We start from the raw sequence: 115,343 nt of genomic DNA, 5'->3' as shown, positions 1-115,343 counted from the left end.
GCTTTTTGTAGAGAGTTATTCCAGCGTGGGTGATTTAGGGGAAACAATTTCTCTTATTTTACCACCACCAACCAAAACCATCCACTATTCTTTGTCAGAATGGATGCAAAAAATCATTGATTTAAAGGACAAAACGGAAGATCAGAAAAAAGATTTTGTTCTTGATGCGTGGAACGGTTTAGATTATGTAGAGCGGTTTATTTTCAATAAGCTTTTGGGCGGCAGTTTCAGAATCGGCGTTTCCAGTAAAACTTTAATTAATACGCTTGCAAAATATTATAGTTTAGACACTAATGCTGTTACACACAGTATTATGGGTACTTGGACGGCAGAGGAAGTCGATTTCGAAAAGTTGATTAAAGGCGATTATACTGCGACCCATTTATCCAAACCTTATCCGTTTTGTTTGGCTTATGCGTTAGAAAAAGAAATTGAAGATTTAGGCGATACGCAAGAGTGGTTGGTAGAATATAAATGGGATGGTATTCGAGGGCAATTTATTAAGCGAGATGGCGAAGTTTTTATTTGGTCGAGAGGTGAAGAATTGGTGACGGATCAATTTCCTGAAATTCGTGATGAATTGATGCAATGGAAAGGTAATTTTGTTTTGGATGGTGAAATTCTAGCATTTAAAAACGATCAAGTTTTAAATTTTATTGCACTTCAAAAACGCTTGAATCGTAAAAATTTAACGAAGAAAATTTTGAACGAAATTCCCATTGTTGTTTATGCCTACGACGTTTTAGAGTGGGAACAAGATGATTACCGTGAAAAATCGATGATGCAAAGAAGATTAAAATTAGAGCAAATTTTAGAAGACAATCCTTCGGATAAAGTACATCTTTCAGAAAAAATTATTTTTGAAAATTGGAATCAACTTCCCGCAATTCGAGAAAATGCTCGAGAAATTAATAGTGAAGGTTTGATGTTAAAAAATGTACATTCTCTTTATCATACCGGTCGAAAAAAAGGCGATTGGTGGAAATGGAAACTCGATCCACTGACGATTGATGCAGTTTTAATTTACGCCCAAAAAGGAAGTGGAAGACGAAGCGGTTATTATACTGATTATACTTTTGCAGTCAAAAAAGAAGGGAAATTAGTCACGATTGCGAAAGCTTATTCAGGTTTAACAGATAAAGAAATACAAGAAGTTAGCAAATTTATTTCTAAAAATGTGTTGGAAAAATTTGGACCTGTCCGAACGGTAAAACCCGAATTGGTTTTTGAGTTGGCTTTTGAAGGAATTGGATTTAGTAGTCGACATAAATCGGGTGTAGCATTGCGTTTTCCAAGAATTTTACGTTGGCGACGCGATAAAAAAATGGATGAAATAGACGATATTGAAGATATTAAAAAATTAATCACGTGACCGAGAAATTCGAACAATCCGATGGCTTTCAACTCATCAAAAATTGGATGCAAGCCAAAGATATGGAGGCTTTTAATTTTCAGAAGGATGCTTGGCAACGTTTTGCTAATGGCTATTCTGGTATGGTTGTTGCTCCCACAGGCTTTGGGAAAACTTATTCTCTTTTTTTAGCGGTTGTTATTGATTTTTTTAATCATCCCGAAAAATACGGAAATGGATTGAAACTCCTTTGGATAACACCACTCCGTTCTTTAGCTAAAGATTTGGCAAAATCCATGCAAGAAGCGATTGACGAAATTGGACTTGATTGGGTGGTGGAAGTACGAAATGGTGATACCGATCCACAACAGAAAGCCCGACAAACTAAGAAAATGCCTGATATTCTTTTGGTAACGCCCGAAAGTTTACATCTTCTTTTGGCTCAAAAAAATAACGAACGATTTTTTACTCATCTCAAAGCAATTGCGGTAGACGAGTGGCATGAATTGTTGAGTACAAAACGTGGTGTGATGGTAGAATTGGCTTTAGCTGTTTTAAAATTTCGGCAAGCAAACATCAAGATCTGGGGAATTACTGCAACCATCGGTAATTTGGATCAGGCTTTGGATGTTTTGATTCCAAATGCTAAAAAGAGAACCAAAGTTGTCGCTAAAGAGCATAAGAAAATTGAAATTCTCTCCGTTTATCCTCCTGAAGTTGAAATTTTGCCTTGGGCAGGACATTTAGGCGGAAAATTAGTACAGGAAGTCGTTTCCATTATTTTAAAAAGTAAATCGACACTTATTTTCACCAATACGCGAAGCCAGAGTGAAATATGGTATCAGCTTTTATTGGAGGCGTATCCCGATTTTGCTGGGCAAATTGCATTGCATCACAGTTCCATCGATGCTAATTTGCGTCAATGGGTAGAAGAAAATTTGAGTTCTGGACTGTTAAAGGCGGTGGTTTCTACGTCTTCATTAGATTTGGGTGTCGATTTTAAACCTGTAGATACGGTGATTCAAATTGGTTCCAGTAAAGGTGTTGCACGGTTTATGCAAAGAGCAGGACGAAGCGGACACTCGCCTTTTGAAACTTCAAAAATTTACTTTGTTCCCACTTATTCATTAGAATTTATTGAAGCTTCAGCGTTAAAAGAAGCCGTTAAAAATAAAGTGATTGAAAATAGGGAACCTTTTGTTTTGGCGTACGATGTCTTGGTACAATATCTTGTTACTTTGGCTTTGGGCGGCGGTTTTTATCCCAAAGAAATTTATCCCATTATCAAAAATACCTATGCTTTTTCTGAAATAACGGAAGAGGAATGGCAATGGTGTATTTATTTTATCACACAAGGCGGAAAAACAGGTGAAAATTACGAAGAATTTCATAAAGTGGTGAAACAGGAAGATGGAAAACTAGTTGTTGAAAAAAGAAAAATAGGCATGTTGCACCGCATGAATATTGGAGTTATTGTAAGCGATTCGATGTTACGAGTGAAGTTTTTGTCGGGAGGTTATATTGGGATGATTGAAGAATATTTTATTACTAAACTGAGGAAAGGTGATAAATTTGTTTTGGCAGGACGTGTTTTAGAATTCGTTATGCTGAAAGATATGACGGTTTTTGTAAAATTGTCGAGTGGTAAAGCGATAACTCCCAGTTGGCTCGGAGGTAGATTGCCTTTGTCATCTAATTTAAGTTATTTTTTACGTAAAAAATTAGCTGAATCGCTCTCACCAAACGCTCGAGAAAAAGAACTTCGTTTTTTGCATCCTTTGTTGGTGAATCAGAATGAAAATTCGCACATTCCGAAAGAAGATGAATTTCTAGTAGAGCGCATCAAAACGAGAGAAGGTTATCATTTGTTTTTTTACCCTTTTGAAGGAAGATTGGTACATGAAGTGATGGCAGCTTTATTGGCATATCGAATCTCTAAATTGTATCCTATCAGCTTCTCGATGGCGATGAACGACTATGGTTTTGAACTTTTTTCGGACAGAGAAATACAATTGATGGATACGGAATTGAATCAAATTCTTTCTAAAGTAAACCTAATGCAAGACGTTATTAGCAGTGTAAATGCGACTGAAATGGCACGAAGAAAATTTAGAGATATTGCCGTAATTTCTGGAATGGTGGTGCAAACGATGCCCGGAAGACAAGTGAATAACAAATCTTTGCAGGCATCATCGGGAATCATATTTTCTGTTTTGGAAGAGTATGATCCGCAAAATTTATTGTTACGACAAGCATATACGGAAGTTTTTAACCAGCAATTGGAAGAACAACGATTAACCGCAGCATTTGATCGCATTAGTGAAAGTAAAATCATTTATGTAAAATCGGATCGATTTACACCTTTAAGTTTTCCGATAAAAGTAGACAGTTTGAGACAATCGCTTTCCAGCGAAGATTTGAGTACGAGAATTAGAAAAATGCAAGAGGCAAATTTGAAGAAAAAAGCAAAACGGAAATGATTTTAGCAGAGAAGACGATCAATATTATGCAACAAAACTTAGTTTTAACCAATCAACGAGCGTTGTTTTGGAAGGAAACAGAAACCATTGTTCTATCAGACTTACATCTAGGAAAAACCGCTCATTTCAGAAAAAACGGAATAGCTTTACCTTCCGAAATTATTGAGAATGATTTGCAACGTTTGTCTGATTTAATCATCCATTTTCAATCCAAAAGAATGATTGTTGTAGGTGATTTTGTTCATGCAGGAAAAAATTCTGAATTCAACCTCTTTGCTGAATGGAAATCTAAATTTTCTGATTTAAAAATTATCCTAGTAAAAGGTAACCACGACCGAATTGCAAAGGAAAAACTGTTTGATATTGGTGTTACAGAAGTTTGTGAGATATACGAAGAAGAGTATTTTATTTTCTCACATGAGCAACTATATTCTACCAAAAGATTTGTGATTTCTGGACATCTTCATCCAGGAATTAGAATGAAAACTCCAGTTGGGAGATTTGTTAAATTTCCATGTTATATTGTGAGCAATACTCAACTTATTTTACCCGCTTTTAGTTCGTTCACAGGTTTAGATACAAAAAATCATCCCGAAAATTCGCACTATATTTTTTTTACGAAAGAGGACATTTATACTATATAAGTTTCTTTAAATTTTTTTATTAGCAATAGGATAATTTGGAACACCTACAATAATCGTAGATGTATGTCCCAAAAGCAGTTGAGCAGACAAATAAATACTCATTTGTGCTCCGTGCGTAATTAAAATATTATTAGGAGAAATGTTTAACCCTCTTGTTTCTGACAAATAATTAACCATTACTTCCCGAAGTTTCAAAGTCCCCTGCGTTGTTCCAATATTTGCGTTTTTAATGGCATATTTTTTTGAAGTGAGTGAACGATACATTTTCAATAAATCATCTATTGGAGATAATCTTACGTCAGGGTGTCCGTCATCAATAACTACATCAGCATACGAAATACCATTTTCACTAAACTTGTTTTCTTCTATAATTCTAAAAGGTACATTCAAATCATTTTCATAAGGTGTAGCCGTATTAGATTCACCCCACTTTTGAGGTTTAAGCAATGGAATATGTTCCGAAACAGCAACGTGTTTTCTTGGAAAAATCATAATCCAATCTTGTGCTTCCAATTCCTCATAACCTGCAACTACGGTCTTTCGGTGTACACCTAATGTTTTGGCTAATTCCCGACTACTTGGTAAGTGCGTTCCTGGTTTCAGAGTACCACTACTGATAGCGTTAATAATGGATAAGGCAATCTGCATATAAACAGGGATTTTGCTTTCTTTATCTATGATTATGATATGTTCGTATGGTAACATAGTGGACTACCTTTTATTTGAAAATAGGGCTACAAATATAGTCCTGTTTGTAAATACTTTTGACTTATCAATTAAAATAATTTAAAAACAATGGAGTTCAACATCAAAAAAGTAGGTCTAAACGATTTAGACACCACAGCAAAATTATTTAACCTTTATCGGGTTTTCTATCGTCAAGCGGACGATTACGAAAAGTGTAAGCAATTCATTAAGGAACGATTAGACAACGACCAATCAAACATTTTTGTCGTGTATGCAGACGGCAAAGCTGTTGGTTTTGTGCAGTTGTACAAATTGTATCATTACATCAAATTGGCAAAGCAATGGTTATTGAGCGATTTGTTTGTACACCCCGATTACAGAGGCGAAGGGCTTTCGGTAGCATTGATAGACAGAGCAAAACAATGGTGCGATGAAACTGGTGCTTGCGGGCTAATGCTTGAAACTGAAAAAACAAACGACATAGGCAATCAATTATATCCACGTTGCGGTTTTGAATATGACGGTAAGCACAATTATTACTATTGGTGGAAGTAACAGAATGGGCAGACTTAATCGGTTCGCCCTTTTCAAAAAAATGGTCGGGTAGTCGAGTGGTCAGACAAGGGTACGCAATACCTTTTGCAGTGGTTCGAATCCATTCCCGACCTCAATATTATTTTATATTTCAATGAATGTATTTAACCTTATCATAAACGACAAAGAGCAGGTATCATTAAACGATATATTTCTGGATGAAGCTAACAGGCAAAAGTTTGAACAGCTGATAAAGGAACATAAATACAATGAAGAATTAAGCCAATACGGACTTCCTGTAAATAATAAAATATTGCTTCACGGTAATTCGGGTTGTGGCAAAACAATGACCGCCAAAGCTATTGCAAATACGTTAGGCAAAAATATTCTCATACTCAATTTGAGTAATGTAGTATGTTCACGTATAGGCGAAACATCGCAGAACATCAAACAGGTATTTGACAAAGCAGGTCGGGAAAAAGCCGTTTTGTTTTTAGATGAATTTGACCAAATCGCAAAAGCAAGAGGTAACGATGATAAAGACGTAGGCGAAATGCGAAGATTGGTAAATACCTTAATACAGTTGATAGACTACTATCCCGAAAAGGCATTATTACTATGTGCAACCAACCACCCAGAAATTATTGATACAGCTTTGTTAAGGCGGTTTCAGCTACGGATAAATTTTGAAATACCAATACCCGAAGTTTTAGACGAGTATTACAACAAGCTATTATTCCGATTTCCAATAGAGTTACAGAACATAGAACGTAAATACAACGTTTCATTTGCAGAAGCCAAAGACCATACGTTTACGGCTGTAAAAACGGTACTGATAAAAGAATTGGAAGAAAAATCAATCTGTCAAACCGAAACGATATCCCATCTGCAATAAAGAGAAACAAAATAGTAAGAATTTAAAACGGACAAATGGAAAATGAAATACAAATCAGAGAAATGAAAGAGCAGGATATTCCAGAACTTTTGCGGTTAATGGAAGCGATTGTTGTATATGAGGGCGATACAGATTTTAGCCTTTCAGAAAACGACTTGTTAAGTCGTGGATTTGGAACAAACCCTCAATTCGGTGCTATCGTTGCAGAGACAGGGAACAGTAAACTTGTAGGTATTGCTGTTTATTATACCATTCCTTTTATGCACAATCTAAAACCTTCTTTAATGCTTAAATGGTTATATGTCGATACTAACCAAAGAGGCAAAAATATTGGTAAAAGATTACTGAAAGGTCTTGCTCAATATGCCCTCAATAATGGATATAAAAAATTTAATTGGTTAGTTCTTGCCAATAATATTAACGCTCAGAAATTTTATAAAAGTTTGGGGTCAAAGCCAGATGATAAATGGATACGGTGGACTATTACTCCCGAAAAAATGGAAGCATTAGCAAAGCAATAACCTTTTAATACTAGGAAGTATGAACGAAGAAATTTTAAACAATATTACCGATATTCGGAAGCGAATAAATAATGCCTGTATAAATAGTAACAGAAATTCTAATGAGATAAAACTGTTATTGGCAACCAAAACTGTACCTGCCGAACGTATAAAAATTGCATTACAAGCAGGATATACATTAATAGCCGAAAACAAGGTACAGGAACTTAAAGAGAAAAACGAATCATTGAAAGAAATTCTGCACACTAATCATTTCATTGGGCATTTGCAGACAAACAAAATTAAAGATCTTTTGAAATATAATGTATCCTGTATTCAATCGCTTGATCGTTGGGATCTAGCAAAAAAAATCCACCAACGATTAGAATTTGAAAACAAAACCATAGAAGTGTTGATACAAGTAAATACTTCTTTTGAAGAAAGCAAATTTGGTGTTGGTCCCGATAATGCAATAGAATTAGTAAAGCAGGTAGCAAAGTTGGAAACTCTAAAAATAAAAGGTTTGATGACCATAGGTTTATTTAGTGCCGAAACCGAAAAGGTGCGTAAGTGTTTTCGATTGCTCAAAGATATTCAACAGAAAATTGTGGCTTTAAACCTACCTAACGTAGAAATGCAGGAATTGTCAATGGGAATGAGTGGAGATATGGAAATAGCCATTGAGGAGGGGGCAACGATTATAAGAGTGGGCACAGCAATATTTGGAAAAAGAATTTATCCCGACAGTTATTATTGGAATGAGACTATAAAATAAATTTGGTTATATACGTTATATTTCTTGAATACCTTTTCCGTCCGAGAGTCTCTGGAAACGGTTTTCTTGGTGGCCGAGGTTCTCGAAGTCACATTTTTAATTCCATTAATGTATCTCCTTTCAATTCCATCTGTTGGAATATTGTGACCGCCTTCTTTTACGCGAGTTTTAACATGTTATTTAGCTAGCTATGAATTTTTTAGCCAAAAGAAAAGTAGTGTAGTATTGTAGCCATTTCTTTATCATAGGAACTTTCATTTGTAGCCTAACCGCTAACATTATTCTATACAAAGACTAATATACAAAACCTTTGTAAAATACTTTATTGTATAGTTAGCCAAAATATCCTGATTACATTTTTTATAAACTACGGTTTCACGTAAATCAGATTGTAACGCTCTATGTAGTTTTGTTGTGTCAAGAAAATTAATTGTGATGGGAATATTTGATTTTTTAAAGAAGAAAGAATTTGATAAAATTTCTGAACTCGAAAAAAAGATTATTAGTTTAGAAAATACTAATTCTGAATTGAACTCTAATCAAAATAGATATAACGGAATAGTAGATGTAGAATTCTATATAAAAACAGAAAAAGAAAATCAACTATAGAATCAATTGAAATGATTGAAGAAGAATTCCCAACGAGTTTAATGTAATTCTAATATAAAGACTACTTAACGTTAGAAAAAAAACGTTTTATATGCCGAATTTACATTTTACTTTTAAATAATATAGATGTGTTAATTCGTTATTAAAATAAACTTACATTGTTATGTTTCCATAAGGATCAGATTTTAATAAAAGAATTTTGGCATTAGGATACATTGAGTAATAATTATAATCTATCTTCACGAAATCTGAAATCATAGTAAAACCACCGTCATCTGTCGCTAACACATCAACTCCTGCAGTGTATGAATAATCAAAAGCAATTGTTTTTTGCCATAGCTTTTTACCTTCTGGAGATAAATTAATGTATCTTATATCTGAGAACCCCATAGATCTATTATTATCTTTACCTGTAACCAATATATCTGAATTTGATAATTCAGTAACCGAAAATTGTGCAATTTCATCTGATAGGAAAGAGTGTTCCCATATAAAATTACCACTTTGATCAATTTTCTTTATAATATCAAATCTTTTATCATAAGCTCCCATCCAATGTCCCTGAATAATGAAATTTTCATCCTTTGTATTAATTATTTTTATTGGAAAACAATAACCATCGCCAAATTTTTTTTCGAAAATTTTATTACCATTCATATCAATTTTAAACAACCAAAATTTAGCATTAGAATATCTACCATTTTGGTCTTCAAGACGAGTATCTCCAAACATAATCATGTTATTATTCTTATCAAATGCTAAATCTAAAATATTATTATAATAATCTAATTCGTATGACTTATGCCATAATATGTTTTTATTTGGAGAAAACTTTACAGCAACACCTTTTATATCATCCATAAATTCTGAATGCATATGATTTCCAACAACAACCAAATTATTTTGTTGATCATACTTTAAAGACTCTAATAAAATATACTGATCGTATCCATATATTTCTCTAAAATCTTTTTGCCATATTTTATTGCCATTTTTATCTAATTGAACTACATAGTGTTGGTACGTGAAAATAGATCCATTATTAGAATTAATAATTTCAACAGGTTTATTTAATGTTTGATAAAAATCTGGATCTGAAAAAGTATAATATTTATTCCAAATTAAATCGCCTTCAGCATTAATTTTAAACACAAATACTGAACGAGAGAATATACCAGAAACCAAATAATGATTATCCTCTGTTAAAGTAATTGATGATAATTCACCATGATATTTATTTGGACCATAATCATAATCCTTCATAAATTTCAAGTAATATTTGAAAGTTATAAATTTAAAATATTCTCTTGTTTCATTACCATGACTGTCTTTTGCTATTATATAACCAGAGTAGTTTTTTAATTCTTCAAGATTTTGAAAATTAGCTTCTAAATCAATTAGATCTGAGAAAATTTTTACATTTTCTAGATAAATATCATATTTGACAGGATCGTTATCTGGGTCAATTGCAGCATTCCAAATTATTTTAGCACTAGAATGTGACACATCTTTAATTGTTATCTCAAAGTTTTTTGGAGCTTGATTTACTTTTGTTACATCATCTTTTATATCTAATTTATCGTCTTCATTTGTACAAGAAAACAAAAAGCCAATTGAAAAAAAAAGAAATATTTTAATATACTGCATTCTTATAAATTAAGTGAAAAAACACTTTTACAATAGCAAATAAAGGATAAAATTAAATAATTAACAAAATTATTTTTTGCATCGAGTATCATTCAGAAGAAGAAAAAGCAAAAAGAGAATTTGAGAAAGCTCAAAAAGAAGCAGAAAAAGAAGAAGCCTATTTCCAAAAAGCTTTAGAAAAAGTAAGAAAGGAGCAAGGGACTAATAATTCCGAAGAATTAAAATTACAAATAGAGCAACTCGAAAAAGAATTGGAAGAGGCAAGGTTAAAAAAGGAAAGAGCTTTATCTATGGCTCAGCAGACCAAGAGAGGACATGTGTATATTATTTCAAATATTGGTTCTTTTGGAGAAAATGTATTTAAAATAGGAATGACAAGAAGGCTAGAAGCTTTGGATAGGGTACGAGAATTAGGAGATGCCTCAGTTCCATTTCGATTTGATGTTCATGCCATGATTTATAGTGATGAAGCCAGAACCTTAGAATATGAATTGCATAAAGCATTTGCAGATAAAGCTGTCAATTTATTTAACTATAGAAGAGAGTTTTTTAATGTAACTCTTCAAGAAATTAAAGAAAAAATAGTAGAGTTAGGCTTTGAAGCTGAATTTATAACAGATGCGGAGGCTATGGAATATAGGGAATCATTACTACTAAAAGAACAATCAACTATAGAATCAATTGAATTGGTTGAAGAAGAATTTCCAACGAGTTTGATGTAATCCGTACAATTTAATTACACAAATTAAACCTTGGAGTATTAGTTTTATTCGTTTTAGAATTTATCAGGTTCTATTTATAAGCGAGTAGGTCAACCTTTTTGTGGAGAAATTGTATAAGACTTTTATTATAATAATTTCTGAAGTAAATACTCAAATTATATATTATCTGTATTTTAAGGCAAGTGAATTTAATTTCATAAGTTTAGATTTTAACAGTTCAAAAATCAATATCTTTACACCGTATGCAATTTTAAGATTAAAAAGGCAATTAATTGATCAAAGTATTAAATGTATAGTTGAGAAAATTATACTATAATTACAAGATTAACTACTTATAAAATCTTTATTAAAATAGCAGAAAAGTTAAATGTAAGATTAACAGCACTATTCAATGACTAACAGTACAGAAAAAATACCATTTAAGATTTCTGCAAGAGCAGGTAAACTTTTGGGAAGAGAAAATTTTTCAAATCCAGAAGGTGCAATCACTGAATTGGTTAAAAATTCTTATGATGCGGATGCTGAAAATTGTTTTGTTTTTTTTGATATACCTATTATTGAGAAAGAAGATGAGAATAAAGAAATTTATTTAGTTCCTGATAAAGAGAATAGTATTATTTATATCATTGACAATGGTGATGGTATGGAAAGGGATATTGTTGAAGAATATTGGATGCAAATAGGTACAGGAAATAAAGAACAATTTTATTTGTCAGATAAAGAAAGAGTAAAAACTGGAGCTAAAGGAATTGGGCGTTTTGCACTAGATCGGTTAGGTTTTGAGACCGAGATGTGGACTTTATCTAAGAAGAATAAAAATAATGATGGAATTTACTGGAATATGGATTGGGCACAATTTGATGATTTTAATAAATCAATTTCTGAAATAGAAGCGGATATCACACCAGTTAAAATAGATATTAAAAATAAAATTAATGAGGTTCTTGGAACAAGTTTCGATTTTTCTGAAATAAAGGATATTGATTTTGAGCATGGCACAATTTTAAAAATATGTAATTTAAAAGATGAATGGTTTCCTGCGGAAATTAATAGTGTATTTTCTAGTTTGGAAGCTTTGATTCCCCCTAAAGAATTAAATATTCCATTTAAGGTTTATTTCAAACATCTTCAAAATTTGTCACAATATGGTGATGTGAAAACTGCTTTCTTTAATGATTTCGATTATAAAGTAACAGCCAAGTATTTTGCAGAGAAACTTTCAGTTGAATTTACAATTGAAAGAAATGAACTTGATTTACAAGTATTAAAAAGGAAATATGGACATTTATTTCAAAACTTATCTCAGCCATTTAATTTAGAATCTATAGAAAAAAAGACTTTCACTTATACAAAAAGTATTGCTAAATTATTGAATTGGGAGATGAATCAATTAAGAAGAGAATTTTTAATTGAGTTAGGTGATTTTCAGTTTACTTATAACTATATAAAATTTACCAATTCTAAAAAAGAGGGTTATCCATATAAAAGTATAGTTAGTAGAGAAAGAAGAGCAACATTAGAAAGATTTGGTGGAATAAAAATATATCGCGATTCTTTTAGGGTTCGTCCTTATGGTGATCCTAAAAACGACTGGTTAGGTTTAGGTTTTAGAGCAGGAAAAAGTCCTGCTGGTGCTGGGCAACGCATAGGTGATTGGAGAGTAAATAATGAATCTTTAGCAGGTATCATCACTATTTCTAGAAATGATAACCCTTTATTGGTTGATAAATCAGATCGTGGTGGTTTACAGGAAAATGATGCATTTGAGTTATTTAAAAATATTATTATTGCCTGTATTCACGAATTTGAAGTTGATCGTTCAAGGGTGTTGAATCCTATTTATATTTTTAATAAGCAAGAGGAAGAAAAACGCAAAAACGAGGAAATACAAAAAAAAGCGCACGAATTAGCGTTAAGAATAATTGAAGATAGTAAGTCAAATAATACGTCCAATGAAGAAGAGCAACAAGAAGCCTATGAAGAGTTCTTTAAAGAATCAGTTAGAGGAATAATTGATGATAAAAAAGAGGAAGAGAACCAAGAAATTGTGCAAGTGAGATCGTTGGCAAGTTTGGGTCTAATTGTTTCCTCATTTTCACACGAATTGAAAGAGGTTAGTAATAATGCATCTGAAATAGTAGAATTAGAAAAAAATGTTTTAAATCTAATTCCTAATGAAATGAAGTTATTACCTAGCAGTATCAATGACTCAACTGAGTTTGGCGATGTTGTTGATATTTTTGCTTTACTCAAAGAAGATAAAGAAAAAATAAAACATTGGATTGATTATACTTTAACAGCAATAAGAAAAGATAAACGAACGAGGACTAAACTAAATTTTGGAAACTTTTTTATACAATTACAAGATACTTGGAAAAGAATATTTAAACGAAAGGATATTAATTTTATAATTAGTGATAGAACAATTGATACTAACTATAGTTTCAGAGCCTTTGAAATGGATATGACAACAATATTTTCAAATCTAATTAACAACTCTATTGATTCATTTGAAGATAAGAATTCTGTTGATGAAAGAAATATATTGATCGAGCTAAGTATAGTTAATAATAGAATAGAGATTATCTTCTCAGATAACGGCAAAGGACTAGACAAAACATTTGATAATAAAGAGGAAATTTTTCTTGCATTTACTACTTCAAAAAGAGATAGGGTTGGTAATGAGGTAGGAACAGGACTTGGTATGTATTTGGTAAAATCGGTTATTGATGATAATAATGGAAATATAGAAATATTAGAGCCAGAACAAGGTTTCGCTGTTAAAATTACGTTTTCAATAAATTAATAATTTAAATTATGGATGTACGATATAAGATAGGTTACATAGATGAAGATGTAAACCAAGTAAAATTATATAGACGAAAGCTAAAAACTTTTGGATTCGATGTTATAGGTTATGAAATAACAAAAGGAATGCTTTTACAAGACCTAATGGAACAAGTTTATAGTTCTGATATTGATTTATTAATGATTGATTTTAGATTGAAAGAAGGTAATATTTTAGCTTTTAACGGAGATGAAGTTGAACGTGAAATTTATGATAAGAAACCACAGTTTCCTCACATAATTTTCACTAATAAGTCGGATCAAGCTAAGCCTGATGTTGATGATCCAAAAATAATTTTTGATAAAGAAATTGTTTTTCCTAGCGATGACGGAGATGAAAATATCCAAACAAAAGATTTCATTGATGTACTTACAAAAAGTATAATGCAGTATAAGAATCACATTGAAAAAAGAAAGAAAACCATTTCTGAATTATTGGAAAAAGAAAAAACAGATGAATTAAGTACAGATGAAAAGAACTTATTGCTTTCAACACAAAGAGATTTATTAAGTTTAGATAAAATGAGAATGCTAGAGGTTCCTGAAAATTTAACTTCTATCAATGATTTAGATAAAATATCAAAAGCTAGACAAGATGCAGAAGCTTTTATTAATTCATTATTAGAAAATAAAGATGATGAAAGTAAGGGATAATTTGCCACAAAGAAGAACTAACCCCACAAAAACCCCGACTGGTAGTAATTGGTCACAACACAAACCTGATTTAAGAGTGGATTTTCATAAACATTGTGCTTATTGTGGTTCATATGATGGATTTAGTCATACATATTTTGAAGTAGATCATTTCGTTCCTAAATCTTTATTTACAAAGACTGGAAATATAAGTTTATGTCAGTATAGTAATTTAGTCTATTCTTGCAAATTTTGCAACAATATTAAGTTAAGTAAATGGCCTTCAAATGATGAGACTGTACCTAATATTAACAATATGGGCTTTGTAGATCCTTGTACAACTGATTATGATACACATTTATATCGAACAAAAAATGGTAGTATAAGCTGGGTGACTGATTTGGGTAAATGGATGGTAGAAGTTGGTTTTAAATTTGATGAAAGGGATTATGCTGTTAAGCTTTTATGGGAGTTAAATCAATTAAGAAAAGCTATTGAAATTTTAACTTTAGAAGCAAAAAAGTATCATCCTAATTCCGAAAATTACAATAATATTTTAAATAAATCTCGAGAATATAGTGAACAATACTTTTTATATCGAAATGAGCTTGATGAGTATTATAAGATAATGTAACAAATGAAGAATATTTTTAAATATCTTGAATCATATTCACCACTTCCAAAAAAAGTTGATAGGCTTATTGTGTCTGCTTTTTTAGAAATTAATCAATTAGCCGTTTTAGAGAATCGCTTTTTATTAGAATATTCCATCACTGAAAATCAAATTCAAGAATGGGATAGTTTAGTTCAATTCATTGAAATCATTAATGAAGAAATAGATGTTTTTGATATCGAAAAGCTAATTGAACTTTTCGAATTTGTTATCTCACCTTCAGACAGAATTATAAATGGTGCAATATATACACCTTCGGATATTAGAGATTATATTGTAAATGAATCATTAAAAAGGGATAATCTTGATCTGGATAATATTAAAGTTGCGGATATCGCGTGCGGTTGCTCGGGATTCCTGTATACAGCTGCAAAAGAGTTAAAACGTAGAACAAATAATACATACCAATATATTTTTGAAAATCAAATTTTTGGTTTAGATATTCAAAATTATTCAGTAGATCGAAGCAAATTGCTATTGAGTCTTTTAGCTTTGTCTGAAGGAGAGGATATTGAAGAGTTTAATTTTAATATTCATCATGGAGATACATTGCTGTTTAATTGGAATGAAGTAATAGAAGATTTTCATGGCTTTGAAATTATAGTTGGTAATCCACCTTATGTATCAGCTCGTAATCTTGATGAAAAGTCTAAAGAAAATGTAAAACTTTGGGAAGTGTGCACTACTGGTAATCCAGATTTGTATATTCCTTTTTTCCAAATAGGTTATGAGAATTTAGCTCTTAATGGTATTCTGGGCTTCATAACAATGAATACTTTTTTTAAAAGTTTGAATGGTAGAGCTTTAAGAGCTTATTTTGAAAGAAATAATACATCCATTAAGATTATTGATTTTGGTACACATCAGATATTTAAATCTAAGAGTACTTATACTTGTATTTGTTTTTTGGAAAAAGTAGAACAAAATTATATAGAATATTATAAATCCGAGAATAAGGAATTACCCTCGAAAAGAAATCAATATAGTAGAATAAATTATCAAAATCTTGATGCAAAGAATGGATGGAATCTGAATAATAATGAAATTATTTCTAAAATTGAATCTGTGGGAACACCTTTTGGTGAAAAATATAAAACTAGACATGGAATAGCTACATTAAAGAATGATATTTATATATTCAAACCAGTTGATGAAGATGATGAATTTTATTATTTGCAGAATGGAAGTCTTTATCCAATTGAAAAAGGTATCTGTAAAGATATTTTGAATTCAAATAAATTGAGTAGAAAGATTGATTTTGATAATGTTATAGAAAAAGTTTTGTTTCCTTACAATAACGATATTAAGCCGAAAGCATTAGAAGAAGATTATTTAAGAGTAACCTATCCTAAAGCATTTGAATATTTACAGAAAAAAAGACAAATACTTTCAGGTAGAGATAAAGGGAAAGGAGATTATGAAAAATGGTTTGCTTTTGGAAGAACTCAGTCATTAGAAAAAGTGAATAATAAATTATTTTTCCCTAAATTTTCAGATAAAATACCTTCTTATGTTATGAGTAATGATGATGAATTATTATTTTATAATGGACAAGCTATTATTGGGCATTCTAACGAAGAAATGCAATTGGTGAAAAAAATTATGGAATCTCGTTTATTTTGGTTTTATATAAAATCAACAAGTAAACCTTATTCTTCTTCTTATTACTCTTTAAATGGGACTTATATAAAGAACTTCGGTATTCCTGATTTTAAACAAGAGGATATTGAATTTATAATTAATGAATCAGATAAAGATAGATTAGATATTTTTTTTGAAGATTTTTATAATTTAGATTTATCTAAAGAAGAAGTGTAATATTTCAAATTATCATAGATGAAATATAAAAATCCCCAAAGTAACACTTTGGGGATTTTTAGTAATGATTTTTTTAAACACCCTATATTTTTATTTCTTTAGATTTCTTCTGTTTTGAAATCAAATAAATCTTTAGGAGATTTGTTTAATCCTTTAGCTAATTCTACAATTGTTGTAATTTGAATGTTTCTTTCTCCTTTTTCAATTTTACTAATCTCACTAAAATCGACATCACATCTTTGAGCTAGTTGTCTATAGCTTAAACCTTTTTCAGTTCTGATTTTTTCGAGATTTTTTCCAAAATATATTAAATAACTTCTTTTGTTATCCTCAATTGTCATGATAATAGTTTAAGAGCAATTTCAATATTATTTGAAATAAAATTGTAGGTAAAGTTTTCTACATTAGATTTTTTTTACTATCTTTGGTTAAAGAATTACAAGAATATGTAATTTTGCAATACTTATATAGAAAATATTAAGCTATTGCTTATAGTCTCGCCGTTGAAAACTGGTAATTTTTGGAACGAGATGGTAAGTAGATAAGCTCACGTCTTATGCCGTGAGCTCACTTATCTGTTCCTCGGTATACCAGTACCTCAGCGGCAGATAATGATGAGTTTCACGGTTTTTTGTTTTTGGTCATTTCTTCCATTACAAGTAGCACTGAACTTCATACAATATACTTGGTTTTATTCCTCTACAAATCAAGTAAAATACACTCTCTAAAAATATGTGTTTCTATAAAAGAAATGCACAGATGGTTATTCGATTCTACTAGAATTGAAAAGTGATAGAAAGGATTTTACATTCATTTTTTCCTTGATGAAAAAACATTTGAGATGAAGAGGAGAAGCTCCAGTGGAGCTTAGGTATAGTGCTTACAAGTCGGTCAATAATGGCTATTCGCTAAATGCTTTAAATCATTCGCATGTAAAATGCGAACAGTAAATCATTTTTAACGCTCTTTACGCCGAATTGACACTCGACTTTTCAGCAATGACGGTTTATAAATTAGTTGTTAAAAAAGGATTTGAGTATTGAAAAAGGATGAAAAACCGGCATTAAAACTCTCACGTTAAGAAAATGGTTGAATGTAACGTTAAAAAGGTTTTAGCCCGTAGGGTTTGTAAAAAGTTTAGTGGAATGAGAACATTTTTAGTAGAGAGGTTTACAGCCAAGAGTTTTTTGATTACTTTTTTGCTCATAAAAAAGTGATAAAAAGATTTCTTGAAATGACAGAATATTAGAGAAATAATGTGTTAAAAAGTGTTAAATTCCTGTATCGGTGTATATCCAAAATGACACTTTTCTGTATCGGTTGTGTATCCGCGCTGTATCCATTCTGTATCCATTGTATATGCGTTCCGTATGGTTTGTTCGAGGTTCGTGTATCGGTGTTGAGTTGTAAAATGTAGTATGTAAAAAGTATGATGTATTTGAAAAAGGATGAAAAACCGGCATTAAAACTCTCACGTTAAGAAAATGGTTGAATGTAACGTTAAAAAGATTTTAGCCCATAGGGTTTGTGAAATCTTTAGAGAAATGAGAATATTTTTAGTAGAGAGGTTTACGGCCTTGACTTTTTGGTTACTTTTTAGTCAAGTAAAAAGTGACATTAATGAAAAGGAATACCTGAGTCACACCGTGACTCCTCCTCTTAATCTCAAATGTTTTTTTGGATGCTCTTCCCCGAAGGGCATATGAATACCGATAATTAAAATAAACATTGAATGAATAAAAAAATGAAAGGAAGAGATTCTGCACTTCGAGTGCCTCAGTGCCCATGTTTAGAATGGTAGAAAAGAATATTCACCACATAGATACATAGAACTGAATGATGAAAAATAAAGAGCAATAGAGAAGATAAATCTATTAAACATAGTTAGTAGCTCGCTATGTTTCAGTTTACTGAATTATACAATCTCTAAAAAAAGAGACAGAAAGATTCTTCGACAAGCTCAGAATGACAAAGTCCGTTTTTAAAAATGACAACGAATTTGAGTATTGAAAAAGGATTTAAAAATCCGACGATTTAGAATCGAAATGCAATTCAACTCTAAATTATTGGAATAAAAAAAGTTGATGTGTCTGAACGAAGTGAGTTATCAACTTTATGGAAATAATTTATTTAGTTGAATCATTGAGAGACTACTGTCGGCATCTTTTTTTGTTTCGTTTTTTTGGATGCTCAAAAAAATGAAAATAAAGAACAAATTTGAAATAAAAAAACAAAACCCCTTTCCCAAAAACAAAGTTGGCGCGATGTACTGGAAAAGGAGAGGCTTTTAAAACTAATGTTGAATTAAAAAACTAATGTAAAATCATGAAAGAGTAAACAGATTCACACTCTATCCCCCGAAGACAACACAAAGAGTATAAATGATCTTCATAAAATGATTAGTGTTAATTTTTAGTTTTCATTTATTAATGTAATTTTTAAAACTGTCGGAGGGGGAAATTTTTTTAGGAGGCATATGATAAACAGGCACGTGCGCGCGAAAATAGATTCTGCACTTCGAGTGCCTCAGTGCCCGTATTAAAAGTGATAATGAATTTGATTATTGAAAAAGGAGTTAAAAATCCGACGATTTAGAATCGAAATGCAATTCAACTCTAAATTATTGGAATAAAAAAGTTGGAGTGTATGAGTGGAGCGAGTTGCCAACTTTATGGAAATAATTTATTTAGTTGAATCATTGAGAGGCTACTGTCGGCATCTTTTTTTGTTTCGTTTTTTTGGATGCTCAAAAAAATGAAAGGAAGAGATTCTGCACTTCGATGCTTCGACAGGCTCAGCAACCGAGGTTCAGTGCCCGTGTTAAAAAAGAATTTGAATATTAATAAGAAAAAAAACGTAAAACGTTAAGCGTAAAACTTATCACGTAAAAACAAAAACCCCTTTCCCAAAAACAAAGTTGGCGCGATGTACAGGAAAAGGAGTGGCTTTTAAAACTAATGTTGAATTAAAAAACTTATGTAAAATTATGAAAAAATTTTACTTTAAACTCAGTAGGTGTACATTTGGTGTACTACTCGGGTTGTTTTGTGCAACACCATTGTTGGCACAAACAGGAAAAACCGTGACTGGAACGGTAAAAGAACTTCAAGTCCCGCTAGTGGGCGTAATGGTAAAAGAGGAAGGAACTAATAATTCCACTTTTACTGATGATAATGGAAACTATTCGTTGATTTTAGAACATGATGATGCTAAACTAATTTTTGAGCAATTGGATTTTCCTATTCGTGAAGAAGAGGTACTGAATAGAAGCGTGATCAATGTACGTTTCACAAAGGAGGAGGAAGGTATTCAGCTAAAAGATGTGGTGATTAATGCAGGATATTATGCTGTAAAAGACAAAGAACGAACAGGATCTATTGCACGTGTTACCGCAAAAGAAATTGAGAATCAACCCGTGAATAATGTACTTTCTGCCATACAAGGACGAGTGGCTGGAGTGAGTATCGTACAAAACTCTGGAAATGCAGGTGGAGGTTATGATATTCAGATACGTGGACGAAATAGCCTAAGAAGAGAAGGGAACGAACCACTTTATATTGTAGATGGTGTACCTTTTGGAAGTGGAAATACAACAAGTGTAGGGCTGTCGTCTGGTATTCTACCTTATGGGGAATCTAATCCTCTTAATTTTCTGAATCCAAAAGAAATAGAAAGTATAGAAATCTTAAAAGATGCCGATGCTACTGCTATTTATGGTTCGCGTGGAGCCAATGGAGTAGTACTGATAACAACTAAAAAAGGAAAAAGTGGAAAACTAAATATCACCTATAGTTCAGATTACACAGTGGGTAAAGTAATGAATCGATTAAGATTAATGAATACGTCTGACTATTTAGCAATGAGAAGAACAGCATTTGAAAACGATGGAATTAAAACTTATCCAACAAATGCCTATGATATAAATGGAGCTTGGGATGAAAATTCGTCAACCAATTGGTTTAACGAATTAGTAGGGCACATTTCTTCTAAAAGCAATAACCAATTAAGTATAAACGCAGCCTCAGATCAATTTCAATTTTTAATGAGTATTGGACATTTTGAAGCAACAACTGTTTATCCAGAACCATTTCGATTAAAAAAGACAACTGCTTTAATTAGTTTGAATTATACTGCACCAAATCAACGATTTTCTATTGGATACAAAGGTAATTTAAGTCGATCTGTCAATAAATTACCTTCTACCGATTTGTTTTCAAGTGTTATAAGCTTAGCCCCGAATGCTCCAAATTTATACAATGAACAAGGTGAACTGAATTGGCAAAACAATACGTTTGTAAATCCATTAGCTTCACTCAGAAGCTATTATACTAGTAATGGTGATATGATGAATCATGCTATTTTGAATTCAATTCAATTAATTAAAGGATTAAGTTTAGTGAATAATATAGGGATTTATTATAGTCAATCAATAGAAAATCGGGTAAGTCCATCTACAATATACAACCCAAATTATAATTATGGGAGTGAACGATCTAACGTATTACGATACGATCAGAAAGTTATGTCGTATAACATAGAACCACGATTAGAGTACAATAAAAGTATAAATCAACACCACTTTACAAATCTTGTTGGATTAACATTTCAACACAGACAAACAAATGGATTAGGAATTTCGGCTTCTAATTTTCTGAGTAACTCATTGCTAAACGATTTATCTTCTGCAAGTGTAAAAACAATTAGTGCACAACCTATCATAGATTATACCTATCAATCTGTTTACGGTAGATTTGGATATAACTACCAATCCAAATACTTTATAAACTTAACTGGTCGTCGTGATGGATCAAGTCGTTTTGGACAAAATTTTAAATATGGGAATTTTGGTGCAATTGGAGCAGCTTGGATTTTTTCTAAAGAAAACTTTCTCAACGAATCATCTTGGTTAAGCTTCGGAAAAATAAGAGGTAGTTATGGGATTACAGGTAATGATTTGATTGGTGATTATCAATACTTGGATACCTATATTACAAAGGCAAGAACGTACGATCAGGTTACAGGATTAGAGCCAAATAGTTTGTACAATCCTAATTTTAGTTGGGAAAAAAATAAGAAATTAGAATTCGCTCTTGACTTATCTTTTTTTAGAGATAGAATAGGATTTTCACTTGCATGGTATAGAAATGTATCTGGAAATCAATTGGTCGGAATCCCTTTACCAGGAACAACAGGTTTTTCATCCATTCAATCTAATTTACCTGCAAAAGTAGAGAACAAAGGAATTGAAATTGAACTTTCAGCAAAACCATTGCAAAACGCTATTCAATGGAAAAGTAGTTTAAATCTATCATTTCCACAAAATAAATTAGTGTCATTTCCCGATTTAGAAGGTTCTACTTATGCGAATACCTATGTTATTGGTCAACCCATTACAGTTAAAAAGTTATACGAATGGAAAGGCATAGACCCAATAACTGGATTACATACATTCAAAGATTTTAATCAAGACGGAAAAATAAATACTGAAGATAAGCAAGTTATTAAAAATGTGGGTGTAAAATGGTTTGGAGGATGGTCAAATCAAGTGCAGTATAAAAACGTTGGGCTTGATGTACTGTTTCAATTCGTGAAACAAAATAGTATCAATTATATCGCTCAGAGTTTCATTCCAGGAAGTTTAACCAATCAACCGATAGAGTTTCTAGATGCTTATTCACCAAATAATCCATCAGCCAACTATCAACGATACAGTACTGGAAGCCAAACGCTCGCTTCGCAAGCCTATAATAATTTTAAACAAAGTGATCAATCGGTAAGTGATGGTTCTTATATCCGTTTAAAGAATATTTCCATTTCCTATCAATTTAAAATTGCAAACACTTCTTCTCTAAAATTGTTTCTCAACGGACAAAATTTATGGACGCTAACCAATTATTTTGGTGCTGATCCCGAATTTGTTTTATCAGGGTATTTGCCACCTCTGAAAGAATATACACTTGGATTACAATTAAACTTTTAACATTATGAAATCAATTTTTATACACTTAAAACAAGGATTAATCGCTTTAATTCTTTTGACAAGTTGCGAAAACTTCTTAGATCTTGATACACCAAATACGCAACTTGTAAGTGCAGAAGTATTTGAAGATAAAAAAACGACAGATGCTGCGTTATTAAATATCTATGCAAGTTTAAGAGATAGCGGATTATTTACAGGAAATAATTCTGGTATGACGTATTTATTGGGGTTATACACAGATGAACTTGATTTATATTCAATCAATTTGCTAGGACAGAAAGAGTTTTATGAACACACGCTATCCACTCGAAATGAATTGGTATTGACTACCTGGAACACAAGTTATAATCAAATATACCGATTAAATGCACTGATAGAAGGGGTAGAAAAAAGTACATTATTAGAAAATCAATACAAACAAACAGTATTAGCAGAAGCCTATACAATGCGTGGAATGTTGCACATGTATTTGACTCAATTGTTTGGCGAAATCCCATACATCACAACGACAGATTATTTGCAAAATAAAATAGTTCATAAAACACCCGAAAAGGAAATCTATGAAAGAATAGAACAAGATTATTTAACAGCAGAAGAGTTGTTTTTGAAAGGAACGAAAAACACATCTAAAACACGGTTAAATCTTACATCGTTAAAAACTTTAAAAGCTAAATATTACATACAAACTAAACAATGGGAAAAAGCCAAACAGCATGCAAATGATGTTATTCAAACGGCTGGTGTTACATTAGAACAAGATCTTAGCAAAGAATTTTTGAAAGAAAGTAAATCTATTCTATGGTGTTTTTCACCTCATTTAGCAACTGGAAATTCCTTGGAAGCAGATGTTTTTATGTTAAATGCTCTACCTCCAGCTTTTGTAAGTTTAAAACCCACTTTCGTCAACTCTTTCGAGAAGGGAGATCAAAGAAAAGAAATTTGGATAAAGAAATTAAATAACAATCAGGGTACTTGGTATCAACCATACAAATATAAAGCGCCCAATACTTCGTCAACAGTTAATGTAGAGAATAGTGTGCTACTTCGTTTGGCTGAATTGTATTTGATACGTGCAGAAGCTAATTTTCAACTTTCCAATTTTAGAGAAGCTGAAAATGATTTAAACCTTATTCGTAAAAGAGCCAATTTACCTATGCTTTCTAATTTATCTCAACATGACTTAGAGCAAGCTATTTTAGATGAATATAAACATGAACTATTTACAGAATATGGACATCGTTTTTTTGATTTGAAACGATGGAATCGATTAAATGAATTACAAAACAGTATTCCAACTTGGAAACCATTTATGGAGAAACTGCCTTTACCAGAAAAGGAGATTTTATTGAATAATAATTTAAAACCCCAAAATGATGGCTATTAGATTTATATTAAGCTTTTATATCTGTTTAATTTCAATTTATATTTCTGGTCAACAACAGAAATTAGATTCATTGGAAACTTATTTTAATCAATTTTATACCGTTGAATTTGTAGATGCAAACAATGAAAATATATTATTTACGAAAAATAAAAACCATGAATTGCCTGTCTATTATTTGAAAAATAATAAAAAAACAGATGAAATACGACTTGGTAGAATAATGAATTATCATTGGTTGAGTGATAAGTATTTTTTATATGATGAAAAAAATGAAGGTCTTGTACTATATAACATCCAAAGTCAAAATAAAAAAACAATTCCGCACTATAAGAAAATGATTGAAACTTCTAATAAGCAATTTTTTGTAGCGAAAAAAGAAGGTAATACGCTTTACATTAATACAATAAATAATGGAGAATTAGGAAACGAAATAAAGTTTATTGATGTAATAGATTACAAATGGGAGAATGATAAATTAGTAATTGAAAAAACGAATCATACCATTGATGTGTATGAATTAAATAAAAATATCAATCCTATTTTTCAAATAGCTGGCGTTAAATATCAGTCATTAAGATGGAATAAATCCAATCAATATGACTACATTAAACAAGAAGGAGAAGATGTATTTTATGTCAAAAGTAATGGGACAAAGGTCAAATTACTTCATGACTTAAATAAGAGTATAAATCTCAAGATTATTAACGAAGACAATAATTTACTTATATTAGAAAATACATTTCAATCTGATTATACCTTAAAAAAATCAGAAGAAGTAGAGATTTGGGATACCTCTGATGATCAAATTATTATTCAAAAACCAAAGAGTCAAAAAGAATTGATTTTTATTCAATTGAATAATGGAGAGGTGAAAAACAGAATTTCTCTAACGGACGTCAATTACGAATTTTTAGGAACGCAATATCTACTTATATTCGACAAGAATAGATACAGAAGTTATCGTCATTTACGGGATCATGTTGATGTTAAGTTAATGGATCTAGAAACAATGAATCAAAAGTTAATAGTTGAAGATTTTGACGATTATAACAGAAATAAATTAATACTTTCTGATCATAATAAATTTATCTATTTCAAAGAAAATAATTGGTGGATATATGATGTATTAGAAGACAAAAAGAAAAGTTTGACGACTTCAATAAAAGCTGGTTTCTCCGTTGATGATTATTTTAAGAATGAAGCTTTTCAGCCAGCTAATTTTTATGATAATTCACGTGTTTTTTTAACAGCTAAAGAAGGGATATGGGAATATAATCTTCTTACAAAAAAGTTGAAACAATTAATTGAATCTACAAAACAAACGGGAACTTTTACGTTTTTAGTAACTAGAAATCAAGCTAAAAATCAAGTAGATGAAACCATTTATTTACAATCTTTAAACGAAAATAATCAGTACAAAATTTATAAATGTTGTGATCGATTTAATGAAATTTATAACACATCGCAAGATGTTAAGAAAGTTTCGTTAAAAAATAAGAATTTGTATGTAATGGAGCAAGGTTATTTAAAATCTCCTCGTATTGTTCAAATAGATGAGAAGAATAAAGCAACCATTCAGGTTGAAGCAGTTAATTCAATTGTTCAAAAACGTCGTTTTCAAGATATAAAATCTATTATAAATGGGAAATCAGTAAAAGCAATATTGTATTATCCATTTGATTATGATTCAACCAAATATTATCCGATGATTGTCCATATCTACCAAAAGCAATCACATTTAGTGAATGATTTTCAATTGCCAGAAGTAAGTTCAGCTAATGGTTTCAATACTGATTTTTATACATCACAAGGCTATTTTGTCTTACGACCAGATATCATAGTTGAGATAAATCAACCAGGTGAATCAGCATTACAATGTACATTAGAGTCTATAAATAAAGCATTAAAAATAGCCAATATTGATAAAGATAAAATAGGATTAATAGGCCATTCTTATGGCGGTTTTGAGGTAAATTATATCGTAAATCGTACAAATATGTTTAAAGCAGCTGTTAGTGGCTCAGGTATTTTTGATATTGTAAATTGGTACTTTTCGATGGGTTGGAATGGATCAAAACCACAATTTTGGAGATACGAGGAACAGTTTTTTAAAATGAATTCAATGTTTTATGATTCAAAAGAAAATTATTTAAAACAATCTCCTTTACTCCAATTAGAAAACCTACATACACCTGTATTAATTTGGTCCGGAAAAGAAGATTATCAAGTCAATTGGGAACAAAGTGTTAGCATGTATTTAGCAATGAGACTTTTAAAAAAAGAAGGAAAATTGTTATTATATCCGAATGAAAAGCATGTTATAATGAATCCATCAAAGGCAAAAGATTTAAATCAGAGGATTATAAATTGGTTCGATTTTTATTTAAAAAACACTGAAATTGATTGGATTAAAAATAAGAGACAGCTGTAGAAGCTGTCTCCTTTTATAAATTATTAATTTGTTTTTTCAAATAATTGAAAATTACATACTGTTCCCGAAATTTCATCCATTCCGTAAAGATGTACACCTGGCTGATAAGTACATAAATTACCTGGAATGTTATTACATTCAAAATCCTCAACCAATGTACATGGTTCTTCTTGATCGATACGATAAATCGGATCTCCAGGATTCCATCCAACTTTCTTCGCCTGATTTGTAGCGAAAGCTGCACCAGTCCCCATTAATACAATGACAGCTGGTAAAATAATTTGTTTTAAATTTTTCATTTTAATGTGAATTTTAGTTTTGCCTACTTTTTTGCAGGTTTTCGGCTTTTCCTGTTTTAAACTGATCGGTTATAGCCGGCTTTAGTTTATAAACAATCAATTCGTTTCCAATTAGTGCATAAAAATGAGAATCAGTCACTAAAAAATCAGAAAGTTTGTTTTCTTCGCGATGTTGTACAGTAAAACTTCCGATATAATGCCTACGATCTGTTCGGTACGCATCAATTACATCCACTTGTTTCCATTGTTTTTGGGATTCAAATTTTCCCATAAGTTTAGAGATATTAAACAAGAGATGTCGATGTGCAACCATTTTTTTATTCACTAATAATGGTGGAGCGCTCATTTTATTTTTTCCATCCGATAGATGGCTTACTTCAATCTTTGCTTGATAAGTAGTATCAATCGTATTTAATTTGTGTTTGATGTGTAACGCTTGATCCATAACAATAAATTGATTGCGGTAGTAATAAGTATAAACCAAATCATTTGTATATGAATCAGAAACTAATAAACCATCTGTATCAAAAACACCATCAATTTGTTTTTCGAGTACAGTTGAAAACAATTCTATTTTTGGCTGTTTGTTTAAATTCAGCTTTCCTAAAGTCTGCGTATTCGTTGTGCTACTTTGAGTACGAATAGCAAATTTGGTAGAATCAATCACAACCAATTGATTGAAAAAAGCATCATTTAAACTGATGGTTTCTGCATGTAAATTGGTTAATTTTCCTTTGTAAATAACAGGAACTGTTCCGTCGTACAAATAAAAGCTACCATTTTTGACACGCATCATAATGGATTTAAAAGGATGATCTTTATAGTCCAAATCAATCTTTTTGGAAATGATTTGATCTGTATTGGTATCAACACTCGTTAAAACAAGTGGAGCAGTATAATTTCCTAAATACAGCGTATTATTTTCATATCCTACAAAATAATAGGAATTAGCGCCTAGATCAATCGCTTTTTCTTCGATAATTGGATGCTGTAAATACCTTCTGGTAAAATTATTTTCTTGTTTGATGATGTGTTCAGATGTGAGAAATAACATAATGACACTTCCAATTGAAACAATCGAAATAGCAAAGAAGGTAACAAATAGTTTTCGTTTACTTTTTTGAAACATTAATAATTCACCTAAGTAAATGGCAATTACAGCTAATCCAACAAATACTAGATTGAAAATCAAATGTTCTGTCCATCCAAGTTTTTCTAGAATTCCGCCACAAGAACAAGGAACAAAATCACTGTAATTAATAATCAGATAGATATAAACAGTGAACGCAAGCATTAAACCATAAGAAGCGTACAATCCAATTTGTTGTGTTCGTTTGATACAAAGCAATAATACAATTAGAATTTCCACAATAATTACGGCGTAAGAAATAAATCCTGCGTATGCACTTAGTAATGGTGATTGTGCCAATTGAATTTGAAAATTCTCAAAATCCATTAGTTTACTCACAGCTGCATAAATAAACAAAACGATAAATAGGTAGCAGATGAGCGTTTGTATAAACGGTGCAATTTTTCTCATCTTTTAGTAGTTTTAATTCTTAAAAAATAACTTTCTAACATCTAACATCTAACATCTAACATCTAACATCTAACATCTAACATCTAACATCAGTTTTCATCTTCATCAATATTTCTCATATAAGGATCTTTATCACGAGGAGGATCGTTTTTAGAAGATGTGCTATCCTTAATATTATCTTTCAAAGAAGAAGTAATACGTTCTGAATGAATCGGGGTGTCAATTAGAATATTTTCATCTTCTATACAGCTATTGAATACAAAACACCCAAGTACAATTAAATAAAAAGATTTCATAGTTTCTCATTTTTAAAGTTTGTACCGAAATTAGGTTCAGCGCAAAAAATAGGAGGTATGTTAATGCGTCAAAAACATAAAATGCCTGTCTAATTTATAAATTCATACATTCCAAATGGTAAATCATTTGCGCTTAAAAAATGAATTTGAATATTGAAAAAGGATGTTGAAACTGGCCTTAAAACTCACACGTTAAGAAAATGCTTGAATGTAACGTTAAAAAGGTTTTAGCCCGTAGGGTTTTTAAAATCTTTAGTGAAATGAGATCATTTTTAGTAGAGAGATTTACAGCCAAGAGTTTTTTGATTACTTTTTTGCTCATAAAAAAGTGATAGAAAGAGATTCTTCGACAGGCTCAGAATGACAGAAAAGAATATTCACCACATAGATACATAGAACTGAAATAAAAAAAAGAAGAGATGTAGAGAGATAAATCTTTTAACATAGTAAGTAGATCGCTATGTTTCTAGTATGGTTAAAAAGCGAATTAGAAAAAGGATTCTAAAAACCGACGATTTAGAATCGAAATGACAACGAATTTGAATTAGAAAACGAATTAAAAAAAACGTCATATGATTTGGAGGCGAGTGTCAAAAAGTTGAAGAGAATGGTTAAAATGTTTTACTGTTTGCGTAGCAAATGATCTAAAACATTCAATGGCTGAAACTTATTTTGACCGTCGAAAATCAAAGACTTGACTTTTTTGTTTCGTTTTTGTGTCAAGACTTCCCCGGAGGGCATATGAATTCATTTAAAAACAATTAGTAACTCATGAATAAAAATGAAAAGAAGAGATTCTTTGGCAGGCTTAGAATGACATCAAACAAATTGTTTTTAAATAAAAAACCAAATTGTCAAGCTGAATTCAGTTCAGCTTCTTATTATCGTCAGTCAGAGTGGCGTTTGCAAAACGTTGTATCGAAGACTTAGACGATAAATAACGAATGACAAAAACCATTGTTAAATGTGAATTTGAATATTAAAAAAGAATGATAAAAATCCGACGATTTAGGATCGAAATGCAATTCAATTCTAAATTATTGGAATAAAAAAAGTTGAGGTGTCTGAACGAAGTGAGTTATCAACTTTATGGAAATAATTTATTTAGTTGAATCATTGAGAGACTACTGTCGGCATCTTTTTTTGTTTCGTTTTTTGGATGAGCAAAAAATGAAAGTTAGAAATAAGTAGTACCTGAGCCACACCGTGACTCCTCCTCTTAATCTCAAATTTTTAATTTCAAATGTTTTTTGCGCTTAAAAAATGAAAAGAAAAGATTCTTCGACAAACCTAGAATGACATCAACCAAATTTTCAAGCTGAATTCAGTTCAGCTTCTTATTATCGTCAGTCAGAGTGGCGTTTGCAAAACGTTGTATCGAAGACTTAGACGATGATAACGAATGACAAAATCTGTAAAACGTAAAACTTAATAAAATCCGGCATTAATACTCTCATGTTAAGAAAATGATTGAGTGGAGCGTTAAAAAGGTTTTAGCCCGTAGGGTTTTTAAAATCTTTAGTGAAATGAGAATATTTTTAGTAGAGAGGTTTACAGCCAAGTCTTGCTTGTGACGAGTCTGCCGAAGTATTGATAAGTTAGAATTATACATATAAAATTACATTGCTTTTTAATAAGCTCGGATATTATTTTTAATATATGGTATAATAATATTCTTTATTTGTTTTAAAATAGTATATTTGTAAACTAAATATTGTATATGAATTTTCAATTAATCAAAGATGTAGTTGATTTAATAGAAGAGTTTGAAAAAGAAAATACGTGTAATGCTAATGCTTCTATTGATGATTTTAAAAAGTGGATTATTTTAAATAATCATCTAGAAAGTTCTTGTGATGTTCCTCATTGGATCGGAAAAGAGAAAATGAGATCGCCTGAAAGTGTTATAAGTACATTACTTGTTCATATGAATAGGTATGCTAAAAGTTATTCAAAATCTGCTATTATAGGATCGGATTTTTCATCTCAAGAAGATTTTATTTACTTAATCAATTTAAAGGCATTTGGGGAGATGACAAAAATGGATTTGATAAAGAAAAATGTGCATGAAAAACCAGTAGGGATGCAAATTATAAATCGACTAATTGCTAAAGGTTGGGTAGATCAAGCTTCATCTGAGCTGGATAAAAGAAGTAAAGTTATTCAAATTAGTTCAGTAGGTTTAGAAGTTCTTGAAGAACAAATGGATAAAATTAGGCTTGCGACACAAATTGTAGCAGGTAATTTAACTTATGTTGAAAAAATGGAATTAATAAATCTACTTCATAAACTCGAAGAATTTCATCAAGCAATCTATGAAAAGAATTTTGAAACAGAATCTCTATTAAAAGAGGCTTACAAACATATTAATTAAATACAACTAGTATGAAAAAGAGTATATTTTTCTTTCTACTTATCTGTTGTTCGTTGTTTTGTTTTTCGCAAACGAAAACGTATCAATTGTCCAGCCATATTTTAGATAACTCTACAGGAGAACCTGCACCATCTGTTTCAGTTACATTAGAGAAAATGAATGTAGACAATTCGTGGACTAAGGTAAGTACACAAATAACAGATAAAGATGGTAGAATAGGGAATTTTTTACCTTATGGTCAGAATAATGACGGTGTTTATAAACTCGTATTTCATATTCAACCTTATTTTGATAGTAAAAAATTGCAAACATTTTATCCTTTTATCGAGATTGTTTTTCGTATTAAAGGGAATAAGCATTTTGATGTACCATTGACTGTATCTCCTTATGGTTATTCTACATATAAAGGAAGTTAAAAACGAGATATGAAAAAAAGAATAGCCATTATTGGATCTGGATTTTCTGGTTTATCAGCTGCTGCTTATACAGCAAAAGAAGGACATGAAGTACATGTATTTGAGAAACATAATCAGCCAGGCGGAAGAGCAAGACAATTAAAAACAGAAGAAGGTTATGTATTTGATATGGGACCTAGTTGGTATTGGATGCCAGATGTTATACAAGATTTCTTTGAGGATTTTGGTTATGCCACTTCTTCTTTTTTTGAATTGATATCGTTAAATCCTCAATTTGAGATGATTTTTTCTAACGAAAAATTAGATGTACCTGAAAATTTTGAAGCACTAAAAGAAACCTTCGAAAAAATAGAGAAAGGAGCTAGTTTTCAATTAGAAAACTTTATGAAATCTGCCAAATTTAAATATGAAGTAGGAATGAAGGATTTTGTACATAAACCTTGTACTAATTGGACTGAATTTGTATCTATTAAAATTGCTAAAAATGCTTTGAAATTGGATTTACTTTCTAATTTCAGAGCATATGTTGCACGATATTTTAAAGATAAGAAATTGAGAGCTTTGATGGAGTTCCCAGTTATATTTTTGGGCGCATCTCCTGAAAAGATTCCTGCCTTGTATAGTTTGATGAATTATGGCGGTTATGTATTAGGTACTTATTATCCTAAAGGAGGTTTTTATCAGCTGGTATTAGCAATGAAAAAAGTAGCAGAAGAACAAGGGGCGCACTTTCATTTTAATTGTAATGTTGATAAAATAAATGTAAAAGATAAAAGTGTAAGTTCGCTTGTAATAAATGGTGAAATCTATGAATTTGATGAAGTGATTGCTTCTTCTGATTATCATCATACAGAAACACTTTTGAACGCAGAATATAGAAATTATACGGCTGACTATTGGGAAGAAAGAACATTTGCTCCATCTAGTCTGATTTTTTATCTTGGTTTTAATGAAACTATTCCGCATTTAAAACATCATACACTATTCTTTGAAAATGAATTAGATCTACATATAGATAGCATATACGAAAAGAAAAGATGGCCTGAAAAACCTTTGTTTTATGCTTGTTGTCCATCAAAAACTGATCATTCTGTTGCACCAGAAGGGAAAGAAAATTTGTTTTTGCTAATGCCGATTGCAACAGGAATAGATGACAATGAATTTGTGCGTCAGAAGTATTTAATGGAAATGCTTTCACGATTAGAAAAGCATACAGGTGTTGTAGATTTGCAATCTAAAATTGACTTTAAAAGAAGTTATTGTGTCAGAGATTTTGTGTCAGATTATAATGCTTATGGTGGTAATGCTTATGGGTTGGCTAATACACTTGATCAAACAGCAGTATTAAAACCTAAAATAAGAAATAAAAAGCTAAAAAATTTATTTTATACCGGTCAGTTAACTGTTCCTGGACCAGGAGTTCCTCCCTCTATTATATCCGGTAAAATAGTGGCCAATGAGATCAACAAAATAAAAAAGTAATTCTATATGAAACAATTATTTGATGAGCTTTCTTATTCGGTGAGTAAGATGACAACTCAAAAATATAGCACAAGTTTTTCTTTGGGTATTCTCGCTTTAAAACCTTCTATTCGATCGGCTATTTATGCGATTTATGGTTATGTAAGGTTGGCAGATGAAATCGTAGATAGTTTTCATGGATATAACAAAGAGAAGCTTTTAAAAAGATTGAGAAAAGAAACTTTACATGCATTAAATGAGAGGATATCGCTTAACCCCATCTTACAATCATTTCAAGAAACTGTAAATTATTATAAGATTGATAAAGAACTTATCGATCAATTTTTGAGTAGTATGGAAATGGACTTGCAACAAATAGAATATGACTCGGACTTATACAAAACCTATATTTTAGGTTCTGCTGAGGTAGTAGGACTCATGTGTTTACAGGTTTTTACAGATGGTAATAAAGATAAGTATGCAGAATTAAAACCTTATGCGATGAAATTGGGCTCTGCTTTTCAGAAAATTAATTTTCTTCGAGATTTGAAAGAGGATTATCATATTTTGGGAAGAACTTATTTTCCGAATGTGGATATAAGTGGTTTTGATAATAAGATAAAATACGCAATAGAAAAAGAAATAGAAAAAGAATTTGATGAAGCGTTGATTGGGATTAAAAAACTTCCAGCTTCTTCAATTTTTGGTGTTTATCTTGCTTACAAATATTATCTTTCTTTGTTTAAGAAGATCAAAAAAAAATCATCAAAAGAAATTTTAAATGGAAGAATTAGAATAGCTAATTCTGAAAAAGCTTTTGTTGCGTTTAAAAGTTACATAAGATATAAAGCTGCTTGGTTATGATTAAAATGTTAGGGTTTCTCATTGTGGGATTTTTAGGTTTTATAAATGACACTGAGTTAGTTCTTGAAGAGGTAAGGGCTAATTATTCTAAGTTATCTAATGACAAAGAATTATGTGTAAATGTAATAGCTGAATTAGACCGTATAAAAAATAAATCCGCTATTTATTTGGGTTATCTAGGAGCTGTACAAACGATCAATGCTAAACATGTGTCTCATCCATTAAATAAGCTTAAAACTTTTAATAAAGGTAAAAAGAATATAGAGAAGGCAATACAGATTGAACCTGAAAATTTTGAATTGCGATTCATTCGGCTATCGGTACAAAAAAACGCACCCTCATTTTTGAACTACTATTCAAAGGTTGAAGAAGATACGCAAATCTTATCAGAAAACAGGCGTAAAATAACGTCTATAAATTTGCGTAGAAATATTGAAAAAATTTTAAACGAATAAGTGATGAAGTACCGTTTGTATAGAGAACAACAGCTGTATTGTGATATTGATACAGCTTGGCGATTTTTTTCTTCTCCAATGAATCTTTCGGAAATTACACCTAAAGATATGGCTTTTACAGTTTTGTCAGAAGATCAGGATCAGCCAATTTTTGAAGGTATGCTCATCGATTATAGTGTGTCACCGCTATTGGGTATTCCTTTGAAATGGCAGACAAAGATTATTCAAGTAGAGCCGCAGCAAAGTTTTACAGATTTTCAACAAAAAGGTCCATATAAATATTGGAAACATTTTCATGAATTTATTCCCAATGAAAAGGGGGTTTTAATGAAAGATACAGTAGAATATGAGCTTCCTTTTGGAGTTTTGGGAAATGTTGTTCATTCTCTTTTGGTGAAAAAAAAGTTGAATAGAATATTTGATTATCGTCATCAAGTATTAAAGCAATTATTTAATACTTAGGTGTATGAATTTATTTTTAGTATTGCTAATATTTGTACTTATGGAGCCTATTACATGGTTTATTCATAAATATGTGATGCATGGATTTTTATGGTTTCTCCACAAAGATCATCATGATCATAGCCATAAAGGATCAGTTGAAAAAAACGATTATTTTTTTGTGATATTTGCGATTCCGACTATTGCTTTGATGTATTTTGGTTCGCTCAATAAGTATAGTTACTTGTTTTTTGTAGGGGTAGGAATTATGCTTTATGGCATGGCGTATTTTTTTGTGCATGATGTTTTTATTCATCAACGACTGAATTATTTTAAACGAATAAAGAATCCGTATTTTCTTGCTCTTCGTAGGGCTCATAAACAACATCATAAGCATCTAAATAAAGATGATGGAGAATGTTTTGGGTTTCTATATGTTCCTTTCAAGTATTTTAAAATGTACTTTAATTCTGCGCAAAAATGATGTCTTATACTTATATTTTGATTTTATTTTTTACAATAATTATTTGTTTCTTATCATCCTTTGATTCTCGTATTCTTTTTCACCGTCATTTTGGAGCTTTTTTTAAGGCAGCACTTGTTGTAGCTGTTCCATTTATTGCATGGGATATTTGGTTTACAGCTAAAGGAGTGTGGTGGTTTAATACAGATTATACACTTGGTTTTTTTATAGGAGGTCTACCTTTAGAAGAATGGTTGTTTTTTATTTGTATACCATTTTCTTGCATATTTACCTATTTCTGCTTTGATAAATTTTTTAAATTAGATTGGCTTTCCTGTTTTAATAACCTGATTGTTTTTTTTACTGTGATTGTTTGTTCAATCGTCGCTTTACTTTATTATGATAGAATTTATACCCTATTAACAGCTGTTATAACATTGGTTGTTTTACTGTATTTACACTTTGTTCGTTGTGTAGATTGGATAGGAAAAGCTTCGTTTGTTTTCACTATTCTTATGCTTGGTTTCTTTCCTGTAAATGGTATTCTAACAGGTACAGGATTAGAGTCGCCAATTGTAAATTATAATCCTGATGATTTTTTGGGAATCAGAATGGGAACTATACCAATAGAAGATGCTGTGTATGGATATACGCAATTTCTTTTAGTTCTCTATTTTTTTAAACAATTTAAATCAAAATCTCATGAAAATGAAAAATAAAATACTATTGAAAACAGCTTGTATAGGATTGTTAATATTTTCCAATTCATGTTCCTCTATTCCTAAAAAGGCAGAAGCTGTTCGAAATTTTGAAGTTGATCGATATTTAGGTACTTGGTTTGAAATCGCTCGTTTAGATTTTCGTTTCGAGAAAAACTTGGATAATGTCTCCGCTAACTACACTTTTGATAAAAAAGGAAATCTGGTGGTTTCAAATAGCGGATTTAATAAGGATAAACAAGTATGGAAGCAAGCTATAGGTAAAGCAAAATTTAGAGACGGTAAGCAAATAGGAAAGCTAAAAGTAAGCTTCTTTGGACCTTTCTATGCTGGATATAACGTAATTGCTTTGGATGAAAACTATCAATATGCATTGGTTATAGGTAAAAATCTAAATTACTTATGGATTTTATCTAGGACGAAAGATATTCCAGATAATATTAAAACAAACTTTCTTGCATTAGCTTCAGAAATTGGTTATGATATATCCAATTTGATTTGGGTAGAACATAATCGAAATGATAATCCATTTTTAAATGAAAAATAAAATTTCCATTTTTTGGTTTCGAAGAGATCTTCGTTTAGAAGATAATGTTGGGCTGTACCACGCTCTTTCATCTGGAATTCCTGTGTTACCTATTTTTATTTTTGATGAAGGTATTCTACGGCAACTGGATGACAAGAAAGATAGGAGGGTGGATTATATTCATCAAGCGCTTCAAAATATTAATGATCAATTAAAATCCTTTGGGACAAGTCTCCATGTATATTATGGTGATCCTTTCAAAATTTTTCAGCAACTTTCAACAGAGTTTGCTATTCATTCTATATTTTGTAATCGTGATTATGAACCTTTGGCAATTAAAAGAGATACTTCGATTTACAATTATTTTAAGTTATATAACATTTCGTTTAAAGCATTTAAAGATCAAGTAATTTTTGACAAGAAAGATATTTTAAAGAAAGATAGTTCTCCTTATACAGTATATACGCCGTATGCAAAAAAATGGAAACAAATTTTGAAAACAGAACATTATAAATGTTATAAGCCTGATTACAGTAAATTTTTGAAAACAGAATTCAAAACGATTCTTTCACTGAAAGAAATTGGTTTTTTAAAAACATCAATTTTATTCAAACAGCCAAAGCTAGATAAGGAAATTATTCAAAATTACCATAAATATAGGGATCATCCTGCTTTACAATGTACGACCCAATTAGGTATAGCTCTTAGATTTGGAACGATTAGTGTACGAAAATGTGTTGCGTTAGCGATAGAGCTAAATGAAACATGGCTAAATGAATTAATTTGGAGAGAATTTTTTATGCAAATACTCTATCATTTTCCATATGTTGTTCACCAACCTTTTAAGGCTAAGTATAATGCTATTAAGTGGAGGAATAATGAGCAGGAATTTAAGCTATGGTGCGATGGGAAAACAGGTTATCCTATTGTAGATGCAGGAATGAGAGAGCTTAATCAAACTGGTTTTATGCATAATAGAGTAAGAATGATAACAGCAAGTTTTTTATGCAAACATCTACTCATAGATTGGCGTTGGGGAGAGGCTTATTTTGCATCAAAACTAAACGATTATGATTTGTCTGCAAATAATGGTAATTGGCAATGGGTTGCTGGATCAGGATGCGATGCGGCACCTTATTTTAGAGTCTTTAATCCAACTCTTCAGACAGAAAAATTTGATAAAGAATCTCTTTACATCAAAAAGTGGGTCTCAGAATTTGAAACTGATGATTATCCTTCTCCTATAGTTCCTCATAATTTTGCTCGAAACAGAGTTTTAAGCATTTTTAACGAAGCATTCAAGGAGTAAAATGAAAGAATAATAATGATTTAAAATATTAAACGACTATAATTTATTTTTTCACATTTTCTGCTTTTGCAGAATTAATATCAAGACTTCCCTAAAAGGTATTTACATCAATAATGAAATGTCAAGCTGATTTGATTTCAGCTTCTCATTATCGTCAGTCAGAGTGGCGTTTGCAAAACGTTGTATCGAAGACTTAGACGATAAATAACGAATGACAAAACCCGTTTGTGAAATTGACAACGAATTTGAATGTTTAAATAGGAATTAAAAAAATCCGACGATTTAGAATCAAAATGTAACTCAACTCTAAATTATTGGAATAAAAAAAGTTGGAGTGTTTGAGTGAAGCGAGTTGCCAACTTTATGGAAATAATTTAGCAAGTTGAATCATTGAGAGACTAGTGTCGGCATCTTTTTTTGTTTCGTTTTTTGGATGAGCAAAAAATGAAAGGAAGAGATTCTTCGACAAACCTAGAATGACAAACCCAGTTGTTAAAACTGAATTTGATTATTAATAAAAAAAGCGTAAAACGTTAAGCATAGACCGTAAACCGTAAAAAAAACAAACAAACCTTACTTCAAAATTTTAATTTTGCTTACCGCTTACCGCTTACCGCTTACTCCCAACATCAAGGCAAGATGAAGGCAACATAATGGCAGTAGAGTGGCAGTAAAGTGTATGCAATAAAAAAGAGAAGTAAAACCTCTCTTTTTTATTCATCATTTAAGTTTCTTTGAAATAATTGATTAGACTTATATACTCAAAGACACTCAAAACTAGAGAAATTTATAGAACAACAAAGAATACAACAAGTACATTTTATAAAAAGAATGTATAATTTATAAATTATACACTTTTAAACGATTAAGTACTTAATAAACGATTTAGGATATAAAATAAAGTACATTAGTATTAATCAATAAATCTAAACTATGAAAAGAGTTGTAACCTATGTGTGCATTCTCTTACTACTACCTCTTCTAATAAAAGCACATCAAATAGATTCTTTAACTTCAAAAGATAACACCTATTTAATCGAAAGATTGGATGCATTAATAGATGAAAAGCATCATCCAAATGCGATGCTCTATGTGCAAGCGTATATAAGAAATGCTAAAAAAGAAAAAGATAAGCTAAATTTATTTTATGCTTATAAAGAAGGAATCTTTTTTTCGAGCCATTTAAACACGCAAGTAGAATATGCAGATAGTGCAATAATTATTGCCCGAAAATTAAAAAATAAAGAATTAGCAGCAACAGCTTTATTATCAAAAGGATTAGCGTATTACAAAGCAAAAGATTATAGAGAAGCATTACAAAATTACTTAAATGCAGATCATGAGTTAAACCATTCAAAAGATCAATACCTGATGCATAAAGTAACGTTTAATATGGCGATGATAAAAATAAAATTACATCATTACAGCCAAGCAGAAGAATTATTGCTTAAATGTAAAACCTTTTTCCAAACAAAACCAGAAAACAAAGACTACCAAGCGTATCTATTAAATACAATATATCAATTAGCATGTCTCCATCAAGAAGTTGGTAACAAAGCAAAAGCGAAAGAATTTAATCAACTAGGACTAAATAAAAGCAAGGTATACAACAACGATTTTTTCCTTAGACATTTTACGATAAATAAAGCAATTGATGAGTTTTTAAATGATCAATTTGAGACGGCTATTCAATTATTATCGACTAAAGAAGATATTTTAATAAAAACGAATGATTTTAATACACTAACCAAAATCTATTACTACAAAGCAAAGGCATTTGATAAATTGAATAATCAACAACATAAAATAATATATTTTAACAAAATAGACAGTATTTTCAATGAATACAACTTCTTAGAAATTAAATACAGACCGATATATGAAAACATATTAAATGATGCATTAGCTGCTTCTGATACGAGCAGACAATTATATATAATCAATCAATTACTAAAAATGGATGAGTTAAATTATAAGCTAGATGTAGAAATGAGTCAAGTTATATACAAAGAATATGATACGGCTCAATTACTCAAATTAAAGGAAAAGTTAGTAAATAAATCTCAAAAATTATATGTTGTATTAGTTACATGTTTTACTGGAATAATAGTATTGATAATGGGAATCGTAAAAAGTAGAAATAAAAACAAACGATTAATAGAAAAGTTCAATTTGTTTATAGAAGAATCAGCTGAAACAACTTATAAAGAACGGATAACATTGGTTAAAGATGATGACGAATTGAACAAAGAGGCATTTGAAAATATACTATTAAAATTAGAAGAATTCGAGCAGAACAAAGAGTTTTTAAACCCTAACATAACAGTAGTAAGTTTGGCAAAATCATTTTCAACGAATACCACTTATTTATCAAAATGTGTCAATCAGTACAAAGGAATTAATTTTTCATCGTACATCAATCGGTTGAGAATAAAATTTATTACTGATTTATTACAAGAACAACCACAATACCTTAATTATAGTGTAGGGGCATTAGGAGAAATAGCAGGTTATATGAATCCAAGACAATTTTCAAATGTTTTTTACAGTGAAACGGGCTTGCGTCCCTTAGATTTTATTAAAATTCAAAAACAAAAAAATAAAGAAAGCACATAATGGTATATTAGTGTAATATATTGACTTACAGGTGTTCAAAATGACTTGGCTATTGTTTTACATAGATCGCTGTTGCAACTTTACAAAACCATTGCGCAATGGAGATCAATGTTTAATTTAAAATTATAAAAAAATGGCAAAGCAAAAAGGCTTTTTAAAAATTAGAGGTTCAATCGGAGATTTAAACTTCTACAAATCAAAAGATGGTTATATGGTAAGAGAAAAAAGCTCAATAGATCGAAATACCATAATGAGTGACCCACGCTTTCAGCGTACAAGAGAAAATATGCAAGAATTTAAGAATGCAGGTACTGCTGGAAAAACATTACGAAACGCATTCAATGCGATCATAAAAAATGCAAAAGACAGTAGGCTATCTAGCCGTCTCACAAAAGTAATGCACGGTATTCTAAAAGAAGATACAATAAATGCTCGTGGTCAAAGAAATGTTCACAAAGGGAATCAACAACTGATGAAAGGGTTTGATTTTAATGCAGGTGCAGCGTGGTTGAAAACAGTCTTAATTCCTGTACAAGTAACAATAGATCGTATCTCTGGTGAAACAAAGTTTACATTAGATGCATATAAACCCTTAGATGTGATAATAGCACCACAAGGAGCTACCAATTACCGATTTGTAGCAGCTTCTACAGAGATAGATTTTGAGAAAAACGAATACATTACCAAAACATCGTATACAGATTATTATCCATATGATGAGGTTGAAGTGAATGATGTAGAGTTGTTGAACAATCTTTCTCCAAATTCAGAGCATACAATCGCTTTAGCAATTGGAATCGAATTCTATCAAGAGGTGAATACTGTTTTATATCCATTAAAGAATGGAAGTTTTAACGCTGCACATTTAATCGAAATCAATCTACCATGATGACAATTGTAGTAGAACGCATGTATTATCCAAATGGCACAAATGGAAGCTTATTCATAAATGATAAGATGGTATGTTATACCATCGAATTGCCATGGAAAGAGAACAAACCACGTAATTCATGTATACCAGAAGGATGTTACACATTAAAAAAGAGAAGCTCACAAAAATTTGGAGAACATTTTCTGATTACAAATGTACCCAATCGTTCAATGATCTTAATTCATCCTGCCAATCATGCAAAAACTGAATTACAAGGATGTATAGCTCCAGTAACCAAATTAACAGGTGAAGGGAGAGGAGAGTTATCAAGAAAAGCATTTACAAATTTTAAAACACTAGTAAATGATAAACTTGATCGTGATCAAAAAGTGATTTTAATGATTAAAAGTAAACAACATGACAATTATTAATCGTTTTACAGCACCTACTCCTAAATTGTTCCAACAATTACGAAACATAGGATTAACCTTAGCTGCAATTGGAGGAATATTGATCGCTGCTCCTGTAGCATTACCAACAACATTGGTAACCATAGGCGGATACCTAACAGTTGCAGGAGGTGTAATATCAGCTGTCAGTCAATTGACAGTAAACGACAAAGTTCAAAGTAATGATGATGAATAATAGTAATACATCGTTAATTGTTGGAACAATAGGAGGGACAATGACAAGTTTGCTAGCGACTATTCAATGGGAGCAACTTGTTTATACGATTTGTATGGGAATAGTTGGAGCAACATGCAGTTATGGGACATCATACTTACTGCATAAGAAAAACAACCCTTACGACGAAGACTAAGTGTTTGATTACAAGTAAGATTTGGAAATCTTATTTTATTGATGTAAATTTTAACAACATTCATTTAAGTTTCATTGAAGTAATTATAATTATTACAGAAATGAAAAATAACGAATTACAAAGAATGGTGATTTATCCGAAAGATGTATCAATCATTACGGGAAAAGGATATAGGCAAAGTCTTCGCTTACTCAATAGAGCTAAGCAATTAATCGGAAAAGAAAAAAAAGACTTCCTAACATTTGACGAATTTTTGATCGTTTTTAAGATGAAATCGTAAAACCAAAAATGAAAAAGGTTCTCAATTTTTTAATTGAAAACCTTTTTCTATGTAACATAATTTTTAATAAGTGTTACTTCCCGATACAGAAAGTGATAAATCTTGTGTTTATAAGGAGTGTAGGGGAGTAAGGTGTAGTATTGGTGTACAAAAATTTGTGAAAGTTTAACATTTTAAAAATAATATACACTTTTAGGCATTATTATTATCTCTTAAGATATTCTCAATTTCTCTTAATATTTTTTTGTATTTAGCGTCAGCATATATTAAGTTGATGATGTCAATATTAATAAGAATATAATTTCTTTGACTCTTAGTTAGTCCATATTTTCCTGAATCAAAAACATCCTTAATCTTTAAATATCGTTTATCTTCTGTAAAATTATTTATATAATTAGAGTTTTTATAAAATATAGAATCTTTAGAATTAGAATCAGTTTCAAAGATATTTTTTATGAATTTTATTTGTTCTTGATTTAAAAAAAAATTAGTTGTTTTCATTATAAGTAATTTTAACAAATAGGTTTTATAATTTCTAATTTAAACAATTCCTTAGTTTTTTTCATAATACTCAATTTTTCTTTTTCATGGTTTTTTAATCTGAAATTTTGAATTTAATTCATCAAATCTTAATAAATAGCCATTAATAATTAGGTCAATGAATTTTTTGTTCTTTTTTTGAGGTAAATTATGTTGTTATTATTTTTTTGTAAGGTTAATAATTTGTTTTTGAATCCAAACAGGTGCATATTTCAATTGTTTTTGAATAACTTGTTCGTTTAGGTGAAGGATTGAAGGTTTTATTTGATTAAAAAAATCATCTGTTATTTCTTTTTGCCCTATTTCTTTAAAAGCTTGAACAATCAAGTGTAATAATTCATCTTTAATAGCAAAGCTTTTAGGAACTGTTTTTTTGAATTGAATAGTTCTATTTCCTATTTTTATTTCGCGTTGCGAACCATCGGTCAAGTAAACAGCTTTCAAAGGAATTTGAGTTGTTAAACCTAATAAGTACAAAGCTAAAACTCCTGTTGGCGCAATACGAGCTTTATCCCGTTTAGCAATCTGTTTAGCAATTTCATCTATAGTCGGATAAATCTTTCCTAATAGCAAATCTTTTTTAGGTTTAAGATAAATACCATGTGTTAAACGTTCAACTAAACCTTCATTTTCTAATCGAGAGAGAACTTTACGGATATTATCTGAAGAACCATATTTTGAAAAATCATCTAAAAAAAATATTTCGCCAAATGATGATTTTAAAATCTTTGTTTGTATCTTATTTTTAGATGTTTCTATCATATTTCTACAGTAATATTTGTCACAAATATCGTGAAAATTTGTGACAAAATTTAATATAAAAAATGTAATTATAGTAATTCTATATCTTGTAATTTACTACCAAATTCATCATTTGCTGCTAGTTTGAAAATATCATCTTGTAAACCTAATACTCTTAAAACATTAAAATAAGCTCCCATTGCAACACTAGATTCTCCTTTTTCTATTAAAGATAGTGTTGATCGAGAAATACCAGCACGTTCAGCAACTTGTATTGCTGTTAATTTTCTACGTTTACGTGCAAGTTTAATATTTTCTCCCATTTGAGATAAACCATTTTTATATTTAGGTAAAAGAACTTGTTTTTTTCATAAAATGTCCGTTATTATATACAAATACACAATAAATGTACGAAATAACGGACGTTTATTCTTAATTTAAACTTAGATTAGTTCCTTAAATTCCAATTTTCTCCTTTATTTCTCGAATAGTATAATCCTTTGTCTGTTATTGCTAAAATTTCTGAACCATTTAAAGTTAAATTGTGAAATTCATTGAAGCTTGAATTTACAACTCCTCTTCTATGCCAATTTTCTCCATTATTTTTAGAATAAGAAATTTGTTTTCCGTTTTTAGTTATCGCTAATAATTCTTCTCCACAATCTAATAAAAAACTAAAATCATCCGATTGCAAAGATCTTCTGTTCCAATTTTCTCCATTGTTAACGGAATATTGAATTTCATTTTTATTGGAAGGATTAATTCTGATTAACTCTTTTCCTTTTTGAATAATTTGTGACATATATTAAATTTTATTTCAAAATTATCCTCTTTGTAGGACGTAAAATGTACGAGTCAATAAATATATTTGTAGAAAAGATTTTTATGTCAAATAACTATTCTATACAACGAATGTATAACGTCATTCGATTTCTGAAAAATAAACCATCTACAATGGTCGAAATTCAGGATTATTTATCAAGATTAAGTTCAACTTATGTCAGAAATGAAAAAACAATTCGACGTGATTTTCAAAATATTGAAGAGTTGTTTGGTTATGAAATAGAATATGATAAAAGACAAAGAGTATATAAAATTGAAAAAGTAGTTGATGATATTTATAAAGAGAAATTATTAGAATCAATCGCTTTAATGAATATTTTGCAACAATCTGAAAATGTAAATAAATACATACATTTGGAGCAAAAGCAAAAAATAGATACAGATTATTTGAATGATATTATCGAAGCCATTAAAAATAAGCAAGTTTTATCCTTTACACTGAATAGTTATTGGAATGAAGCCACAAAAAGAAAATGTGCGCCAATTGCAATAAAAGAAGCAATGAAAAGATTCTATTTAATCGCCTATGATCTTGATAAAAAAGAAATAAGAAATTATGGATTGGATAGAATTTCAAATTTCAGAGTTTTAGACGAAAAGTTTACTCCAGCAGCTTATAATGTAAATGAAATGTATCAACATGCTTTTGGAATTGAGAATTATTATGATCCTGTGAATGTTGTTTTACGGTTTGATAATACGCAATTAAATTATCTAAGATCTTTACCATTGCATCATTCTCAGCAAATTATAAGAGAAGAAGCCGATACATTTACGATAAATTTATTTGTTCATCCAACATATGAATTGAAAATGGAAATCTTAAAATTTGGAGATTATTGCGAAGTTTTAGAACCAGATTTTTATCGTGAAGATTTAAAAAATACTGTAAATAAATTATACAAAAAATATAAAAAGAACCTTTAAATAGTTATAAATGAGCAACGAATTAATAACCAATTTTATTGAAGAATATAAGTCAATAGAAAAACAATGGAGCGAAAAAGAAACAAAAGGTGACGATTTCAATGTATTTGATTTTATGCATTCAGTTTTTGGAATTACAGAAACAAAACACTCTAAAATCGTTGCATATTTCTTAAATCCTTCTGCTAATCATGGTTTAGGAACTTTATTTTTGAATTCATTTCTAAAGAAAATAGAAATTGATTTTGACGAAGATGCAAAGTATGATTGGGTAATTACAACAGAAGATAACAATGCTGATATTGTAATTAAAGCAACAAATCCACAAAAGATTTCTGTTGTAATTGAGAATAAATCGAATGAAGCGAAAGATCAAGCAAATCAGTTATATCGCTATTGGTATGATCATATTTACACATTTCATAATAATAATTTAGATAAAGCTGAAAATAAGCAGATATCAGGTTTGGTTTATCTCAGCGGATTTAGCGGGAAATCTTACACAGAATTGTCATTAGAAAAACCCGACAACATTAGTTTAGATTATCTAAGACTAGATGAGTCAAAAGATTTTATAACAAACTGGTCTTATGTTACTGAATTAAGGGATTGGTTAATAGAGTGCGCTGATAAACTTGAAGAGAAAAGTTGGTTTAAATTCTTTTTAAAGAATTACATCCAGTTTTGGGAAAAACAATCACTAAAAAATAAATTTTACATGGAAAACTTAAATAATTACTTAAAAGAAAATAATAACAAAGAAGATTGGAAAACGTTGAATAAAAGTCTTGCCGATATTAATAATTTAAAAGGAGAATGGTTAAGCCTATTCTCAGAAAAATTAGGTCGAATAAATTATAATACAAGCAAATTTTATTTTGATCATGATTATGCTAAGCGTAATCTTGATTTTAGATGGACATTAGGTAAAGTTGAAAATTGGAATGACATCTGTTTTATTTATGAACCATTAGTAGGATTACAGATATGGAAAAAAGATTTTTATACCCATAAAAATAATTATAAAGATCAATTTGAACATATTTTTTCTACTGACTTTGATTATTTGGACAATACTGATAATTATGCAATGGTTCTAAAAGATAATATCAAGTTTGAAACCGAGGAAGAAGCGGCTTGGGAAATTGCGAATAATTCGGAGGTTTTGATTACTAAAATTTCGGCTATATTAGAAAAATATACCTATAACGAAGAGGTGATTGATTTGTTTCAAAAAATTAGTAATGAAGTAAAATAATCAATAGCCGTGGTTTTTAGGCGTTGAAAAAACTTGCTTGTAATTTATTTTTTTTAAAACTATGGAAACAAAGAAAATCAAACAATTAGAATTTATTCGAGCAAAACTTCAAGTTGATAAAAAACATGCGATTTATTGTAAGAATTATGCAAAAGCAAGGAATTGTCATATCAGGCTTAAAAACATAAATAATTCAATCAATCAAGAACAAAACAAGCTTTGGAATTATACTTTGTCGGTAAAAGTAAACACATATAGTATTGATTATCTAATTGAAATTTACAAATACTTTGATCAGATTAATTATAAATCGTTGTTATATAACAAAATATTAACTCAATTATCAATTGTTAATGAAGAAATAGATGATCTTTTTTTACAAGATAATCTAGAAAAATCAACGATTAAAATTAACGAACTTCGTCAGTTAAGAGAATTTATAGTAGAAAAAGAGCTTTATTAAGAGCTCTTTTTGATTAATGATTCTAAAAAAATATTTAATGGAATTGGTAAATAAAAGATATGCTGAAAATGAAGAACAATGTATTGGTAAAGTTATATGTTGACGATTTACGTCCAACTCCAAACGGATATTTGCGAGTTTACTATTATAAGGAGTTTGTAAAATATATTCTGAATAACGGAATTCCTGATTTTATATCGTTTGATCACGATTTAGGAATAGAAGAAACAGGTTATGATTGTGCGAAGTTTTTGGTCGAATATTGTTTAGATTATCATCTTACAATCCCAAATTTTACTGTACATAGTCAAAATCCTGTAGGAAAAGAGAATATAGAAAAACTACTTTATAATTTTCGAAAACTAAACAAATAATATATTAATAAAACTAAAAAAAGTGATGAACGAAGAACTTGAAAAAAACTTGTTAGAAAACGGTTTAAAAAAATCCTTTATTGGGACAATAGAACAAATAATTGATGAAATGAATTCATTTTTCATTGATGCTCAACTTGAGAATAAATTGAAAAACCTAATTATTTTAAACATCATAAGTGAACCATCTAGAGAAGTAACAATGGATGAAATTGGTTTGATTCATGATACAATTCTGAAAGGAATTGGTAGTCAAGTTTCAATTATTGTGAATTTTGAAGAAAAGCCTCTTGCCGAAATTGGTACTTACGAAATAGAAATTCGCTATTTATTGGAGTAATACTTCTTCAAAAAGTAATAAACGTAAAGCTGATTATATAATTGTATAATCAGCTTTTTTGTCTTTAAATTTATGGAATAAGAATATATTGTCACTTTTATAAAAACAGTTTAGATATGTTTTTAACAATCTCTTCTTGCCAAACTTTAATATCTGAAGCTGTTGCAATTTGCATTATGCTACATTCTTTATCAGACATTTCTAAATGATTTTCAGAACTAAAGTAATTTCCTTTCTGAATGGAATGTTGGTCAGAAGGATAGACAAGTGCTACTTTCTTAGCTTGATAAAATCGATGATATACATACATTTGACGAAGATCTTCAGGAGATGGATTATATCCATTTAGGTTCTTCCATTTCGTATCTAAGACGTAATTCTTTTGAGATTCTTTACATTTTAAAATAATGTCAGGTCGCATTTTGGATGAATATCCCGAAGTTGGTTTCCAAAAACTCTTTGTTACTTGTGATGAAACAAAATGTCTTGTTAATTTTCTTTTCAACGTCACTAAAATAAACTGCTCCCATAAACTATTCATATCAAACATTAGAGCCAATACATCATTTCGACCTTTGGAAATATCAGGATGATAGTTCAACAATAATAATTTAGAAATTTCTAAAGCAGTTTTATAATGCTGATTTTTTCGGTCAAAAACTATTTTTTTGAATGTAGATTCATTTACTTTAATATCTTTCATTTCAGGAAAGTCTAAAGTTAATGCACCAATTCTTCCTTTTAAAAGAGAATTTGAATTTATATGAGCTAAAAGTTTTATGGTTTTGAATAAGATTTCATGAATAGTATGTTCATTAGAATACTGCGTATATTTTACATAAAAACGTTCTTTATGAACCAAATTATGAGCAATATGTTTGGAAAACTGTAAAGCACCTTTTAAAGATGTTTGATTTCCTTCATTTTTACGGTATCTTTTAATCAAACCTCTATGAAGTAAATATTCAAGCTCTGAAATAAATAATTCGAAATAGAGCTCTAAAATTGAATTTGATTTTAATTTCAATGAACTCGAGCCAGTTGATTTTACATCAAATCCCCAAACGGTTTTGATCATTCCAATCAATAAATCACGCCATTTTTCTTCTCCAGCTTTATCTGCTTTTGGTAAAACTTCAATCGTCGTTTTACCAATCTGAATAATACCAACATGTTCATTGAATTGAACACCATTTCTTAAGAGTTTAAAAAATGGTGTATAATTTCCGTGATAGCGTTCTAAAGCTTCATGTAGTTGCTTTTCTTTTTCGTCTTTTAGATTGAAAAAACGTTTTTCATGTTCAAATACAGTGATGAGATTTTGTTTAGTCAAAATACTAGCGATTCATTAATAATTTAATAGCATTACCAAAATTCTCAGGATTCCCTTTGTGATTAATAATCTCGTAAGACTCTTTTTCCTCAAATTGGGAATAATCTAAATGCTCAAAATTAGCAAATACAGAATCTTGTTCAATTTTTCTAATAAATCCAGCACCTAATACCAAACCAATTTTGCCATAATCACTAAAAAAATATTCTTGTAGAAGAGGAATTATATTTTTGTAAAATGAATCGATAATCGTTACTTCATTTTTATTGATAAAATAAGCATGACCAATTTGATGATCTTTATCTAGTAATTTTTCAATTCTTTTATTAATTGTTTCTAGTAGGTGAGAAGCTGTAAATCCAAATAAATCTTGTTGTAAACCTTCTAAATCATATTTCGGAGGCATTTCTTCAAAAACAAAACGACGTCTAAGCGCAGTATCCAATGCTTCAACACTACGATCTGCTGTATTCATCGTTCCAATGATGTAAAGGTTAGACGGAACCCCAAATTTCTCTTTCGAATAAGGTAAAGTAACTTCAATTGCTTCGTCATTTCCTAATCGTTTATCTTCTTCAATTAATGTAATTAGTTCACCAAAAATCTGTGATACATTTCCTCGGTTTATTTCGTCTATTACAATGACAAAATTTTTAATATCACTATTTATTGATTCAGATTCAAAATCTACATCATAAGAGTTTAATTTATCAACTATTGAAGGATAATAAATACCAACTCCTTGATTTTGAAATTCTCGTATACCATAATATAAATCCCTTAAAGTATTAATGCTTAATGTATGGTTATTCGTTCCACTTGCCTTAAGAAAATTAATAGAACTGTCAGAAAACCCTAGAATTTTAAAATCATTTCCTTCTCTTTTCATAGGAAATTCAATCATTGGATTTTCTTCCCATTCATCTTTCAATAATTGAAATACCTTGTCAAAAGGTTTTGTTTGTTTTGTTCCAGATGTAGATTTTTTCCAATTATCAATAGACTTACTTACAATTTCTTTAAAAAGTCCATTTTTAATATTATAAATAACATTATTATCCTTTGTTTCTGGCTTTATACCCTCAATAAAATCTTCGTACGTCATACTTTGATGAAATGTTGTAAATACGATTTGACCTTCTTCAACCAAACGATTATATTCTTTTTTAATCGTATTTCTGTCTTGTGTTAAATCAAATTTAGGATTTGCAATTTCTATTGCTTTATTAATTGTATGATACGTTTTTCCTGTACCAGGAGGTCCGTATAAGATTTGGTTTAAGGTAATTTGATTTCTCACAAAATCTAAATTTATAAATTCATTTTCTTCTTCTATTAAATCATTAGTTAATTCATCAATATTATTGTATTTTTCAAATCGTTCATCCATTTTATTCAGCATTTTTGACTGTTCTTCTGGAGTAAATCGATGAGCAATAAAATCAGGATTCTCGCTTTTTATTTTTGTAATTTCTTCATCAACTATAGGAATTACTCGATCTAATAAATTTTCAAGATCATTTTCTAATTCATCAAATGAATCATAATCAGTAGTAGAGTAAATTCCAAAAAACTCCATTTTAGCTTTTTCATCTGAATAATACACGCGTTTAAACTGGTCTTTAAGCCTTTCTTTAACTTTTTGAACTAAAATTAAATCACATTTGTTTTGATTATCACTAGGATTTTTAGTTTGGTTAAACTGTATATAAAATTCTATTTTTTCTTTTTTTAAATCAAAAACTAGATTAATTAAGTCACTTGAAGAGCCTGGATATGAAACAGGAATAAACCAAAAAGTAGTAGAAAAATAATTTGATTTTTCAGTACCAATAAAATAGTTTAATTCAGCTCCTTTATTTGCCTTTTGTCTAACAGAAAATGTGAAGTTTTTATCCTTTTTATTTTTTTCTTTTAACCAATTATATACTTCTTCTTGTAGTTCTTTATACATTTCGTCTAATTTCTATTTTTCTTAAAATTCTCCGCTTGTTCTAATACATTTTTGTAAACATCTTCCTGTGTGATAGGTGGATATCCAAACTCATGAAGTTTGATAATAATATCCATTTTTAATTGCGCTTTGATATCATCTCTATCGCTCCAATCAGGATATTTAGCTGTATTTTCTACAATTATTTTTATTTCACGAGCTAATTCTAGCATTTTATCATTGTCGAATTCAAAACCGTATTGTTTACAAATCATATCCAAAATGTCGTAAAAAGCTTTTTCTTCATAATCAATACCTAAATCTTGGAACGAATCCATTTCAACTCGAAGTTTGATAATTAAGTCCAACATTTGTTCTGCTGTATCAAATTGAATACCTTCATAATCTAAAATATCGCCTTCGCTACGTTCGTTGTAACGGTTGATGATGGATTGTAAACGTTCTGAAAAATCTTGTCCTTTTACTTTATTCACCTTTTTAAAATCGTTGATGGTTTGTTTTAGTAAACGTTCTAAGATTTTAATTTTGGTATTCGGTAATTCTAGGTTAGAGATTTTCTCAATGAATTTATCGTTGAATAAATCAATTGCATTTGCCTTATTATCGTCTAGTTTAAAAATTTCTTCAACACCTTCCGAAATGATGGCTTCTTCTACCAACCTAGCCACTTTAGCATTCATTTGAGCGGTATCAGGCGCTTCACCTTTAGTCAATTTTACCACAATTGATTTTACTGCAAAATAGAAATGAATCTCATCCACTTCTTTTGGTGTAAATAATTCAGATCCGCTAACCAAATTATAAGCTGATTTCAGTTTTTTTGTGATATTTACAAAAAACTTTTCAGAATCTTCGGTTTGTAAAACCAATTCAGATGCTTTGTTTAAGCATTGCAAACGTTCTACAGGATTGCCGTGATAATATAGAGTTGTATCAAATTGATGGAAAAACTGACGCAACAAATCGACTTGATCGCGAACAATAGTTTCGGCTTGGTTCAGATCTTCAAAATCATCATCAGCCGTTTGATTATTGAACATACCCAACGCTTTATTCAAGTTCTTTTTGATACCAATATAATCCACAACTAAACCTCTATCTTTCCCTTCGTATTTTCGATTGACACGAGAAATCGTTTGGATTAAATTATGGGTTTGCAAAGGTTTGTCAATGTAAATAGTATCTAAAAAAGGCACATCAAATCCTGTTAACCACATATCCACAACAATCGCAATCTTGAAATTGGATTTGATTTGTTTGAACTGTCGATCTAATTCTTTTCGATCTTCTTTATTACCCAATAAATCCCATAACTCTTTTTCATCGTCTTTGTTACGTGTCATAATCATTTTAACACGTTCAATCGGTTTAATTTCCTTTTGTTCTTTTTCATTTAAACCATCAGACTGTATTATTTCTCCCCATTCAGGGCGTAGACTCAATATTTCTTGATACAATTTATACGCAATTCCACGAGAAGCACATACAAACATTACTTTTCCCGCAACAGTTGCATTTTCTTCTAAACGATTTTCATAATGTTCGATAAAATCCTTTGCAATGGCTTTTATACGGTCGGTATCGCCTAGAACCACTTCCATATTGGCAATGGCTTTTTGACTGGCTTCTACGTGATATTCCGATGCGCCTTCAGCTACTGCATTTTCATAGTAAGATTCAATTTCCTGAACTTTATTGTAATCTAAATTCACTTTTGCAGCTCGACCTTCATAGACCAAACGAACCGTAATTTCATCATTAACCGATTCGAACATGGTGTATTGATCGACCACGTCACCAAAAACTTCTAATGTTTTATCAATCGGTGTTCCTGTAAAACCAACATAAGTCGCATTCGGTAAAGAATCGTGTAAATATTTAGCAAAACCATATGATTTAGTTACACCTTTATCTTCGTCAATTTTAACTTTTAAATCTAAATTGACTTGCGAACGATGGGCTTCATCCGAAATACAAATAATGTTGGTACGATTGGATAGAATTTCTGCATCTTCGGCAAACTTTTGAACGGTTGTTAAATAAACTCCACCGCTTTCAATTCCGCGCAAGCGATCTCTTAAATCCGCTCTTGATTCAATATTAATAATATTTTCATCGCCAATAAATTTCTTTGCATTGGTGAAATCTGTAGACAATTGATTATCCAAATCGGTTCTGTCGGAGATAATAATAATCGTAGGACTTGCAAAATCGGTCGAACGCATCAATAAACGCGACAAATACAACATCGTGTAGCTTTTTCCACAACCTGTTGCACCAAAATAGGTTCCACCTTTTCCATCACCTTCTGGTTTGCGGTGCACTAAAATATTTTGATAAAGTTTATTCGCAGCATAATATTGCGGATAGCGCGTTAAGATTTTCAGTTCGTGTTTTGAATTATCAGGAAATAGAATAAAATGATGCAGAATATCAATCAATCGATTTTGATTCAACATTCCATGCACAATTGAAGTTGTAGTTTCAATTCCAGTTAACGCTTTTTTCTCGTCACCCGTGATTTTGTTCCATCCGTAATAAAATTCGTAAGGAGAAAATAACGTTCCAGCCTTGTTATTGACGCCGTCCGAAATCACACAAAACGCATTGTATTTCATCAATTCAGGAATATCTCTACGGTAACGAATCGTTAATTGCATATACGCATCATGAATCGTAATATCTTCTTCAATAGCTGTTTTAAACTCAAAAACTACAACAGGAATTCCGTTGATGTACAATATCAAATCAGGGATACGAAGTTCCGAGCCTTGAATTTCTAATTGGTTGACAATTTTGAAATTATTCGCTTTTACATCATTTATATCAATGTATCGTATATGTAAATCCTTTTTACTAGGATCATTGCGTTTAAAAATCAAGCCATCTGCCAATAATTTACAGATGTATTTGTTGGAATCGTACAAATTAGAAGCAGATTTAAAAGCCATTTCATTCACTAAACTTTCTAATTCTATTTCTTCTAAATCAGGATAACGATTTTGTAAAAACGTAAGTAAATCGTCTTTTAATAGAACTTCTTGATTAGATGTTCTTATTAACTCTTTTCCGTTGATATAGTGATAACTTTCTGTTTCCAAAAGGTTGATAAATGCTTGTTCTAATTGTGATTCGGTGTATTTCATTGGTTACAAATTCTCGTAATATTTTAATTTTCTTTTATTGAACGCAGGCATTGCTCCTTCTAAAACTTTTACAATACATTCATTAATTTCCGGATTTTCGATTGCACCAGCTTTAAACGAAAACTTATAATTATTCTCCTTGTCGAGTTCAGTATAAATTACTTGTTCTGCATCGGCAACAACTGCTAAATTTGGATTATGTGTAACTAGTATTATTTGTCTCTTTGATTTAGCTTTCTTAATAAATGGAACTAAAATATTTGCAACACTATGATTATCTAGATTATCTTCTGGTTGATCAATAATTAATGGAATGTCATTATTGTCAAGTAAAAGGTAAAATATTAGTAATAAAGCTCCTTTTTCACCAGGAGATAGTTGTTCTAAATTTTTACTTCCTTGACGCAATTCATAATTATAATCAATAAAATCCAAGGAAAATAAATAATCATATAAGTCAATTACGTCATTTACTTGATTTTCAATATTTGTCTGTTTTCCTTCATCTCTTAAATCAGTAAAAAATGGACTTATCAAGTTATCCAATAATTTAGTAACACCTTCAAAGTTATCAATATCTACATTTTCAATTATTTTTCTATATTGTATTTCAGCATTTTCTTTTCCGTAAAAAGTTCCTGCCTTATTGAAAGAAATAAAATCTAAAAACTTTTTTTGAAAATTAGTAGTAAATGTAAAAGAAGCTTCTATTTCTATCGGATATGCGGAAAGTAATTCATTATTCTCATTAATAATATTGTCAATACGTTGTTTTACATTTTGGTATGTGGATAATACAGAACTTTTTAATTCAAAGATATCATTTGTAAGTTTTAATCTTTCAATTTTTTCAGCTTCTATTTCACTTGTAAGACTTACATTTAAATAATTCAATTCCTTTTTATAGAACTCTAATGTACCTTGGTTATTTTCATTGCCAATTATTTTACTTTTAAGATCTTCCCAATTTTTCTTTTCTAAAAGATAGTGTTGATAAACTTTGTCAGCTTCGCCTAAAGATTTTTGTATATCTTCTTTTCTATCTATATATCCTTTTAAAATGTTCTTTTCAGATTTATAATTAGGATCGGTAGAAGTAGATTCTTCTAATGCTAATTTGTAATCTTCATATAATGTATTCTTTTCGGATAATAATTTGTCTAAATTTTCAAGATTTGATGTTACTGTAATTAATTCACTAATATCGAGATTTTTGTATTTCGATAATTCTTGAACTAAACTATTTTTAAAGTCAACAACTTCTTTTACTTTATTGTCAATCCGTTGTTTAAGTGATTTTAACTCATTAATCTCAATTAAAAGATTCAATTTTAACTCTTCAATTTCTTTTATTTTATCTTCTTGAAGTTTGATGTTCTTATTTAATCCTTCAATTTCATCATTGACAATTTTATTTTGTTCAGCATGTTCAGGATTGTCGTTAGGATTTGACACAGAAATAGGCTCAATTAAAGCGTTCAGCTCATCTTGCTTTTGTTTTATATGATCTTCAATACTTTTTTTATATAGTGGATTTAACTTAACTTCCTTATTGAATATAGATTCATTAACAGAATGTAACTTACCTTTCAATTGAGTAATTTCTTCTTTACTCACACTATTTTTATAGTCAATCAATTCTTTAAAATTAGTCTTACCTAATTTCTCATCTTCTTCCAAGTGAGTAAACACAACATCCTCGATTTCTTTATTGAATCCTTCTACTGATTCATTTGTAATACTTTCAAAGTAACCTTGAGGTAAATACTTTACTTTTTCTGTAAATGTACTATCAGTTTTATCATTTAGATTTTTGATACTTTCAGTTCCGCTTAACCATTTTAGTCTTGCTTCAAAATTTTGAGAAATACGACCATTATTTTCACCAAATTTTTTCTTATTTAAGAATGAAAAATCATCATGGTTACCATTATAGTCTCCACAGAGACCGATAATATCTGCTAAAGCACTTTTGCCATTTCCTTTATTACCTATAATAGCAACTAATTCAGGGTTAAGTGGAATATCCACTTCATTAAACCATTCGCCATGAGTGGATTGGTTATATCCTGAAACTTGATTAATCTTAATAGATTCTATATATTTTGTACGATTTGTTGTTATTCTAATTTCGATAGGGTTTTTATCATTTATAACAACTCTATCTATAGGTTCAACAATTAAATGTTGTAAAGCTTTAAAACTTTTTTCACCTTTAATCCAGCAATATCTATCTGTCGGATTAGAATCTTTATCACGTAATTTTCCGAATGGATAGTCTAGTTGATGTGCGTCACTACCTTTAATACAAGCAATGTTTTTCCCAACGTCGGTAACGCATCTATCACTTAAAAAATAAGAAATCTGTCTTTTGTTTCCTGATCCTAATATATTAGCAAAATTAATAATCCCTAATTTAAAAAATCCATCATTGATTGGATCAATAGCGTCAATTCCTCCGTATTCATCATACGGTACCCAAACTAGAAACTTATTTTTTAAAATAGATGAGTTTAATTTTTTAATAGTATCGAAATAATCGAAAGATATTTTACTTAATTCCTCGACAGTTGTAACATGTCCTAATTTCGATTCATTTCCACCATCATATTTGCATTCTAAACTATTTAATTCAACTTCAATACTATTGAGATCAGTATTATTATCAAAAATTATATGAAAATTGATACTTACTCCACCTTCAGTAGCTGTAGAATTTTTGTGATTAATTTTATTATTCATTCTAAACTCTACCACTGGGAAAAGAATTTTCCCTTCAACTCCACCTAAACTAATAATTTTTTTATACCCTTGTATAGAACAATAATCATTAATTCCTATTACATCAGCTTCTGATTTTTTTAAATTTTCGATTAATATAGGGTAGTCAGCATCCGAAGCAAATCCAGATGCAGGTGTATGTATATGTAAGTCCCATATATTCCATTCTGAGCCTTTGTTTATCATAAAAAAAGTTTTCTTTGTTAATAGTAGTTTATTTTTTTTATCACTCCTCCAATCTCGCCAATCGGCTTAACAACAAACTTTGGAGTTGGGTGAGTTTTTGGTTTTGCTTATTAATCGATATTTTATATTCTTCAATTTTATTTAATTCGCTTTCAAATGATTTTAGTGTTTTTTCATTTGGAATTAAAATTTGCATACTATTTAAGTATTCAGTAGTCATACTTGGCACCGCAGATCCAACATTCAAAGAATTAAAATCCATTCTAGAAAGTACGTTGAAAATATAAATCAAAACGTTTTCAATTTTTGGTATTGAATAGAACATAGTATCAACAGACCAAAATGGACTTTTAACATATAAGATATTGTTTAAAGAACCTTTCCTTGGAATTAAAACTGAAGGTTTATCATACAGAACACTGTCAACATAACTCATTATACCTCCAGAACCATAAAGTGGTATTTTTCCAACATTTAAGTGCTTGTAATCTTTACCATACTTTACAGTTATTAAATCTGATAATAATCCAACCTCCCAATCCTCAGGGATTTCCTTTTCCAATTCTTCATTAAACACCATAGCACCGCCTGAAGATTTGTAGGGTTGACCTTCTTCATTCGGGAATTCAAAATCCACAAACCAATGTTTGTACAAAGCTTGTGCAGTGGCTTCTAATTTCTCGCAAATGGCTTCGTTGACTTTTATTTTGTTGGCTACCGCTTCGTATTGCGCTACAATTTCACGTTGCTTTTCGATGGATGGAATGGGTAGTTCTACTTCGCACATATCTGTCCAATCGAACACTTCTCGAACACTTCCAATTGAGTGATAACGTGCATAACGATCAAACTCTGGGCGAGAAAACCACATCATCAAATAATCAGGATTTAATTTTTCTTCATCTATGATTTTGAATGTTGTATAGGCTTGAGAAACTAATGCCTTTTCATGATTCTTTAATAATGCTACACCAATTTTATCTCCACGTCTTGACGTATCAGGAATATAAGTAAATTGATTCTTTGAAAGAATTTTATATTTACTCATATCTGTACCAACTGTATTAGCAATAGATGGAATAAATACTTTTTGTACCGAAACACCTAAAAGAGGTAAATCAAGTAAATCTCGGTTTCGATCATCAATTACTTCAATGTATTCACCCAACTTCTTATAACTCATAACCCAACGATTTAAATACGTTTGCTACTTGTTCTTTCAATTCGGCTTCTTGTGCAAACAACGCTTTCAAATCGCTTTGTAAAACTTGCATTTGCGTATCGTAATCCAAGGATTCATCACGGTTTACAAATTCGATGTACTTGCTTGGCACCAAAGAATAATCTTTTTTACGAATTTCTTCTATACTTGCCGAATAGCAATATTCCGCTTCGTTAGCATAGGTCGTTTCCCAATCCTTCAGTTGCCAGTTGTGGTAGGTTTCAGCAATTTGCTCAATATCATTTTCAGAAAACTGAGTAAATTTCTTTTCAAACGGTTCTCCTTTTTGGCGTAAGTCCATAAATAACACTTCGCCCTCACGCTTACGGTAGTGTATGGGCGAATTGCAATTCGCCTTTACTACGGTGCGTTCGTTTTTATTGCGGTTCAAAATCCAAAGCGTTACCGAAATATCCGTAGAATAAAACATCGCACGCGGCAAAATCACAATCGCTTCTACCAAATCGTTTTCAATAATTTGTTTACGGATTTTGTATTCTTCACCACCACCCGAAAGCGCACCATTGGCCAAGATAAATCCAGCCACTCCGTTTTGAGATAGTTTGGAAATCATATTCAAAATCCAAGCATAATTGGCATTCGATTTTGGAGGTACTTCGTAACCTGCCCAACGCGGATCGTCGGTTAATTCGTTTTCGGCACGCCAATCTTTTAAGTTAAACGGAGGATTCGCCATGATGTAATCGGCTTTCAATTCCTTGTGCTGATCGTCTGCAAACGTATCAGCTGCTTTGTTTCCTAAATTGGCAGAAATCCCACGAATCGCCAAGTTCATCTTCGCCAGCTTAAACGTAGTATTGGTTAACTCTTGTCCGTAAATCGAGATGTCTTTTTTGTTTCCTTGATGCTTTTCAATAAACTTCAACGATTGTACAAACATACCACCCGAACCACAAGACGGGTCATAGATTTTCCCTTTGTACGGTTCTATCATTTCGGCAATTAAATTTACAATCGACTTCGGCGTATAGAATTCTCCTTTTCCCTTTCCTTCGGCAATGGCAAACTTGCTCAAAAAGTATTCGTACACACGCCCCACAATATCCTGCGCCTCGTCTTTTAGCGTATCAATATTGTTGATGGTATCCAATAAAGCCGAGAATTTGGATTGATCCAATCCCAAACGTGAGAAATAGTTATCAGGCAAAGCACCTTCTAAGGATTTGTTTGTTCGCTCAATCGTTTTTAAAGCCGTATCTACTTTTAGGGTAATGTCTTCTTGTTTAGCATTTTCGATGATGTACGTCCAACGCGATTCTTCTGGAAGATAGAATACGTTTTCTGCCTGGTAGAATTCAGGAATTTCTAAGAAAGCTTCTTTGCCTTCTGCACTTAATTCTGCTCTGCGTTTGATGAATTTATCACTCGCAAATTTTAGGAAGATTAAACTTAATACAATATGTTTATATTCGGATGGTTCTACAGAACCTCGTAATTTATTTGCTGAATCCCATAGGATTTCTTCGGTACTTTTTGTTTGGACTTTTTTAGCCATATTTGCTTATCAATTCTTTGTTGTAAATATACAAATACAATAACTGCGAATAAAGTAATATTATCGGATAATTATTTACGTAAAACCGTATTTGTATATATATATCAAAAATATTAATTTATAGCGACAAAATAAGACGTGATGATAATAAAAAGTTATCAAAGTGAAGGTAAATGATAATTGCTTTTGAAAGAAAAAGGAAATCAAGATTATTTTTAAACTTCAATAATCAACTCTTTTATAAAACCATTATCTATTTCATCAATATATCCATGAGGATTACAGATGATTTCAGTAGCACCAATCTTGTATCGACAAGGTGTGTGAATATGTCCATGAATCCAATACATTGGTTGATGTTCTAAAATAAAATCTTCCAAATTTGAAGCATAAGCTGCTGTTACAGAAATATTTTTATACTCTTCAGGTACAGATTTAATACTTGGTGCATGATGTGTAATAACTATATTTTTTAAAGCTATGGAATCCTTCAAGCTTTGTTCAAGCCATGCAATAGATTTATTATGTATTCGGTAAATATCAATAGTTCTCATTTTTGAATAAGAAGGATCACGTTTAATATATTTGTAATCATTCATTTGACTTTGACAAATTATCCCATATTTCATTGGATCTCCAAATATTGAAAAATCTGTCCATAGTGTACAACCATGAAAACGAATTCCTTCAATATCAATAAAATCATTTTCTAAAACTGTTATATTTGAATTTAATGCTGCATCTTTTATCTTTAATAATGTTTTAGGGTATGAACCTTTATAATATTCATGATTCCCTAAAAGATAAATAATCTTTTTATTTGGAATATATTTTTTACACCATTCAATTCCTTTGATACCAAGATGTGTATCACCAGCTAAAATAATTAAATCTGCATTTTCGAATAAAAGAGAGGTACTACCAAATTCTAAATGTAGATCACTAAGGATTTGAATTTTCATGATTGTAAGTATAATTAATAGGATAAATTTAGTAATCATTTCCTATCTTTACATCATTAAAATAGTAATTACGTACGCGTAAGCTTTCGTCAATTGGTGTCAGAAAACTAGGAATCTTCTAAAACAACCAAATTTTCGTTAGGCTTACGCCCATGTCTATATATGGCGTGGGCTGAGTCTTTCTGGTTGTTTGGGTATCCTAGTACCTCTGTCACGAAATGTATTTAGTTCCACGCTACTTTTTTTCTAAAAACAATCTAGACATGGAAAAACAATTAACATTACAAGAGCAAAAGAGTATTATTGCTCAATTCTTAAGCGTTGCCTTATTTGGCAATGTTAATCCACCAGAATTTATAAGAATTAATGAAATTGAAGTAAAAGAGTTTTCAGATTCTTTCAAATCAGGAATACTTAATAAAAAGGAAGATTTTAAACCATTCATCGTAAATTCTATTTCAGAATATATTTCAAATTTGAATGAATCCGAAAGAAATAAGTTGTTTTGGATGATCATTTCAACTGCAAATTTTACAGCGGATGCTTTTTTATACAATAGAAATGATGCTTCTATAGAAGAAATCCATATTGAGATTCTTGATGCTATTGAAAAAAATCAAACTAATTTATTTGTTAATTTATTTTTTGCTCGAATTCTTACTATAAAAGGAGGAATTAAAGCTTATAAAGAACATTATGCGACAAAAGAATGGTATGATTCAGCGATTGAAAATCAATTAAAAGAATATAATGAATTTTGCTTAACAACTTAAAATTAGAACTAATGAAAGTGAAATTTATAACATTCATCTTATTCTATACGATTTTAAATTCTTTTTCTTTTGCTCAACAAAAATGTCCTGATTTAGAAAACGAACTTAAATTTCAAAAGGCTAAAAATGAAGAATTATCGAAGGAAAATCGTTATTACAAAGAAACGCTTGGTTTATTGAAACCAATTCAGTCGGTTAAGATTGAAGGTTTACAGCTTGATATTACAAGTATAGTAGGTTCTAAAGCTGATAAAACAGTTACGGTAACTTTTATGTACAAAAATATAGAAGCTGAAACACGAAGCTTTTTCCAATGTGAGCAGGCTTATTTTATAGATTCTCAAGGAAATCAAGCTCAGACTTATGAAGTATTTGTGTCATTTAATAATGGAATTCGTGCCGAAAATATCGAACCTAACATCCCAACCAAAGCAACCATCACATTCAAAACAACCGAAACAACCTTTCCAATCATAAGACAATTAAAAATAATCGTTTATTCAAAGGTGTTAATGACTAAAAATAACGAAGCAATTTTTGAGAACCTTGATGTTGTATGGAAATAAAAAATGGATCATATTGATCCATTTTTTAGTCTACTTTTCCCTCATTAATTACTTCTTGCATTATTGCATTTGACTTTGATTTAATTATTATTAATTTTTTCAAAACCTCATTTAATTCAATTAAAGTGTTATTATCAATTTTTTTTGCTATGTTAACTTGTTTGGCAATTAAATTAATTTGATCTCCAATTATTGAATAATTCTTATTAATAAATTCAATTTCTTCAAGAGGAAGTTTAAATATTTTTTTTGGTGGATCAGTTATAATTTTGTTCACAATTAAGTCTGTCATTGTTAAATTATCATCTTCAGATAATTTAATAATTTTATTTTTCTGTTCTTCAGATAATCGAATTGCAATCCTTTTATTTTTTTTCATTTTTCTATTTTTTTGAAAATTGTTTTTAGTATTTTGAGTTCCGAAAAATATTTTCCTTTTTTACTCTAAAGGCAGGTTGTGTTTTGTGTTGTACATACAAATCCACATCTTGCATGTAAATCGATTTTTAACTTATATTTAAGAATTTTTATTAATTATGAATTCGTTCAAATCTTTGAAGTTTTTATAAAAAGATGAATCATCTTTTACTTTACTTTTTAATTCAGTTTTTAAAAAATCTGTTGCAGATTTTCCAGCATCATCATGATCCAAATAGGATTCAATTTTTTCATATTGATTAATCAAGTTTATATTTTTTCTGAGTAATGAAATTGAATTTAAAATCAAAAAATCATATAGAAATTCATCATAAGGAAATAAAAAAAGGTAACTAATAAAATCACTCCAACTTTCAAAAATTTTTAATTGAGTTTGATTATTTTTAATCAAAGTAATATCTTTTTTTATCAAACACATTTTGACATATTTGTTTCGAATTTCAAAACCATTTTGAATATTTGGAAATGCAATTGCGTAATATTTTTTATCATTTAACTTGTAATGAATTTCTTTACAGTATCTATTTACAATTTCTAAAGGAAGTTTTCTCTCATCTAAATATTTAATCAAAGGAAATGAAGTGATTTTTTTCAATTTTAAGACATTATAATTATTTTTTGGAGGTAATATATCATTTGAAACTTTTTGCTGTTGAAAAGAAAAAGACTTCTCATTAAAATGCTTTAATACTCCTTTTAAATCTGTTTTTAGAAAATGCAGGTAAAAATCTACAATTTTACCTCCTAAGCCATTTCCATGATCAAACCAAATGTCATATTTATAGTTTTTTGAAATATGAAATGAAGGTGTAGATTCATTGGGTCGAAAAGGTGATTTAACCCATATTGATTTTTCTGATTTATATAGTGGATTTACTCCAAATTGATTTGTTAGTAATTGCACAAAATTAAGGCTGTTTATCTCGTGTAAATTCATTTTTATCCTATTTAAGTTTACAATTTTACCCGTTCATCCTATTCAAGTTGCTCTATCAGTAGGATAGAGGCTTAAAAATCATCCTATCCAATCCTATTCAACCTGTTCAGGAAATTTAATTCTGAATAGGATTGAATAAGATAAAATACTAATCTTACCCAGAATAAGTGTCCATTAACAGAGGGTTTGAATAAGATGAACGGGATGAATAGGATGTTTTTTACATTCTAAAAAATTCATGATAGTAATTTGATAGTTTAATTTTGTATTTTTTTGTACGTTCATCTCCAATTCTAATTGTTTTATAACCTATATTGTTTAATAATCTTCCTAAGACTATTGGATTCTTATTGATGAAGACTTTTTTTAATTGAAAACAAAGTTCAGTAACCGTCAAAAAATCCTTCTCATCTTCACTGTGTTCAACAAATGCAATAATTTCTTCTTCTTCGCGAGTAAAAGCTCTGAATTTGCTATTTTTTGCATCATTGTAATTTAATTCGTCAGCGGTTAAGAATGGATTGAATGATTTATCATGATATGCTAAATGATAGGCATGTGACCAAACTTTATTAATATCAATTGTAGAGTAGGAGAAATCAAAATGATCGACCTCAAAAACAAGCCATCTTACATTGCTATTGTCTTTTAGAATTCCAATTTGATTGGTAGATCCTAAAAATGAGGCTATACGTTCAATTCGTTCTGATTTTCTCCCATATGGTAATCGCTCATTTATGCTGTCCTTAGATATAAGAGATTTAGTAAATTCTATATCTTTTGTCATAAAATTTTGCATCTCATCTAGATTTATAATCAAGGACTTAGCAATCTTGATAATAGAGTCTTTATCGTTGCTGATGTTCTCAGCTATGTATTCTTCTAAAATAGGTGGGCATAAGTATCGAATAAAAGTACTCTTACCAATATTTTGTTTAGGGCTATAAAAAATAATTGCGTTTTTGTTAACTATTTTCTTTTCACAAGCACAGAGGATTGTGCGAACTAGAAACTTTCTGAATTGTAGATTAAAAAACTCTTGATGTTCATTCACTACAATTTTCGATACCAATTCGCCTATATAATCATAGCCATCCCATTTTGGTAATAGGTTATGAAAATAGTTTTTGATAGGGTTATAATGATTAGATGTAGCTTTTAAATAGATTAAAAGCTTGTCAAACGAAATACGAATATCATTCCTTTCGATTTCTACATATAGACGTTCTAGATTCAATTCATTGTAATTATATTCTCCTTGAATTGAGGATTCATAAAGGAGACTAATGTTATTAAATCTGATATCATATCTATTTTTTAGATATTCCTCTAGCTGGTCGAATACAGAACGTAACGACTTATAATTTTTGCTCATAAAATGATTGAATTATAAGTTTTTTGCCTTACCTTTGACCTAGGATTTAAAAATAAGACAAAGCAAAAAACTTTGTTAATTATATTTGAAAGTGATTATTGGGGAATAATCACTTTTTTATTTTCTATGTTTTGTGGTGTATTTGTAAGCATCAGACTTTAGTTGTTCTTTTGATTTATTTCCTTTTGATAAAAGCCATTGATCTATTAAGTCTTTATCAAAAAATAAATGTTTTCCATTTGGCTTTGAATGCGGTAGGATATTATTCTGAACCATTTTATAGATTGTCGATTTAGAATAGCCAGTATAGTTTGCTAATTCATCTGGGTTTAATACCTTCTTTTTATCTAGTAATAGAGTTTCTATACTTAATAATTTTTCTAAAATTAAATTGTCCATTGGTATAATGTTTTAATGATTATACCAGCAAAATTATAATATCGGAAAAGTGGGAAAAGTGGGAAAAGTGGTCATACCACTAAAAATCTTTAAATAATTTTTTAATTTCTTCATTTAATCCTGAAGTAGGTTTAGGATCCTTTGTAAATTGTTTATAATCGTAAATTTGATCATCATTTGAGTTAATAAAATAGATTAAAAAATCATTTGTAATATTATTAAACTTAATATTCTTTTGAATTTTAAGATTATTATACAGCTGTCTTAAAGTTGGGACATCTGCTTTTAGCCTAATTTGTTCTTTTAAAAATAAATCTTTAAAATTTATAAATTCTAAATCATAATCTGCTAAAAGTTCGTTATCAATAAAAAAAAAGTATACTTTTCTCAGTTGTTCTTCTGATAATTTAATATTAGTATTTTCACTCGAGTTCATAACGTCTACCTTTTCTTTTTTTTGACTGCTTTGTTTTGAATGAATATTCGTTACATTATTAATTTGTTCTAAATGATTATTAGTCTGTGAGTTTTGAAAGGTTTTAGAATTATCGATAGTATCAATATTTGTATGATAATTATGATTGATTTCGGTATTATTGAACGTTGTTTTTCTATTATTGATGATATCTTTTAGAGTTTTTTTAAATATCATCTTATACAAAATAATAATAAATACTATAAGAGCAAGTATCACAATTAATCTCAAATAATTTTCGGTGTAATCACTTTGATTAGGATTTAAAAAAATAAAATTGATTAAGATTGATGAAATTATAACCAAGTATGAAATTATCTTAAATCTCTGGTCTTTGATATTTAGTAATTTATTTATTATGAATAAAATTGTTAAAGTTATCAACGTTATATAAATCAAGTTGTAAAAAAGTATCATAATTCTAAATTTAAAGTTGGTAATAAGTTAGAAGCTTCTTTTAATCTTTTGTCAACGATTTTAGCGTAAATCTGTGTTGTTCGGATATCTTTATGTCCTAAGACTTTCATAACAGTATATAAATCTGCTCCAGCTTCTAATAAAAGAGTAGCAGCTGTATGTCTAGCGCAGTGAAAAGTAATATGTTTAGTAATTCCTGCTTTCATACACCATCGTAATATTTCAGTATTAGTGCCTGTACCATAGTTTAAATTTACAAAGACTCTTGGATTAGCATAGTTACGTTCTCCTAAAAGTTCACGAGCTTGTTTACTGATATACATATATTCTAAATCATCGGTTTTTTGTTGCGTAAAAAAGATTCGATGATCATCATTTTCATCTCTAACTTCTTTCCAAGTTAATTTGAATACATCGCTCCATCTTAAACCTGTTAGGCAACTAAAAAGAAATGCACGTTTCACTACTTCATATTTACAATCAGTAACAGCTAAATTTTGAAGTTCTTCAAAAGTTAAATACTCACGTTGAGATTCTTTTTCTTCGAAAGGTTTTATCTTTAAAAGCTTATGATTTGTGATGTAACCTTCTTCATAAGCTTGCTTAATAGTTGCTCTAAATCTATTGAAGTAAGAATATTTAGAACCATGTTTTAAAGGTGTCCCATGTTTGGTTTTTGCATCTACATCTAAAAATCGTTTAAATCCATTTATAGAATCAATAGTTAGTTCTGAAAGTGTAGTTGAATGATGAAAGTATTGATCGATGTAACGTTTTACAGATTTCCAAGTTCCGTAATTTGATAAATAAGAAGAACGATGTTCTTTTAATTGGTCAAAATATTCATATAGGGTAATGTTAGCTTTATCTCTATCTACAATCCCAAATTTACCTTGTAAAAATTCACTTTTACGAATAGCTAATATATTTTCTGCTAATTCAAGAATTTCTTTGTTATTTTTCTTTTCATCAGCTTTTATTGGATCTTTGATTAGATAACCAATTTCCTTTCCTAAATATTCAAATTCTCGGTTATGAATTTCTTTACCATTATCATCTATTTTTGAACCTTTATAATATTCTAGATAAAGGCTAATTTTACCTGAATTTAATTTCTTCTGTTTTAAGCTTATTTTCATATTTGATAGAATAGAGATGTAGAAAACTACATCTTTTAAAATTATTTAAAAAAAAGGTGTAGATAAGGTACAAACAAAGTACAAATAACAGCCTTTTAACTATCACCAAATATAAAAATAAAAAACCTAACAATCACTATATTAAGTAGTTGTTAGGTTTTTGTTATCCGTTATTATCCGATTTATTTCCCGATACAGAATTTTCCAAAAATCGTCCCAAGAATATCTTGATCCACATCTATTTCTCCTGTAATATGACCTAAATAAGTTAAAGCTTCACGGATATCCATGGCTAACAAATCTCCAGGAAGTCCCATGTCCATACCTTGTTTGATCTTTCCGATTTGAGAAAGTGTATTTTGCAAAGCTTCTAAGTGACGAGAATTCGTTACAATCGTATCATCTTGATTAGTTCCTTTTAATTTAATTTGATGAATCAAATTTTCTTTTAAAGCTTCAATATTAAATTGATCTTTGGCTGAAATTTCTAAATGAACAACATCTTTAAATTCTTGTTTGATAGCTGCTGTAATAGCTGATTCGTTATTGGTAACATCAATTTTATTGGCAACATTAAACAAGATTTTTCCTCTACGTTGCAAGTCATCCAATTGATTGGCAATTTGGTTATCAGCAGTAATGTTTGCATCATACAAATAGATAATAATCGAAGCATTGTCTATTTTTTCAAATGTTTTTTCAATTCCTATACGTTCTATGGTATCTCCTGCTTCACGAATACCTGCTGTATCAATAAAACGGAACCCAACACCATCAATATAAATTGTTTCTTCAATCGTATCACGTGTTGTTCCTTCAATATCTGAAACAATGGCGCGTTCTTCGTTTAATAAGGCATTTAATAAAGTAGATTTACCTGCATTTGGTGCACCTACAATAGCTACAGGGACTCCATTTTTGATCACATTTCCAAAAGCAAAAGAATCAGCTAAACGTTTTAGAATAGATTGTAATTTATTTAACAAGTCATAAAACTGTGTGCGATCCGCGAATTCAACATCTTCTTCAGAAAAATCTAATTCCAATTCCATCAAAGCCGCAAAGTTGATCATCTGTTCTCTCAAATCTTTGATTTGATTCGAAAATCCTCCACGCATTTGTTTAATGGCAATTTCATGTGATGCTTTCGAGTCCGAAGCAATTAAATCAGCAACAGCTTCAGCTTGAGTTAAATCCATTTTACCATTCCAAAAGGCTCTGAAAGTATATTCACCTGGATCAGCATTTCTGATGCCTATTTTGTTCAATAATTCCAACACTTTTTGTTGAATATAAATCGATCCATGTGTTGAAATCTCAACAACATCTTCACCTGTATAAGAATGCGGATTTTTGAAAATAGAGAAAAGCGCTTCGTCAACAATGGTATCTCCATCCATCACATAACCCAAATGTATGGTATGAGATTCAGCATCATTCAAAGATTTAGTAGAAGTAAATTTTGATTGATAAATCTGAGCAACTTTAGAAATTGCTTCTGGTCCAGAAATACGAATAACCGCTATAGCGCCCATTCCATTGGCAGTTGCCAATGCACAAATTGTATCATTGTTTAGCATTTTACAAAGTTAGAATATATTCATTATAAGTCTCGAAAATATTTATTAAAATGAATCGAAATGGTGTTTACTGAATAAATGTTATGTAATTTATTTTTTAAGACAGTTGTGTTTTTTTATTTGCAGACCAACTTCATTATTAAAAATTCTAAGACTAGATAAAATAGGAATCAGAAATATAAAAGTAAGGTAATTTTACTTGCAGCGTTGTTATTTTCTACCCTGATGAATGCTTAGGTTGGAATTAACACTGATACACCAAGAGGTGCCTTAGAAGTGAATGGAGATATGGTTTCTATTCAATTAATTTTTCCTGAATATTTAGAAGCTGTTGATGAAAGTATTGAGAATTTGTTGCTATCAGATACAAATGAGGTAATAGTTCATGATATGGAAAATATGAAACAGCAACACTTAAAGCTCTTGACAAAATTTAATTATTTTTTATAAGTTCTTAATCATAAATAATATGGCTTCTTATATGGTGAAGAGTTAATGCATGTTATTTAGAGTGATTAATGATTAGGAAACTAGTATAAGAATCATTTTTTATACCTCATAACCTCTTTAATTTTGTTAGAAATAACTAACTAAATTATGTCTAAAAGAAGAATTCATAAAAAATATCAAGAACCTTTTTTTGAAGGTTGGAAAATAAGTATTGCTGATATCTTAATTATTATTGCTGCTTTAATTTTAATCACAATTCTTGTAATGTGATTGTAAAATAAATTTGTAAAAGAGTACATTTTTTAAGCTTTTCATCAAAAATAGTTAGCTTTATAACTAAATAGAATAAGATGAATCCAAATATAAATAAAGAGACAAATATTATTATTGATAATCCTTGTACAAAACCTTTTTTAGCAGACTGTTTTTATCCTGATACTGAAAATAAATATCCTCTTATCGTTTTTGCACATGGATATAAAGGATACAAAGATTGGGGAACATTTAATCTAATGGCAGAAGAATTTGCAAAAGCAGGATTTGTTTTCGTAAAGTTTAATTTTTCACATAATGGAACAACGTTAGATAATCCAACTAATTTTGATGATTTAATGGCTTTTGGAAATAATAATTACACAAAGGAAATGTCTGATTATAATGCTATTATTGACTTTTTTTATAAACATCCAAAAGTTGACTCTACTAAAATTGCAATTATAGGACATAGTAGAGGAGGAGGAAATACAATTTTACAAGCTTACCGAGATAATCGAATAAAAGCATTAATTACTTTAGCAGGTATTGATAATTTTTCTAATCGTTTTCCTAAAAAAGAACGATTAGAAGAATTCAAAAAAAATGGAGTGTTTTATGTTGAGAATTCTCGCACAAAACAACAAATGCCACATTACTATCAATTCTATGAAGATTTCATACAACATGAGAAAGAGCTAAATATTCAGTTTGCAGCTCAACATTTAAAGAAACCATATTTAATTATTCATGGGACAAATGACGAAGCTGTAAAACCTAATACTGCAGATTTACTACATGAATGGAGTAAAAATTCAGAGTTATTTTTGATAAATGAAGCAAACCACACTTTTGGAGGAAAAGAACCTTGGACTAAAGAACTATTGCCGGAAAAATTGACTATTGTAATAAAAAAATCAATCGATTTTTTGAAAGAAAATCTATAAAGTAAGGTTTTAACAAATTTCAGCATTTTGTGGCATAGTTTTAGAAAAGACTATAAAAAATTGGATTTATAATGTCTTCATCAAAAAAGAACTATGCTACAAAAAGAGGTATTGGTATTGGTGGTTTTAATTTAAAATTAGTTGATATACTGATAGCTGTAACATTATTAATATTGATAGTTGTAGCATTCACTTAAAATAAAAAGCTTCTTAATTATTAAGAAGCTTTTTATTTTTAATTTGAGTTATAACTCGCTCTTACAGTTATTTGAGCTGTTTTTTGGCGAGATGTAGTATTAAATGATCCTCCAGCCGAATATTCTTCATTATCATTTTTACCTGTAATTTGAAAAATACCCAAATCTGCTTGTTTTAATTTTCCTAAACTAGAACCAGATTTTGTGGCAATATTTTCTGCTCGTTGTTTTGCATTTGCAGAAGCCTGCGCAATTAATTCAAGTTTTAAATCTTCCAATTTAGAATAATAATAATTTGGATTTGAAGAACTTAATTCAATTCCTTGACTAATTAAATTTGAAATTTCACGCGAAGCTTTTTCAATTTTATCTAATTCTTTCGACTCGATTGTAGCATCTTGAGAAAGGTTATAACCTGTAAATTGGCTTGTTGAGTTTCCATTAGAATCCGTTCCATACTGAAAATCTTTTGAAATATTAACAGCTTCAAAAACAATTTCATTTGGTTTAATCCCTTGAGAAATCAAAAAATCTCGAACAACTTTTTGATCTTCTTTTAACTGATCTGAAGCTACGCGTAAATCAAAATCTTTTCGACTAAAAGTAGCACGCCATTTAACTAAATCTGCATCAAAGTCTTTTAAAGCATTTCCTGTTACATTAATAGATTCTGTTGATTTAAATTTGTATTTATACGCATTTCCTAAAATAAAAGCTCCAAAGACTAATCCAATAGCCAAAACTGAAGCAACAATTACTGAAAATTTATTCATAGTTATTGGTTTTCAGTAAATATACAAAAAAGAAGAAGAAATAATTTCACTAGATGTAGTGAAATTAAGCCAATAAAATAGGGTATTCTTGATGAATAATAAATAGGACTAAATTACCTTCAGAGTACTCGATGCTAATATGATCTTGATTTGCTTTATTACGTGTTCCGATGCGAGAAAGAAGATTTAAATCTTCTTTATTTAATGGATATTCTAAACCTTTTGTGGTAACGTTTTTACATTCAGGAAAAGGAATTAAGGAGATTGTTCGTCCAAAATAACCTTCTAACTTAGTTAATTTTTCTGCAAAAAAATATTTACTATAATTATCGTAAAATGTGATATTTAATTGATCTTTAAAACGATAAGCAGCATTAAGATTGCCAATAAAATGATCTTGTTGACGACCACTTGCGCCAAAAACGTCAACATTATCGAAACCTTTGTTTAAAATAATCTGCAAAGCTTTTGCAAAATCAGTATCATTTTGATCTGGAGTAGAAATGACTTCTGTTTCAGGAGGAAACTGACTTAACTCGAAAGAATCAAAATCGCCCGAAATAACATCGGGCGTTATATTTAACTTTTGTAAATAACGAAATGCTCCATCTGTACAAAAAATCTTTTCATAATTTGTAGTATCAGGTAGAATTTTAGGCACTTCACCATTTAAAAATAATAATGCTTTATTCACCAGGAATCCATTTTACTTCTTCGTGATTATTATCTGTAGCGATTTTTCTACCTAGAACAAATAAATAATCAGAAAGACGATTTAGATATTTTTGTAATTCAGGACGAATTTCTTCTACTTCAGCTAAACCAACTGTTAAACGTTCTGCACGGCGACAAATGCAACGAGCTACATGTGCATGAGAAGCTGGTTGATTACCACCAGGAAGAATGAAGTGTGTTAATTGTTCCAATTGACCTTCTAAATCATCGATCCAATCTTCTAACTGTATGATATCTTGTTCTGAAATAGTTTTTGGAATACGAGGTTTACCGTTTGCTAAATATAATTTATCAATAGGAGTTGCTAATTCAGCACCAAGATTAAATAAATCTTTTTGAATAATGATAATTTCTTCTTCTAGTGCAGGATCTATTTCATAAGAACGAATTAAACCTAAATATGAATTTAGTTCATCAACTGTTCCATAAGATTCTATTTTTAAACTGTTTTTAGAAACACGTGTTCCTCCGTAAAGTCCTGTTGTTCCTTTGTCTCCAGTTTTTGTATATACTTTCATTGAATTCTAAATTTTAGATTATCGAAGATAAACATTTTATTGCAAATTCTTTGGTAAAAGTGGTTTAGTTAAGAAATGATATCCTATTGCAACTACAATTAGCACTATAGAAGTTAGAATCCATAAAATATCAAAACCATAAGAAGTTGCTATATGTGTTCCTAGAAAAGGAGATATAATGAATGCTGCTGCATTTGACATTCCATTTAATCCCATATATGCACCACGATTATTTTTCTGTGCCCTGAAAGCAGTTACTGTAGACATTAAAGGAAGTACTAACATTTCACCAATCGACATCATTGATATAGCTAAGTATAACATTCCAATTGTATGATTGAAACTAAAAATAGAATAACTAATAGCAGTAATAAATGATCCGAATACTAGAAGTTTGGTTATAGTATATTTTTTCTCTGTGTAATGAATTAGTAACATTTCAAAAACAACAATAATGAATCCACTAAATCCCATTAACAATCCAATTTCTGATTGTGTCATTTTAACAACATCTTTGTAGAACAAAGGAAGAGTATTTAGGATTTGAAAAAATGCGACTGAGAAAAGTAGACAAATTACATTAAACAAAATAAAAGGCATATCTGTGTATGCATTTCGTTCTTTCACTTCATTTTGTTTGAAATCTTTGGACTCATGCTCAGCAGAATTTCGTTCTTTTCTTCCATAGAAAAAAGCTACAAATACAATACCTGCGATAAGTGCAGCTGCAGCGTTACAATAAAACAATAAATCGTATGAGTAGTTAGATAAAAAACCTCCCATAGATGGGCCAATAGAAAAACCTAGATTAATAGCCATTCTATTCAAAGAAAATGCACGTGTTATATTTTCTTTTTTAGCATAACGCGTTATTGCAACAGAGTTTGCAGGTCTAAACATTTCACTAATAGTACTTAAAATAAGCATGATAATAGAGAATGACAGAACTGTTGTAAAATAAGGTAGAATAAGAAATAGAGGAGCGCTTAAAAATAAACTTAAAGCTTGTACTTTAAAATTTCCAATTTTATCAGTAATCCATCCACCAAGCCAAGAACCTAGAACAGCTCCTATTCCATAACAACTTAACACAATTCCAGATTGTTCTAAACTAAAATTAAGTTCGGATATAAGATAAATTCCTAAAAAAGGTAAAACCATCGAACCCATACGATTCAATAACATTACAATAGCCAGCATCCAAGACTCCTTAGACAAACCGCTATAAGCATCAATATAAATTTTTAGAATTTTCATTAGCTTCTTTTTTTATCTTGCTGTGCAAAGTTAAGTTCTTTTTTTTCAAAAAAACGTTTATTTATCAAGGTTTCTGATAATCTTTGATTACTTTTGACATCATTAGAAAATAAACAAAATACTATGCTGTTTTATGACTTCATTCTTAAGGTTTTAATCATTATAAATGGGCTAGGAGCAGCATCAGGATTAGTTGTAGATAAACATCATGTTTACACAATTTCTGATGATGATGCGCATTTGTATATTTATAATAAGAAGAAAAAAGAAGTAGAAAAAGTAGATCTTAATCCAGAAGTAAAGTCTATAACAAAAAAAGATAAACCAGATTTTGAGGCAATTACAAAATATGAAGATCATTTGTATATATTAGGCTCTGGATCAAAAGAAAACCGCTTCGATTTAATTTCTTATAATATTAAAACAAAAAAAGTAGAAAATAATAATTATAGTTTTCTTTTTGATGAATTCTTAAACACTTCAAAATTATCTAAAAAAGATTTTAATATTGAAGGAATTCTTACTGATGGACATTGTACATATTTTTTTAATAGAGGAAACGGACCTGCTGGTGTAAACGGAATCTATAGAGTTGGAGGAAAAATAAGTGATTTAAAAGATAAACCAATTGACTTTTTTTCAATCAAATTACCAAAATTAAATAATGAAACAACAACATTTTCTGATGCTATTTTGGTTGATGGAAAAGTTTTATTCACAGCTACAGTAGAATCTAAAAGTACAACTCAGTTTAATGGAGAAATTAAAGGGTCTATTTTAGGAGAACTAGATTTGAATACAATGGAAGTAGTACGTTGGAAAAAAATCTCAGATTATAAGAAAATAGAAGGTTTAGCGTTGTATAAAGAATCTCGAAAAAACTATACATTATATTTGTGTGAAGATAATGATGATGACTCAAAAAAGGCATCAATTTATATTTACAAATATCAAAAAGAAATTTAAATTATAGAATAACGAATTTCGAAAAACGGACATTCATTTTCGATTTATTCTTAAAAAATTGTGAAAGTATTTTCAAGACTATTATATTTGTCCGTCAAAATTTATTTATCAATTAAACATTATGCGAGGAAGATGGCTCATTGCAGCATTTGCAATTATTTTAAGTCTCTTGTGTATCAGACAACTAAGTTATACTTGGTACACAACTAAAGTGGAGCATGAGGCGGCGCACTTAGCGAGTAAGCCAGAAGATGAACCAAGAATTTTAGATAGCTTGGCTCAACATCCACTTGATTTGGGAATTATTAAGTACGATTATACGTATGCCAAAAACAATGAAATCAATTTAGGATTAGATTTGAAAGGTGGTATCAACGTAATCTTACAGGTTTCTGAAAGAGATTTATTAGAGAATTTATCAGCGAAAAGTCAAAACCCTATGTTGGCAGAGGCTTTGGACGCTACAGATAAAGCTCAAAAAACGAACGGTAACGTACCTTATGTTGAATTATTTTTTCAAGAATTTGATAAAATAAAAGGAGGAACTAAATATGCTGCTGCAGATTTATTTGGAAATAAAAATAATGCAGATAAAATAGCATACAATGCTTCTGACGATCAAGTAAAAGAAGTTATTCGTAGAGATATAGAGGCTAAAGTTGCAACAGCTTATGATGTAATTAGTTCTCGTATCAATCAATTTGGTGTTGTTGAGCCAGTAATTCAACGTTTAGGAGATAAAGGAGATGGGCGTATCTTGGTAGAATTACCAGGTGTTTCAGATACTGATCGTGTAAAAAAATTATTACAATCTACAGCTAAGTTAGAATTTTGGCAAGTTGTTCGCCAAGATCCGACAGTTTTACAATACTTTTCTAGTGTTAACACAGAAAAATATAATGTAAAGAATGATAAAGGACAACCAATCAAAACTTTAGCTGAAGTTATGCAACCAGCAGGTTCTAACGCAAGTTTTGTTGTAGATGTTAAAGATACTGCTGTTGTAAATCGTGTAATGCAAGACAAAGGTTTTGTATCAGGATTACCAGCAAATATTAGAGGTTACAAATATTCTTGGGCAAATAAACCAATGGATTTAGGAAAACAAGCAAACGATAAGTTTGCTCCTAAATTATTAGAGTTTTATGTTTTAAAAGGTAAAAATGGGTCACAAGAACCGTTAATTACTGGAGATAAAGTAGTTTCTGCTTCTGCAGAACGTAATGCAGGTTCCTTAACAAATGAACCAGTTGTTTCAATGCAAATGAATCCAGCTGGAGCACAAGAATGGGCACGTATTACAGATGAATTAAAACCATCTGCAGTAGATAGAAATGGACAAGGTGTTGCAATTGTGTTAGATAACATGGTTTATTCAGCGCCAAACATCAAAAACCAGATTACAGGAGGTAATTCTCAAATTTCAGGAAACTTTACATTAGAAGAAGCAAAAGATTTAGCTAATATTTTACAAGCAGGTTCTTTACCAGCTTCGTCTAAAATTGTTTCTGCTGAGGTTGTTGGTCCATCATTAGGACAAGAAGCTATTAATAGTTCATTAATTGCTTTTGGTTGTGCATTTGCATTAGTATTAATCTGGATGTTATTTTACTATAGTCGTGCAGGTATTTATGCTAACATTGCATTAATCATTAACTTATTATTCTTATTAGGATTTTTAGTATCACTTAAAGCTACATTATCTTTACCAGGTATTGCCGGGATTATCTTGACATTGGTAACAGGAATGGACGCGAATATCTTAATTTACGAACGTGTAAAAGAAGAATTAAGAAAAGGAAAATCATTGCGTCAAGCAGTAGATTTCGCTTATTCTTGGAAAGGAGCTTTCTCTGCAATTATAGACGCTAACTCAACGTCGTTTATCACAGCATTAATTTTATTCTTCTTTGGTAAAGGTCCTGTTGTAGGTTTTGCAACAACGTTTATGATTGGTATTTTTACTTCTACATTTACAGCTATTTTTATTACACGTTATTTCGTAGAAGGGCGTTTATCAAAAGGAAAAACGGTTCCTTTTTATACATCATTTACAGCGCATTGGTTACAGAATATCAAAGTTGATTTATTAAAAACAAGAAAAATATCTTATGCGATTTCAATTGTTTTAACAGTCGTTGCATTGATTTCTATTTTCACGAAAGGATTCGATATGGGAATCGAGTTCCAAGGTGGACGTACATATACAGTTCGTTTTGATAAACACGTAGATCCTCAACAGATTTCTGAAAGTTTAGGTGATGTATTTGTTTTAGAAGGAGAAAAAATGATACCTCAAGTAAAAACATATGGAGGTCAAAACCAAGTGAAAATTACAACAGCTTACAAAGCTGACGAAGATGGAACTAATGTTGATGACGAGATTAAAGATAAATTATATACAGGTCTTAAGTCATATTTACCAGCAAATATGTCTGAGAAAGATTTCTCAGAAGATAATGCTTCAATTGGTTTAATGTCTTCTGCAAAAGTAGGTCCTACAATTGCTGATGATACAACAAGAGCTTCTTATATAGCGGTTTCTTTAGCATTAGTAGCAATTTTCTTCTACTTAATCATTATGTTTAAACGTTGGCAATTCTCATTATCAACAATTATAGCATTAGCGCATGACGTAATTATTGTATTAGGAGTTTTCTCTTTATTAAAAGGAATAATGCCTTTCAATATGGAGATTGACCAAGCGTTTATTGCAGCTATTTTAACGGTAATTGGTTACTCGATGAATGACTCGATTATTATTTTAGATCGTATTCGTGAGAATTTAACAGTTGAGAAAAAACACAATTTGTACGACATTATCAATATTTCTACATCAGAAACATTATCTCGTACAATTAATACGTCTTTATCAACGTTCTTAATCGTATTAATCATCTTTGCATTTGGTGGAGAATCAATTAAAGGATTTATGTTTGCGAAATTAATCGGTATCGTAATTGGTACATTCTCATCTATTTTCGTTGCATCTCCTTTATTGTATGACTTTACTAAAAAAGGTCAAATGAATAAATAAGATTCAAATTTTAAATAAATTTTAAGAAAGCCATCAAAGAAATTTGATGGCTTTTTTTCTTTTACTCCATTTAGATTTTATACATTTGTTTTGTGAATAGTTTAGTAATATACCCAGCGTTTTTAGACTTCCAGGAAGTCGTGATTATTATGGTGGTTGCTGTAGTGATTTTTGGACCAGACAAAATTCCAGAAATTGCTCGTGGTTTGGGAACTGCTGTACGCAAATTAAAAGAAGCTTCTGAAGATATCAAACAAGAAATCATGAATCCTGTACAGGAAGTTGATCCTACAAAAGATATTCAGAATACAATAAAAGAGTTAAATCCAATGAACGAAATAAAAGATTCTTTCCAGAAAATCAATCCAATGGAAGATTTTCAGAAATCTTTTGATGAGGTTCGTAATCCAGTAGATGAAATTCATGATGCAATTCATCAAGACAATACTGTAGATTTAGCTCTAAAAGATACAAATGCTCCAGTAATGAAATCTAATGACTCTGAAATAGATTTGGATGCAGTTGTTAGAGAAGGGACAGAAGCAACAGAACCAATTATTGAAAAGGTAGAATCTGTTGTAGAAGAACCAATAATTGTTAATGAAACATTAGGTTTAGGAGGAACAGTTAGTAGATAATGATACAAGATTATTTTGATTGGGATGTACAATTTTTTTTGTATTTCAATAACTTAGGTAACGAGAAATGGGATTGGTTTTGGTTATTAGTAACTGATAAAAAAACATGGATTCCACTTTATGTAATCTTTCTCATCTTACTTTATGTGAAACTTGGTTGGAAAAAAACCTTGTTAGCAGGGATTTGTATTGCACTAATGATAACTTGTGCTGATCAATTTACAAATATCCTAAAAAATACTTTTCAACGTTTTCGTCCATGTTACACCGAATCAATTCAAGGATTATTTCGTCCGATAGATTGCGAGGGTAGAGGTAAATATGGTTTTACTTCGGCGCATGCATCTAATCATATGGCTATTGCAATTTTTATGGGAATACTTTTGAGACGTTATTACAAATGGTTATTGTATGTCTTACTTGTTTGGGCGTTAATGGTTGCTTACAGTAGAGTTTATGTTGGTGTGCATTTTACGGGAGATATATTTTTCGGAACGCTTATCGGAATATTTTTTTCTATTGTTTTCCTGAAATTATATTATTTCTTAGAAAAAAAATATTTGAAGAACAGTTAACTTCAAATTACATAATACAAAAAAAGTCTATAACAATTTGTTATAGACTTTTTTTGTATTGTCAAACTGAATTTATTTCAGTTTCTCATTCTATTTGATAAAATAAAATTTTATTTATAACGATCAATTATTTTAGAAATATTCTTAGTTTCTTCATTAAAGGTTGTCCAATCACAAACGGAATTTAGATTCATAGAATAAGTGCTATTATGATTGGACATACTAATACTTATTTTCCCCACATAGTCTGTGCAAAATATTTCATTTTCATATGGAGTTGTAACTACTTTATAAATATTCTCTTCTAATGCTTTTTTATCGTTCTTAGAAATTTTTGAATGATCTTGTTGTGTAATCATTGATATTCTTCCATGTAATAAAATCTATTGAATCAGAATATTTATAAATTCTTATAGATAAATTTCTATCATCAATTGACATTGTATTATATATTTTATTTACTTCTTTTTCTAACTTCTTTTCGCAAGAAATACTGAAAATCAATAAACTAAAAATGAAAAGTAAATTGTTTTTCATAAAGAGTGATAATTATGTAAAATAGAAATTAGATTATTCAATATTCTCGTCCAACTTCTTTGCTTTTTTCTTTAATTTTTTTGGTTTTTTTTTAGCTAGAAATGTATTTAAATCATCATCAATTTCTGTAGAATCTTCGTCTCCTAATAAATATCCCCAAGGTTTCAGTTCTGTAACATTATCAAAAACAATTTTCATTAAAGCAAGAATTGGAATACATAATAACATTCCCATAATTCCCCAAGTCATTTCTCCAATGACAAGACCAATTACAACTACAAGAGAATTAATCTTTACTTTCGAACCAACTATTTTAGGCATTACAACATTTCCATCAATAGCATGAATAGCAATAAAAGCAATTAATACAAAAAATAATTTTGATGCGGACATTGTTGCAAATGTTATAATTAGAGTAACAATTAATGAAATAATAATTCCTACATAAGGAATAACGTTCAAAACTCCTGTCAGTATAGCTAAGACAAATTTATATTTAAGTCCAAGAATAGAAAAAGCAATAAAAGCTAAAATTGAAACGATTAACATTTGAAGAAACAGTCCAATTAAGTATTGTTTTACCATTTTTTGAATAGATGTAATAACATTATATACTTGATCATGTGTGTTTGAATTGAAAGCATAATACAAGAACTTAACCAAATGGCGACGATAAATCAGAAGAAAAATAATGTATAAAAATGTAAACAGAATTGTCACAGCCATTGAAGAAACAATTGAAATTACTTTTTCAATTACAATTGTACTCGTTTCGATAGTTGTTTTAATATTTTTGGTAAAATATTCCATTTGTGCATGAGAATTAATGCCAAAGGTCTCATGAATCCATTTTTGTAAATCGATAAAAGCTTCTATAATTTGTTTTTGGAAAATTGGCCACTCATTTGCTATATCAGCCATTTGAATAGCAATCATATAAAAAATTCCTAGAATAAAAGCTGCAAATAATAAAGTAGTTATTATACTTGAAATAGCGCGAGGTAAACGCAAATATCTTTCAAATATAGAACAAATTGGAGCTAGTAATATAGAAATTAAAAATCCTAAAATTAATGGAACCAAAATACTTTTGCCAATTATTGATATAAATGTTAAACAAATGATAGACAATAATGAGCAGGCTAGCTTTAAATAAAACGGCCATTTTTTAATGACTTCCATAATTAAGTATATTTATTTTGACAATCTTTTAAATAGTAGGTATAAATATAGTTTTATTTCTTAAGATTTTATTTGAATCTTACGTTTATTTCAATAAAAAAACCACGTTATAAAAACGTGGTTTTCAGTATGTAATAAAAAAAATTATTTTTTCTTCGTATTTTTGCTTTCGTCAACGATTGTCATTTCATCAATCAAACGTTGCGCATTAGCATACTTGTCAACTACCCACAAAATGTAGCGAGAGTCAACCATAATATTACGACAAATTTCAGGATCATAATTTAAATCTGACATCGTTCCTTCCCAAACACGGTCAAAATTCAAACCGATTAATTCTCCTTTAGCATTCAATGCTGGAGAACCAGAATTACCACCAGTTGTATGGTTTGTAGCAATAAAGTTTACAGGTAATTTACCGTTTTTATCAGCATATTTTCCGTAATCTTTTTTGTCGTATAAACTTACCATTTGTTTTGGTAAATCATATTCATAATCACCTGGAATATATTTTTCCATGACACCTTCCATGTGTGTTACAGGCTCGTAATAAACCGCATCGCGAGGTTGGTAACCATCAACTTTTCCGTAAGTTACACGTAAAGTAGAATTCGCATCTGGAAAGATTTTCTTGTCTGTAAATACATCCATTTGGGCTTTCATATACGTACGCATCAACTTGTTTATTTTATCTTGATTCGCTAAATATGTAGGCGTTACTTTAGTTTGATTTGCATCTAAAATCAAACGAATTTGAGCAATTAGAGCATCTTCTTTTAAGGCTTTGATAAACTCAGTATCATTTTCAGCTAACGCTTTGATATTTCCTAAAACAGATTGTTCGTTGATTTTTTTTGTTCCGTTGATAACCGAATTTCCTAAAGCAGTTTTAATGTTCGCTGCAGTTGTATTTGGTAATAAATTTTGAGGAACAACTTTAAAATAATTATCTGCCAAATCAGAAGAAATGGTTTTGTCTAATTCAGGATTATAATCCTTGTGCATAGACGCAACTGTATTCAAAGCTTTAGCTTTTGTTTCTGCGTAATTTTTTTGTCCAACAGCATTCAAAATATTGTTCAATGTTAACGCCATTCTAAATGTTTCTGAATTTGAGAAAAACGTTTCAGAATACATTGTATACGCTAAATTGTAATCTTGATTTGCCTTATTAACTTGATTTAATTCAGAAATAATATTCGAATATTGACCTTTTAATTTAGGGTTTTTCGCAATACGATTCATGAAATCTTGCTCATGTTGTTGACGCTTTTCTACAGCTTTCGAACGATTTAATCCTAAAACTTCACCAATCCACTTTTTGTGTGCATTCGAAATACGTGCTTGCTTAGAAGCATAAGCAATACGAGTTGCATTGTCTTCACGCATTTTTTTATCAATGTGAGATAACGCAATCGTACGTACATTAATACGCGCAGGATTGATGACATCTTTTATTTGTTCGATAGAAGAAGCTGGTAAATATTCGTCTGTTGTACCTGGGAAACCATATACAAACGTGAAATCATCCTCGCTAATTCCCGAAATATTAATAGGTAAGAAATGTTTTGGTTTGTAAGGAACGTTTTCTGGAGAATAATCTGCAGGTTTGTTATTTTTGTCTGCATAAATTCTAAACATCGAAAAATCTCCTGTATGACGTGGCCAAACCCAGTTGTCTGTGTCATTTCCATATTTTCCGATTGCAGAAGGTGGCGCACCAACTAAACGAACATCTTTGTATGTTTCTGTCGTAAATTGGTAATATTTATTTCCTTTGTAAAAAGGTTTGATAAATACTGAACGATAAGATTCTGTCTTGCTTTTAGCATTAAAATCTTCAATATTTTTCTTGATGATTTTGTTACGATCTTCCTCCGACATATTATCATTAACACCAGCTAATATTGCAGTAGTTACATCTTTAATATCTACAATAAAAGTGGCTGTTAGACCTTCGTTTGGTAATTCGTCTTTCAACTCTTTAGCCCAAAAACCATCTGTTAAATAATCATTTTCTAAAGATGAATGCGCTTGGATCTCTCCATAACCACAGTGATGATTAGTTAATAATAAACCATTTGGAGAAATAACCTCTGACGTACAACCGCCACCAAAGTGAGCAACTGCATTGTTGATACTTTTATCTCCTGTACTGAAAATGTCTTTTGATGAGATTTTCAATCCCATGTCTTTCATTTCCTTTTCATTCAATTCTGTTGGAATCCACATTCCACCACCTTGTTGAGCAAAAGCACTAAAGTTTGCAAACAAAGCCATTAAAATAGATCCTTTAACGAATAGTTTTTTCATTTTTATTTGATTATTTTATTCTACCGATTTCTAAGAATTCCAAAGATAAAGATTTTTATTCAATCGTTAATGAATTGCCTAAAACCATTATTTTTAGTGAGATTTAAAATAATAATTTATACTATTTTTGAATTTTAAATGTATAATTGAAATGAAAAAAATAGGATTCACTTTTTTAACAATAATAGGTATAACGTCTTGTACAATAAAAGAAGAATTTACGATACAAGAAGATGGCAAAATAAAGTATACATACAATGTAGATGGAGCTGAATTACAAACCTATATTCCAGATCAAAATGATTTCTTTAGTACTTTGGATGAACAAAAAAAATTTGTGCAAGCTATGGAAAAAGGAATGACGCTTGAAAAATTTTTTACAGAAATCAAGAATAATGATGAATTATTAAAAAGTCATAATGAGGCAGCAAACAAGTTTTTAGCGAATAATAAAACAACTTATGAAAAAGTAAAGCAACATATTATTAAGGTTGATTTTAAAACACTAAATTATTCGACTGAATTAGTTTCTACAAATGAAAATATGGCTTCTGAATCTAAGTTGTTGAATGATTTTTTATTTGATTTTTTTAATGCAATTGATAATCCTTTCAGTTCTAAATATATTAATAATCAAAAGGTAATTACAAAAAATAAGGTTGAAATTAAAATAGATAAAGCAGCTTATGAAAAGTTAATAAATGGTCTTTCAACACAATTTGGTGGTGAGTCAACTTATTCTAGTTTGTTTAAATATAAATTAATTATTCATACACCTCAAAAAATAACTGCAAGTTCAGAAAATGGAAGTAACTTTAGTTTAGATCAGAAAACAGTTGAGTTTAATTATACTTTTTCAGAGTTAATTGCTGATGAACCGAAGTTAATTAATGTTACATATTAAATTATTATTAATCAATTCTTTCATAAGTTAACCTATATTTATTAGTTCGTCCGTCTAAAAATGCAATAAGTAAAATAGCTCCTGAAGTATGATTAGCAACATCTAAGATTAGATTATTGTTAGTATCTAAACCAAATCTAATTTTATTAATATCAATTGCACCAGCAATATAAGGGATTAAAAGTGGCTGAAAGTTTTTATTTTTTAAATACAAAAAGCCATCTTTTTTTAGTTTAGTTTTAATTACTCGTTCTCTAAATAAAGTACCATTTTCAAGATAAAGAAGCTTCATCTTTTTTTTACTTAAAATGTCTATTTTTAACGAATAGGTTTTTAGCGAATCTATATGTAGAGTGTCCTTTATTAGTTTTCTATCTAATTGTTGAAATAAGTTACTATATACTCTTTGTTTTTTATAAATAGAGTCATTATTTATTTGAATAATTTGATAATTACCATTTAATTTTTTGATATTTGTTACATCTAAATTGTTTTTTTGACTATCAACTTCTTTAAAAGAAAGACATCCATTAAACAATAAAAAGATACTTGATAACAAAAGAGCTAATTTCATTTCTATTATTTCTTAAATTTTACTAATCATTTCTATTAGTTCTAGAAAACTATTTTCTTTATTAAAACTTTTGATTTTTTCTATTACTTCAGGATAATCTTTAAATAAAATATACAAATCCGCTTTTGCTTTTTCGTATTTTTTTTCTTTCATTCTAATTAAATATGAATAAGCAATAAGATTATTTTTTTCATTAGTTGCATCCTGAAAAATAAAGTTGAGATAATCTTCTGGAGCTCTACTAATTGGGTTATATCCTGCTAAAGTAATTAAGTAAATATTAAATTTTCCTTTAGAAACGACTTGTGCAAAAGATTCTTTAATTTTCGTAGTTTGTCCTATCAAGGCATAATTATCAGAGCAAACAATAAGATTTTTTAATGAAACAAAACTCATTTTATCAACTGTAAAACCAATAATTTCATTCGGATTGTATTTTGTGACCTTATCATCTTTCGTTTTTCTAAACTTTAAGTCACTATCATGACTTGGAGTCCATTTAAGCTCTCCGTTTAATTCAGATAGATCATTTAATGTAACTTTTCCAGTAACAAAATCTTTGGCAAAAGAATATTCTTGAGCGTTTATAACAAGAGAACTAATCATTAGTGTGATTAATAGAATTGTTTTCATAAAAAATAAATTATTTATGAATTCTAAATTACTTTAAACAATTTATATATGCAATTTTGTCAAGTAAAACGATTTAAAGAATAGCTAAGCTAAAATTAATTATTAACTGATTCTTTCGTAAATTTGACATTCGAAACACATTGTGAAATGAAACAAATTGTCGAATTCCAAGATTTAGGAATTAACAGAAATTATCAAGAAATTTGGGATTATCAAGAAAGTCTTTTAGCAGAAAATATAGCTGTAAAACAATATAATAGAGCGCAAGAAAAGGAGGGAAGTTCGGATTTTAAAAAAACTAAAAATCATTTACTTTTTGTAGAACATCCACATGTTTATACGCTTGGGAAAAGTGGACATTTAGAGAATATGTTAGCTTCGAGTGATAAATTAAACGAAATAAATGCAACCTTTGTGAAAACGAATCGTGGTGGAGATATAACGTATCACGGACCGCAACAATTAGTTGGTTATCCCATTATGGATTTGGATAATTTCAAGCCAGATATTCATTTATATATGCGCAATTTGGAAGAAGTCATTATCAAAACTATTGCCGAATATGGGTTGAAAGGTGAGAGATCACAAGGAGAAACTGGCGTTTGGTTAGACGTTGGTCGACCTTTTGCTCGAAAAATTTGTGCAATGGGTGTTAAGGCTTCTCGTTGGGTAACGATGCATGGTTTTGCGTTAAATGTGAATACAGATTTACGCTATTTTGAATACATTGTTCCATGCGGAATTCAGGATAAAGCTGTAGCCTCATTAGAAAGAGAACTTGGACATCAGGTAGATATGAATGAAATAAAAGAGTTTGCTAAAAAACATTTTGCAGAAGTATTTGATATAGAGTTTAAATTAATTCCATCAGAAATATAATTTATAAAAAGACTGTTGTTAAACAGTCTTTTTATTTTTAGTTACTTTGATTAATTTGTCGGAACGAATAATCTTTTTAGAATTTTAATAAGTCTAAAATTCTAAAAGTATTTGTTATTTAGTGTATAAATAAATTATATTTATAGGCTTTTTGAAGAATCAATAAGTTTAATAATTAAAACTACATTTTAACAAACACATGGGGCAAACACAAAAAACAAACTGGAGTCAATTTATACCATTAGTTACAGTATTTTTCTTCTGGGGATTTGTAGCAGCAAGTAATGATATCTTAATTCCTGTATTTAAAAAAGCATTTGATCTAACTCAAGGACAAAGTCAATTAGTCTCCTTAGCTTTTTATATCGCCTATACTGTCGGTTCTGTAATCTATATGATTATTTCGATGATTATGGGAAAAGATTTAATCAATAAAATAGGTTATAAAAATAGTTTGTCATTAGGATTATTGATTTCAGCATTAGGAACACTTTTATTTATTCCTGCAGCTAATTTACATTCATATCCTTTAATGTTATCCGGATTGTTTACAGTTGCATTAGGATTTTCATTACAACAAACTGTTGCAAATCCTTTAGCAATTGCATTAGGAAATCCTAGTACAGGTTCTCAACGATTAACATTGGCTGGAGGAATAAATAATTTAGGAACAACAATAGGACCTTTAATTGTTGCTTATGCAATTTTTGGCCATGCTTCTAATGGAGAAACAGAACTAAGTATAGATGCAGTAAAGATTCCTTATTTATGCTTAGGTTTAGCATTTTTAATTGTTGCGATTTTTCTTAAATTTTCTTCATTACCAAGTCATCCAGAGCAAGAAGAGGAAAATATAGATTCTGAAACAAATTCAAAAGATAGATCTTCAGCATTAAAATATCCTCAATTACTTTTAGGAATGATTGCTATTTTCTTATATGTTGGAGTAGAGGTGTCTACAGCAAGTAATTTGCCTGATTATATGGAAAAAGAGTTAGGTTTTTCAATTGCTCAAGTAGCACCATATGTTTCTTTATATTGGGCAAGTATGATGATTGGTCGTTGGGGAGGAGCTGCGGAAGCTTTTGGTTTAGATAAATCGAAAACAATGATTTTGAAATTTATTGCACCTTATTTAGCTTTTGGAGTTTTCTTATTGGTAAATAAAATAGCTGGTCACGATTTACAACCATTTTATTTTTATGCTGCAATAATTTTAGTTTTAATTTTAGCTGATATTTCAACAAAAGGTAATCCAGCACGTATTTTATTAACATTTTCAATTATAGGAATAATAGCCTTATTAATTGGAATAAACACAAAAGGAATTATTAGTGTATATGCAATAACAAGTGTTGGACTTTTTTGTAGTACGTTATGGCCTTGTATTTTTGCTTTAGCAATTAAAGGTTTAGGAAAAAATACATCACAAGGAAGTAGCTTTTTAATAATGATGATTATGGGAGGTGGAATAGTAAGTTATTTGCAAGGATTGTTAGCAGATGCAACTTCTATTCACTTTAGTTATATTGCTGGAATAATTTGTTTTGCTTATTTAGCATTTTATGCAATTAGTTCTACAGTTATTTTGAAAAAGCAAGGAATTGATTTGAATGAAATTGAATCATAAAAAAATATAGAATATTAATTAAAAGCTTAATCTATAAGATTAAGCTTTTTTATTTTTCACAAAAAAAATACTAAGAATTTCTCTGTTTTTAATAATAATAAAAAGAAATTCCCAGTATTTGAAATATAAATGGAAAGATTTTTAATCTTTTTTAATAATTTTATTATTGTTGCCTTCTATTGTTTGAGGGAGTTTACCATTTTTAGAAATAGCTTTTCGATAATATAGAATATTTCCTTCTCCAGCTAATTCGGCAGATATTAAACCATTAACAGTTACAGTATTATTGGTTCCCATAATTTCTATTTTTCCACAATCTCCTTTAAGATTGATAACATGACCACTTCCTCCAACTTCAACTTTCTGACCTTTACAATCAAGAGTTTGTTTTTGATTATTCCCATCAATTTCTATTTGAGCAAAAGAAAAGTATCCAAGAAAAAGTAAAAGGCTTGTACATAATAATTTATTCATTTTCATATATCTATATTTTTGGTTGTATTTTTAAATTACAATAATCGTGCTCATTAAGTCAATAAAATCTAACTTTACAAAAATTTAACAAGATGACTTTAGCTGAGTTAAAGCAACATTTTATTACAGAATTACAAACTATTTATAATAAAGAAGAAACTGAAAGTATTTTTTTTATTTATTTAGAAGATAAATTAAATTTAAAATTTGACCTTTCACATGAAATTGAATTTACTTCAGAAATTTCTTCAGATTTAAAACAATTAATAGCAGGTCAACCAATACAACATATTACAGGAAAAGCTTTTTTTTATAATGATTTCTTCTTTGTAAATGAAAATACATTGATACCACGCCCAGAAACAGAAGAATTAATTGAACTAATACGAAATGATTATTTTCAGAGTCAAGATTTATCTATAATAGATTTAGGAACAGGAAGTGGTTGTATACCTATTTCTTTAGCTAAATTATTTCCTAAAGCCAAAATATCTGCTTTAGATATTTCAGAAAAAGCATTAAAAATTGCAACATTAAACGCAAAAAAATTAAATGTTGATATAGAATTTTTTCAAAAAGATTTACTTGAAGATATTTTAATCAATAAGACTTTTGATGTAATAATATCTAATCCTCCATATATAAGAAATTTAGAAAAAGAAGATATGCATCAAAATGTGTTAAATTTTGAACCGCATTTAGCTCTCTTTGTCGAAAATGACGATGCTCTTATTTTTTATGAAAGAGTAATAGAATTCGCTAAAAATCATTTAAAACCCAGTGGAACAATCTATTGTGAAATTAATCAATATTTAGGAGAAGAGACAAAAGTTCTTTTTAAGAAAAGATATAAAAATGTAACTATTTATAAAGATATTTCAGGAAACGATCGTATGATTAAGGCAACAAATTCATAATAATATTATAGTTTTTTTCGTTAATATTTTTAAAAGAAAATGAATCAGTTTATAAAATTTGGTATTAAAATTGTTAGAACTGATTCTATTATTAAAACAATAAAAAAACGACTATGAAAAAATTATTTGTATTAGTAGCAGTTGCTTCATTATCATTCGCTACTTCTTGTAAACAAGAAACATCAAAAACAACAGAAACTAATGTAACTGTAGATTCTTTAGCAAATGATTCTACTGCAATTGTAACAGAAACAACAACGACAACAATTTCTGAAACAGACGCAAAAGCAAAATTAGATGAAGCAAAAGCAAAACTAGAAGAAGCGAAAGCAAAAGGAGATAAAGCTGCAGAAGCTACTGCTCAGAAAGCTTATGATGATGCAAAAGTTGCTGTGAATAATGCCGCTCAAGATGTAAAAGAAGGAGTGAATAATACAGTGAATAAAGTAGACGAAAAAGCTACTCAAGCTAAGGAAGATATCAATGCTGCAGCAAAAGATGCAAAAGAGGATATTAACAAAGCTGCAAAAGATGTAAAAGCTGAAGCAAAAGAGGCTGGAGAAAAAGCAAAAGAAGGATATAATAATACATTAGATAAATTAAAAGCTAAATAATTTTCAAAATTATTATTACTAACTTAGCCTTGAGAAATCTCAAGGCTATTTTTTATGTTAAATTTTAGAGAAGCAAAAAAGGAAGATGCAACATCAATTGCTGAATTGATGATGTTAGCAATGGATAAAATTGTTTATGATTTTATAGGAAGAAATGATTATAATGAAGGAATTTTATTTTTAAAAAAATTAATCGAAAAAAAGGATAATCAATACAGCTATCAAAATACAATTGTAGTAGAGTATGATAATCAACTTGCAGGAACAACAACTTTTTATGATGGAGGAAAGTTGCATGAACTTCGTAAACCAGTTTTAGAGTTATTGAAGAAAGATTATAAACAAGAAATTTATCCTCAAGACGAAACTCAAGCAGGTGAAATCTATATTGATACAATTGCTGTTTCTGAAAACTTTAGAGGAAAAGGAATAGGAACTGAAATTTTAGATTATTTGATAGAAGAATTAGTAAATAAGAAAAAATTAACTTTAGGATTATTGGTAGATTTTTCAAATCCAAGTGCAAAGAAATTATACGAGAGAAAAGGATTTGTTGTAATTGGAGAAAAAATGTTGATGAATGAAAATCATGAACATATGCAATATAAATTATAATGAAATAAATAAAAAAGAGCTTTTAAAAAGCTCTTTTTTATTTATTTCATTACCTCTAATTGTTTTAGAATTTTTTCTTCGTAAGGATCAATTGTAAATTGATCAAACTTCACAAAATCTTTATTGTCTTTTAAATATCCTAATTGATAATTTTGGCGAACTACAGGCTGATTATCGAAACTTTCTAAAATTGGTAGTTCAGAAACAGGTTCCAAAACTCTTTTGTTAGTTGTAGAAATTAATCCAAAATTCATTAAAAAATTATCTTTTGATAAGAAATAAGGAAAATAAGCCAAAATATCTGGACGATTGATCTTTAGAGAAGTTGCTTCTCCGTAGGTAGCAAAATTTTGATCGACAGGAGTAAGGTATTCATATTGATAATCAATAATTAATTGATTACTTTTATTTATCATTCCCCATTTTCCATTAATTTCAACGCCAGCAAAACCAGCTTTAAAATCTGTACATCCATCATATTCAAAAGGGATTATAGTTTGATTTAATAAATCTATAAAACCCCACTTTTCATTCTTCTTTACAGCGCAAATATTTTCTATGTAATCACTTGTTAATTCGTATTCAAATGGAATTAGAATTTGATTTGTTTTCGTAACGAATCCCCACTTGTCATTTTTTTGAGCACTATAAGCATTAACAGTAGTAAGCACAAGTTTTTGATATTCAAAAGGGATAACAATATTACCTTCTTTGTCTATTAAACCAAACTTATTGTCTATAGATATAGGAGCTAAACTGTTACGATCAAATATAGTTAGTTCTTCAAAAGTAGTTGTTTCTTTGTGAACAAAATCATCAAACTGATCAGTATCTTTTGGAAATATTTTTGTCATAATTCATTAATTCGTTGCAAAATTAAATAATCAGAAGTTAATAGTTTACATATAATTTTTAAAATATCCGATTTTAAGCAGTTTTTGTTATTTTAATTCTTATTTTTGTGTGAAAAGCTTAAAATATAACCTATGAATATTTTTACTAAATTATTTTTTACTGCAACTATGGTGACAAGTAGTTTTGTTGTCGCTCAACAAGACAGTATAAACATTACAAATTTACCAACAACAATTAATAAAGACTATTCTTTCGACGGAATTTGGAAAATTTCTAATGATGGAACTACTTCAAACTATAGAATTTCGGGAGGAAAACTAACTAATTATTCAAATAAAACAAGTCATACATTATTCCTTGACCTATATTTTGTACCTTCTAAATCTTCAGTTGATTTGTACGATTTACCTAATAAAATTGCTACGAATGCTCAGTTAGGTCAGTTAGAGGGAAATGGAACAAGTTTTAATAATGTTATTGTAACATTTAAAGCTTCTGATATTCAAGTTTTATCTCAAGGAGATTATACACCTATCCTATTATTAAAAGAAAGAGAAACAGGTAATGTATTGAATTATAAAATTTTAAGTAATAAAATTTCGTTAGAATCAAATAATATTTTAATAGATAAAGTAGTTGAAAATGTAGAGTTGCCTCAGATGACAGAAAATAATACTTTGGCATTTGAAAAAAATATTGATGCAACTTTATCAGATATTTATACACCTGTAGAAAGTATTTTAGAAGTAGAAAATGCGAATAAGAAAGTAAAATTAGCAGGAGTTTGGAAGTTAGAAATTGATTTTAGTACTTTGATGGTAACTGTAGATGGAATTAATAATTCTATTCAAAATTTAACTTCAAAACCAACGAACAAGCTTAAATTATTAGTTTACTTCTCTAAACAAAATATTACGGATGCAAAAGAAATAGATGGTTTCGAGTTACTTAACTTTGATGTTCCTTCTGTTTTTGGAAATACAAAAAAGGAAAACTTAAGTTTTACATCTAATATCACAAAGCTAGTTCCTTCTGGAGAATATTATCCTATTTTAGTATTAGCAGAAAAAAATGAAGTTGGAAATTATGTTATCAAATCAACATTAAGTTTGGGTGAAAAGTATATTTGGCAATAACTTTTAAAATGAAATAAAAACCAAAAAGCAGAATCTATAGATTCTGCTTTTTGGTTTTATACAATAAATAAATCAATTCGACATATTTACTATAACTAATTGTACCTTCTTGGTTATTTGCTTTTAAGAACTGATTATTTAACTCAGAAAAAGTATCGCTAGTCTTTCCTTCATATTTCAAATAATAATTTAATTCAGCTTTACGATCTTGTTTTATTTTAGGATGCATATTATCTAATTCCATTTTTACAAAATAAGGATCAGACTTATATATTGCGCCTAAAAGAGAATATATACTTTTATAATAAATAGAGTAATTAATTTCTGGATTATTAGATTTTGAACCTAAATAATATGCTAAAAAATTTGCTTCACTTTCTGATGCAAATCCCATTTGATGACCATATTCATGAAAAAGTGTAGCAGGTTGTTTTAAATCTGTATTGTACCGATTTAAATTAGCTTCAGCTGTAAAAGGATTGTAATAGCCTAAGATTCCCATATAGTTCTGCATCTTAGAAATCCAAGATAATTTGAAATGAGCATGTTTTAAAAAGCGATAATTTTTGAGCCATTTTAATTCGTTTAAACTGTATTGAAGCTTATAAAACTCTTCATTATATTCTTTTATATTTGAATTGAACTTAATTGTTGTTGAATCATTGTGCTCGATTAAATTTCTAACATAGATAGCTTTATCTAGTTCATCGCAATATATTTGTTTTAAAATTTTAGGTTCAATAATAATTTCGTTTTGCGCAAAAATTAATGTTTGTTTTTTATACATGACACCCCAAGCAAACATGTAAATAAAGTAAATACTATTTACAAAAATTAATAGATAATAGAGTGTATATGAAATATCTTTCTTTGTTTTGAAAAAGCTTTTAATTAATTTAATAATAAGAGTAAAACCAATCAATCCAATTGATAGATAAAAGATTTCTCCTATTGGAAAATTAAAAGAGTTTGTAACTCTTGTTATAAATTCTGAGATAGGGAATGTAATTTTATTAACGATAAAATCATTGATATTTTCGATAGAGAAAAGTATCGAGAATAGAATAATTTGAGCAATAAAAATAACAAATGTGATAATGGTTTTATTCAACTTCTTTTGCATATTGATTAGCAATATAACTAACATAAATTAACTGAAAAGTATGATAGAGCATGATAGGAATTAAATAGATCCCTATATCTCCTGTAAAAATAACTGCTGCAATTACCGAGCCATGTACTAATGATTTTTTAGTTGCGCAAAATTGTATAGTAATATCATCTTCTCGATTAAAATTCATTTTTTTTGCTATCCATTTTGACAAATTGAAAAAGATAAAGAATATTGCAATAACGATAATAGAAACAATAGCAAGAGGAAGTAAACCTAGTTTAGAGAAAAGCCCATCTAAAAAAGTATGACTAAAACTATTATAAACAATTAAAACAATTGTGAATTTGTCCAAATTAGAAAATTGTTTTTTGTATTTATTATAAAAGAAACCCAGATATGGCTGCAGTATAGCTCCTATAAAAACAGGCAAAATAATCTTAAGAACCAAATCTAAAAAAGTTCCTAATAAATCAAAATCACCATCACTTTTAGACAAAAATAAACTCATCCAAAGAGGTGTTACAATAATTCCTATTAAACCCGAAATACTTGCATTAAAAATAGCACTTGGAATATTCCCTTTTGCAATAGAAACCATTACAACAGAAGAAGAAACAGTACTAGGTAAAACAGCCAAATAAAAAATAGCTACATAGAGTGTAAAATATGCTGGATAATTCTTTATTATAGGATAAAAACACAAAACAAGTAAAGGGAAAAAAATAAAAGTTATAGATTGGATCAATAAATGCATTTTCCAATTTGACAAATCTTTAAAAACATCTTTCCAATTTAATTTCAATCCATAAAAAAGAAAAACTAAAATTATTCCGATATCAATTACTGTATTTAATGTAAAATCTCTATAAGACCATAAACTGATATTTGGATATACATAAGCAATTAAAATAGCAATAAATAAAAAAAGTATAAAAGGGTCTGGTAGTTTTTTCAAAAATCTCAAAATCAATAAATTTTAAACAAAAATAATAAATAAGATTTAAAAGCATTTTATAAATATTTAAGACTTTGATTTTTAGAGATTAAATTGAATCTAAATAAATTACTTGTTATTATTACAAGTAATTATTATTTACATTATATTTGCCTCAACAAACCTTAAATCTATCTTATGAAAACATGCCTACAATGTAACCAAACGCTATTTGGGCGCAAGGATAAAAAATTTTGTAATGATTTTTGTCGAAATTCTTACAATAATAATCTTAATCGTGACAAAGTTGAAATTGTACGAAATATTAATAATAGATTAAGAAAGAATAATCGAATTTTAAAGACATTATTGGAAGAAGGAATTCGCTCGATAAGTAAAGATGAGCTTACTTTAAAAAATTTTGATTTTAGATACATCACAAATATAAACGAGTCAAAAAATGGCACAATTTTTTATGTGTATGATGTAGGATATCAAAAATTAGATAACGAAAATTATTTATTATTTCAGGAATAAATTTTTATTTTTTTATTGAAAAAAGCGTGTTGACTTGTCAATGCGCTTTTATATTTTCTAGCAAATCTATTCTTTTTTAAACATTATATTTTATAACGATTTTTTGCGGTAATTAAGTTTAACTTTCTAAAATAACTTAACTTTGCGCCAAGATGAAAAAAGATATCAATCAACTTGATCCGAAAGAATTTATTCTGATTAAAGGTGCAAAATTGCACAACTTAAAAAACATTGATTTAGCGATACCGAAAAACAAGTTAATAGTGATTACTGGAATGTCTGGTTCTGGAAAATCTACTTTGGCTTTTGATACTTTGTATGCAGAAGGTCAGCGTCGCTATGTCGAAAGTTTATCGTCTTATGCGCGTCAGTTTTTAGGGAAATTGGATAAACCACAAGTTGATTATATCAAAGGAATTGCTCCAGCAATCGCGATTCAGCAAAAAGTAAATTCGACTAATCCACGTTCTACAGTTGGGACAACGACAGAAGTTTACGATTATCTAAAGTTGTTGTACGCACGTATTGGAAAAACATATTCGCCCATTACGGGAGAATTAGTTCAAAAAGATTCGGTTACAGATGCAATTGATTATCTAAAAACTTTTGCGGCTGAAACTAAATTTATTCTTCAAATAAAATTGGTTGTGCCAGAGGAACGTTCGTTTGCAGAGCATTTGAATATTCTTCAACAACAGGGGTTTACACGATTGAGTGTGGATGGAAATCAAGTGAAAATTGAAGACTTAATTTCATTTAATTTTGAGCCTCAACCTGAAAATGATGTACATCTCTTAATTGATCGTATTTCATTACCAACAGAAGATGAAGAATCTTTTTATCATCGTTTAGCAGATTCTATCGAGACAGCTTTTTTCGAAGGAAAAGGAGAAATAGCGATTGTAAATGCAGAAGATAATTCGGTAAAATATTTTTCTAATAAATTCGAATCAGATGGTCTGATTTTCAATGAACCAACGATTCATTTCTTTAGTTTCAATAATCCTTATGGAGCTTGTCCAACTTGCGAAGGTTATGGAAAAGTAATTGGTGTTGAGGAGAATCTTGTCGTTCCAAATAAATCGTTGTCAATTTATGAAGACGCTGTTGTTGCTTGGAAAGGAGAGAAAATGGGCGAATGGAAAAATCATTTTATCAAGCTTTCTCAAAAAGTAGATTTTCCAATTCATAAACCTTATTTTGAATTATCTGAAGAGCAAAAAGACTATTTGTGGCGCGGTGATAATGATTGGGAAGGATTGGATGGTTTCTTCAAAATGGTTGAAGAGAATACATACAAAATTCAATATCGTGTAATGTTGTCTCGTTATCGTGGTAAAACAACATGTCCGACTTGTAAAGGTAAGCGTTTGCGTAAGGAAACGAACTTTGTGAAAATTGCGGATAAATCGATTAATGATTTGGTTGATTTACCTTTAAACGAATTGAATGATTTCTTCACAAGTATTACATTTAATGAATATGATCAGCAAATTGCTGGTCGAATTATATACGAAATTAAGTCGCGTTTAATGTTTTTGCTAGATGTTGGTTTAGAATATTTAACGCTAAATCGTGCTTCGAATACCTTGTCTGGAGGAGAATCGCAACGTATCAATTTAGCAACTTCTTTAGGAAGTAGTTTGGTTGGTTCTATGTATGTGTTAGACGAGCCTTCGATTGGTTTACATTCGCGAGATACTGCCAAATTTATTACGATTCTACAACGTTTACGAGATTTAGGCAATACAGTGATTGTGGTAGAACATGACGAAGATATCATGAAAGCAGCCGATTATATTATCGATATTGGTCCAGAAGCGGGAACAAATGGAGGTGAAGTAGTTTTTGAAGGAACCTATAATGAATTATTAAAAGGTGATACATTAACGTCGAAATATTTAAACGGAAAATTAGAAATTGAAATTCCTAAAAAACGTCTAAAATCTCCTAATTATCTGAAAATTATTGGAGCAAGAGAAAATAATCTAAAAAATATTGATGTTAAATTTCCTCTGAACGAATTAACCGTTATTACAGGTGTTTCGGGTTCAGGTAAATCGACGTTGATGAAAGATATTTTAGCACCAGCTGTTCAGCGTCATTTCGAGATTTTTGGAAATAAAATCGGTGATTTTGATGAATTAGTTGGAGATTTAAAACAATTGGAAGGAATTGAGTTAATCGATCAAAATCCAATTGGGAAATCTTCGCGTTCTAATCCTGTTACTTATGTAAAAGCTTACGACGATATTCGAAATTTATTTGCTAATCAAAAAGCGAGTAAAGTGATGGGATTTCAACCAAAACATTTTTCGTTTAACGTAGATGGCGGACGTTGTGATGCATGTAAAGGAGAAGGAACAATTACTATTGAAATGCAATTTATGGCTGATGTGGAATTGGTTTGCGAAGATTGTCATGGGGAACGTTTCAAGAAAGAAATCTTAGAAGTTAAGTTTGAAGGAAAATCGATTTCAGATGTGTTAAATCTAACAATTGATGAAGCAATTACTTTTTTTGCTGAACATCAACAAAATAAAATTGTCGAAAAACTGAAACCGTTGCAAGATGTTGGTTTAGGTTATGTAAAACTTGGTCAATCATCGAATACACTTTCTGGAGGAGAGGCACAACGTGTGAAGCTGGCTTTCTTCTTGACGAAAGGAGAAACGACTAATAAAACCTTATTTATTTTTGATGAACCTTCTACTGGTCTACATTTCCATGATATTCAAAAATTGATTAAAGCATTACGTGCTTTGATTGATTTGGGACATTCGGTTTTTGTAATCGAACATAATATGGATATTATCAAAGTAGCTGATTGGGTGATTGATCTTGGTCCGGAAGGAGGTAAAAAGGGTGGTTATTTGGTTGCTGAAGGTACACCAGAAGATATTGTGAAAGTAAAAGAATCCTACACAGCACAATTTTTGAAAGAGAAGTTGAAATAAGAATAAAAAAGCTATATTTACGTTTATGAAATATAGCTTTTTACTTTTAATAATTATTTTTACTTCATGTAATTCGTATAATGTGAATAGTCTTGAGAAAAATATTTCTTTCAGAGAAAATAATATTGTTCAGCTTAATTTAGAAAAACATAAAAATTATGTAATCATAAAGAATGATTTTCCAAGTGGGACAGATAAACTTCATGAAAAAATTAACCAATCTGTTAAAGGATTGTTCAATGATGAAAATACTGTTGTTAATTCATTAAATTTTTATGATAAATATTATAACTCGAATGAATTTATCAATTTTATAAATCATGATACTTATTATGATTATGCATTTATTGTAGAGTTAAAAGTAGAGCCGTTTATTCAAGGAGCACAATACCTTAGTCGTGGTAAAACAAAATTACCTGAAGAAGGTAAAAGTAGGTATAGTATTGTTTTACAAATTCTTAATTTAAAAAATAAGGAGCTATTATTTTCACAACAAAGAAACTTTGAATTAAACAATAGGACATTAACGAAGTCTCCAGAATTCATTACATCTTATGAAGAAAATTATTTTATAAATAATTTTTCAGATATCTTTAGGAACATAATAAATTATTAAAATCAAGATTAACATAGTTTTATTTTGCGCTACATTTTGCGTGATGATATACTGGGAAATTACATGAATTTCCTATAAAACACAATTTATTTGCTTTTTTATGAAGTGAAAGCGCCAACTCAATTTGTGATGAATCAGAAATAATGATTTCAGGAAATAAATCAACTTTAATAATCTTCCCACTTCCATCAGGATTCACTTGTAACGTAGCTTCTGAATGGTCTTGGTAAGAAATCACTTCAATTTTATGTTGTGTACAACAATATAAATACGACATCATGTGACAAGAAGTCAAACTACTCAAAAGCAAATCTTCGGGATTATATAAATTTGGATCACCTTTGAAAGCTTTCGCAGCAGAAACTTCTAAATCAGGTTTTCCTTCAATCGAAATATGATGACTTTTTGTATAAATTCTGGCTAATGAATCCTTCTGTGATTCTTTCTTCATCCAATTTAGCGTAACTTTAAATAAATGATTCAAGGCTTAATTTTTATCAAAAATAAACTATATTTATGTCTATGAGGTATAGTTTAATTATTTTTCCTTGTAATTTTAAAACATACTTTTTACATCAGAAAAAATATATAATTTGAACTCCTTAAGTAATCCAGAAGTAATATCTTGTTTTGAAGAGAATTCTTTAATAATATGATTTTTTTTGAATTGTTTTGACAATTTAAAAATAGTATAGATTTCAATATATAAAGATGATATTAACTTATTTTAAATAATTAGTAATTGTTATTTTTGTATCAATTTTAATCAAATTAAATGTCTGTTTCTTCCTTTATAAATACCAATCATAAACTTAATATAAAAAATGAAATATTAGCTGGTTTAACTGTTGCAATGACAATGATTCCTGAATCTCTTTCATTTGTTATTTTAGCAGGTTTATCACCTTTAATAGGTTTGTATGGAGCTTTTATTATGGGAATTGTAACTGCTTTTTTTGGAGGTAGACCGGCAATGGTATCTGGAGGAGCTGGTGCTACAGTTATTACTTTAATTGCTTTGAATGCAACATATGGAGAGGAATATATTTTTGCTACAGTTGTTTTAGCAGGAATTTTTCAAATTATAGTAGGTGTTTTTAAACTTGGAAGGTTTGTTCGTCTTATTCCGCAATCTGTGATGTATGGATTTTTGAATGGTTTGGCGATTGTAATTTTTATTTCGCAATTAGAACAATTTAAATCTACTTCAGAAAGTATTCCACATTGGTTAACAGGAACACCTATGTTTACAATGCTTGGATTAACCTTATTGACTATATTTATTGTTTATTACTTTCCCAAAATAACCAAAGCTGTTCCTGCTTCACTAGTGGCAATCTGTGTTATTTTTATATTAGTTATAAGTTTTAAAATTGAAACCAAGACAGTTGGGGATATAGCGAGTATTAAAGGTGAGCTGCCAAATTTTCGTATTCCAAGCGTTCCGTTTACTTTAGAAACTTTGAAAATTATTTTACCTTATTCAATTATCATGGGGTCTGTTGGATTAATTGAGACCTTGTTAACACTAACTTTGGTAGATGAGGTTACAGAAACTAAAGGTTCTTCTAATAAAGAATGTTTGGCGCAAGGTGCAGCAAATATTACAAATGGTTTTTTTGGAGGAATGGGAGGTTGTGCTATGATAGCGCAAACTTTTGTAAACTTGGATGCTGGGTCACGTTCTCGAATAGGTCCAGCGATAGGTGCAATTACAATTTTGATTATTATTTTAGTTGGATCTCCAATTATTGAAAAAATACCAATGGCAGCTCTTGTTGGTGTTATGATGATGGTTGCTATTTCGACTTTTAAATGGGGATTTTTTAAATTGATTATGAAAATGCCAAAATCTGATGTTTTTGTAAGTATATTAGTCGCTGTAATTACAGTTTTTCTTCATAATCTTGCGTTAGCGGTTTTTGTTGGTGTTATAGTGTCTGCATTAGTTTTTGCTTGGGATAATGCGAAACGTATTCGTTCTCGAAAATCTATCGATGAAAATGGCAGAAAAGTTTATGAAATATATGGTCCACTTTTCTTTGGATCTTCATCAATTTTTTTAGAAAAATTTGATATTATTAATGATCCAAAAGAAATTGTCATTGATTTTAAAGAAAGTAGGATTGTTGATATGAGTGCAATTGAAGCTTTAAATACCATTACGTTTAAATATGCACAAAAAAATAAAAGAGTAATCTTACGACATTTAAGTAAAGATTCTATTAGATTATTATATAATGCAAAAGGTATTATAGAGGTAGATATAGAGGAAGATCCAACTTATAATGTTATGCCAAAATAAAAAATCAGCTTAGTTAAAGCTGATTTTTTATAAATATTTTTCATTAATAATATTCATATGATGAATAGAGTGACCTGCCATTATATAACCAATTTTTTCAACTGAATATTCTCGATCTCCAACTATTCCTATTTTATTTAATGTTTCATCATTAAAAGATTCAAACTGAAAATAAGTTGCTTTCATCAAGTTTGTCCACTCTTTTATCAATTCTTCAGGTTTTCTTTCATTTGCATTGGAAGTTAAAACATAAGCATTTTCATCAAAGAAATTCAACATTTGTTTATCTTCTCTTGCAATATGCTGTGCACGATAAGAAAATATACGCTCACAATCTATACAATGTTGTATCATTTCTTTGATTGTCCATTTCCCTTCAGTATATGCATAATTCCATTTATCTAATTCTGTTACAATTGTCAATGTTTTCTTAATATCAGCAATACGTGTCTGTAAGGCATCTACAACTTCAATTCCATCGTAAATAGAAGTATAATTGTCGTGGTTTATTGTATTCATTTTTCAGTAATTTTTTACAATTTAAGGATAATTTGACTGAGTTATTTTAAGTATTTGTTAAAATTAGATAAGCTTTTTTTTGAATTTAATTCCATTTATAATAAAAAAATACGATTCTTTTAGAAAATTAAAATCTTGTATTTGATAAATTTATATTACTGAAAATCGTTGCTAAGTTTGAGTAGGAAACTCAACTTTAAAAACATAGAATATAAGCAAATGATTTCAAATTTATCATATTCAAGCGGAGCATCACAGTATTCTCTTTTAGGTGAAACAATTGGAGAAAATTTACGAAATACTGTAGCAAAATATCCACAGCAAGAAGCATTAGTATGTGTAGATCAAAATTATCGTGCAACTTATACAGAATTTTATTCTCAAACAGAACAAATAGCAAAATCATTAATAGGAGTAGGATTAAAGAAAGGTGATCGCGTTGGAATTTGGGCGCCTAATCGTGCAGAGTGGACATTATTACAATATGCAACTGCTCGTGTAGGAATGATTTTAGTTAATCTAAATCCAGCTTATAGAGAAAATGAACTTGAGTTTGTATTGAATCAAGCAGAAATATCAGCTGTTTTTGCCTCTCTCAAATTTAAAACTAGTGAATATAAAGTGATGTTGAATAATGTAAAAGACAATACAATATCATTGAAACATATCGTAATTTTTGAAGAGGATTGGGATAATTTTTTAATTCAAGGAGAAGAAATTTCAACCTCAGAAGTTCATCAAATTGAACAATCTGTTCAGTTTGATGACGCTGTTAATATTCAGTATACATCTGGTACAACAGGTTTTCCGAAAGGAGTAACCTTAACGCATCATAATTTATTGAATAATGGTTTTTTTATTGGAATTAGATTGAATTACACGCATAGAGATCGTGTTTGCATTCCTGTCCCTTTTTATCATTGTTTCGGAATGGTAATAGGTAATATGGCGTGCACTTCTCATGGGGCTTGTATGGTAATTCCGTCTGAAAGTTTTGAACCAGAAAAAGCATTAAATGCTGTCGAATTAGAAAAGTGTACTTCGCTCTATGGTGTTCCAACAATGTTTATTGCTGAATTAGAATTACCAAACTTTGATCATTTCGATTTGTCATCCTTAAGAACAGGAGTAATGGCAGGCTCACCTTGCCCAATCGAAATTATGAAAAAAGTACAAGCTAAAATGAATATGAAAGAAGTTTCGATTTGTTATGGGATGACAGAAACTTCACCTGTTTCGACACAAACAATTATAGGAACACCTTTGGAAAAGCAAGTTTCGACTGTGGGTACGGTTCAAGATCATTTAGAAATTAAAATTATAGATCCACAAACAAGAGAAATTTTACCAAGAGGAATTGCAGGAGAATTTTGTACAAGAGGTTATTCGGTGATGCAAAAATATTGGAATAATCCAGAAGCTACAGCGCAAGTAATTGACGAAAATAATTGGCTACATACAGGTGATTTAGCTACGATGGATGTTGATGGATATATTAATATTACTGGACGTATAAAGGATATTATTATACGAGGAGGAGAAAATATTTCACCAAAAGAGATTGAAGATTTTCTATATGAACACGAATCAATTTCTGATGTTCAAATTATTGGTGTTCCAAGTATCAAATATGGAGAAGAAGTAATGGCTTGGGTAAAAGTAAAAGATGGAGTTACAATTACTGAAGATGAATTGAAAGGTTTTTGCTTATCTATAGCTCATTTTAAAAGACCAAAGTATTGGAAATTTGTGACAGAATTTCCAATGACAGTTTCAGGAAAAATAAGAAAAATTGAAATGCGAGAAGTTTCCATCAAAGAATTAGGATTAGAAAATGCAAGAAAAGTCAAAACATCTTAAAAAAGCATTTAAATATAAAAAAAGTAGACTCAAAAATGATAATTTTCAATTATCTTTGAGTCTATTTTAATTTTATAAAAACTAACGATATTAAAATGTCAAATATCTTATTAATAGAAGATGAACAGGCAATTCGAAATGTTTTAAAAAGTATTCTAATGGATGAAAATCCAAAATGGAATGTTGATGAAGCAGAGAATGGTGCAGTAGGTCTTGAAAAAATAAAAGAAAAAGAATACGACTTAATTATAAGTGATATAAAAATGCCATTGAAAGATGGTATGGAAGTCTTGTCAGAAGCAATGGAATATAATCCAGATTTGACAATAGTAATGATTACAGGTCATGGAGATGTGGATTTAGCAGTAGATGCAATTAAAAAAGGAGCATATGACTTTATTTCAAAACCACCAGATTTAAATAAGCTATTAACAACAGTACGTAATGCTTTAGATCGTAAATCTTTAATATCTTCAAATAAAGAATTAAAAAAAGAGAATAAAGCATTAAAGAAAAAAGTTGCAAAAAAATATGAAATGATTGGTGATGCTCCTGCAATAGCAGAAGTAAAACAAATTATTGATAAAGTAGCTGCTACAGATGCCCGCGTTCTTATTCTTGGACCGAACGGAACAGGAAAAGAACTAGTAGCACATCATTTGCATGAGAAAAGTGATAGAAGTGTAAAACCTTTAGTAGAAGTTAACTGTGCTGCGATTCCTGCTGAATTAATAGAAAGTGAGTTGTTTGGACATGTGAAAGGATCTTTTACAGGAGCAGTTAAAGATAAACAAGGAAAGTTTGAATTAGCAAATGAAGGAACTATATTCTTAGATGAAATAGGAGATATGAGTCTTTCTGCTCAAGCAAAAGTTTTGCGCGCATTACAAGAAGGAAAAGTTTCTCCAGTAGGTTCTGAGAAAGAGATTAACGTGAATGTTCGTGTGATTGCCGCAACGAATAAAGATTTGCGTAAAGAAATAGAAGAAGGTCGTTTTCGCGAAGATTTATACCATCGTTTAGCAGTAATTATCATTAATGTTCCAGCACTTAATGATCGTAAAGATGATATTCCAGCTTTAGTAGAACATTTTATAACAGATACAACGAGTCAGAAAAGTTTTGATAAATCTGCTTATGATGCATTGAAAGAGTTGGATTGGACAGGAAATATCCGTGAATTGAGAAATGTCGTTGAACGTTTATTAATTTTAGGAGGTGATCCAATTTCTGGAAAAGATGTTGAGCAATTTGTGAAAAAATAATCTATTCTAATGAAAAGGATTGGTTTTTTACTATTGATTTTTAATTTCTCGCTATTATCTTGTAAAAAAGAACAAGTTGAAATAGATAGAAGCTCAGATGGATTATCACATGAAGATGTGTTATCTCTAGAAAAAAATTCAGTATTTACGAATGAAACACTTATTTATAAAGGTGTTTTTGAAGGGAAATATTTTGGAGATAAAATCGTTTTGAAATTAGCAGATGATAAATTTACCATAGAATATAAAAATCAAACTTTTGATGGAGAATTATTCAAAAAAGATGATGGTTCTTTAATGGAAATTGCACCTAAAAAGAAAAAACTACCTTTTCAGTTTTTACGTTGGTCAGATAATTCAGAAATTATGATTCTGAATGAAGATGGGATGGCTGATGATAAAGGAGAGAATTATTTAACGAGAATTTCAGACTAATGAAAATAAAATTTACGTGGATTTTAAGTCTTATAACAATTACTTTTTTAATAAGTTGTAACTCTAATCCAACTACTAAAAATGATGATTTAGGAAAACGATTTTTCGAAAATTATTCATCTAGAAAAGATTACAAAAAAATGTTATCTTTTTATAATGATAGTTTGATTTACGAAAATGTAGCACAATATTCAGGTTCTTCAACTATTGATCCTCGTTATTTATTGAATGAAATTATTCGTTGGAATGATCAAACAATGCAGTATGAAAATAATAATTTATTGAAAGTGAATGAATTGTTTTCTAATGATACAATGATTATTGCAAATGGAGAATTTTCTGCCTATTCATATAATGGAATTAAATTTCCTTCTATGAAATTTACTACTTATTTGTATTTAGATAAAAACTCTAAAATCAAAAAACAAGTTGATTGGTTTAATTATCCTATTGAAGATATTATAGAATTGTATCAATTGCAACAAGGTCAAGACAAAATAAAATTAGATAAACAATAGTTTTAGTAAATCCAGTTAGAGTTTTTTAACTGGATTTTTTTATTTTTAGGTATGATAAAAATTGCCACAGAAAATGATATTCCTGAATTGAAAAGAATGATGATAAAATTGTTACAACATCACCAAGAGTTTAGCTTATCAGAGAAATATAAACCTGATTTTGAGAAGTATATCAAATAAAAAAGCTCCAAAATTGGAGCTTATAATTATTATTTAACTATTATTGTTCAGAGTTAAAGTAGGCTTTATAATAATACATTTTCTTTTCTTCGTCAAAGCCGCGCTCCAAATATTCTTCGGCTGCATCTGGATTTGTCAAATCTAATTTTATATTAATCTTTGTATCTAATTTAATTTCACTTTTAATTTTCTTTGATTCTTTCATCAAAGTTGGAACCGAAACTTCAAACGCTTCCACAAATTCAACACGATTATTTTCGCTATAATCTTTCTTATATTCTTTGAATTCGTCAATAATTTCGAAAGGTTTCAAAACTTGATCTTCAAAAATTTCATTCGTTACAACTTCATTTGAATTCAACACATTTATTGAATTTGAGATAAACTCTGCTTGTTGTTTTTTGTCCGTTTTATCCAAAAGAAAATCATTCGAGAAATCTGTAATCAACTCCATATATTTCTTCGTATGGTAATTGTTATCCTTAATCAAATTAATTTCCAAGAAATTTTTCTTCCAATATTCAGATTCTACATTTTTATCATCAATAGAGTAGACGCGGAAACCTTCGTCGCGATAAGCATCAAGAATGAGACAGGCTTTGTCGATTCCTTCTAACTTATAACCTTTCCAAATATTGTAATCTAAACCACGAGATTCGTCGAAACGTAAGAATTTCTTCTTATTTTCTAATTTATAAATTCCAATTCCACGACAAGGAATTCCGTCAAACATCATGTTTTCGAAAAGCGCAATAAAAACTTCACCACTTTTGATCTGCGGATGTAATGATTTTTCATATAAATGACTTAAAACTTCTTGCGAAAAATCGATAAAATCTGTTTCTTCATCAAACATTTGCTTGCATTGATTATACAAAACATTAAATTCTAACTTTTCTGTATAATGCGTGAAACGATTAATTTCGAGCGTTTTTTTGAAAGGACTTAATAAGAAAGGAACCAATTGTTCTTCCTTAGATTCATCGTATTCTAGAGTTTTATCGGCAAAAATGTTGGCTTCTTCTCGAACCTTATGTCCAACTTTTTGTAAACTAATAAAGGCGATGTAAGCATTTTTAACGTCAATCATTTTATATAATTTCTTAAAAACAAAAGTAATCAATTCAGAAATCAATACAAACGATGTCAGTAACAAATATTTAACAAAAATGTCAAACAAAAACGTCAATATAATTTCTTGAATTTGAATAGCTTATAGATTATTTTGATTGTTATAACATTTTCTATGGTTTAAACTTATAATTATGGCATGGAAATAGTATTAGGAATGAAGTCTTAATTTATTAAAAAGTTGGATGATGAAAAAAATTAGATTTACACTTTTAGGAGTAGCTTTTACAGCCATGTTAGCTGTTGGTGTAAATGCTCAAGATAGAGGTCAAAGAGGTGGTGAGAGAAGTTCTTCTTCAAGAGAAGTAACTTCAAGAAGTCAAGGAAATGGACGCTCTGAAATGGCTAGAACTGAAAATAGAACTAGTCGTGTTGAAGGTAATAGAACAGGAAGAATAGATCGAGGAAATAGTAGTAATGAATCATGGAAAAATTCAAATACGAGAGTTGACCGTACAGAGAGTACTCGAATCAGTAGAGATAATACAGCTATTGTAGGTAGTCGACCAAGTTCTAATAAAGATTGGAATAATAGTAGAAATAACAGAGAAAATAGTCAAGGAAATAAAGGCAATAGATCTGAGAGTTTAAAAAACAGAGATTTCTACAACAATCCAGTTCGTATAAATTCTAGCTCATACAACAGAGGAAATCGACCAGTTTCTAATGTTAATGTAAGAAACTATAACAAGTATTCGTACAACAGTTATAACTTCTACGGAAACAACGGTATTTACTACCGTCCTTATAACAGTGGATATGTGAGATATATGCCATATGTAGGATTTAGAATTAATATTTTACCAGTAGGTTATGTAACAATTAATATTGGTAATAGAAATCCATATTATTTCTACGAAGGTGTTTATTATAGCCCAAATAGAAGTTATTATGAAGTCGTTCAAGCTCCAATAGGTGCCATCGTATATGCTTTACCAGCAGGATATGAAAGAGTGAATTATGGAGGAGAGTATCTATATGAGTTTGGAGGAGTGTTGTATCAAAAGATTTATGATAGAGGGACAAGAGCTTATCAAGTAGTAGGTTACTTAGATTAAGTATAGGTTTTAGTAGTTAAGTAAAAGCCCAAACAGATTGTCTGTTTGGGCTTTTTATTTGTAGCGAAGAGCAGAATCGAACTGCCGACCTCAGGGTTATGAATCCTGCGCTCTAACCATCTGAGCTACCTCGCCAAATTTATAATTTTTGCAAAGGTAATTTTTTTTTAATTTTATAACAAAACTTATTTTGATTTTCTTTGGTAGATACAATTCATTTTATATCTTGCGACTTCAATTAAATAGAATTATGCCAAAAAAGAAATATCAAGTAGAATTTTCAATAAAATCTTCACCGTCTTTGTTATATAACTATATTTCAAATCCATCAGGTTTATCAGAATGGTTTGCAGATAATGTAAATTCTCGTGGAGAAAAATATACTTTTATTTGGGATGGACACGAAGAATCTGCATTTTTGATGAAATCGAAACAAGATACTTATGTGCGTTTTCAATGGGAATATGATGAAGACACAAAATATTTCTTCGAATTAACAATTGTAGAAGATGATTTAACAAATGATGTATCATTAGTTATTACAGATTTTGCAGAAGAAGATGAGGTTGAAGAATCAAAACAATTGTGGGAAAGTCAAATTGAAGATCTGAAAAAAATATTAGGATCTGTTTAAAAACTATTATTTTGAAAATTAACTTAGGTGGTGTTATCATAGAAAAAGCAAATGCAGAAATAGGAATTCAGAACAGAGCTTTTCGATATGGTGACGCTGTAAAAGAAATTTTACGATTTGTAAATGGTGAAATAATTGATTGGGAAGATCATTATTTTAATCTTATGGCTTCAATGCGGATATTTCGTATGAATATTCCATTAGATTTTACACCAGAATTTTTTCAAGAACAAATCAATTTATTAGCTGAAGCAAATCAAACCAAATCGGGGAGAGTAGAGTTTTTTGCTTTTAGAAATGATGAAGTTGATTATCTAAAAGCATCAATCAATTTCTTGATTTCTATAGAAAATAGTGACAAAGAATGGGAGTTTTTAGAGAGTGAGAACGAAATTGATGTATACAAAGATTATACAGTAAATACAGCATTTTATTCGCTTGTAAATACCTATCGTCCAGAAGAAAATATTGCAGAAATCTATCGTTTAGAAAATGATTATACAGATATTATTTTACTAAATGCCAACAAAAAAATGGCACGTTCTTTATGCGGAAATATTTTTGTTGTAAATGGAGAAGTAATTAGAACACCAAAAAAAGAAGAAGGTGTAATTACAAGTGTTTTGAGAAACAATTTCATTTCTAAAGTCAATAAATCTGAAGAATTTAAGATTGAAGAAACCGAAATATTTCCTTTCGAAATACAAAAAGCAGAAGAAGTTTTTATCTTGATAGATGGAGTAGGGATTTTACCAATTACCAAAAATCGTAAAAAAGAATATACTTCAAATAAAACAAAATTGGTTTTTAATTATTTATAACCAATTTAATTCATAGAAGGATCAGCTGGAGTGTTTAACCAAATTAGGTTTTCACCTCCAAGCTGTTTCATCAGAGTCTTCCATAAATTGGCATCCCAATTCTCAAAGATATCAAAGTCCAAATCTGTAATAGTCCAAGAATTATGATCTAATTCATCTTTTATTTGTTTTGGAGCCCAACCACAATATCCAATAAAAAATTTGATTTCATTATTCTGTATCAAATTTTGATTAACAGCTTCACGAACATCATCATATGATCCAGACCAATATAAATTATCAACTATTTTTTCACTGTTCTTAATTAAATCTGGACGTTTGTGAATGTAATAAATATTTTCTTTATCTACAGGACCTCCTTCATAAACAATAGAGCCCGATTCTATTTCAGAAACAAAAATACTAATTGGTATATGAGAAGAACGATTTAAGATAAAACCAATACTTCCAGATTCTAAGTGCTCTGTAATCAAAATAATACTACGTTGAAAAATATCGTTACTTAATGTTGGTTTGGCAACTAAAATAGTTCCTTTTTTTATACTTTTGATAGACATTTCTGTTTTTGGTTTTCTAGTATGAAATCTTGACGAAATATAAGATTATCCGTTTAAAAATAAAAAATATTCATTAATGAAACAAGATTTAAGTTATAAAAGAAAAGTCTATGAAAAACAATCGATGAATTTTGATTCGTTAAGAGAAAATCCTATCGAACAATTTCGTGATTGGTTTTTGCAAGCAGAAGAATCTGACGGAGTAGATGAAGCAAATGCAATGTCAGTAGCAACTATTGGTGAAGATGGTTTTCCAAGAACACGTGTTGTTTTATTAAAAAGATTTACAGACGAGGGGTTTATTTTTTATACAAATTATAATAGTCAAAAAGGAAAAGCTTTATTAGAAAATTCAAAAATCTGTTTATCCTTTTTTTGGCCTTTTTTAGAGAGACAAATTATTATAAAAGGAGTCGCAGAAAAGACATCAGATAATAATTCGGATGGTTATTTCGAAACGCGTCCACGAAGTAGTAAATTGGGGGCTTGGATATCTGCCCAAAGCTCTGTGATTGATGAATATCAAGATTTAGCAGCAGAAGAACTAGAATTAGAAAAAGAATATGAAGGTAAAGAAATTCCTCGTCCAGCACATTGGGGAGGTTTTTTAGTAAGACCAACGGAAATAGAATTTTGGCAAGGAAGACCAAGTCGTTTACATGATAGAGTTCGTTATGTATTACAAGATGATTTTGATTGGAAGAAAGAACGATTAGCTCCTTAATAACAAAAAGCCACTCTCTTAGAGAGTGGCTTTTTGTTAAACTATTTAAATAGTTAAAAGATTAATAAGTTAATAAAATAAAAACCCTTCACTAACTAGATGAAGGGTTTTATATAATCAGTATAATTTAATATTATTTTACATATCTGTAATTCTAATTGCGGATATACTATTCTCTCCAGCGTTATTACCTAAGCTAGTTATTAAATACGTATTTGTAGTTGTTGTAGGGATATTTGTATTAGCTCCCCACCAATATAAATAATAAGTTTGGTTAGTTTCTGAAGAATTTTTCACAATAATAGATCCATTTACAAGAGTGAATATTTCGTCTGTTTGTCCAGAAGGTGTAATTTTAGAACCTGCACCAATTAGAGTTCCTGCTAATAAGAAGTTTCTTGAAGATCCTGCTCCATTTGCGGCAGTACAACCTGAAGCAGTAGTACAAAAAGCGAATTTAGTATAAATATAAGCAGGTCTATTAGATGAACTATAATTATTGATACTATTATTTCCTCTCATTAACATAGTAACTTTTACTTCCCATGTGCCTTTAGGTAAATTTATTGTAGCATCTAGAGGAACTGGATTAGCATATGGGTTAGCAGTAGTAAATTGTTTGGTTGCTATATCTATATTAGTACCAAGAGAACTATTAAAAGTTCCTCTAATAATAGGCATTGTAAAGTTCGTAACATCATTTAATAATGATGATTTAGGAATAGTTTTTAATACACCGTCTGTTCCAGTAACTATTACACTTTGAACACTTGTATCTTCTTGTAATCCTTCAAATTTAGTAGGATTAGAAGTAGCTTTTACATGTAAAGTATTACTAGGAGCATTAGTTCCAATTCCGATTCTATCGTTAGCAGCATCTACAGAGAATGTAGTTCCATCCACAGAGAATGCATTTGTAGTCGTTCCAGTAAATGCTAATGTATTTGTACCTTGTGTTACAACTCTAGGTCCTGTTAATGTACCATTTGCTGTATAAAAGTTTGTAGAAGTACTACTTACTGGATGCCATTTATCATCTATACCATAATAATATAAGCCTTCTTTAGTAACTTCTTTAACTTTTGTATAACTAGGATCTGTTGGGCTAATAATAAAATTGTTATCTGAATCAGGAAAAATGTAAACTAATGTACCTTCCAATGAGCCTTGACCTGTATTATTACTATGAGTACCTCTCGCTTGATATGTGTTAAGTTCCTTTTTTGATAATTCTGAAGCTGTCATTTTGGGAATTAATAAGCCTTCAGCTGCTGCTGAAGTAGCAGATAAAGCTCCATTAATATCAAATGAAACACGGGGAGACTTAGTATTAATACCTACTTTTCTTGCTCCTGAGGCTAATACCATTGTCGGGTTTGCATCTGTAGCACTTGTTTGTCCAAAAATGATAGAATTAGTCTTACTTGTAACATCTCTTGCTATACCATCAGTAAACATTAAAGTATTACCATTTTGAGTAACAATCCTTGTCTCTATAAGAGTACCATTTACATTATATAAATTAGTATTTGTGTCTAGTTTTCTCCATACAATTGTTGAAGTAGATGCATCTAAATAATAAAAGCCAATAGCATCTACATTAGCTACTTGTGCTAAACTAGGTCCAGTTATTGCTCCCCCTATATTAGGAACATAAATTATAGCACCATTCTGTATTGATGTATATGCATTTGTGTCTTTCAAGGCAAGTTCTGCTTTTGTAACTTTAGGAATTAATATTCCGTCATGAGCAGAAACGTCGTTTACATTAGATGTTCTTTTTTCTTTTATATCTAATGTGGCTTGAGGAGTGTTTGTGTCAATCCCCACCTGAGCATTCGCAAAATAAGTAAAACCTAAAAAGGCAAGAGTAAGTAAATTTTTTTTCATAAGTGTTTATTTTTATTATATAGATAAAAATGTAGAAATATGTGTTGTTGTAAAACAATACTTCTAAATATTTTTAAAATTCTTGAGAATTTATTTTATGGATTAATTATTCAAATTATGAATAGTATCAATAAATTACAATTTGCGAAAAGCAATAAAATAAGAAGGATTATTTGCAGGTAAGGCAAAATAAAATTTGGTAGTTATCATAGTAAAGAGTAATTAATAGATATTTACAAATATGTAAAAATAATCTGAGCAAATATATAATAATATTTCTAATAATAAATTTTAAAAGACTTTATGGGTTTAAAAAGAGGGATTTAGTTTAATAAATTCCCTTATTTTTAATGAATAAACGATATTATCTAAGTTATAAAAAAAAATAGTACATATTCTTAGAATATGTACTATTTAAATATTGTTCTGAATTATTATTTTATTTAAAATTTATTTTTCCTCCAGCTATTTTTTTCTGATTACGCTGAGTAGGATTTCCATAAATGTCAATTACGCCGCCAGCTCTTGTTTTTACCTCAACTGATTTTTCTACACGAGCTTCTATTACACCACCAGCATTTGTTGTTAAACTCGCTTTATCAGAATTTAAAGTTTTTGAATAATATTTCCCTCCTGAATTTGCAATTACAGTCTGAGATTCTGTATCTCCAGTTAAAATAACTTCTGCACCAGAATTTATTTTAACTTCTAATTTTCCTGTATTTATAGGTAGTTTGATTGAAGAACCTTCATTTGACGTTAAATACAAAGCCTGAGATTTGATTACATCATCAGAATGAATTCGAGAACCTTGACTTGCTTGGATTTCATATAATGATGTATAATAAACTTTAACTGTTGCTTCACCTCCTTGCATCAATTTAGTTCCTGTCATCTTAATTTTTAATTCTCCTTTGTTGTTTTCAACTTGTACATCGCTAGAATTAATACCATCTACTTCTACAATATTTTTATTAGAAGATATTAATTCTACAGGGATTTTATCGTAAACCTTTAAAATATTAAAATCTCCTACATTAATTTCTTCCTGAGCAAAGGCAAATGAAGAACCAAATAAAGCTACTGCTGATAATACAATATTTTTCATAAAAAAAATTTTCTAATTTGGTTTGAAATTACACAAAATTCAAACCAAAAAGAAAATTTTTTATTTTAATGATATGTTGTGACTGTTATTTTGTCCCTTCAGCTGTTAATTCAGCGATACGAACAATAATTTCAGTTGCTTTTTCCATTGATTCTACTGGAACATATTCGTAAGGTCCATGAAAATTGTGACCTCCAGCAAAAATATTAGGACAAGGTAATCCCATAAAAGATAAACGAGCGCCATCTGTACCACCACGAATTGGTTTGATATTAGGCGTAACTCCGCAATCTTTAAGAGCTTGTTCTGCGATTTCAACAGATTGGAATTTCTCTTTTACTTTCTCAATCATATTAAAATATTGATCAGAAACTTCTGCTTTAATTACTTCATGATCAAAACGCTCTTGAATATCAGCGGCAATTTGTAAGAATAAAGCTTTACGCGCTTCATATTGCTCCATATCGTGATCACGAATGATATATACCATTTTTGCTTCTGTTACATTTCCTGTAATTTTAGCTAAATGAAAGAATCCTTCGCGTCCGTCTGTTAATTCAGGAACTTCATCACTTGGTAATTGTGCAGCAAATTCCATTGCAATATTAGATGCATTAATCATCTTATCTTTTGCATAACCAGGATGAACAGATTTTCCTTTGATTGTAACAATTCCAGAGGCAGCATTAAAGTTTTCATACTCTAATTCTCCAATTTCAGAACCATCCATTGTGTAACCCCATTCTGCACCAAATTTCTCTACATTAAAGAAATCTGCACCACGACCAACTTCTTCATCAGGAGTAAAACCAATTGCGATACGTCCATGTTTAATTTCTGGATGAGCAATCAAATATTCAGCTGCTGTTACAATTTCTGCAATACCAGCTTTATCATCAGCACCTAATAATGTTGTTCCATTAGTTGTAATGATAGTTTGACCTTTATATTGAGATAATTCTGGAAACTCATTTGGAGATAAAATCATTGATTCGTTCAATTTAATATCTCCACCATCATAATTTTCCCAAATTTGAGGTTGTACATTTTCTCCAGAAAAATCTGGCGATGTATCCATATGAGAAACAAACCCAATTGTAGGCACTTCGTGATCAACTGTAGAAGGAACATATCCGAAAACATACCCATTTTCATCAATCGAAACGTCTTCTAAACCGATTTGTTTTAACTCCTCAACCAAATAATTTGCTAAATCCCATTGACGATCTGTACTTGGAAATTTATCTAAAAAAGCCTCACTTTCAGTGTAAGTTTTAACATATTTCAAAAAGCGTGTTACCAACTTTTCTCTCCATTCTGTTTGCATTGCGTTTTAATTTTTGTCAAAATTACTAAATTATCTACCTTTAAGGCGCAAATAAACCAAAAAAATGAGTGAGCTAACTTTTAAAATTATTGAATGTCCACGCGATGCGATGCAAGGACGCAAAGATTTTATACCGACTGACAAGAAAATCGATTACCTAAATCGTTTATTGACTGTTGGTTTTGAAGCGATAGATTGTG

General features: G+C 29.7%; 111 protein-coding genes and 2 tRNA genes (2 of these 113 cut by a window edge). 67 read left to right on the top strand and 46 right to left on the bottom strand.

Features of this window, described 5'->3' with window-relative positions:
• The 3 genes in view from E4J94_RS14200 to pdeM are tightly spaced (each overlapping or abutting the next) and all read left to right on the top strand, a layout consistent with a single transcriptional unit that may run on beyond the window.
• Window positions 1-1,372: the 3' portion of an ATP-dependent DNA ligase gene (locus E4J94_RS14200; protein WP_135836445.1), read on the top strand. The gene continues 209 nt to the left of window position 1, outside the view; 1,372 of the gene's 1,581 nt are visible here — the last part of the coding sequence; its start codon lies beyond the left edge, outside the window; the stop codon is at window positions 1,370-1,372.
• Window positions 1,369-3,831: a ligase-associated DNA damage response DEXH box helicase gene (locus tag E4J94_RS14195; RefSeq protein ID WP_262710490.1), complete on the top strand. Its 2,463-nt coding sequence runs from the start codon at window positions 1,369-1,371 to the stop codon at window positions 3,829-3,831. Before E4J94_RS14200 ends, E4J94_RS14195 begins: the two co-directional genes overlap by 4 nt.
• On the top strand, window positions 3,828-4,475 hold the full coding sequence (pdeM, locus tag E4J94_RS14190) for a ligase-associated DNA damage response endonuclease PdeM (RefSeq protein ID WP_135836444.1): 648 nt from the start codon (window positions 3,828-3,830) through the stop codon (window positions 4,473-4,475). The genes E4J94_RS14195 and pdeM overlap by 4 nt, the downstream gene beginning before the upstream one ends.
• 6 nt (window positions 4,476-4,481) lie before the next feature.
• On the opposite strand, the gene E4J94_RS14185 is transcribed toward pdeM, so the two are convergent.
• On the bottom strand, window positions 4,482-5,180 hold the full coding sequence (locus tag E4J94_RS14185) for a GntR family transcriptional regulator (protein WP_135836443.1): 699 nt from the start codon (window positions 5,178-5,180) through the stop codon (window positions 4,482-4,484).
• A gap of 90 nt (window positions 5,181-5,270) precedes the next feature.
• Between E4J94_RS14185 and E4J94_RS14180 the strand changes: the two genes are divergently transcribed.
• The 6 genes from E4J94_RS14180 (at window position 5,271) to E4J94_RS17645 (ending at window position 8,475) form a co-directional block, all read left to right on the top strand.
• Window positions 5,271-5,717, top strand: a complete 447-nt coding sequence (locus tag E4J94_RS14180; RefSeq protein ID WP_135836442.1) for a GNAT family N-acetyltransferase — start codon at window positions 5,271-5,273, stop codon at window positions 5,715-5,717.
• Between the two features lie 42 nt (window positions 5,718-5,759).
• Window positions 5,760-5,830, top strand: a tRNA-Cys gene (locus tag E4J94_RS14175).
• Between the two features lie 20 nt (window positions 5,831-5,850).
• A complete protein-coding gene (locus E4J94_RS14170; RefSeq protein WP_135836441.1) occupies window positions 5,851-6,591 on the top strand; it encodes an AAA family ATPase in 741 nt (246 codons plus the stop codon).
• Window positions 6,592-6,626: 35 nt separating this feature from the next.
• Window positions 6,627-7,112: a GNAT family N-acetyltransferase gene (locus E4J94_RS14165; RefSeq protein WP_135836440.1), complete on the top strand. Its 486-nt coding sequence runs from the start codon at window positions 6,627-6,629 to the stop codon at window positions 7,110-7,112.
• Window positions 7,113-7,131: 19 nt separating this feature from the next.
• Window positions 7,132-7,866 carry a YggS family pyridoxal phosphate-dependent enzyme gene (locus E4J94_RS14160; protein WP_135836439.1) on the top strand — a complete coding sequence of 245 codons (735 nt, stop codon included), beginning with the start codon at window positions 7,132-7,134 and terminating at the stop codon, window positions 7,864-7,866.
• Between the two features lie 435 nt (window positions 7,867-8,301).
• Entirely contained in the window at window positions 8,302-8,475 is a 174-nt protein-coding gene (locus E4J94_RS17645) for a hypothetical protein (protein WP_168801887.1), read from the top strand.
• Between the two features lie 153 nt (window positions 8,476-8,628).
• Here the strand turns inward: E4J94_RS17645 and E4J94_RS14150 are convergent, their stop codons facing one another.
• A complete protein-coding gene (locus E4J94_RS14150; RefSeq protein ID WP_135836438.1) occupies window positions 8,629-10,122 on the bottom strand; it encodes a hypothetical protein in 1,494 nt (497 codons plus the stop codon).
• A gap of 290 nt (window positions 10,123-10,412) precedes the next feature.
• On the opposite strand from E4J94_RS14150, the gene E4J94_RS17730 reads away from it, so the two are divergent.
• The 5 genes from E4J94_RS17730 to E4J94_RS14125 all read left to right on the top strand — a co-directional run bounded on the left by E4J94_RS17730 (window position 10,413) and on the right by E4J94_RS14125 (window position 16,815).
• Window positions 10,413-10,844, top strand: a complete 432-nt coding sequence (locus E4J94_RS17730; RefSeq protein ID WP_221411296.1) for a GIY-YIG nuclease family protein — start codon at window positions 10,413-10,415, stop codon at window positions 10,842-10,844.
• A gap of 391 nt (window positions 10,845-11,235) precedes the next feature.
• Window positions 11,236-13,650 carry a sensor histidine kinase gene (locus tag E4J94_RS14140; protein ID WP_135836436.1) on the top strand — a complete coding sequence of 805 codons (2,415 nt, stop codon included), beginning with the start codon at window positions 11,236-11,238 and terminating at the stop codon, window positions 13,648-13,650.
• Window positions 13,651-13,661: 11 nt separating this feature from the next.
• Complete coding sequence (locus E4J94_RS14135; protein ID WP_135836435.1) at window positions 13,662-14,345, top strand: hypothetical protein; 684 nt, start codon at window positions 13,662-13,664, stop codon at window positions 14,343-14,345.
• Window positions 14,329-14,958 carry an HNH endonuclease gene (locus tag E4J94_RS14130; protein WP_168801886.1) on the top strand — a complete coding sequence of 210 codons (630 nt, stop codon included), beginning with the start codon at window positions 14,329-14,331 and terminating at the stop codon, window positions 14,956-14,958. Before E4J94_RS14135 ends, E4J94_RS14130 begins: the two co-directional genes overlap by 17 nt.
• Window positions 14,959-14,961: 3 nt before the next feature.
• A complete protein-coding gene (locus E4J94_RS14125; RefSeq protein ID WP_135836433.1) occupies window positions 14,962-16,815 on the top strand; it encodes an HsdM family class I SAM-dependent methyltransferase in 1,854 nt (617 codons plus the stop codon).
• 98 nt (window positions 16,816-16,913) lie between these two features.
• Here the strand turns inward: E4J94_RS14125 and E4J94_RS14120 are convergent, their stop codons facing one another.
• Complete coding sequence (locus E4J94_RS14120; RefSeq protein ID WP_135836432.1) at window positions 16,914-17,156, bottom strand: helix-turn-helix domain-containing protein; 243 nt, start codon at window positions 17,154-17,156, stop codon at window positions 16,914-16,916.
• Window positions 17,157-19,801: 2,645 nt separating this feature from the next.
• On the opposite strand from E4J94_RS14120, the gene E4J94_RS14115 reads away from it, so the two are divergent.
• The 3 genes from E4J94_RS14115 to E4J94_RS14105 are packed head-to-tail and all read left to right on the top strand — an operon-like array spanning window position 19,802 to window position 26,610.
• Complete coding sequence (locus tag E4J94_RS14115) at window positions 19,802-22,795, top strand: SusC/RagA family TonB-linked outer membrane protein (RefSeq protein WP_135836431.1); 2,994 nt, start codon at window positions 19,802-19,804, stop codon at window positions 22,793-22,795.
• A gap of 4 nt (window positions 22,796-22,799) precedes the next feature.
• Window positions 22,800-24,179 (top strand): RagB/SusD family nutrient uptake outer membrane protein, encoded by a 1,380-nt coding sequence (locus E4J94_RS14110; RefSeq protein WP_135836430.1) that lies wholly within the window; start codon window positions 22,800-22,802, stop codon window positions 24,177-24,179.
• Window positions 24,169-26,610 carry an alpha/beta hydrolase family protein gene (locus tag E4J94_RS14105; protein ID WP_168801885.1) on the top strand — a complete coding sequence of 814 codons (2,442 nt, stop codon included), beginning with the start codon at window positions 24,169-24,171 and terminating at the stop codon, window positions 26,608-26,610. Before E4J94_RS14110 ends, E4J94_RS14105 begins: the two co-directional genes overlap by 11 nt.
• Window positions 26,611-26,633: 23 nt before the next feature.
• On the opposite strand, the gene E4J94_RS14100 is transcribed toward E4J94_RS14105, so the two are convergent.
• The 3 genes from E4J94_RS14100 to E4J94_RS14090 form a co-directional block, all read right to left on the bottom strand.
• Entirely contained in the window at window positions 26,634-26,909 is a 276-nt protein-coding gene (locus E4J94_RS14100; RefSeq protein ID WP_135836428.1) for a DUF6520 family protein, read from the bottom strand.
• Between the two features lie 13 nt (window positions 26,910-26,922).
• The gene (locus tag E4J94_RS14095) at window positions 26,923-28,449 is read right to left on the bottom strand and encodes a DoxX family protein (RefSeq protein WP_135836427.1); all 1,527 of its coding nucleotides are present in this window, start codon (window positions 28,447-28,449) and stop codon (window positions 26,923-26,925) included.
• Window positions 28,450-28,538: 89 nt separating this feature from the next.
• A complete protein-coding gene (locus E4J94_RS14090) occupies window positions 28,539-28,745 on the bottom strand; it encodes a hypothetical protein (protein ID WP_135836426.1) in 207 nt (68 codons plus the stop codon).
• Window positions 28,746-30,465: 1,720 nt separating this feature from the next.
• Between E4J94_RS14090 and E4J94_RS14085 the strand changes: the two genes are divergently transcribed.
• The 15 genes from E4J94_RS14085 to E4J94_RS17725 all read left to right on the top strand — a co-directional run bounded on the left by E4J94_RS14085 (window position 30,466) and on the right by E4J94_RS17725 (window position 42,360).
• The gene (locus tag E4J94_RS14085; protein ID WP_135836425.1) at window positions 30,466-31,119 is read left to right on the top strand and encodes a MarR family winged helix-turn-helix transcriptional regulator; all 654 of its coding nucleotides are present in this window, start codon (window positions 30,466-30,468) and stop codon (window positions 31,117-31,119) included.
• Window positions 31,120-31,130: 11 nt separating this feature from the next.
• A complete protein-coding gene (uraH, locus tag E4J94_RS14080) occupies window positions 31,131-31,535 on the top strand; it encodes a hydroxyisourate hydrolase (protein WP_135836424.1) in 405 nt (134 codons plus the stop codon).
• A 9-nt stretch (window positions 31,536-31,544) separates the two neighbouring features.
• A complete protein-coding gene (locus tag E4J94_RS14075; protein WP_135836423.1) occupies window positions 31,545-33,017 on the top strand; it encodes a phytoene desaturase family protein in 1,473 nt (490 codons plus the stop codon).
• Between the two features lie 6 nt (window positions 33,018-33,023).
• On the top strand, window positions 33,024-33,860 hold the full coding sequence (locus E4J94_RS14070; protein ID WP_135836422.1) for a phytoene/squalene synthase family protein: 837 nt from the start codon (window positions 33,024-33,026) through the stop codon (window positions 33,858-33,860).
• On the top strand, window positions 33,857-34,315 hold the full coding sequence (locus E4J94_RS14065; RefSeq protein ID WP_135836421.1) for a hypothetical protein: 459 nt from the start codon (window positions 33,857-33,859) through the stop codon (window positions 34,313-34,315). The genes E4J94_RS14070 and E4J94_RS14065 overlap by 4 nt, the downstream gene beginning before the upstream one ends.
• A gap of 3 nt (window positions 34,316-34,318) precedes the next feature.
• Window positions 34,319-34,777 carry an SRPBCC family protein gene (locus E4J94_RS14060; RefSeq protein ID WP_135836420.1) on the top strand — a complete coding sequence of 153 codons (459 nt, stop codon included), beginning with the start codon at window positions 34,319-34,321 and terminating at the stop codon, window positions 34,775-34,777.
• A gap of 4 nt (window positions 34,778-34,781) precedes the next feature.
• Window positions 34,782-35,240 carry a sterol desaturase family protein gene (locus tag E4J94_RS14055; RefSeq protein ID WP_135836419.1) on the top strand — a complete coding sequence of 153 codons (459 nt, stop codon included), beginning with the start codon at window positions 34,782-34,784 and terminating at the stop codon, window positions 35,238-35,240.
• The gene (locus E4J94_RS14050) at window positions 35,240-35,938 is read left to right on the top strand and encodes a lycopene cyclase domain-containing protein (protein ID WP_246034345.1); all 699 of its coding nucleotides are present in this window, start codon (window positions 35,240-35,242) and stop codon (window positions 35,936-35,938) included. Before E4J94_RS14055 ends, E4J94_RS14050 begins: the two co-directional genes overlap by 1 nt.
• Complete coding sequence (locus tag E4J94_RS14045; protein WP_125350630.1) at window positions 35,928-36,485, top strand: lipocalin family protein; 558 nt, start codon at window positions 35,928-35,930, stop codon at window positions 36,483-36,485. The genes E4J94_RS14050 and E4J94_RS14045 overlap by 11 nt, the downstream gene beginning before the upstream one ends.
• Window positions 36,475-37,773 carry a cryptochrome/photolyase family protein gene (locus tag E4J94_RS14040; RefSeq protein WP_135836417.1) on the top strand — a complete coding sequence of 433 codons (1,299 nt, stop codon included), beginning with the start codon at window positions 36,475-36,477 and terminating at the stop codon, window positions 37,771-37,773. Before E4J94_RS14045 ends, E4J94_RS14040 begins: the two co-directional genes overlap by 11 nt.
• Window positions 37,774-38,706: 933 nt before the next feature.
• Entirely contained in the window at window positions 38,707-40,389 is a 1,683-nt protein-coding gene (locus E4J94_RS14035) for a helix-turn-helix domain-containing protein (RefSeq protein WP_135836416.1), read from the top strand.
• A 133-nt stretch (window positions 40,390-40,522) separates the two neighbouring features.
• A complete protein-coding gene (locus E4J94_RS14030; RefSeq protein ID WP_135836415.1) occupies window positions 40,523-41,278 on the top strand; it encodes a hypothetical protein in 756 nt (251 codons plus the stop codon).
• A complete protein-coding gene (locus E4J94_RS14025) occupies window positions 41,275-41,691 on the top strand; it encodes a DUF5675 family protein (RefSeq protein ID WP_314244024.1) in 417 nt (138 codons plus the stop codon). Before E4J94_RS14030 ends, E4J94_RS14025 begins: the two co-directional genes overlap by 4 nt.
• Complete coding sequence (locus E4J94_RS14020) at window positions 41,678-41,905, top strand: hypothetical protein (protein WP_038330403.1); 228 nt, start codon at window positions 41,678-41,680, stop codon at window positions 41,903-41,905. The genes E4J94_RS14025 and E4J94_RS14020 overlap by 14 nt, the downstream gene beginning before the upstream one ends.
• A 122-nt stretch (window positions 41,906-42,027) precedes the next feature.
• Entirely contained in the window at window positions 42,028-42,360 is a 333-nt protein-coding gene (locus tag E4J94_RS17725; RefSeq protein ID WP_221411298.1) for a hypothetical protein, read from the top strand.
• Between the two features lie 192 nt (window positions 42,361-42,552).
• Here E4J94_RS17725 and E4J94_RS14010 read toward each other — a convergent pair whose 3' ends face one another.
• The 4 genes from E4J94_RS14010 to E4J94_RS17695 form a co-directional block, all read right to left on the bottom strand.
• The gene (locus E4J94_RS14010; RefSeq protein ID WP_135836414.1) at window positions 42,553-42,861 is read right to left on the bottom strand and encodes a hypothetical protein; all 309 of its coding nucleotides are present in this window, start codon (window positions 42,859-42,861) and stop codon (window positions 42,553-42,555) included.
• 198 nt (window positions 42,862-43,059) lie between these two features.
• Window positions 43,060-43,662: a DUF6088 family protein gene (locus E4J94_RS14005; RefSeq protein ID WP_135836413.1), complete on the bottom strand. Its 603-nt coding sequence runs from the start codon at window positions 43,660-43,662 to the stop codon at window positions 43,060-43,062.
• 68 nt (window positions 43,663-43,730) lie between these two features.
• A complete protein-coding gene (locus tag E4J94_RS14000) occupies window positions 43,731-43,964 on the bottom strand; it encodes a helix-turn-helix transcriptional regulator (RefSeq protein WP_135836412.1) in 234 nt (77 codons plus the stop codon).
• Between the two features lie 125 nt (window positions 43,965-44,089).
• Window positions 44,090-44,443: a beta propeller repeat protein gene (locus tag E4J94_RS17695; protein WP_125350824.1), complete on the bottom strand. Its 354-nt coding sequence runs from the start codon at window positions 44,441-44,443 to the stop codon at window positions 44,090-44,092.
• Between the two features lie 83 nt (window positions 44,444-44,526).
• Here E4J94_RS17695 and E4J94_RS13990 point away from each other — a divergent pair, with 83 nt between their 5' ends.
• The 5 genes from E4J94_RS13990 (at window position 44,527) to E4J94_RS13970 (ending at window position 47,846) form a co-directional block, all read left to right on the top strand.
• Entirely contained in the window at window positions 44,527-45,411 is an 885-nt protein-coding gene (locus E4J94_RS13990) for a helix-turn-helix transcriptional regulator (protein WP_168801884.1), read from the top strand.
• 10 nt (window positions 45,412-45,421) lie between these two features.
• Window positions 45,422-46,669: a PD-(D/E)XK nuclease family protein gene (locus E4J94_RS13985; protein ID WP_135836410.1), complete on the top strand. Its 1,248-nt coding sequence runs from the start codon at window positions 45,422-45,424 to the stop codon at window positions 46,667-46,669.
• 61 nt (window positions 46,670-46,730) lie between these two features.
• Window positions 46,731-47,132, top strand: a complete 402-nt coding sequence (locus tag E4J94_RS13980) for a hypothetical protein (protein ID WP_125350821.1) — start codon at window positions 46,731-46,733, stop codon at window positions 47,130-47,132.
• A 68-nt stretch (window positions 47,133-47,200) separates the two neighbouring features.
• Complete coding sequence (locus E4J94_RS13975) at window positions 47,201-47,506, top strand: cyclic-phosphate processing receiver domain-containing protein (protein ID WP_135836409.1); 306 nt, start codon at window positions 47,201-47,203, stop codon at window positions 47,504-47,506.
• A 25-nt stretch (window positions 47,507-47,531) separates the two neighbouring features.
• On the top strand, window positions 47,532-47,846 hold the full coding sequence (locus E4J94_RS13970; protein WP_135836408.1) for a hypothetical protein: 315 nt from the start codon (window positions 47,532-47,534) through the stop codon (window positions 47,844-47,846).
• Window positions 47,847-47,943: 97 nt separating this feature from the next.
• Here the strand turns inward: E4J94_RS13970 and E4J94_RS13965 are convergent, their stop codons facing one another.
• The 7 genes from E4J94_RS13965 to E4J94_RS13935 form a co-directional block, all read right to left on the bottom strand.
• Window positions 47,944-49,179, bottom strand: coding sequence for an McrC family protein (locus tag E4J94_RS13965; protein WP_168801883.1), 1,236 nt, complete (start codon window positions 49,177-49,179; stop codon window positions 47,944-47,946).
• A 4-nt stretch (window positions 49,180-49,183) separates the two neighbouring features.
• A complete protein-coding gene (locus E4J94_RS13960; protein WP_135836406.1) occupies window positions 49,184-51,133 on the bottom strand; it encodes an McrB family protein in 1,950 nt (649 codons plus the stop codon).
• 5 nt (window positions 51,134-51,138) lie between these two features.
• On the bottom strand, window positions 51,139-54,279 hold the full coding sequence (locus E4J94_RS13955) for a type I restriction endonuclease subunit R (protein ID WP_135836405.1): 3,141 nt from the start codon (window positions 54,277-54,279) through the stop codon (window positions 51,139-51,141).
• A gap of 3 nt (window positions 54,280-54,282) precedes the next feature.
• Window positions 54,283-57,246 (bottom strand): TrlF family AAA-like ATPase, encoded by a 2,964-nt coding sequence (locus E4J94_RS13950; protein WP_135836404.1) that lies wholly within the window; start codon window positions 57,244-57,246, stop codon window positions 54,283-54,285.
• Window positions 57,247-57,286: 40 nt separating this feature from the next.
• Entirely contained in the window at window positions 57,287-58,429 is a 1,143-nt protein-coding gene (locus tag E4J94_RS13945; protein WP_135836403.1) for a restriction endonuclease subunit S, read from the bottom strand.
• Complete coding sequence (locus tag E4J94_RS13940) at window positions 58,419-59,984, bottom strand: type I restriction-modification system subunit M (RefSeq protein WP_135836402.1); 1,566 nt, start codon at window positions 59,982-59,984, stop codon at window positions 58,419-58,421. The genes E4J94_RS13945 and E4J94_RS13940 overlap by 11 nt, the downstream gene beginning before the upstream one ends.
• 215 nt (window positions 59,985-60,199) lie before the next feature.
• Window positions 60,200-60,946, bottom strand: a complete 747-nt coding sequence (locus E4J94_RS13935) for a metallophosphoesterase (RefSeq protein WP_125350745.1) — start codon at window positions 60,944-60,946, stop codon at window positions 60,200-60,202.
• A gap of 263 nt (window positions 60,947-61,209) precedes the next feature.
• On the opposite strand from E4J94_RS13935, the gene E4J94_RS13930 reads away from it, so the two are divergent.
• Window positions 61,210-61,719, top strand: a complete 510-nt coding sequence (locus E4J94_RS13930; protein WP_135836401.1) for a hypothetical protein — start codon at window positions 61,210-61,212, stop codon at window positions 61,717-61,719.
• 11 nt (window positions 61,720-61,730) lie between these two features.
• Complete coding sequence (locus tag E4J94_RS13925) at window positions 61,731-62,285, top strand: hypothetical protein (RefSeq protein WP_125350747.1); 555 nt, start codon at window positions 61,731-61,733, stop codon at window positions 62,283-62,285.
• A 25-nt stretch (window positions 62,286-62,310) separates the two neighbouring features.
• On the opposite strand, the gene E4J94_RS13920 is transcribed toward E4J94_RS13925, so the two are convergent.
• The 7 genes from E4J94_RS13920 to mnmE form a co-directional block, all read right to left on the bottom strand.
• Window positions 62,311-62,664, bottom strand: coding sequence for a hypothetical protein (locus tag E4J94_RS13920; RefSeq protein WP_125350748.1), 354 nt, complete (start codon window positions 62,662-62,664; stop codon window positions 62,311-62,313).
• Between the two features lie 138 nt (window positions 62,665-62,802).
• Window positions 62,803-63,660, bottom strand: a complete 858-nt coding sequence (locus tag E4J94_RS13915) for a toprim domain-containing protein (protein WP_125350749.1) — start codon at window positions 63,658-63,660, stop codon at window positions 62,803-62,805.
• A gap of 220 nt (window positions 63,661-63,880) precedes the next feature.
• Window positions 63,881-65,035, bottom strand: coding sequence for a VapE domain-containing protein (locus tag E4J94_RS13910; protein WP_135836400.1), 1,155 nt, complete (start codon window positions 65,033-65,035; stop codon window positions 63,881-63,883).
• Between the two features lie 117 nt (window positions 65,036-65,152).
• Window positions 65,153-65,434, bottom strand: coding sequence for a helix-turn-helix transcriptional regulator (locus tag E4J94_RS13905; RefSeq protein ID WP_125350827.1), 282 nt, complete (start codon window positions 65,432-65,434; stop codon window positions 65,153-65,155).
• A gap of 79 nt (window positions 65,435-65,513) precedes the next feature.
• Window positions 65,514-66,086 carry a hypothetical protein gene (locus tag E4J94_RS13900; RefSeq protein ID WP_135836399.1) on the bottom strand — a complete coding sequence of 191 codons (573 nt, stop codon included), beginning with the start codon at window positions 66,084-66,086 and terminating at the stop codon, window positions 65,514-65,516.
• A 236-nt stretch (window positions 66,087-66,322) separates the two neighbouring features.
• Window positions 66,323-67,465: a site-specific integrase gene (locus E4J94_RS13895; RefSeq protein ID WP_125350829.1), complete on the bottom strand. Its 1,143-nt coding sequence runs from the start codon at window positions 67,463-67,465 to the stop codon at window positions 66,323-66,325.
• Window positions 67,466-67,647: 182 nt separating this feature from the next.
• Window positions 67,648-69,045, bottom strand: a complete 1,398-nt coding sequence (mnmE, locus tag E4J94_RS13890) for a tRNA uridine-5-carboxymethylaminomethyl(34) synthesis GTPase MnmE (protein ID WP_135836398.1) — start codon at window positions 69,043-69,045, stop codon at window positions 67,648-67,650.
• Window positions 69,046-69,321: 276 nt separating this feature from the next.
• Here mnmE and E4J94_RS17635 point away from each other — a divergent pair, with 276 nt between their 5' ends.
• The 3 genes from E4J94_RS17635 to E4J94_RS13885 all read left to right on the top strand — a co-directional run bounded on the left by E4J94_RS17635 (window position 69,322) and on the right by E4J94_RS13885 (window position 70,694).
• Entirely contained in the window at window positions 69,322-69,495 is a 174-nt protein-coding gene (locus E4J94_RS17635; protein WP_168801882.1) for a hypothetical protein, read from the top strand.
• A gap of 147 nt (window positions 69,496-69,642) precedes the next feature.
• Window positions 69,643-69,765, top strand: coding sequence for a hypothetical protein (locus E4J94_RS17930; protein WP_262710488.1), 123 nt, complete (start codon window positions 69,643-69,645; stop codon window positions 69,763-69,765).
• Window positions 69,766-69,845: 80 nt separating this feature from the next.
• On the top strand, window positions 69,846-70,694 hold the full coding sequence (locus E4J94_RS13885; RefSeq protein WP_135836397.1) for an alpha/beta hydrolase family protein: 849 nt from the start codon (window positions 69,846-69,848) through the stop codon (window positions 70,692-70,694).
• A gap of 235 nt (window positions 70,695-70,929) precedes the next feature.
• Here the strand turns inward: E4J94_RS13885 and E4J94_RS13880 are convergent, their stop codons facing one another.
• The 4 genes from E4J94_RS13880 to E4J94_RS13865 form a co-directional block, all read right to left on the bottom strand.
• Window positions 70,930-71,664, bottom strand: a complete 735-nt coding sequence (locus E4J94_RS13880; RefSeq protein WP_135836396.1) for an SIMPL domain-containing protein — start codon at window positions 71,662-71,664, stop codon at window positions 70,930-70,932.
• A gap of 64 nt (window positions 71,665-71,728) precedes the next feature.
• Window positions 71,729-72,358 (bottom strand): thiamine diphosphokinase, encoded by a 630-nt coding sequence (locus tag E4J94_RS13875; RefSeq protein ID WP_317129226.1) that lies wholly within the window; start codon window positions 72,356-72,358, stop codon window positions 71,729-71,731.
• On the bottom strand, window positions 72,351-72,917 hold the full coding sequence (locus tag E4J94_RS13870; protein WP_135836394.1) for a cob(I)yrinic acid a,c-diamide adenosyltransferase: 567 nt from the start codon (window positions 72,915-72,917) through the stop codon (window positions 72,351-72,353). The genes E4J94_RS13875 and E4J94_RS13870 overlap by 8 nt, the downstream gene beginning before the upstream one ends.
• Window positions 72,918-72,953: 36 nt before the next feature.
• Window positions 72,954-74,174 carry an MDR family MFS transporter gene (locus E4J94_RS13865; RefSeq protein ID WP_135836393.1) on the bottom strand — a complete coding sequence of 407 codons (1,221 nt, stop codon included), beginning with the start codon at window positions 74,172-74,174 and terminating at the stop codon, window positions 72,954-72,956.
• Window positions 74,175-74,297: 123 nt separating this feature from the next.
• Between E4J94_RS13865 and E4J94_RS13860 the strand changes: the two genes are divergently transcribed.
• From E4J94_RS13860 to E4J94_RS13845, 4 genes are all read left to right on the top strand, one after another.
• Window positions 74,298-75,140, top strand: a complete 843-nt coding sequence (locus tag E4J94_RS13860) for a DUF6929 family protein (RefSeq protein WP_135836392.1) — start codon at window positions 74,298-74,300, stop codon at window positions 75,138-75,140.
• Window positions 75,141-75,261: 121 nt separating this feature from the next.
• Complete coding sequence (gene secD / locus E4J94_RS13855; RefSeq protein ID WP_135836391.1) at window positions 75,262-78,177, top strand: protein translocase subunit SecD; 2,916 nt, start codon at window positions 75,262-75,264, stop codon at window positions 78,175-78,177.
• A 92-nt stretch (window positions 78,178-78,269) separates the two neighbouring features.
• On the top strand, window positions 78,270-78,815 hold the full coding sequence (locus E4J94_RS13850; RefSeq protein ID WP_246034344.1) for a twin-arginine translocase TatA/TatE family subunit: 546 nt from the start codon (window positions 78,270-78,272) through the stop codon (window positions 78,813-78,815).
• Window positions 78,815-79,390, top strand: coding sequence for a phosphatase PAP2 family protein (locus E4J94_RS13845; protein ID WP_135836390.1), 576 nt, complete (start codon window positions 78,815-78,817; stop codon window positions 79,388-79,390). The genes E4J94_RS13850 and E4J94_RS13845 overlap by 1 nt, the downstream gene beginning before the upstream one ends.
• 110 nt (window positions 79,391-79,500) lie before the next feature.
• On the opposite strand, the gene E4J94_RS13840 is transcribed toward E4J94_RS13845, so the two are convergent.
• The 4 genes from E4J94_RS13840 to E4J94_RS13825 all read right to left on the bottom strand — a co-directional run bounded on the left by E4J94_RS13840 (window position 79,501) and on the right by E4J94_RS13825 (window position 83,422).
• Window positions 79,501-79,749 (bottom strand): hypothetical protein, encoded by a 249-nt coding sequence (locus E4J94_RS13840; RefSeq protein WP_135836389.1) that lies wholly within the window; start codon window positions 79,747-79,749, stop codon window positions 79,501-79,503.
• Complete coding sequence (locus E4J94_RS13835; protein WP_135836388.1) at window positions 79,715-79,927, bottom strand: hypothetical protein; 213 nt, start codon at window positions 79,925-79,927, stop codon at window positions 79,715-79,717. The genes E4J94_RS13840 and E4J94_RS13835 overlap by 35 nt, the downstream gene beginning before the upstream one ends.
• 33 nt (window positions 79,928-79,960) lie before the next feature.
• Window positions 79,961-81,109 carry an AI-2E family transporter gene (locus E4J94_RS13830; RefSeq protein ID WP_135836387.1) on the bottom strand — a complete coding sequence of 383 codons (1,149 nt, stop codon included), beginning with the start codon at window positions 81,107-81,109 and terminating at the stop codon, window positions 79,961-79,963.
• Window positions 81,110-81,253: 144 nt separating this feature from the next.
• Window positions 81,254-83,422, bottom strand: a complete 2,169-nt coding sequence (locus tag E4J94_RS13825) for a S46 family peptidase (protein WP_168801881.1) — start codon at window positions 83,420-83,422, stop codon at window positions 81,254-81,256.
• Between the two features lie 151 nt (window positions 83,423-83,573).
• Here E4J94_RS13825 and E4J94_RS13820 point away from each other — a divergent pair, with 151 nt between their 5' ends.
• Window positions 83,574-84,326 (top strand): hypothetical protein, encoded by a 753-nt coding sequence (locus E4J94_RS13820; protein WP_135836386.1) that lies wholly within the window; start codon window positions 83,574-83,576, stop codon window positions 84,324-84,326.
• A gap of 7 nt (window positions 84,327-84,333) precedes the next feature.
• Here E4J94_RS13820 and E4J94_RS13815 read toward each other — a convergent pair whose 3' ends face one another.
• Both E4J94_RS13815 and E4J94_RS13810 read right to left on the bottom strand, forming a co-directional pair.
• The gene (locus tag E4J94_RS13815) at window positions 84,334-84,900 is read right to left on the bottom strand and encodes a hypothetical protein (protein WP_135836385.1); all 567 of its coding nucleotides are present in this window, start codon (window positions 84,898-84,900) and stop codon (window positions 84,334-84,336) included.
• Window positions 84,901-84,912: 12 nt separating this feature from the next.
• Window positions 84,913-85,533, bottom strand: coding sequence for a hypothetical protein (locus tag E4J94_RS13810; protein ID WP_135836384.1), 621 nt, complete (start codon window positions 85,531-85,533; stop codon window positions 84,913-84,915).
• A gap of 147 nt (window positions 85,534-85,680) precedes the next feature.
• Here E4J94_RS13810 and lipB point away from each other — a divergent pair, with 147 nt between their 5' ends.
• Together lipB and E4J94_RS13800 are read left to right on the top strand one after the other, a co-directional pair.
• Window positions 85,681-86,412, top strand: coding sequence for a lipoyl(octanoyl) transferase LipB (lipB, locus tag E4J94_RS13805; protein WP_135836383.1), 732 nt, complete (start codon window positions 85,681-85,683; stop codon window positions 86,410-86,412).
• Between the two features lie 199 nt (window positions 86,413-86,611).
• Window positions 86,612-88,042: an MFS transporter gene (locus tag E4J94_RS13800; protein ID WP_135836382.1), complete on the top strand. Its 1,431-nt coding sequence runs from the start codon at window positions 86,612-86,614 to the stop codon at window positions 88,040-88,042.
• 141 nt (window positions 88,043-88,183) lie between these two features.
• Here the strand turns inward: E4J94_RS13800 and E4J94_RS13795 are convergent, their stop codons facing one another.
• A complete protein-coding gene (locus E4J94_RS13795) occupies window positions 88,184-88,516 on the bottom strand; it encodes a DUF3060 domain-containing protein (RefSeq protein WP_168801880.1) in 333 nt (110 codons plus the stop codon).
• 92 nt (window positions 88,517-88,608) lie between these two features.
• On the opposite strand from E4J94_RS13795, the gene prmC reads away from it, so the two are divergent.
• The 3 genes from prmC to E4J94_RS13780 all read left to right on the top strand — a co-directional run bounded on the left by prmC (window position 88,609) and on the right by E4J94_RS13780 (window position 90,662).
• Window positions 88,609-89,433, top strand: a complete 825-nt coding sequence (prmC, locus tag E4J94_RS13790) for a peptide chain release factor N(5)-glutamine methyltransferase (protein WP_135836380.1) — start codon at window positions 88,609-88,611, stop codon at window positions 89,431-89,433.
• 113 nt (window positions 89,434-89,546) lie between these two features.
• The gene (locus E4J94_RS13785; RefSeq protein ID WP_135836379.1) at window positions 89,547-90,047 is read left to right on the top strand and encodes a hypothetical protein; all 501 of its coding nucleotides are present in this window, start codon (window positions 89,547-89,549) and stop codon (window positions 90,045-90,047) included.
• 54 nt (window positions 90,048-90,101) lie between these two features.
• Window positions 90,102-90,662, top strand: coding sequence for a GNAT family N-acetyltransferase (locus E4J94_RS13780; RefSeq protein ID WP_135836378.1), 561 nt, complete (start codon window positions 90,102-90,104; stop codon window positions 90,660-90,662).
• Between the two features lie 41 nt (window positions 90,663-90,703).
• On the opposite strand, the gene E4J94_RS13775 is transcribed toward E4J94_RS13780, so the two are convergent.
• A complete protein-coding gene (locus tag E4J94_RS13775) occupies window positions 90,704-91,516 on the bottom strand; it encodes a WG repeat-containing protein (protein ID WP_135836377.1) in 813 nt (270 codons plus the stop codon).
• Window positions 91,517-91,648: 132 nt separating this feature from the next.
• Here E4J94_RS13775 and E4J94_RS13770 point away from each other — a divergent pair, with 132 nt between their 5' ends.
• Window positions 91,649-92,653 carry a hypothetical protein gene (locus E4J94_RS13770; RefSeq protein WP_135836376.1) on the top strand — a complete coding sequence of 335 codons (1,005 nt, stop codon included), beginning with the start codon at window positions 91,649-91,651 and terminating at the stop codon, window positions 92,651-92,653.
• A 34-nt stretch (window positions 92,654-92,687) separates the two neighbouring features.
• On the opposite strand, the gene E4J94_RS13765 is transcribed toward E4J94_RS13770, so the two are convergent.
• Window positions 92,688-93,776, bottom strand: coding sequence for a DUF3810 family protein (locus E4J94_RS13765; RefSeq protein WP_168801879.1), 1,089 nt, complete (start codon window positions 93,774-93,776; stop codon window positions 92,688-92,690).
• Complete coding sequence (locus E4J94_RS13760) at window positions 93,757-94,722, bottom strand: bile acid:sodium symporter family protein (RefSeq protein WP_246034343.1); 966 nt, start codon at window positions 94,720-94,722, stop codon at window positions 93,757-93,759. The genes E4J94_RS13765 and E4J94_RS13760 overlap by 20 nt, the downstream gene beginning before the upstream one ends.
• 177 nt (window positions 94,723-94,899) lie before the next feature.
• Between E4J94_RS13760 and E4J94_RS13755 the strand changes: the two genes are divergently transcribed.
• From E4J94_RS13755 to E4J94_RS13745, 3 genes are all read left to right on the top strand, one after another.
• Window positions 94,900-95,238, top strand: a complete 339-nt coding sequence (locus tag E4J94_RS13755) for a hypothetical protein (protein ID WP_135836373.1) — start codon at window positions 94,900-94,902, stop codon at window positions 95,236-95,238.
• A 152-nt stretch (window positions 95,239-95,390) separates the two neighbouring features.
• Window positions 95,391-98,195 carry an excinuclease ABC subunit UvrA gene (uvrA, locus tag E4J94_RS13750; RefSeq protein ID WP_135836372.1) on the top strand — a complete coding sequence of 935 codons (2,805 nt, stop codon included), beginning with the start codon at window positions 95,391-95,393 and terminating at the stop codon, window positions 98,193-98,195.
• Window positions 98,196-98,220: 25 nt separating this feature from the next.
• Entirely contained in the window at window positions 98,221-98,811 is a 591-nt protein-coding gene (locus E4J94_RS13745) for a hypothetical protein (RefSeq protein WP_135836371.1), read from the top strand.
• A gap of 19 nt (window positions 98,812-98,830) precedes the next feature.
• Here E4J94_RS13745 and E4J94_RS13740 read toward each other — a convergent pair whose 3' ends face one another.
• The gene (locus E4J94_RS13740; protein WP_135836456.1) at window positions 98,831-99,262 is read right to left on the bottom strand and encodes an OsmC family protein; all 432 of its coding nucleotides are present in this window, start codon (window positions 99,260-99,262) and stop codon (window positions 98,831-98,833) included.
• Window positions 99,263-99,586: 324 nt separating this feature from the next.
• Between E4J94_RS13740 and E4J94_RS13735 the strand changes: the two genes are divergently transcribed.
• Window positions 99,587-101,116, top strand: coding sequence for a SulP family inorganic anion transporter (locus E4J94_RS13735; RefSeq protein ID WP_135836370.1), 1,530 nt, complete (start codon window positions 99,587-99,589; stop codon window positions 101,114-101,116).
• Window positions 101,117-101,143: 27 nt separating this feature from the next.
• Here E4J94_RS13735 and E4J94_RS13730 read toward each other — a convergent pair whose 3' ends face one another.
• Complete coding sequence (locus E4J94_RS13730) at window positions 101,144-101,635, bottom strand: DinB family protein (protein WP_135836369.1); 492 nt, start codon at window positions 101,633-101,635, stop codon at window positions 101,144-101,146.
• A 219-nt stretch (window positions 101,636-101,854) separates the two neighbouring features.
• Here E4J94_RS13730 and E4J94_RS13725 point away from each other — a divergent pair, with 219 nt between their 5' ends.
• The 5 genes from E4J94_RS13725 to E4J94_RS17925 all read left to right on the top strand — a co-directional run bounded on the left by E4J94_RS13725 (window position 101,855) and on the right by E4J94_RS17925 (window position 105,893).
• The gene (locus E4J94_RS13725) at window positions 101,855-103,495 is read left to right on the top strand and encodes an AMP-binding protein (protein ID WP_185145646.1); all 1,641 of its coding nucleotides are present in this window, start codon (window positions 101,855-101,857) and stop codon (window positions 103,493-103,495) included.
• A 95-nt stretch (window positions 103,496-103,590) separates the two neighbouring features.
• Entirely contained in the window at window positions 103,591-104,760 is a 1,170-nt protein-coding gene (locus E4J94_RS13720) for a sigma-54-dependent transcriptional regulator (RefSeq protein ID WP_135836368.1), read from the top strand.
• A 9-nt stretch (window positions 104,761-104,769) separates the two neighbouring features.
• Entirely contained in the window at window positions 104,770-105,195 is a 426-nt protein-coding gene (locus tag E4J94_RS13715; RefSeq protein WP_135836367.1) for a hypothetical protein, read from the top strand.
• A complete protein-coding gene (locus E4J94_RS13710; protein ID WP_135836366.1) occupies window positions 105,195-105,713 on the top strand; it encodes a hypothetical protein in 519 nt (172 codons plus the stop codon). Before E4J94_RS13715 ends, E4J94_RS13710 begins: the two co-directional genes overlap by 1 nt.
• Window positions 105,714-105,764: 51 nt before the next feature.
• Window positions 105,765-105,893 (top strand): hypothetical protein, encoded by a 129-nt coding sequence (locus E4J94_RS17925; RefSeq protein WP_262710487.1) that lies wholly within the window; start codon window positions 105,765-105,767, stop codon window positions 105,891-105,893.
• Between the two features lie 40 nt (window positions 105,894-105,933).
• On the opposite strand, the gene E4J94_RS13705 is transcribed toward E4J94_RS17925, so the two are convergent.
• On the bottom strand, window positions 105,934-106,983 hold the full coding sequence (locus tag E4J94_RS13705) for a nucleoid-associated protein (RefSeq protein WP_135836365.1): 1,050 nt from the start codon (window positions 106,981-106,983) through the stop codon (window positions 105,934-105,936).
• A 229-nt stretch (window positions 106,984-107,212) separates the two neighbouring features.
• Between E4J94_RS13705 and E4J94_RS13700 the strand changes: the two genes are divergently transcribed.
• Window positions 107,213-108,082 (top strand): DUF6515 family protein, encoded by an 870-nt coding sequence (locus E4J94_RS13700; RefSeq protein ID WP_135836364.1) that lies wholly within the window; start codon window positions 107,213-107,215, stop codon window positions 108,080-108,082.
• A 61-nt stretch (window positions 108,083-108,143) separates the two neighbouring features.
• On the opposite strand, the gene E4J94_RS13695 is transcribed toward E4J94_RS13700, so the two are convergent.
• Window positions 108,144-108,217: transfer RNA gene (locus tag E4J94_RS13695), tRNA-Met, on the bottom strand.
• A 115-nt stretch (window positions 108,218-108,332) separates the two neighbouring features.
• Between E4J94_RS13695 and E4J94_RS13690 the strand changes: the two genes are divergently transcribed.
• Both E4J94_RS13690 and E4J94_RS13685 read left to right on the top strand, forming a co-directional pair.
• Window positions 108,333-108,716: an START-like domain-containing protein gene (locus E4J94_RS13690; protein WP_135836363.1), complete on the top strand. Its 384-nt coding sequence runs from the start codon at window positions 108,333-108,335 to the stop codon at window positions 108,714-108,716.
• Window positions 108,717-108,727: 11 nt separating this feature from the next.
• Entirely contained in the window at window positions 108,728-109,537 is an 810-nt protein-coding gene (locus E4J94_RS13685) for an aminotransferase class IV (protein ID WP_135836362.1), read from the top strand.
• Between the two features lie 5 nt (window positions 109,538-109,542).
• On the opposite strand, the gene E4J94_RS13680 is transcribed toward E4J94_RS13685, so the two are convergent.
• Window positions 109,543-110,094, bottom strand: coding sequence for a YqgE/AlgH family protein (locus E4J94_RS13680; RefSeq protein WP_135836361.1), 552 nt, complete (start codon window positions 110,092-110,094; stop codon window positions 109,543-109,545).
• Window positions 110,095-110,170: 76 nt separating this feature from the next.
• Between E4J94_RS13680 and pdxH the strand changes: the two genes are divergently transcribed.
• A complete protein-coding gene (gene pdxH / locus E4J94_RS13675) occupies window positions 110,171-110,818 on the top strand; it encodes a pyridoxamine 5'-phosphate oxidase (protein WP_135836360.1) in 648 nt (215 codons plus the stop codon).
• 138 nt (window positions 110,819-110,956) lie between these two features.
• Here pdxH and E4J94_RS13670 read toward each other — a convergent pair whose 3' ends face one another.
• From E4J94_RS13670 to pepT, 3 genes are all read right to left on the bottom strand, one after another.
• Window positions 110,957-112,708 carry a hypothetical protein gene (locus tag E4J94_RS13670; protein WP_135836359.1) on the bottom strand — a complete coding sequence of 584 codons (1,752 nt, stop codon included), beginning with the start codon at window positions 112,706-112,708 and terminating at the stop codon, window positions 110,957-110,959.
• Between the two features lie 439 nt (window positions 112,709-113,147).
• Complete coding sequence (locus E4J94_RS13665; protein ID WP_135836358.1) at window positions 113,148-113,816, bottom strand: head GIN domain-containing protein; 669 nt, start codon at window positions 113,814-113,816, stop codon at window positions 113,148-113,150.
• Window positions 113,817-113,901: 85 nt separating this feature from the next.
• Entirely contained in the window at window positions 113,902-115,143 is a 1,242-nt protein-coding gene (pepT, locus tag E4J94_RS13660) for a peptidase T (protein WP_135836357.1), read from the bottom strand.
• A 64-nt stretch (window positions 115,144-115,207) separates the two neighbouring features.
• Here pepT and E4J94_RS13655 point away from each other — a divergent pair, with 64 nt between their 5' ends.
• Window positions 115,208-115,343: the beginning of a hydroxymethylglutaryl-CoA lyase gene (locus E4J94_RS13655; protein WP_135836356.1), read on the top strand. It continues 731 nt past the right edge of the window; only the first 136 of its 867 coding nucleotides appear in the window; its start codon is at window positions 115,208-115,210; the stop codon falls past the right edge of the window.

It is taken from the genome of Empedobacter tilapiae, from assembly GCF_004785645.1.
GTDB classification, from domain to species: domain Bacteria; phylum Bacteroidota; class Bacteroidia; order Flavobacteriales; family Weeksellaceae; genus Empedobacter; species Empedobacter tilapiae.
The sequence above is the reverse complement of the archived record's forward strand: the minus strand, read 5'-3'. Positions and strand labels throughout refer to the sequence as shown.

Coding starts and splice junctions, on each gene's coding strand:
- uvrA (WP_135836372.1), top strand. CDS start 95,391: ATGAAAAAAGATATCAATCAACTTGATCCGAAAGAATTTATTCTGATT.
- E4J94_RS13735 (WP_135836370.1), top strand. CDS start 99,587: ATGTCTGTTTCTTCCTTTATAAATACCAATCATAAACTTAATATAAAA.
- E4J94_RS14130 (WP_168801886.1), top strand. CDS start 14,329: ATGAAAGTAAGGGATAATTTGCCACAAAGAAGAACTAACCCCACAAAA.
- E4J94_RS14135 (WP_135836435.1), top strand. CDS start 13,662: ATGGATGTACGATATAAGATAGGTTACATAGATGAAGATGTAAACCAA.
- E4J94_RS14120 (WP_135836432.1), bottom strand. CDS start 17,156: ATGACAATTGAGGATAACAAAAGAAGTTATTTAATATATTTTGGAAAA.
- E4J94_RS14115 (WP_135836431.1), top strand. CDS start 19,802: ATGAAAAAATTTTACTTTAAACTCAGTAGGTGTACATTTGGTGTACTA.
- E4J94_RS14160 (WP_135836439.1), top strand. CDS start 7,132: ATGAACGAAGAAATTTTAAACAATATTACCGATATTCGGAAGCGAATA.
- E4J94_RS14060 (WP_135836420.1), top strand. CDS start 34,319: ATGAAGTACCGTTTGTATAGAGAACAACAGCTGTATTGTGATATTGAT.
- E4J94_RS13765 (WP_168801879.1), bottom strand. CDS start 93,776: ATGCAAAAGAAGTTGAATAAAACCATTATCACATTTGTTATTTTTATT.
- E4J94_RS14075 (WP_135836423.1), top strand. CDS start 31,545: ATGAAAAAAAGAATAGCCATTATTGGATCTGGATTTTCTGGTTTATCA.
- E4J94_RS17930 (WP_262710488.1), top strand. CDS start 69,643: ATGTCTAAAAGAAGAATTCATAAAAAATATCAAGAACCTTTTTTTGAA.
- E4J94_RS13690 (WP_135836363.1), top strand. CDS start 108,333: ATGCCAAAAAAGAAATATCAAGTAGAATTTTCAATAAAATCTTCACCG.
- E4J94_RS14065 (WP_135836421.1), top strand. CDS start 33,857: ATGATTAAAATGTTAGGGTTTCTCATTGTGGGATTTTTAGGTTTTATA.
- E4J94_RS14085 (WP_135836425.1), top strand. CDS start 30,466: ATGAATTTTCAATTAATCAAAGATGTAGTTGATTTAATAGAAGAGTTT.
- E4J94_RS13975 (WP_135836409.1), top strand. CDS start 47,201: ATGAAGAACAATGTATTGGTAAAGTTATATGTTGACGATTTACGTCCA.
- E4J94_RS14035 (WP_135836416.1), top strand. CDS start 38,707: ATGAAAAGAGTTGTAACCTATGTGTGCATTCTCTTACTACTACCTCTT.
- E4J94_RS14185 (WP_135836443.1), bottom strand. CDS start 5,180: ATGTTACCATACGAACATATCATAATCATAGATAAAGAAAGCAAAATC.
- pdeM (WP_135836444.1), top strand. CDS start 3,828: ATGATTTTAGCAGAGAAGACGATCAATATTATGCAACAAAACTTAGTT.
- E4J94_RS17730 (WP_221411296.1), top strand. CDS start 10,413: ATGGCTCAGCAGACCAAGAGAGGACATGTGTATATTATTTCAAATATT.
- E4J94_RS13895 (WP_125350829.1), bottom strand. CDS start 67,465: ATGAAAATAAGCTTAAAACAGAAGAAATTAAATTCAGGTAAAATTAGC.
- E4J94_RS13785 (WP_135836379.1), top strand. CDS start 89,547: ATGAAAAAATTATTTGTATTAGTAGCAGTTGCTTCATTATCATTCGCT.
- E4J94_RS13990 (WP_168801884.1), top strand. CDS start 44,527: ATGTCAAATAACTATTCTATACAACGAATGTATAACGTCATTCGATTT.
- E4J94_RS13825 (WP_168801881.1), bottom strand. CDS start 83,422: ATGAAAAAACTATTCGTTAAAGGATCTATTTTAATGGCTTTGTTTGCA.
- E4J94_RS13800 (WP_135836382.1), top strand. CDS start 86,612: ATGGGGCAAACACAAAAAACAAACTGGAGTCAATTTATACCATTAGTT.
- E4J94_RS17695 (WP_125350824.1), bottom strand. CDS start 44,443: ATGTCACAAATTATTCAAAAAGGAAAAGAGTTAATCAGAATTAATCCT.
- E4J94_RS13815 (WP_135836385.1), bottom strand. CDS start 84,900: ATGAAATTAGCTCTTTTGTTATCAAGTATCTTTTTATTGTTTAATGGA.
- E4J94_RS14030 (WP_135836415.1), top strand. CDS start 40,523: ATGGCAAAGCAAAAAGGCTTTTTAAAAATTAGAGGTTCAATCGGAGAT.
- E4J94_RS13700 (WP_135836364.1), top strand. CDS start 107,213: ATGAAAAAAATTAGATTTACACTTTTAGGAGTAGCTTTTACAGCCATG.
- E4J94_RS13840 (WP_135836389.1), bottom strand. CDS start 79,749: ATGATTACACAACAAGATCATTCAAAAATTTCTAAGAACGATAAAAAA.
- pdxH (WP_135836360.1), top strand. CDS start 110,171: ATGAAACAAGATTTAAGTTATAAAAGAAAAGTCTATGAAAAACAATCG.
- secD (WP_135836391.1), top strand. CDS start 75,262: ATGCGAGGAAGATGGCTCATTGCAGCATTTGCAATTATTTTAAGTCTC.
- E4J94_RS13730 (WP_135836369.1), bottom strand. CDS start 101,635: ATGAATACAATAAACCACGACAATTATACTTCTATTTACGATGGAATT.
- E4J94_RS13830 (WP_135836387.1), bottom strand. CDS start 81,109: ATGGAAGTCATTAAAAAATGGCCGTTTTATTTAAAGCTAGCCTGCTCA.
- E4J94_RS13930 (WP_135836401.1), top strand. CDS start 61,210: ATGGAAAAACAATTAACATTACAAGAGCAAAAGAGTATTATTGCTCAA.
- E4J94_RS17645 (WP_168801887.1), top strand. CDS start 8,302: ATGGGAATATTTGATTTTTTAAAGAAGAAAGAATTTGATAAAATTTCT.
- E4J94_RS13870 (WP_135836394.1), bottom strand. CDS start 72,917: ATGAAAGTATATACAAAAACTGGAGACAAAGGAACAACAGGACTTTAC.
- E4J94_RS13845 (WP_135836390.1), top strand. CDS start 78,815: ATGATACAAGATTATTTTGATTGGGATGTACAATTTTTTTTGTATTTC.
- E4J94_RS13705 (WP_135836365.1), bottom strand. CDS start 106,983: ATGATTGACGTTAAAAATGCTTACATCGCCTTTATTAGTTTACAAAAA.
- E4J94_RS14045 (WP_125350630.1), top strand. CDS start 35,928: ATGAAAAATAAAATACTATTGAAAACAGCTTGTATAGGATTGTTAATA.
- E4J94_RS13715 (WP_135836367.1), top strand. CDS start 104,770: ATGAAAAGGATTGGTTTTTTACTATTGATTTTTAATTTCTCGCTATTA.
- E4J94_RS13960 (WP_135836406.1), bottom strand. CDS start 51,133: ATGTATAAAGAACTACAAGAAGAAGTATATAATTGGTTAAAAGAAAAA.
- E4J94_RS13780 (WP_135836378.1), top strand. CDS start 90,102: ATGTTAAATTTTAGAGAAGCAAAAAAGGAAGATGCAACATCAATTGCT.
- lipB (WP_135836383.1), top strand. CDS start 85,681: ATGAAACAAATTGTCGAATTCCAAGATTTAGGAATTAACAGAAATTAT.
- E4J94_RS13950 (WP_135836404.1), bottom strand. CDS start 57,246: ATGATAAACAAAGGCTCAGAATGGAATATATGGGACTTACATATACAT.
- E4J94_RS14165 (WP_135836440.1), top strand. CDS start 6,627: ATGGAAAATGAAATACAAATCAGAGAAATGAAAGAGCAGGATATTCCA.
- E4J94_RS13985 (WP_135836410.1), top strand. CDS start 45,422: ATGAGCAACGAATTAATAACCAATTTTATTGAAGAATATAAGTCAATA.
- E4J94_RS13810 (WP_135836384.1), bottom strand. CDS start 85,533: ATGAAAACAATTCTATTAATCACACTAATGATTAGTTCTCTTGTTATA.
- E4J94_RS13925 (WP_125350747.1), top strand. CDS start 61,731: ATGAAAGTGAAATTTATAACATTCATCTTATTCTATACGATTTTAAAT.
- E4J94_RS14070 (WP_135836422.1), top strand. CDS start 33,024: ATGAAACAATTATTTGATGAGCTTTCTTATTCGGTGAGTAAGATGACA.
- E4J94_RS13970 (WP_135836408.1), top strand. CDS start 47,532: ATGAACGAAGAACTTGAAAAAAACTTGTTAGAAAACGGTTTAAAAAAA.
- E4J94_RS13670 (WP_135836359.1), bottom strand. CDS start 112,708: ATGAAAAAAAATTTACTTACTCTTGCCTTTTTAGGTTTTACTTATTTT.
- E4J94_RS13885 (WP_135836397.1), top strand. CDS start 69,846: ATGAATCCAAATATAAATAAAGAGACAAATATTATTATTGATAATCCT.
- E4J94_RS13905 (WP_125350827.1), bottom strand. CDS start 65,434: ATGGACAATTTAATTTTAGAAAAATTATTAAGTATAGAAACTCTATTA.
- E4J94_RS13920 (WP_125350748.1), bottom strand. CDS start 62,664: ATGAAAAAAAATAAAAGGATTGCAATTCGATTATCTGAAGAACAGAAA.
- E4J94_RS13770 (WP_135836376.1), top strand. CDS start 91,649: ATGAATATTTTTACTAAATTATTTTTTACTGCAACTATGGTGACAAGT.
- E4J94_RS13880 (WP_135836396.1), bottom strand. CDS start 71,664: ATGAATAAATTTTCAGTAATTGTTGCTTCAGTTTTGGCTATTGGATTA.
- mnmE (WP_135836398.1), bottom strand. CDS start 69,045: ATGCTAAACAATGATACAATTTGTGCATTGGCAACTGCCAATGGAATG.
- E4J94_RS17925 (WP_262710487.1), top strand. CDS start 105,765: ATGATAAAAATTGCCACAGAAAATGATATTCCTGAATTGAAAAGAATG.
- E4J94_RS13725 (WP_185145646.1), top strand. CDS start 101,855: ATGATTTCAAATTTATCATATTCAAGCGGAGCATCACAGTATTCTCTT.
- E4J94_RS14010 (WP_135836414.1), bottom strand. CDS start 42,861: ATGAAAACAACTAATTTTTTTTTAAATCAAGAACAAATAAAATTCATA.
- E4J94_RS14000 (WP_135836412.1), bottom strand. CDS start 43,964: ATGGGAGAAAATATTAAACTTGCACGTAAACGTAGAAAATTAACAGCA.
- E4J94_RS13955 (WP_135836405.1), bottom strand. CDS start 54,279: ATGAAATACACCGAATCACAATTAGAACAAGCATTTATCAACCTTTTG.
- E4J94_RS14055 (WP_135836419.1), top strand. CDS start 34,782: ATGAATTTATTTTTAGTATTGCTAATATTTGTACTTATGGAGCCTATT.
- E4J94_RS14095 (WP_135836427.1), bottom strand. CDS start 28,449: ATGAGAAAAATTGCACCGTTTATACAAACGCTCATCTGCTACCTATTT.
- E4J94_RS13820 (WP_135836386.1), top strand. CDS start 83,574: ATGAAAAAAATAGGATTCACTTTTTTAACAATAATAGGTATAACGTCT.
- E4J94_RS14025 (WP_314244024.1), top strand. CDS start 41,275: ATGATGACAATTGTAGTAGAACGCATGTATTATCCAAATGGCACAAAT.
- E4J94_RS13755 (WP_135836373.1), top strand. CDS start 94,900: ATGAAAACATGCCTACAATGTAACCAAACGCTATTTGGGCGCAAGGAT.
- E4J94_RS14090 (WP_135836426.1), bottom strand. CDS start 28,745: ATGAAATCTTTTTATTTAATTGTACTTGGGTGTTTTGTATTCAATAGC.
- E4J94_RS17725 (WP_221411298.1), top strand. CDS start 42,028: ATGGGACATCATACTTACTGCATAAGAAAAACAACCCTTACGACGAAG.
- prmC (WP_135836380.1), top strand. CDS start 88,609: ATGACTTTAGCTGAGTTAAAGCAACATTTTATTACAGAATTACAAACT.
- E4J94_RS13745 (WP_135836371.1), top strand. CDS start 98,221: ATGAAATATAGCTTTTTACTTTTAATAATTATTTTTACTTCATGTAAT.
- E4J94_RS13945 (WP_135836403.1), bottom strand. CDS start 58,429: ATGAGTTATAAGAAGTTGGGTGAATACATTGAAGTAATTGATGATCGA.
- E4J94_RS13740 (WP_135836456.1), bottom strand. CDS start 99,262: ATGAAGAAAGAATCACAGAAGGATTCATTAGCCAGAATTTATACAAAA.
- E4J94_RS14100 (WP_135836428.1), bottom strand. CDS start 26,909: ATGAAAAATTTAAAACAAATTATTTTACCAGCTGTCATTGTATTAATG.
- E4J94_RS14140 (WP_135836436.1), top strand. CDS start 11,236: ATGACTAACAGTACAGAAAAAATACCATTTAAGATTTCTGCAAGAGCA.
- E4J94_RS13910 (WP_135836400.1), bottom strand. CDS start 65,035: ATGAGCAAAAATTATAAGTCGTTACGTTCTGTATTCGACCAGCTAGAG.
- E4J94_RS13915 (WP_125350749.1), bottom strand. CDS start 63,660: ATGAATTTACACGAGATAAACAGCCTTAATTTTGTGCAATTACTAACA.
- E4J94_RS14170 (WP_135836441.1), top strand. CDS start 5,851: ATGAATGTATTTAACCTTATCATAAACGACAAAGAGCAGGTATCATTA.
- E4J94_RS14050 (WP_246034345.1), top strand. CDS start 35,240: ATGTCTTATACTTATATTTTGATTTTATTTTTTACAATAATTATTTGT.
- E4J94_RS14180 (WP_135836442.1), top strand. CDS start 5,271: ATGGAGTTCAACATCAAAAAAGTAGGTCTAAACGATTTAGACACCACA.
- E4J94_RS14040 (WP_135836417.1), top strand. CDS start 36,475: ATGAAAAATAAAATTTCCATTTTTTGGTTTCGAAGAGATCTTCGTTTA.
- E4J94_RS13980 (WP_125350821.1), top strand. CDS start 46,731: ATGGAAACAAAGAAAATCAAACAATTAGAATTTATTCGAGCAAAACTT.
- E4J94_RS14150 (WP_135836438.1), bottom strand. CDS start 10,122: ATGCAGTATATTAAAATATTTCTTTTTTTTTCAATTGGCTTTTTGTTT.
- E4J94_RS13935 (WP_125350745.1), bottom strand. CDS start 60,946: ATGAAAATTCAAATCCTTAGTGATCTACATTTAGAATTTGGTAGTACC.
- E4J94_RS14105 (WP_168801885.1), top strand. CDS start 24,169: ATGGCTATTAGATTTATATTAAGCTTTTATATCTGTTTAATTTCAATT.
- E4J94_RS13865 (WP_135836393.1), bottom strand. CDS start 74,174: ATGAAAATTCTAAAAATTTATATTGATGCTTATAGCGGTTTGTCTAAG.
- E4J94_RS13665 (WP_135836358.1), bottom strand. CDS start 113,816: ATGAAAAATATTGTATTATCAGCAGTAGCTTTATTTGGTTCTTCATTT.
- E4J94_RS13720 (WP_135836368.1), top strand. CDS start 103,591: ATGTCAAATATCTTATTAATAGAAGATGAACAGGCAATTCGAAATGTT.
- E4J94_RS13900 (WP_135836399.1), bottom strand. CDS start 66,086: ATGATATTTAAAAAAACTCTAAAAGATATCATCAATAATAGAAAAACA.
- E4J94_RS14125 (WP_135836433.1), top strand. CDS start 14,962: ATGAAGAATATTTTTAAATATCTTGAATCATATTCACCACTTCCAAAA.
- E4J94_RS13680 (WP_135836361.1), bottom strand. CDS start 110,094: ATGTCTATCAAAAGTATAAAAAAAGGAACTATTTTAGTTGCCAAACCA.
- E4J94_RS13795 (WP_168801880.1), bottom strand. CDS start 88,516: ATGAATAAATTATTATGTACAAGCCTTTTACTTTTTCTTGGATACTTT.
- E4J94_RS13835 (WP_135836388.1), bottom strand. CDS start 79,927: ATGAAAAACAATTTACTTTTCATTTTTAGTTTATTGATTTTCAGTATT.
- uraH (WP_135836424.1), top strand. CDS start 31,131: ATGAAAAAGAGTATATTTTTCTTTCTACTTATCTGTTGTTCGTTGTTT.
- E4J94_RS13940 (WP_135836402.1), bottom strand. CDS start 59,984: ATGGCTAAAAAAGTCCAAACAAAAAGTACCGAAGAAATCCTATGGGAT.
- E4J94_RS13860 (WP_135836392.1), top strand. CDS start 74,298: ATGCTGTTTTATGACTTCATTCTTAAGGTTTTAATCATTATAAATGGG.
- pepT (WP_135836357.1), bottom strand. CDS start 115,143: ATGCAAACAGAATGGAGAGAAAAGTTGGTAACACGCTTTTTGAAATAT.
- E4J94_RS14005 (WP_135836413.1), bottom strand. CDS start 43,662: ATGATAGAAACATCTAAAAATAAGATACAAACAAAGATTTTAAAATCA.
- E4J94_RS14020 (WP_038330403.1), top strand. CDS start 41,678: ATGACAATTATTAATCGTTTTACAGCACCTACTCCTAAATTGTTCCAA.
- E4J94_RS13710 (WP_135836366.1), top strand. CDS start 105,195: ATGAAAATAAAATTTACGTGGATTTTAAGTCTTATAACAATTACTTTT.
- E4J94_RS14110 (WP_135836430.1), top strand. CDS start 22,800: ATGAAATCAATTTTTATACACTTAAAACAAGGATTAATCGCTTTAATT.
- E4J94_RS13775 (WP_135836377.1), bottom strand. CDS start 91,516: ATGACAAAAATATTTCCAAAAGATACTGATCAGTTTGATGATTTTGTT.